Annotated in this window: 88 protein-coding genes and 1 tRNA gene (1 of these 89 only partly in view); 43 read left to right on the top strand and 46 right to left on the bottom strand. The window is 67.8% G+C overall.

Going from position 1 to position 95,585, the window contains the following annotated elements:
• On the top strand, nucleotides 1-495 hold the 3' portion of the coding sequence (locus tag MF610_RS12880) for an endo-1,4-beta-xylanase (RefSeq protein ID WP_242197267.1). 639 nt of this gene lie to the left of the window's left edge; 495 of the gene's 1,134 nt are visible here — the last part of the coding sequence; the start codon falls outside the window, past its left edge; the stop codon is at nucleotides 493-495.
• Nucleotides 496-706: 211 nt separating this feature from the next.
• Here MF610_RS12880 and MF610_RS12885 read toward each other — a convergent pair whose 3' ends face one another.
• Nucleotides 707-2,065 carry a family 16 glycosylhydrolase gene (locus tag MF610_RS12885; protein ID WP_242197271.1) on the bottom strand — a complete coding sequence of 453 codons (1,359 nt, stop codon included), beginning with the start codon at nucleotides 2,063-2,065 and terminating at the stop codon, nucleotides 707-709.
• Between the two features lie 119 nt (nucleotides 2,066-2,184).
• Between MF610_RS12885 and MF610_RS12890 the strand changes: the two genes are divergently transcribed.
• Nucleotides 2,185-2,463, top strand: a complete 279-nt coding sequence (locus MF610_RS12890; protein WP_242197274.1) for a hypothetical protein — start codon at nucleotides 2,185-2,187, stop codon at nucleotides 2,461-2,463.
• A gap of 11 nt (nucleotides 2,464-2,474) precedes the next feature.
• Here the strand turns inward: MF610_RS12890 and MF610_RS12895 are convergent, their stop codons facing one another.
• From MF610_RS12895 to MF610_RS12920, 6 genes are all read right to left on the bottom strand, one after another.
• A complete protein-coding gene (locus MF610_RS12895; protein ID WP_242197276.1) occupies nucleotides 2,475-3,860 on the bottom strand; it encodes an SGNH/GDSL hydrolase family protein in 1,386 nt (461 codons plus the stop codon).
• A gap of 3 nt (nucleotides 3,861-3,863) precedes the next feature.
• A complete protein-coding gene (locus MF610_RS12900; protein ID WP_242197280.1) occupies nucleotides 3,864-4,130 on the bottom strand; it encodes a spike base protein, RCAP_Rcc01079 family in 267 nt (88 codons plus the stop codon).
• A 107-nt stretch (nucleotides 4,131-4,237) separates the two neighbouring features.
• Nucleotides 4,238-5,338, bottom strand: coding sequence for an acyltransferase family protein (locus MF610_RS12905; protein WP_242197282.1), 1,101 nt, complete (start codon nucleotides 5,336-5,338; stop codon nucleotides 4,238-4,240).
• A gap of 59 nt (nucleotides 5,339-5,397) precedes the next feature.
• On the bottom strand, nucleotides 5,398-6,486 hold the full coding sequence (locus tag MF610_RS12910; RefSeq protein WP_242197285.1) for an acyltransferase family protein: 1,089 nt from the start codon (nucleotides 6,484-6,486) through the stop codon (nucleotides 5,398-5,400).
• 40 nt (nucleotides 6,487-6,526) lie between these two features.
• On the bottom strand, nucleotides 6,527-7,468 hold the full coding sequence (locus MF610_RS12915; RefSeq protein WP_242197287.1) for a glycosyltransferase family 2 protein: 942 nt from the start codon (nucleotides 7,466-7,468) through the stop codon (nucleotides 6,527-6,529).
• Entirely contained in the window at nucleotides 7,468-8,283 is an 816-nt protein-coding gene (locus MF610_RS12920; protein ID WP_242197290.1) for a WecB/TagA/CpsF family glycosyltransferase, read from the bottom strand. Before MF610_RS12920 ends, MF610_RS12915 begins: the two co-directional genes overlap by 1 nt.
• Nucleotides 8,284-8,531: 248 nt before the next feature.
• On the opposite strand from MF610_RS12920, the gene MF610_RS12925 reads away from it, so the two are divergent.
• From MF610_RS12925 to MF610_RS12935, 3 genes are all read left to right on the top strand, one after another.
• The gene (locus tag MF610_RS12925; RefSeq protein ID WP_242197292.1) at nucleotides 8,532-9,482 is read left to right on the top strand and encodes a glycosyltransferase family 2 protein; all 951 of its coding nucleotides are present in this window, start codon (nucleotides 8,532-8,534) and stop codon (nucleotides 9,480-9,482) included.
• 206 nt (nucleotides 9,483-9,688) lie between these two features.
• Complete coding sequence (locus MF610_RS12930; RefSeq protein WP_242197295.1) at nucleotides 9,689-11,425, top strand: type I secretion system permease/ATPase; 1,737 nt, start codon at nucleotides 9,689-9,691, stop codon at nucleotides 11,423-11,425.
• 4 nt (nucleotides 11,426-11,429) lie between these two features.
• Entirely contained in the window at nucleotides 11,430-12,785 is a 1,356-nt protein-coding gene (locus MF610_RS12935; protein WP_242197297.1) for an HlyD family type I secretion periplasmic adaptor subunit, read from the top strand.
• Nucleotides 12,786-12,939: 154 nt separating this feature from the next.
• Here the strand turns inward: MF610_RS12935 and dapE are convergent, their stop codons facing one another.
• A complete protein-coding gene (gene dapE, locus MF610_RS12940; RefSeq protein ID WP_242197301.1) occupies nucleotides 12,940-14,082 on the bottom strand; it encodes a succinyl-diaminopimelate desuccinylase in 1,143 nt (380 codons plus the stop codon).
• Nucleotides 14,083-14,197: 115 nt separating this feature from the next.
• Between dapE and MF610_RS12945 the strand changes: the two genes are divergently transcribed.
• A complete protein-coding gene (locus MF610_RS12945) occupies nucleotides 14,198-15,172 on the top strand; it encodes an esterase-like activity of phytase family protein (RefSeq protein WP_242197304.1) in 975 nt (324 codons plus the stop codon).
• Nucleotides 15,173-15,638: 466 nt separating this feature from the next.
• On the opposite strand, the gene rpmB is transcribed toward MF610_RS12945, so the two are convergent.
• Nucleotides 15,639-15,938: a 50S ribosomal protein L28 gene (gene rpmB / locus MF610_RS12950; protein ID WP_242197307.1), complete on the bottom strand. Its 300-nt coding sequence runs from the start codon at nucleotides 15,936-15,938 to the stop codon at nucleotides 15,639-15,641.
• A gap of 166 nt (nucleotides 15,939-16,104) precedes the next feature.
• Between rpmB and MF610_RS12955 the strand changes: the two genes are divergently transcribed.
• The 4 genes from MF610_RS12955 to map are packed head-to-tail and all read left to right on the top strand — an operon-like array spanning nucleotide 16,105 to nucleotide 17,859.
• Nucleotides 16,105-16,335: a hypothetical protein gene (locus MF610_RS12955; RefSeq protein WP_242197309.1), complete on the top strand. Its 231-nt coding sequence runs from the start codon at nucleotides 16,105-16,107 to the stop codon at nucleotides 16,333-16,335.
• A gap of 58 nt (nucleotides 16,336-16,393) precedes the next feature.
• A complete protein-coding gene (locus tag MF610_RS12960; protein WP_242197597.1) occupies nucleotides 16,394-16,828 on the top strand; it encodes a nucleoside deaminase in 435 nt (144 codons plus the stop codon).
• Nucleotides 16,829-16,877: 49 nt separating this feature from the next.
• The gene (locus MF610_RS12965) at nucleotides 16,878-17,084 is read left to right on the top strand and encodes a ParD-like family protein (RefSeq protein WP_242197312.1); all 207 of its coding nucleotides are present in this window, start codon (nucleotides 16,878-16,880) and stop codon (nucleotides 17,082-17,084) included.
• A 1-nt stretch (nucleotide 17,085) separates the two neighbouring features.
• Entirely contained in the window at nucleotides 17,086-17,859 is a 774-nt protein-coding gene (gene map / locus MF610_RS12970; protein ID WP_242197315.1) for a type I methionyl aminopeptidase, read from the top strand.
• A gap of 120 nt (nucleotides 17,860-17,979) precedes the next feature.
• On the opposite strand, the gene MF610_RS12975 is transcribed toward map, so the two are convergent.
• Entirely contained in the window at nucleotides 17,980-18,654 is a 675-nt protein-coding gene (locus MF610_RS12975) for a YiaD family glycine zipper/OmpA-like lipoprotein (protein WP_242197318.1), read from the bottom strand.
• Between the two features lie 177 nt (nucleotides 18,655-18,831).
• On the opposite strand from MF610_RS12975, the gene MF610_RS12980 reads away from it, so the two are divergent.
• Nucleotides 18,832-20,136, top strand: coding sequence for a hemolysin family protein (locus tag MF610_RS12980; RefSeq protein ID WP_242197321.1), 1,305 nt, complete (start codon nucleotides 18,832-18,834; stop codon nucleotides 20,134-20,136).
• 7 nt (nucleotides 20,137-20,143) lie between these two features.
• On the top strand, nucleotides 20,144-20,623 hold the full coding sequence (locus MF610_RS12985; protein WP_242197324.1) for an STM3941 family protein: 480 nt from the start codon (nucleotides 20,144-20,146) through the stop codon (nucleotides 20,621-20,623).
• Nucleotides 20,624-20,628: 5 nt separating this feature from the next.
• Here the strand turns inward: MF610_RS12985 and MF610_RS12990 are convergent, their stop codons facing one another.
• On the bottom strand, nucleotides 20,629-21,312 hold the full coding sequence (locus tag MF610_RS12990; RefSeq protein ID WP_242197327.1) for an NADH-quinone oxidoreductase subunit E: 684 nt from the start codon (nucleotides 21,310-21,312) through the stop codon (nucleotides 20,629-20,631).
• A gap of 12 nt (nucleotides 21,313-21,324) precedes the next feature.
• Nucleotides 21,325-22,587: a phosphoribosylamine--glycine ligase gene (gene purD / locus MF610_RS12995; RefSeq protein WP_242197330.1), complete on the bottom strand. Its 1,263-nt coding sequence runs from the start codon at nucleotides 22,585-22,587 to the stop codon at nucleotides 21,325-21,327.
• Between purD and xseA the strand changes: the two genes are divergently transcribed.
• From xseA to MF610_RS13020, 5 genes are read left to right on the top strand one after another with little or no spacing between them, the layout of a single operon-like run.
• On the top strand, nucleotides 22,586-24,022 hold the full coding sequence (gene xseA / locus MF610_RS13000) for an exodeoxyribonuclease VII large subunit (protein ID WP_242197333.1): 1,437 nt from the start codon (nucleotides 22,586-22,588) through the stop codon (nucleotides 24,020-24,022). The two genes, purD and xseA, sit on opposite strands and share 2 nt — an antisense overlap.
• 13 nt (nucleotides 24,023-24,035) lie before the next feature.
• Nucleotides 24,036-24,233, top strand: a complete 198-nt coding sequence (locus MF610_RS13005; protein WP_242197336.1) for a DUF2093 domain-containing protein — start codon at nucleotides 24,036-24,038, stop codon at nucleotides 24,231-24,233.
• The gene (locus MF610_RS13010; RefSeq protein ID WP_242197339.1) at nucleotides 24,230-25,021 is read left to right on the top strand and encodes a M23 family metallopeptidase; all 792 of its coding nucleotides are present in this window, start codon (nucleotides 24,230-24,232) and stop codon (nucleotides 25,019-25,021) included. The genes MF610_RS13005 and MF610_RS13010 overlap by 4 nt, the downstream gene beginning before the upstream one ends.
• 55 nt (nucleotides 25,022-25,076) lie before the next feature.
• Nucleotides 25,077-25,601, top strand: a complete 525-nt coding sequence (locus MF610_RS13015; protein WP_242197342.1) for a superoxide dismutase family protein — start codon at nucleotides 25,077-25,079, stop codon at nucleotides 25,599-25,601.
• A 35-nt stretch (nucleotides 25,602-25,636) separates the two neighbouring features.
• Complete coding sequence (locus tag MF610_RS13020) at nucleotides 25,637-26,713, top strand: lactonase family protein (protein WP_242197345.1); 1,077 nt, start codon at nucleotides 25,637-25,639, stop codon at nucleotides 26,711-26,713.
• A 9-nt stretch (nucleotides 26,714-26,722) separates the two neighbouring features.
• Here MF610_RS13020 and MF610_RS13025 read toward each other — a convergent pair whose 3' ends face one another.
• Both MF610_RS13025 and MF610_RS13030 read right to left on the bottom strand, forming a co-directional pair.
• Nucleotides 26,723-27,307 (bottom strand): 5'-methylthioadenosine/S-adenosylhomocysteine nucleosidase, encoded by a 585-nt coding sequence (locus MF610_RS13025; RefSeq protein WP_242197348.1) that lies wholly within the window; start codon nucleotides 27,305-27,307, stop codon nucleotides 26,723-26,725.
• On the bottom strand, nucleotides 27,234-27,833 hold the full coding sequence (locus MF610_RS13030; protein ID WP_242197351.1) for a hypothetical protein: 600 nt from the start codon (nucleotides 27,831-27,833) through the stop codon (nucleotides 27,234-27,236). The genes MF610_RS13025 and MF610_RS13030 overlap by 74 nt, the downstream gene beginning before the upstream one ends.
• A gap of 197 nt (nucleotides 27,834-28,030) precedes the next feature.
• Here MF610_RS13030 and MF610_RS13035 point away from each other — a divergent pair, with 197 nt between their 5' ends.
• The 3 genes from MF610_RS13035 to acnA all read left to right on the top strand — a co-directional run bounded on the left by MF610_RS13035 (nucleotide 28,031) and on the right by acnA (nucleotide 32,253).
• Nucleotides 28,031-28,834 (top strand): DUF6402 family protein, encoded by an 804-nt coding sequence (locus MF610_RS13035; RefSeq protein ID WP_242197353.1) that lies wholly within the window; start codon nucleotides 28,031-28,033, stop codon nucleotides 28,832-28,834.
• A complete protein-coding gene (locus tag MF610_RS13040; protein ID WP_242197355.1) occupies nucleotides 28,831-29,181 on the top strand; it encodes a hypothetical protein in 351 nt (116 codons plus the stop codon). The genes MF610_RS13035 and MF610_RS13040 overlap by 4 nt, the downstream gene beginning before the upstream one ends.
• Before the next feature lie 396 nt (nucleotides 29,182-29,577).
• Nucleotides 29,578-32,253 (top strand): aconitate hydratase AcnA, encoded by a 2,676-nt coding sequence (gene acnA, locus MF610_RS13045; protein ID WP_242197358.1) that lies wholly within the window; start codon nucleotides 29,578-29,580, stop codon nucleotides 32,251-32,253.
• A 268-nt stretch (nucleotides 32,254-32,521) separates the two neighbouring features.
• Here acnA and MF610_RS13050 read toward each other — a convergent pair whose 3' ends face one another.
• From MF610_RS13050 to MF610_RS13070, 5 genes are all read right to left on the bottom strand, one after another.
• On the bottom strand, nucleotides 32,522-33,613 hold the full coding sequence (locus MF610_RS13050; RefSeq protein WP_277924088.1) for an acyltransferase family protein: 1,092 nt from the start codon (nucleotides 33,611-33,613) through the stop codon (nucleotides 32,522-32,524).
• A 113-nt stretch (nucleotides 33,614-33,726) separates the two neighbouring features.
• Nucleotides 33,727-34,473, bottom strand: coding sequence for an HAD-IIB family hydrolase (locus tag MF610_RS13055; RefSeq protein WP_242197364.1), 747 nt, complete (start codon nucleotides 34,471-34,473; stop codon nucleotides 33,727-33,729).
• A gap of 44 nt (nucleotides 34,474-34,517) precedes the next feature.
• Nucleotides 34,518-35,558 (bottom strand): mannose-1-phosphate guanylyltransferase/mannose-6-phosphate isomerase, encoded by a 1,041-nt coding sequence (locus MF610_RS13060; RefSeq protein ID WP_277924089.1) that lies wholly within the window; start codon nucleotides 35,556-35,558, stop codon nucleotides 34,518-34,520.
• Nucleotides 35,559-35,639: 81 nt separating this feature from the next.
• A complete protein-coding gene (locus MF610_RS13065; protein ID WP_242197367.1) occupies nucleotides 35,640-36,017 on the bottom strand; it encodes a hypothetical protein in 378 nt (125 codons plus the stop codon).
• Nucleotides 36,010-36,708: an EI24 domain-containing protein gene (locus tag MF610_RS13070; RefSeq protein ID WP_242197370.1), complete on the bottom strand. Its 699-nt coding sequence runs from the start codon at nucleotides 36,706-36,708 to the stop codon at nucleotides 36,010-36,012. Before MF610_RS13070 ends, MF610_RS13065 begins: the two co-directional genes overlap by 8 nt.
• Nucleotides 36,709-36,842: 134 nt before the next feature.
• On the opposite strand from MF610_RS13070, the gene MF610_RS13075 reads away from it, so the two are divergent.
• Nucleotides 36,843-37,841 carry an adenosine kinase gene (locus tag MF610_RS13075; RefSeq protein ID WP_242197373.1) on the top strand — a complete coding sequence of 333 codons (999 nt, stop codon included), beginning with the start codon at nucleotides 36,843-36,845 and terminating at the stop codon, nucleotides 37,839-37,841.
• A gap of 81 nt (nucleotides 37,842-37,922) precedes the next feature.
• Here the strand turns inward: MF610_RS13075 and MF610_RS13080 are convergent, their stop codons facing one another.
• The 9 genes from MF610_RS13080 to hisB all read right to left on the bottom strand — a co-directional run bounded on the left by MF610_RS13080 (nucleotide 37,923) and on the right by hisB (nucleotide 43,572).
• Complete coding sequence (locus MF610_RS13080; protein WP_242197375.1) at nucleotides 37,923-39,467, bottom strand: amino acid permease; 1,545 nt, start codon at nucleotides 39,465-39,467, stop codon at nucleotides 37,923-37,925.
• A gap of 108 nt (nucleotides 39,468-39,575) precedes the next feature.
• Nucleotides 39,576-39,953: a histidine triad nucleotide-binding protein gene (locus MF610_RS13085; RefSeq protein WP_242197378.1), complete on the bottom strand. Its 378-nt coding sequence runs from the start codon at nucleotides 39,951-39,953 to the stop codon at nucleotides 39,576-39,578.
• 5 nt (nucleotides 39,954-39,958) lie between these two features.
• Nucleotides 39,959-40,276 carry a phosphoribosyl-ATP diphosphatase gene (locus tag MF610_RS13090; protein WP_242197381.1) on the bottom strand — a complete coding sequence of 106 codons (318 nt, stop codon included), beginning with the start codon at nucleotides 40,274-40,276 and terminating at the stop codon, nucleotides 39,959-39,961.
• 1 nt (nucleotide 40,277) lies between these two features.
• The gene (locus MF610_RS13095) at nucleotides 40,278-40,430 is read right to left on the bottom strand and encodes a hypothetical protein (RefSeq protein WP_242197384.1); all 153 of its coding nucleotides are present in this window, start codon (nucleotides 40,428-40,430) and stop codon (nucleotides 40,278-40,280) included.
• A gap of 177 nt (nucleotides 40,431-40,607) precedes the next feature.
• The gene (gene hisF / locus MF610_RS13100; protein ID WP_242197387.1) at nucleotides 40,608-41,369 is read right to left on the bottom strand and encodes an imidazole glycerol phosphate synthase subunit HisF; all 762 of its coding nucleotides are present in this window, start codon (nucleotides 41,367-41,369) and stop codon (nucleotides 40,608-40,610) included.
• Nucleotides 41,366-42,094 carry a 1-(5-phosphoribosyl)-5-[(5-phosphoribosylamino)methylideneamino]imidazole-4-carboxamide isomerase gene (gene hisA, locus MF610_RS13105; RefSeq protein ID WP_242197390.1) on the bottom strand — a complete coding sequence of 243 codons (729 nt, stop codon included), beginning with the start codon at nucleotides 42,092-42,094 and terminating at the stop codon, nucleotides 41,366-41,368. The genes hisF and hisA overlap by 4 nt, the downstream gene beginning before the upstream one ends.
• Nucleotides 42,082-42,681 (bottom strand): imidazole glycerol phosphate synthase subunit HisH, encoded by a 600-nt coding sequence (hisH, locus tag MF610_RS13110; protein WP_242197393.1) that lies wholly within the window; start codon nucleotides 42,679-42,681, stop codon nucleotides 42,082-42,084. Before hisH ends, hisA begins: the two co-directional genes overlap by 13 nt.
• The gene (locus MF610_RS13115; protein ID WP_242197396.1) at nucleotides 42,678-42,983 is read right to left on the bottom strand and encodes a YciI family protein; all 306 of its coding nucleotides are present in this window, start codon (nucleotides 42,981-42,983) and stop codon (nucleotides 42,678-42,680) included. The genes hisH and MF610_RS13115 overlap by 4 nt, the downstream gene beginning before the upstream one ends.
• A 1-nt stretch (nucleotide 42,984) precedes the next feature.
• A complete protein-coding gene (hisB, locus tag MF610_RS13120) occupies nucleotides 42,985-43,572 on the bottom strand; it encodes an imidazoleglycerol-phosphate dehydratase HisB (RefSeq protein WP_242197399.1) in 588 nt (195 codons plus the stop codon).
• An 81-nt stretch (nucleotides 43,573-43,653) separates the two neighbouring features.
• On the opposite strand from hisB, the gene MF610_RS13125 reads away from it, so the two are divergent.
• The 6 genes from MF610_RS13125 to gmk all read left to right on the top strand — a co-directional run bounded on the left by MF610_RS13125 (nucleotide 43,654) and on the right by gmk (nucleotide 47,444).
• Nucleotides 43,654-44,136, top strand: coding sequence for an SspB family protein (locus MF610_RS13125; RefSeq protein ID WP_242197401.1), 483 nt, complete (start codon nucleotides 43,654-43,656; stop codon nucleotides 44,134-44,136).
• A complete protein-coding gene (locus MF610_RS13130) occupies nucleotides 44,133-44,549 on the top strand; it encodes a GNAT family N-acetyltransferase (RefSeq protein WP_242197404.1) in 417 nt (138 codons plus the stop codon). Before MF610_RS13125 ends, MF610_RS13130 begins: the two co-directional genes overlap by 4 nt.
• Before the next feature lie 23 nt (nucleotides 44,550-44,572).
• The gene (fumC, locus tag MF610_RS13135) at nucleotides 44,573-45,958 is read left to right on the top strand and encodes a class II fumarate hydratase (protein WP_242197407.1); all 1,386 of its coding nucleotides are present in this window, start codon (nucleotides 44,573-44,575) and stop codon (nucleotides 45,956-45,958) included.
• A 245-nt stretch (nucleotides 45,959-46,203) separates the two neighbouring features.
• Entirely contained in the window at nucleotides 46,204-46,422 is a 219-nt protein-coding gene (locus tag MF610_RS13140) for a hypothetical protein (protein ID WP_242197410.1), read from the top strand.
• Complete coding sequence (locus tag MF610_RS13145) at nucleotides 46,419-46,625, top strand: hypothetical protein (RefSeq protein WP_242197413.1); 207 nt, start codon at nucleotides 46,419-46,421, stop codon at nucleotides 46,623-46,625. The genes MF610_RS13140 and MF610_RS13145 overlap by 4 nt, the downstream gene beginning before the upstream one ends.
• Nucleotides 46,626-46,781: 156 nt before the next feature.
• Nucleotides 46,782-47,444, top strand: coding sequence for a guanylate kinase (gmk, locus tag MF610_RS13150; RefSeq protein WP_242197415.1), 663 nt, complete (start codon nucleotides 46,782-46,784; stop codon nucleotides 47,442-47,444).
• Between the two features lie 225 nt (nucleotides 47,445-47,669).
• On the opposite strand, the gene MF610_RS13155 is transcribed toward gmk, so the two are convergent.
• The 7 genes from MF610_RS13155 to MF610_RS13185 form a co-directional block, all read right to left on the bottom strand.
• Nucleotides 47,670-49,568 (bottom strand): alpha-L-fucosidase, encoded by a 1,899-nt coding sequence (locus MF610_RS13155; protein ID WP_242197417.1) that lies wholly within the window; start codon nucleotides 49,566-49,568, stop codon nucleotides 47,670-47,672.
• Nucleotides 49,565-51,673: a hypothetical protein gene (locus MF610_RS13160; RefSeq protein ID WP_242197419.1), complete on the bottom strand. Its 2,109-nt coding sequence runs from the start codon at nucleotides 51,671-51,673 to the stop codon at nucleotides 49,565-49,567. The genes MF610_RS13155 and MF610_RS13160 overlap by 4 nt, the downstream gene beginning before the upstream one ends.
• Nucleotides 51,674-52,038: 365 nt before the next feature.
• On the bottom strand, nucleotides 52,039-54,333 hold the full coding sequence (locus MF610_RS13165; RefSeq protein ID WP_242197422.1) for a GH92 family glycosyl hydrolase: 2,295 nt from the start codon (nucleotides 54,331-54,333) through the stop codon (nucleotides 52,039-52,041).
• Complete coding sequence (locus tag MF610_RS13170) at nucleotides 54,330-56,912, bottom strand: glycoside hydrolase family 3 C-terminal domain-containing protein (RefSeq protein WP_242197426.1); 2,583 nt, start codon at nucleotides 56,910-56,912, stop codon at nucleotides 54,330-54,332. Before MF610_RS13170 ends, MF610_RS13165 begins: the two co-directional genes overlap by 4 nt.
• Nucleotides 56,909-59,521, bottom strand: coding sequence for a beta-mannosidase (locus tag MF610_RS13175; protein ID WP_242197428.1), 2,613 nt, complete (start codon nucleotides 59,519-59,521; stop codon nucleotides 56,909-56,911). Before MF610_RS13175 ends, MF610_RS13170 begins: the two co-directional genes overlap by 4 nt.
• Entirely contained in the window at nucleotides 59,518-61,806 is a 2,289-nt protein-coding gene (locus MF610_RS13180) for a beta-N-acetylhexosaminidase (protein WP_242197431.1), read from the bottom strand. Before MF610_RS13180 ends, MF610_RS13175 begins: the two co-directional genes overlap by 4 nt.
• 197 nt (nucleotides 61,807-62,003) lie before the next feature.
• On the bottom strand, nucleotides 62,004-64,793 hold the full coding sequence (locus tag MF610_RS13185; RefSeq protein WP_242197434.1) for a TonB-dependent receptor: 2,790 nt from the start codon (nucleotides 64,791-64,793) through the stop codon (nucleotides 62,004-62,006).
• 424 nt (nucleotides 64,794-65,217) lie between these two features.
• On the opposite strand from MF610_RS13185, the gene MF610_RS13190 reads away from it, so the two are divergent.
• From MF610_RS13190 to MF610_RS13215, 6 genes are all read left to right on the top strand, one after another.
• Nucleotides 65,218-66,006, top strand: a complete 789-nt coding sequence (locus MF610_RS13190; protein WP_242197437.1) for a GntR family transcriptional regulator — start codon at nucleotides 65,218-65,220, stop codon at nucleotides 66,004-66,006.
• Nucleotides 66,007-66,037: 31 nt separating this feature from the next.
• Nucleotides 66,038-67,084, top strand: a complete 1,047-nt coding sequence (locus tag MF610_RS13195) for an SIS domain-containing protein (protein ID WP_242197440.1) — start codon at nucleotides 66,038-66,040, stop codon at nucleotides 67,082-67,084.
• Entirely contained in the window at nucleotides 67,081-68,208 is a 1,128-nt protein-coding gene (gene nagA, locus MF610_RS13200; protein WP_242197443.1) for an N-acetylglucosamine-6-phosphate deacetylase, read from the top strand. The genes MF610_RS13195 and nagA overlap by 4 nt, the downstream gene beginning before the upstream one ends.
• Before the next feature lie 44 nt (nucleotides 68,209-68,252).
• Complete coding sequence (gene ptsP / locus MF610_RS13205; RefSeq protein WP_242197446.1) at nucleotides 68,253-70,748, top strand: phosphoenolpyruvate--protein phosphotransferase; 2,496 nt, start codon at nucleotides 68,253-68,255, stop codon at nucleotides 70,746-70,748.
• Nucleotides 70,745-72,421 (top strand): N-acetylglucosamine-specific PTS transporter subunit IIBC, encoded by a 1,677-nt coding sequence (gene nagE / locus MF610_RS13210; protein WP_242197449.1) that lies wholly within the window; start codon nucleotides 70,745-70,747, stop codon nucleotides 72,419-72,421. Before ptsP ends, nagE begins: the two co-directional genes overlap by 4 nt.
• Nucleotides 72,422-72,600: 179 nt before the next feature.
• Nucleotides 72,601-75,600: a TonB-dependent receptor domain-containing protein gene (locus MF610_RS13215; RefSeq protein WP_242197452.1), complete on the top strand. Its 3,000-nt coding sequence runs from the start codon at nucleotides 72,601-72,603 to the stop codon at nucleotides 75,598-75,600.
• A 60-nt stretch (nucleotides 75,601-75,660) separates the two neighbouring features.
• On the opposite strand, the gene MF610_RS13220 is transcribed toward MF610_RS13215, so the two are convergent.
• Together MF610_RS13220 and hemW are read right to left on the bottom strand one after the other, a co-directional pair.
• Nucleotides 75,661-76,656 carry a glycosylasparaginase gene (locus MF610_RS13220; RefSeq protein WP_242197455.1) on the bottom strand — a complete coding sequence of 332 codons (996 nt, stop codon included), beginning with the start codon at nucleotides 76,654-76,656 and terminating at the stop codon, nucleotides 75,661-75,663.
• A gap of 59 nt (nucleotides 76,657-76,715) precedes the next feature.
• Nucleotides 76,716-77,864 carry a radical SAM family heme chaperone HemW gene (gene hemW / locus MF610_RS13225; protein WP_242197458.1) on the bottom strand — a complete coding sequence of 383 codons (1,149 nt, stop codon included), beginning with the start codon at nucleotides 77,862-77,864 and terminating at the stop codon, nucleotides 76,716-76,718.
• A 20-nt stretch (nucleotides 77,865-77,884) separates the two neighbouring features.
• On the opposite strand from hemW, the gene MF610_RS13230 reads away from it, so the two are divergent.
• Nucleotides 77,885-78,448, top strand: coding sequence for a CAP domain-containing protein (locus MF610_RS13230; protein ID WP_339328529.1), 564 nt, complete (start codon nucleotides 77,885-77,887; stop codon nucleotides 78,446-78,448).
• Between the two features lie 205 nt (nucleotides 78,449-78,653).
• On the opposite strand, the gene MF610_RS13235 is transcribed toward MF610_RS13230, so the two are convergent.
• Genes MF610_RS13235 through rph form a run of 3 tightly spaced genes read right to left on the bottom strand, consistent with a single transcriptional unit; the run spans nucleotide 78,654 to nucleotide 80,264 of the window.
• Complete coding sequence (locus tag MF610_RS13235) at nucleotides 78,654-78,869, bottom strand: hypothetical protein (RefSeq protein WP_242197464.1); 216 nt, start codon at nucleotides 78,867-78,869, stop codon at nucleotides 78,654-78,656.
• A 52-nt stretch (nucleotides 78,870-78,921) separates the two neighbouring features.
• Nucleotides 78,922-79,551, bottom strand: a complete 630-nt coding sequence (gene rdgB, locus MF610_RS13240) for an RdgB/HAM1 family non-canonical purine NTP pyrophosphatase (RefSeq protein WP_242197467.1) — start codon at nucleotides 79,549-79,551, stop codon at nucleotides 78,922-78,924.
• On the bottom strand, nucleotides 79,548-80,264 hold the full coding sequence (rph, locus tag MF610_RS13245) for a ribonuclease PH (protein WP_242197471.1): 717 nt from the start codon (nucleotides 80,262-80,264) through the stop codon (nucleotides 79,548-79,550). Before rph ends, rdgB begins: the two co-directional genes overlap by 4 nt.
• A gap of 116 nt (nucleotides 80,265-80,380) precedes the next feature.
• Here rph and MF610_RS13250 point away from each other — a divergent pair, with 116 nt between their 5' ends.
• The 5 genes from MF610_RS13250 (at nucleotide 80,381) to MF610_RS13270 (ending at nucleotide 85,612) form a co-directional block, all read left to right on the top strand.
• A complete protein-coding gene (locus MF610_RS13250; RefSeq protein ID WP_242197474.1) occupies nucleotides 80,381-80,893 on the top strand; it encodes a DUF6438 domain-containing protein in 513 nt (170 codons plus the stop codon).
• A gap of 63 nt (nucleotides 80,894-80,956) precedes the next feature.
• Nucleotides 80,957-81,994, top strand: a complete 1,038-nt coding sequence (hrcA, locus tag MF610_RS13255) for a heat-inducible transcriptional repressor HrcA (protein WP_242197477.1) — start codon at nucleotides 80,957-80,959, stop codon at nucleotides 81,992-81,994.
• 16 nt (nucleotides 81,995-82,010) lie between these two features.
• Nucleotides 82,011-82,568, top strand: coding sequence for a nucleotide exchange factor GrpE (locus MF610_RS13260; RefSeq protein ID WP_242197480.1), 558 nt, complete (start codon nucleotides 82,011-82,013; stop codon nucleotides 82,566-82,568).
• Between the two features lie 65 nt (nucleotides 82,569-82,633).
• A complete protein-coding gene (locus tag MF610_RS13265) occupies nucleotides 82,634-85,348 on the top strand; it encodes a [protein-PII] uridylyltransferase (protein WP_380870617.1) in 2,715 nt (904 codons plus the stop codon).
• A 39-nt stretch (nucleotides 85,349-85,387) separates the two neighbouring features.
• Entirely contained in the window at nucleotides 85,388-85,612 is a 225-nt protein-coding gene (locus MF610_RS13270) for a hypothetical protein (protein WP_242197483.1), read from the top strand.
• Nucleotides 85,613-85,628: 16 nt separating this feature from the next.
• Here MF610_RS13270 and MF610_RS13275 read toward each other — a convergent pair whose 3' ends face one another.
• The 5 genes from MF610_RS13275 to MF610_RS13295 form a co-directional block, all read right to left on the bottom strand.
• Complete coding sequence (locus MF610_RS13275; RefSeq protein WP_242197486.1) at nucleotides 85,629-86,423, bottom strand: hypothetical protein; 795 nt, start codon at nucleotides 86,421-86,423, stop codon at nucleotides 85,629-85,631.
• A gap of 109 nt (nucleotides 86,424-86,532) precedes the next feature.
• Nucleotides 86,533-86,979, bottom strand: coding sequence for a DUF1003 domain-containing protein (locus tag MF610_RS13280; RefSeq protein WP_242197489.1), 447 nt, complete (start codon nucleotides 86,977-86,979; stop codon nucleotides 86,533-86,535).
• A 412-nt stretch (nucleotides 86,980-87,391) separates the two neighbouring features.
• Nucleotides 87,392-87,925 carry a translation initiation factor IF-3 gene (gene infC, locus MF610_RS13285; RefSeq protein ID WP_055758887.1) on the bottom strand — a complete coding sequence of 178 codons (534 nt, stop codon included), beginning with the start codon at nucleotides 87,923-87,925 and terminating at the stop codon, nucleotides 87,392-87,394.
• Between the two features lie 63 nt (nucleotides 87,926-87,988).
• Entirely contained in the window at nucleotides 87,989-90,001 is a 2,013-nt protein-coding gene (thrS, locus tag MF610_RS13290) for a threonine--tRNA ligase (protein ID WP_242197492.1), read from the bottom strand.
• 204 nt (nucleotides 90,002-90,205) lie between these two features.
• Nucleotides 90,206-91,006, bottom strand: coding sequence for a hypothetical protein (locus tag MF610_RS13295; protein ID WP_242197496.1), 801 nt, complete (start codon nucleotides 91,004-91,006; stop codon nucleotides 90,206-90,208).
• Nucleotides 91,007-91,167: 161 nt separating this feature from the next.
• Here MF610_RS13295 and MF610_RS19085 point away from each other — a divergent pair, with 161 nt between their 5' ends.
• The gene (locus MF610_RS19085) at nucleotides 91,168-91,290 is read left to right on the top strand and encodes a hypothetical protein (RefSeq protein ID WP_277924093.1); all 123 of its coding nucleotides are present in this window, start codon (nucleotides 91,168-91,170) and stop codon (nucleotides 91,288-91,290) included.
• Between the two features lie 41 nt (nucleotides 91,291-91,331).
• Nucleotides 91,332-92,504: a mannonate dehydratase gene (gene uxuA / locus MF610_RS13300; protein ID WP_242197499.1), complete on the top strand. Its 1,173-nt coding sequence runs from the start codon at nucleotides 91,332-91,334 to the stop codon at nucleotides 92,502-92,504.
• Nucleotides 92,505-92,559: 55 nt separating this feature from the next.
• Here uxuA and MF610_RS13305 read toward each other — a convergent pair.
• A tRNA-Gly gene (locus MF610_RS13305) sits at nucleotides 92,560-92,633 on the bottom strand.
• A gap of 82 nt (nucleotides 92,634-92,715) precedes the next feature.
• On the opposite strand from MF610_RS13305, the gene MF610_RS13310 reads away from it, so the two are divergent.
• Both MF610_RS13310 and MF610_RS13315 read left to right on the top strand, forming a co-directional pair.
• Nucleotides 92,716-94,089 (top strand): FAD/NAD(P)-binding protein, encoded by a 1,374-nt coding sequence (locus MF610_RS13310; RefSeq protein ID WP_242197502.1) that lies wholly within the window; start codon nucleotides 92,716-92,718, stop codon nucleotides 94,087-94,089.
• A gap of 67 nt (nucleotides 94,090-94,156) precedes the next feature.
• Nucleotides 94,157-95,455 carry a dicarboxylate/amino acid:cation symporter gene (locus MF610_RS13315; RefSeq protein ID WP_242197505.1) on the top strand — a complete coding sequence of 433 codons (1,299 nt, stop codon included), beginning with the start codon at nucleotides 94,157-94,159 and terminating at the stop codon, nucleotides 95,453-95,455.
• The last annotated feature ends 130 nt before the right edge of the window (nucleotides 95,456-95,585 follow it).

Genomic DNA, 95,585 nt, shown 5'->3' on the forward strand with positions numbered 1-95,585 from the left:
TGGAACGAGCGCAAGCGCCACGCGCTTCTGTTGCTGCTCAGCCGCCTGAAACAGCGCGGCGTGCCGATCGACGGCCTCGGCATCCAGGCGCATCTGCGACCGTACAAGGACAAGTTCGATCAGGAAGTGTTCGCCACCTTCCTGCGGCAGGTGACCGACATGGGGCTGCGCATCTCGATCACCGAGATGGATTTCAGCGACCGCGGCGGCAGCAACGACCCGCGGCAGCGCGACATCGACATGGCGGCGGCGGCGAAGGCGTTTCTCGACGTGGCGCTCGACAATCCGGCGACGCGGACCGTGATGACGTGGGGGGTGACCGATCGCTATTCGTGGCTCACCAGCCGCTTCGCCAGCGACCCCTGGCCCAACGGCGGCGTCGCCCGCGCGCTGCCCTATGACGCGAACCTGCGGCCCAAGCCGATGCGCACCGCCATCGCGCAGGCGTTCCTCGACGCGCCAGCGCGCCCCCGCTGGCGGCGCGGGGCCGCGTAGCGTTTGATCCTTCCGCAAAACAACGTCGCCCCAGCGTAGGCTGGGGCCTCCCGCGGCTCCTGCTGTGCGCCGTAACCGGGAGATCCCCGCCTTCGCTGGGATGACGTTTGCTGTAACCTCGACGGATCAAACCCTGGAAGGGTTTCGAACGCCGCTCCCTTGTCCTGTCAGCGAGGGAACGACCGGCTGGCATGCGGCACAGTCCCGCCCCTTAATTACGCCAGGCGCGGAAATTCTGCACCACCATGTCGCCCGACTTGCCGCTATAGTCGCCGGGCGCACGCACCGCGACGTCCATCAGCGGGTACCATGTCTCGCCGGGGAAGGGGTTCACCACCTGGTTCACCTCGATCCCGTCGACGAAGGTCGTGATGAAGTCGGGCTGGATATCGACGGCATAGCGGTGGAAGCCGGTGGTCAGCCCGCTGATCCCGAACAGCGCCTCGGCATCGGCGACGACGCCGGTCATGAAGGCGCGCTTGCCCGCCTCGCCACCATGGATGGTCGAGGAGATGAACGTGTCGGCCTTCCACCAGCTCTGGTAGTTGAACCCTTCGAACACGTCGATTTCGGGCGGCCAGCCGCGATCGGTCTTCAGCCAGAACGCCGGCCACGATCCGGCGCGGTCGGGCAGCTTCGCGACCCATTCATACTGGCCGAACGTGACCCGCGCCGCTTGCAGCTTGCGCCCGTCGAGCATCGCGGCGCTCTGGCGATAGGTCGAACCGTTATAGACGATCGGCGTCGCGAACTGTTCGGTGTGCAGCACCAGCCCTTCGTCGGTCCAGCGGAACGTCGGGTCGAGGTGGCGGAACGGCGGCAGCGTCGAATCGACGTACAGCCCGGTTTCCTCGTTCGCGAATCGCTCGCGGCCATAGGAAAGCGACGTCGCCCATGCATTCGCCGACCCCAGGTCGGACATGGCGAAGCTCGACCGGTCGAGCGAATAGGCGAGCGTCCCCGTCGCAAGGAACGACCGTCCGGCCCGGCGGCAATCGGTGATGCTCTCGAACGGCGTCGCCGCAGCGGTCGCGGTGACGCTGGCGGCGTTGTTCGCGCCGGTCGCGCCGTTGATCTGGTTGATCTGGAAGGTGAAACTGCGCCCCTCGACATGCCGGACCACCGGAATCTTCACCGTCTGGCGCAGCGGATCGCCCGGGCGGAACACGACCCAGCGATTGGTCCACTGGAAATCGACGCCGGCACGCGCGGAGCCGTCGACCGTGCCGACGCGCAGGATGACGGTGACCGGGGTCTGGCGATCGAGCACGACGGGCACGTTGACCACGCCCGATGCCGCGTCATAGCTCGCCGGTTCGACCCGTGCCTCCGCCAGATCGGGAAATGCCATGCCGCGCCGGAAGTCGAACGACCGCCACGGCATCTCCGCCTGCGGGCAGGGGCCGGTGGCGATCGGTGCGGCGATCGTCGGCGTCGGTGTGGGCGTCGGCGCCGGGGCGACCGGGCTCGGCGCCGGCGCGGTGACGACCGTACCGCCACCCGACGATCCGGACCCGCCGCAACTGGACAGCAACAGGATCATGAAAATACGCAAATACTTGGATTGCATGACATTCCACCCAAAGCGCTCTCGACTGCGCAGGATGGAAGCCGTGTAACCGACAGGTGTTAAGGAACGCTTCTCGTGGTAAAGGCCGCGTTGGCTATTCGGAATAAGGATGCGTTACATTGTCACTGCTGGTTCTGATGCTGGCCACGATGCTCCAGCAGGACGATGTCCGGGTCCGCACCGTCGAAGTCGCCGGGCAACGCTATACCGTATCGGTCGCACGCGATCGCTCGGTCGAGGTGCGCGGGGGCGAGGACGCCGCACCGCGCACCGAACAGGTCACCAGCCTCGCCCGCACCGCGATCTACCGCGCGACCGGTTGCGGCGTGACCGACAGTTATTGGCAGCGCAATACGCTGCTCGGCACGCTCGACTGCACCGAACAGCGTATTCCCTGACCCGCTGAGGGCTACAGCCCCTTGCCGACCGCCATGCCGCGCACGCGTAGGGTGGCGTTCAACGGCTGGCCGGTGATCGGCCGTACCGCCAGTTGCAGGAGCATCGAGGCGCTGTCCGCCGTCCAGCGCGGGGTGCGCAGGATGCCGGCGACCGGTGCCGATGGCCACGGGGTGGTCGCGGTGACGGTCGGGATCTGGAACTGCCGGACCGTCGTGTTGCTGGTGTTGTGGTAGACGTACAGCGTTACCCCGGCGAGGCCGGTCGACCCGCCATCGACCTCGATCTCGGCACAGGCGCGCAGCACGTCGCCGATCGCGCACGTCACCGACTGGCGCAGCACCACGACTTCGTTGCTGGCAGTGGCGGTGCCGCCCAGCACGACCTGCTGCCAATCCTTCGACAAGGGGCCATCGCCATCGTCGGCATAGGACTTCCCGCCGAACGCAGCGCTCGCCACCTTCGAAAAGGTGCCCGTGACGCCATCGGTCAGTGCCGGTGCCGTCCAGTCCGCAGCCAGCGTGCCCGTAGCGCCGCTGCCCAGCGTGCCGGTCGTGCCCCCGAAATAGGGCTGCAGCGACAGCACCGGGGCGGCATTGGCCCCGGCCTGCAGCTGACGTTCGGCGGATCCCATCGGCAGCGCGCCGGGCGGCGGGTAGAGCTTGCGCCATTCGCGCGCCAGCACCCGCCCGATCATGTATGCGCCCAGCGTCGACAGGTGCAGCCCGTCATAGGTGACGCCTGCCGCGCCCTGGCCGAAGCCGCTGGTGAAGTCGCCGAGGATCGCGGTGCAATCGATCACGCGCACGCCGCGTTCGGCGTTCAGCCCCAGCAGCCAGCGGTTGACGACCTGCCACGCATCGATCTGCGGCTGGGCCGTGGTATTCTGCAACCGCATGTCGGTCCGTGCCGCCGATCCATGCGGATAGTCGGTCAGGATCGTCAGGAAGATGCCGGCGGCGGTGATCCGGTCGATCATCGTCGTCAGCGCGGCGATGGACTGCACGGCGGTCATCGAATTGCGATCGTTCGCGGTCGGCGCACACATCACGATATGCCCCGCACCGCTGGCGATCGCCGCATCGAGGCGCGACAGCATGCCGGGATAGCCGGCATCGGCGATCGTGCGGTCGCCGTTGAAGCCGTGCGCGCCGCCGGTGTCGAGCACGGCGCGGCCTCCGCTCAGACAGTTCGCCCAGTTGACCGGTCCGATGATCGAACCGCTGGGCTGCGCCGGCTGGCCGGTGGCCGACGCCGACATGAAGTGATTGGCCGCATGGCTCGGCCCGAACACGCAGATGCGGTTGTTGCGCGGGGTGGTGAGGTTGCGGTTGCGCAGTTTCGCGGTCAGTGCCCGTTCGCCGATGCCGCCCTGCGCGCCTGAGGAAAATCCTGCCATGGCTCAGGCCTCCGCGATGATGTCGGTGGCGGTCGTGCCGGTCGCCCGGACATATTGCGCGCGCACGTTGATGTACGAAGCGTCGGGCAGGTTGCGATAGGTCACGTCGCCGGCGGCGTTCATGCCGCGCAGCGTCACGTCGCCGCCGGTGCCGATGTACAGGCCCTTGGGAATGACCGGCAGGTCGGTCGAGTCCGACGGCGTGACGAGGTAGGGCGCACGCGACGGTGCGTCGGGGCTGTCTCCGTGGCAGGGGAAGGGATCGGGCATGGGAACCTCCTGAACGGCAACGCAGGATCGCGCTGACGTATGTTCCACATATGTTCCTGCCTTTCTTGTAGGAAAGTTGTTTTTTCCTGCCGCGATCGACGCTTAGCTCAGCCGGCACGCCTCCCGGCACCGCTGCGTTGACGGTGCCGCCACTGGTTGATCGGCCGTTCGATCGCGAAATGGAACGCGACCCCCGCGGCGATCGCGGCCAGCGTCGACAGCAGGATCGCCGGCTCGATTCGCGTCAGCAGCCCGCGCTCGATCAGCGGCGGATAGACCCGGCCCATCACCACATAGACGATGGTGACGTGCACGAGGTAGATCGAGAAGGACGCGTCGCCCAGCAGCACCGCGAACCGCCCGACCGGCCCGGTCGGTTCGAACGGCAGCGACACGGTATAGGCGACGATCACCGCTGCCGGCAGACCCCAGTAGAGGCAGCGCCAGATCGGGGCGATCGCACCGGTCTCATGCAGGTGCGACGCGCCGAACATCACCGCGACCGCGACGGCCACGGCGACGAACGGCATCCGCGGCCGGCCGCGGCGCTGCAGATACCACCCGATCGCGCACCCGAACAGGAACTCGAACACGATCGGATCGGCCAGGAACCGTCCGATCGCCGATCCATTCCCGATCACGATTGCCGCGGCCCAGATGCCGACGATTCCGGCCGTGAGCGGCAACCAGTAGCGCGTCCTGAGCAGCGTCAGTGCCGCGCAGAAGCTCAGATAGAAATACATCTCATACGACAACGTCCACCCGACCCCCAGCAGCGGCTGGACCAGTCCCTCGGCATTGAACCCCGGCACCAGCAGGAAGGATCGCACCACGCGGTCGAGCGTCAGGTCGCCGGTCGCGCCCTTCAGCAGGGGGCCCGCGATCACGATCAGCGTCGCGATCCAATAGGGCGGATAGACCCGCTCGATCCGGCGGATCAGGAAGTCGTGCGGCGGCTTGGTACCCCGCACATAGGGTCCGGCGACATAGACCATGATGAAGCCGCTGATGACGAAGAAGATGTCGACGCCGGCCGCCAGCCCCTCGCGCAGCCACGCCACCGCCAGCGGCGTCGGCGGCAGCGTCGCCATCGGCGCGGTGGCGTGGATGCTGTAGGCGCGCAGGATATGGTGCCACACCACCACGATCGCGGCGACCGCGCGCAGGATCTGCAGCGAATGGAACTTCATGGGCTGGGGACTGGTCATGCGCTCGTTTCCGGGCAGGGGCCGACCGGCCTCCGCCACCATGGGATTTCCGGCCGGAGTCAATGCATCGCCGCCGGGTCGCGGGCCGGTTCGCGACGCAGCACCAGCAGCGTCAGCACCCGCCGCGCCAGCGGATCGATCCATGTCGCCGCGACCCAGCAGACGCCGAGCAGCACGATCGTGATCGCGATGCCGCTATACGGTGCCAGCGACACGGCCGGCCGGCCGAGGATCGCGCTGGCGATGCGTTCGCTCGGGATGGGGATCTGCAACACGTACAGCGGATAGGAGATCGCGCCAAGGAATGCGTACAACCGCACCCGGGCCGGCTCCACGCCCAGCGCCAGCAGGCAGATCGCCGGGAACGCGACCAGCGCGGTCAGCAGGTCGAGCGCCGCGCCCATCCGCGGCAGCGCCATCAGCCCGGCGACGGCCAGCAGCAGCGTCCAGGCCGGTGGCGCGGGCAATCGCCACCGCTCCGCGCGGTACAGGCGATAGAGGATCACCCCCAGCGGAAACGAAAAGCTGACGCGCGCCAATCCCATCTCCCAATCGTCCCACCGGAATCCGTGGTCCAGCGACCCGCGCATCGTCGCCAGCACGATCATCGCCACCGCTGCCACGCCGCACACGATCGCCAGCTGCGCATTGCGCATCCGGTACCCGACCAGCGCATAGGCCAGGTTGATGACCATTTCCCAGAACAGCGACCATGCCGGAGGATTGAGCGGATACAGCTCGCCATGCGTGCTGGGCGTGACATTGGGCAGCATCAGCAACCCCATGCCCGCCAGTGGCAGAAAACTGCCCCAGGTCCAATGCTCGCTGCGTCCCAGCACCAGCGCGCCGGCGACCATCGCGATCGTCAGCGCAAGGCCCATCAGGTACAGCGGCGCCAGCCGGACGAATCGCAACCCGAAGAACCGCCACGGCGTCAGCGTCGCGCGCAGCTTGCCCTCATAGGCATGGGCGATCACCATCCCGCTCATCACGAAGAACAGGTCGACCGCCAGATACGACCCGCGCAGCCGGATTGGGGCGAGGAGCAAGGCATAATGCTGGGTCAGCACCGCCAGCGCAGCGATGCCGCGCAGCCCGTCGAGCGTGTGGAACGTCCGCCGTTTCGCAAAGTCCGCCGTCGTCGCCATCGCCACGCCTCCGTCCCTTGATCCACTGCGCGTCGCCGCGTCAACTGCGATCGGCATATTCGCGCCAACCATAGCCTGCCAGCCCGGCGATGCGACCACCCAAACGGATGATCCGCCCGGTCCGCTCGATCCGCGCCAGCCGCGACCGCAGCGACAGCGGCGCCGTCGCCACCGCCGCGCCGGTCATGAGCAGCGTGCGCGCGACCAGCCAGCCGCGGCGGCCCATGCCGGCATGTTTCCACGCGACCATCGTATCGGTGTTCCCGACCCGCCACATCCGCCGCCAGATCCATGGCAGCTGCGCGCGGTCGCCGGGCACGATTTCGTGCACGACCGCAGCGGTGGTCCAGCCGAAGCGCAACCCTTGCGCCTTCCACCGGCTGTACAGGTCGAAATCCTCGCCACCGATCTGGTTGAAGCGCAGGTCGAACCACGGGGCGGGCGTCGCTTCCCAGCAGGCACGGGTCGACAGCGCGTTGGTCAGGCTGAACAGCATGTCGACCGGGCCGGTGGCATGCGGTTCGGCACGGAACAGCGGAATCGCCGCGTTCCAGTCGGGCGTCTCGCCCTCGAACTCGAACAGCACCGGGCCGGCAACGATATCGGCATCCTGCGCGAACGCCTCGCGTGTCAGCGTCGCGATCCAGTCGGGATCGACCCATTGATCGTCGTCCAGCATCGCGACATGCGTCATCCGCGGGTGCACCAGCGCGCGCGCGACCAGCGCGTTGCGGTTGTGGCACAGGCCCGGTTCGGCGACCGGAAAGGCGTCGATCGGGATCGGAAACCCCTGTTCGACCAGCGCCTGCGCCGCGGCGATGCCGCCCCGCCCGCGATCGTCATTGTCGGCGATCAGGATCGCCATGTCGGGACGATCGTGCATCGCCGCCAGCGACCGGAGCAACTGGACGAGTTGTTCCGGCCGCCGGAACGTCGGGATCGCGACGACGACGAACGGAGGGGCGGCGGGGGCGGCGGCCATTACCGCCGGGCGGACTTGCGCTTGGTCAGGCGCAGCTTGGCGAGGTCGATCAGCCCCAGCGCCAGCGAATGCGGGTTGGTCGTCAGATAGCGCCAGCCGAACTTGCGCGGCTCGGTCGCCATGCGGTGCAGCCATTCCAGATTGGCGTTCTGCATCCACATCGGCGCGCGCTTATATTCGCCGACGAAATAATTGTAGCAGCCGCCGCAGGTGACGACCCAGCCGGCCTTGATCGAGTCGCGATGGGTGACGCAGAATTGCTGTTCGCGCGGCTTGCCCATGCCGACCCACAGGACGTCGGGGCGTACCGCGTTGATATCGGCGATCACCGCCGCCTCGTCCGCCGGACCGAAATAGCCGTTGCGCCGGCCGACGACCTTCAGCCTGGGATAGTTGCGGGCGAGGAAATCGATGAACGCCGCATTGATCGGCTCGGTCCCACCCAGCACGTAGAAGGTCAGCCCCTCACGCTCGCATGCCGCGGCGAAGTCGGTCATCATGTCGGTCGTGCTGCTGCGCTCGGCGATCGGCGCGTCGGTGAATCGCGACATCGCGACCCAGATGCCGCCATCGGCATGGATCAGGTCGGCGGCTTCCAGCGAACGGCGATAGGCGGGGTCGGTGCCCGCCATCGAAATGCCATGGCCGTTGATGTCGAACACCAGCGTCGCGGGCACCGTGTCGTCGGCCTGCGCACGGCGGCAGTCGGCGATCATCGCATCGACCAGTTCGGCCCGGCCGGCGGTAACGACGGGCAGCCCGGCGATTCGCGTGCGTTCCATCGCCTTCGTATCGTGGCCGCGATTGTTGGCCATCTGCGCCTCCCATTGGTCGCCCGGCCGTCGCGGCCGGCTGCCCCTTAACCGATAAGGACCATTGCCGGCCATACCCCCATGGCCTATTCATTGTGCGCTGCGACAAAATAGCGGTCTGGTGCGGTAAAATGGCGACGAACCCGATGCGGGGGCCATTGACGGGAGCAGGGTAAAGCCTCGAAAGGAACAGGACGCGACATGACGGTTGCGCCTGTTACAGGGATCGGCCGAACGCGAAAGGTTTTGGCATGACACAAGCGCCTTTGTTCTCGGTCATCATTCCCACCTATAACCGCGCCGACAAGATCTTGCCGACTCTGGAATCGGTACGCGAACAGACGCTGGGCGATTTCGAATGCCTCGTCGTCGATGACGGATCGCGCGACGGTGATGCGCTGGCGGCCGTGGTGGCGGGGTTGGGCGACGACCGGTTCCGGTACATCCGCACGCCGAACCGCGGGGCCAGCGCCGCGCGCAACACCGGGTTCGACGAAGCGCGTGGCCGCTACGTCGCGCTGCTCGATTCGGACGATCGCTTCCTGCCTGCCAAGCTGGCGCGCAATGCCGCGCTGCTCGAACAACATGGCGCCGACGCCATGATCTTCTCGCAGATCGCGATGGATCGCGGCATCGGCAGCTACTGGATGAAGCCGCCGCGCGGGCCGGCGCCGGGCGAGCGGATCGACGAATATTTCTTTTGCGCGCGCGGCTGGGTTCCCACCTCTACGATGGCGCTGTCGACCGACGTCGCGCGCAAGGTCCGGTTCGACGAAGCGCTGCCATCGTCGCAGGACACCGATTTCGCGATTCGCTGCGCCAGTGCCGGGATCAGGTTCGTCTATATTCCCGAAGCGCTGGCGATCGGCGACGATATCTTCGATCCGCAGCGCGTGTCGAAATCGCCGAAATACGAACCGCTGCTGCGCTGGATCGACGACATGCGCCACAACCATGTCTCAGACCGCGCCTATTGGGCGTATCGCGGCTGGCATTATGCGCGCAGCCTGTCGAAAGTCCGCCGGCTCGATGCCACGCGCGAATATCTGCAATCGGTGCTGCACGGCGCCTATCCGCCGCGGCTGGCGCTGGTCGTCGGCGCGCAGGTGATGCTGCCGACGACCGCGTATCAGCGCACCGCCGATCTCGTCGCCTATGTGTTCGGCAAGAAGGGCCGGGGCGGCATCGACGCGGCGTCATAGGGCGGGGCGGCCCGCGAGTTTGCCTTTCCGATTATGGTTTTCCACGTCACCCCGGATCAAGTCCGGGGTGACGCAGGGAAATAGAGAACTACCCCCGAACCGCCCGTCTCCGTACGGTCCCGATCCCCTACATTGGCGTGATGTTAATCGTTTGTGCCTAACCCTGCCGTCGCGGGCGACTTGCCCGACGACCAGGGATTCGACCGATGACTGTATCCGCCGGCCAGGACGGGGTGCGTTTTTCGCCCGTCTGGCGTGTCCTACGGCAGTGCCGCCGCCACATCGTCGCAGCGGCCGCGTTCAGCGCGATGAGCAACCTGCTCTATCTCGCCCCCTCGCTCTTCATGCTTCAGGTGTACGATCGCGTGTTGCCCAGCCACGGGCTCGGCACGCTCGCGGCGCTCGGGCTGCTGACGCTGGTCGCGCTCGGGGCGCTGGCGGCGTTCGAATGGCTGCGATCGCGCCTCCTGATTCGCGCCAGCGTGCTGCTGGAACAGGGATTGTCGGTGCGGGCGTTGCGCGTTGCGCTCAGTCGCCCGGGCGTCGCACGGATGCAGCGCAGCGAGGCGACGCAGAATGTCGACACCCTGCGCCAGGCGATGGCCAGCCCCGCGGTTCTCGCCGGGCTCGATGCGCCGTGGATGCCGATCTACGTCATCGTCGGCTTCCTGCTGCACCCGGCGCTCGGCATCGCGATGCTGGTTTCCGCCGCGCTGCTGGTCGCGCTCGCCTGGGCCAATGAACGCGCCACCGCCGGCCCGATCGAGCGCGCGAACAAGGCACAGGCAATCGCCTATAGCCGGTTGAACCACGGCGTCGCCCATGCCGCCGAGGTCCGGGCGCTCGGCATGGTCGGCACGCTGTCGCGCCGTCAGTTGCGCGACCGCCACGCGGCTGGCCAGTTGCAGGTCGCCGCCAGCTTCGCCGGCAACGGTTTCTCCAGCACGATCAAGTTCGTCCGCCTCGCGCTGCAATCGGGCGCGCTGGCGCTGGGTGCGGTGCTGGTGATCGAGGATGCGATCTCCGCCGGATCGGTCATCGCCGCGTCGCTGCTGATGGCGCGCGCGCTGGCCCCGGTCGAGGCGCTGGTCGGATCGTGGCGCACGATCGTGCAGGCGCGCGTCGCCTATGCCAGCCTCAACGACCTGCTGTCCGACGACGCCGCCGATCCGGTCGAGCGCACCCGGCTGCCCGATCCGACCGGCGCGGTCGAGCTGGACGCGGTCAGCGTGGTCGCGCCGCATAGCGGCCAGCCGGTGCTCGCCGGCGTCACCGCCACCATCGCACCCGGACAGGTCATCGGCATCGCCGGCGCCAGTGGTGCTGGCAAGTCGACGCTGCTGCGCGCGATCGTCGGCGCGGTGACGCTGGAACAGGGGCATGTCCGCCTCGACGGCGCCAATCGTAACGATTGGGACCCCGACCTGCTCGCCCGCCATATCGGCTATCTGCCGCAGGAAGCGGTGCTGTTCCCCGGCACGGTCAAGGAGAACATCGTCCGGTTTCACGTCGGCAACGCCGATGATTCGTCCGCGCTGGACGCCGCCGCCGTCGCTTCGGCGCAGGCGATCGGCGCGCATGCCATGATCGCCGGCCTGCCGCAGGGCTATGATACCGTCCTCGGCATCGGCGGCACCGGCCTGTCGGGCGGACAGGCGCAGCGGGTGGCGATCGCCCGTGCGCTGTTCGGCAATCCGCGCATCCTCGTCCTCGACGAACCGACCGCACATCTCGATGCCGATGCGCGCCGCGCGCTTGCCCGGCTGGTCACCACGCTGCGCCAGGCGGGGCGGACGATCATCGTCGCCAGCCACGACGCCGACGTGCTGGCCGCCTGCGACAAGCTGATGATCCTGTCCGAAGGGCGGATCGAGACGTTCGGGGCGCTCGGCCCTTCTCCCAAATCGCGGGTCGCGCAGCCGACCTCGCTTGCAAAGGCCTGATCCGATGTCCTTCACCCTCACGATGGACGGCGTGGCGCTGCGCGGCCCCCGCCCACTCCACGACCCCCGGCCCGAAATCCGCGCCGGTATCGCGCTGGCCGCGGCGCTGGTGCTGGGCTTTGGCGGCTGGGCAGTCGCCACCCGGCTCGATGCCGCCGTTGTCGGTGCCGGCATGGTCCGCTTCGCCGGCACGCGGCAGGTGGTGCAGGCACCGACCGGCGGCATCGTCTCGGCCGTGCGCGTGCGCAACGGCGCTACGGTACAGGCCGGGCAGACGCTGGTCGAATTCACCACCAGCGAAACCCGCGCGCAGGCCCAGTCACTCAGCGCGCGCGTCGTCGGGCTGATGGCGGAGATCGCCCGGCTCGAAGCCGACCTCGCCGGGGGCGCGCGCGTCCCGGCACCCGCCGGTTTCGCATCGCTGACCGGCGACGAGCGCGCGCTCGCCGACGCCGCGCTCGCCCAGCAACAAGCACAGCTCGACGCCGATCGCGCGCTCGAACGTTCCGAAGCGGCGGTGCTCAACGATCGCTCGCGCCAGATCGCGCAGCAGATCGGCGGCTATGGCGAACGGCTGTCGTCGATCCGCCAGCAGCGCGACCTGAACGAACAGGAACTGGCCGCCTATCAGCAATTGTTGGCCAAGGGGCTGGCGACGCGGTCGCGCGTGCTGGCGCTGCAACGCTCGGCGGCGGGGCTGGGCGGCGATGCCGGCGCCAGCGTTGCCGAGATCGGCCGGCTGCGGCTGCAGGCGGGCGAAACCCGGTTGCAGCTGAACCATGCGCGCAGCCAGCGCATGTCCGCCGCCTCCGACCGCCTGCGCGCGGCGCAGGGCGAATTGCAGGCGACGCTGCCGCAATGGCACGCCGCCCGCGCCGAACTGGCCCGCATGGTGGTGCGTGCGCCCTTTGCCGGCACGGTCAGCGGCGCGCAGATACCGGCGACCGGCGCGGTCCTGCCCGCTGGCGCGCCGCTGATGGAGGTCGTGCCCGATCGCGGCGAGATGACCGTCGAGCTGCGCGTGCCGCTCGCCGAAGCCGCCGAATTGCAGACCGGGCAGGCGGCCGAGGTCCGGCTGGTCGGTCCCGGCGCGCGCGTACAGCCCGCGCTGCACGGTCGCGTCGATCGCATCTCGGCCGACACGGTCGAGGACCAGCGCACCGGGCAGAGCTTCTACACCGCCTCGATCGCGGTCTCGCGACAGGCGTTGCAACAGGCGGCGCGCGACGGGGCGATGGCCGGCGGCATCCGTGCCGGTACCCCGGTCGAGGTGATGATCCCCACGCAAGCCCGTCGTGCGATCGACTTCCTGCTCGGCCCGCTGCTTAGCCGGACTTCGACGGTGTTCACCCAGCGCTAGGGTCGGCTGACTGCTATCCGCAGCAAAATCCGTCATTCCCGCGCAGGCGGGAATCCATTGCCGCCGACGTCTCGACCGGATTCGATCGGACAGCGTCTATGGATTCCCGCCTGCGCGGGAGTGACGAAGAAAGGGGGACAGCGCTAGTCTGCTGTCAGGCGGCGGGAACGGCATCCCCCGCCAGCGCCATGACCGCGATATCGGCATAGATGGCGGTCAACGCGCGCAGGTCGTCGATCGCCACCGCCTCGTCGACCTTGTGCATCGTCGCGTTCAGCAGCCCGAACTCGACCGTCGGGCACAGCCGTGACAGGAACCGCGCGTCCGACGTGCCGCCGGTCGTCGACAATTCGGGCGTCAATCCGGTGTGCCGCGCGATCGCTGCCGACACCATCGCCGAAAATGCGCCCGGCGGCGTCAGGAACGCCTCGCCCGACACCCGCCCTTCGACCCGCGCATCGGGTGCATGGGTGTGGACGATGGCGGTGATCCGCTCGATCAGTGCTTGCCCATCATGTTCGTCGTTGAACCGGATCGACAGCCGCGCGGCGGCATGGCCCGGAATGACGTTGGTCGCCGGATTGCCGACGGTCAGGTCGGTTACCTCGATGTTCGACGGCTGGAACCACGCATTGCCGGTGTCGAGCACGATCCCCTCGATTTCGGCCAGCGCCGCGATCAGCTTGGGGATCGGATTGTCGGCCAGATGCGGATAGGCGACATGCCCCTGCCGCCCGGGCACATCTATCCAGATATTGACCGATCCCCGCCGCCCGATCTTCACCATGTCGCCCAGCCGCTGCTGTGACGTCGGCTCGCCGACGAGGATCAGGTCGGGCGACAGCCCGCGTGCCGCCATCCGGTCGATCAACGCGCGCGTGCCGAAGATCGCGGGTCCTTCCTCGTCGCCGGTCAGGATCAGGCTGATCGTGCCCGCCTCGACCGGCACTGCGGCGGTTGCGGCGATGAACGCGGCGATCGCGCCCTTCATGTCGACCGCCCCCCGGCCGAAGATCATCCCGTCGCGCTCCTCGGCCGCGAACGGCCCGCTGATCCAGCCCGGCCCCGGTGGCACGACATCGAGATGCCCGGCAAAGGCGAAGTGCCGCCCGCCGTTGCCGCGCACCGCCAGCATATTCTCGACCGGTCCGTCGGGCGCTTCGCCGACCACGAAGCGGTCGACCGTAAAGCCCCCGGCACGCAGCATCGCTTCCGCCACGTCGAACACACCGCCCACCGCCGGGGTGACGCTGTCGCAGGCGAGCAGGGCCCTGGTCAGGGCGACGACATCGGACATCGGGCGACTTTCTGATCGAACGGACATGCAGCGCGCCGCATCGCGCAGCCACGCCGCGGATGCAATGGCCGCGAGCGATTGCGGCGGGGTCATGCCGTCCCTAGAGCCGTGCGCGATGCGTGTTCTGTTCGTGATCCTCGCCGTGTTGCTGATCGTGCCCGGCTGGTCGGGGGCCGAGCGGCTGCCGTTGCTGCAGCATGGCGCGACGCAGATCACCGCGACGCCGGTCGACCTGTTCGCGAACGACCCGTCGCGCAAGCGGTTGGGAGCGCTGACCTATCTCGGCGGGGTCGAACTGCATAGTCGCGACCCGGTGTTCGGTGGTTTCTCGTCGATGCGCGTGACCGGCGACCGCTTCACCCTGTTGTCCGATGGTGGGGGCATCGTCCGTTTCACGATGGGGCCGGACTGGCGCGTGCGCGATGCCACCGCGCGCGAATTGCCCGGCGGCCCCGGCACCGGTTGGCAGAAGCGCGACCGCGACAGCGAATCGATGGTACAATTGCCGGGCGGCGACATCCTCGTCGGCTTCGAACGCGCCAACGCGCTGTGGCGCTACGATGGCGCCATGGCCCGCATGATCGGTTTCCGCGCGCCGCGCTCGATGCGCAAATGGTCGGAAAACAGCGGGCCCGAAGCGATGGCGACGCTGGCCGATGGCAGCGTGGTCGTCTTCAGCGAATCGAACGCGAAACGCGGGACGAAAGGGTTCGCGGCGATCCGCCTGTTCGGCAATCCGGTCGATCCGGCGGTGCCGTGGTATCGCTTCCGCTATGTCGCGCCGCCGAAATTCGCGGTGACCGACGCGGTCACGCTGCCCGACGGACGGATGCTGGTGCTGGTACGCCGCTTCGGATTGCCGCAGCTCTTCACCGCGCGGCTGCAACTGATCGAGGCCGGCGCGATCCGCCCCGGCGCGACCGTGACCGGCCGAACGATCGCCGCGTTCGAAGGCGATGCGATCCACGACAATCTCGAAGCATTGGCCCTGACCCGCGAGGGCGGACGCGACGTGGTGTGGATCGCATCGGACGACAATCAGGCGTTCTGGCAACGCTCGCTGCTGCTGAAGTTCCGGTTGGAGTTGTAGGGGCGGAGGTGCGTTCGGCCCACTCTCTAAATCCCCACACACGTTACCGCAGCGCAGGCTGGGGTCTCCCCGTTGAAGAGCGCAGCACCCGCCACGCGGAGACCCCAGCCTGCGGTGGGGTGACGGTCGCGGAAAGGGGGGCGTGTCGTTGCGGTAACCATCCACGCCGTTTGAACTCTTCTTCGTCATCCCCGCGCAGGCGGGGATCCATAGACGCAGCGTCGGCGCCTCTTGCGCGAACGTCGGCGCATATGGATTTCCGCCTGCGCGGGAATGACGAACAGGATCAGCGAATGACAGAAGGGACTCGACGAAGACAGTAGTGACTGTTGTCTCTGCTCACCCGCAGATGCCCGCCTTGGCCGGGCAACGCCATACCGCCACCCTCACCACCATTACCGCGCACACGAAAACCCCGGGCGGCGGGCGGGCCGTCCGGGGTTTTAAAACCTTCGCGCGAAAAAGCTTACGCTGCGGCGGTGGCCGCTGCGGTCTTCTTCTTCACGTCGCGCTTCAGGCGGCGGGCGCGCAGCGACAGGTCGTCGTCGCTGGTCTTCAGCAGCCAGTTGTCAAGGCCGCCGACATGCTCGACCGAACGCAGGCCGTGGGTCGACACGCGCAGGCGGATCGAGCGCTCCAGCGTTTCTGACATCAGCGTGACGTTCTGCAGGTTCGGCAGGAACGTGCGCTTGGTCTTGTTGTTGGCGTGGGAAACGTTGTGACCCACCTGCCGGCCCTTGCCGGTCAGCTCGCAGATGCGCGACATGATCGTTGATCCTGATTCTGTATCGGGACAGATGCCCCGGAAAGACGGCGCGGATAGCGTCGAACGGCGCCCGCGTCAACCGCTACGGACCCGCTGCAACCCTCATCGCCACGCCTGCGTTGTTACGGCATCGATTCGGATCGTGACACGTACAGGGAGCAGATGGATGCGCGCATTTCTGGGATTGCTGGGGGTTGTCGTCCTGATCGTGGCGGGGCTGATGGCGTTCAACTTCATCAACGTCGATCAGACGCAGCGCGCCGCGCTGCCGCAGGTGAAGGTCGAGGGCGGACAGGCGCCCAAGTTCGACGTCGAGGTCGGCAAGGTCGAGGTCGGCACCGTCAACCGCTCGGTCGAGGTGCCGGCGATCAAGGTCGAACGCCCCGCCGGCCAGTAACGGCTGGCCGCCACCGCCGCCGGCTGGCAAGGGGAGGGGCATGTTCGACGCCTCTCCCATGCACCGTGCGCTTGCCGCCGCCCGCGCTGCTGCGCAGGCGGGCGAAGTGCCGGTCGGCGCGGTGGTGCAGCGCGGGGGGCAGGTGATCGCGGTCGCCGCCAATGCCCCGCGCGCGCTGGCCGATCCGACCGCCCATGCCGAAATCCTCGCGATTCGCGCCGCGGCACAGGCGCTGGGTCGCGATCGGCTGGAAGATTGCGATCTGTGGGTGACGCTGGAGCCGTGTGCGATGTGTGCAGGCGCCATCGCCCATGCCCGCATCGCCCGGCTCTATTACGGCGCATCCGATCCGAAGGGCGGCGCGGTCGAACATGGCCCGCGCTTCTTCGCCCAGCCGACCTGCCATCACCGCCCCGAACTCTATCCCGGCATAGCCGAGGATGAATCCGCCACATTGCTGCGCGACTTCTTCGCCGGGCGTCGCAGCGTTTGACGCGGCGATATACGAACCATAAACGGTTCGTATATTGGAGGGGCTGCCAATGGGTATCGTGAAGATCGACGACATGCTGCACGAGGAAGTGCGGCGGGCGAGCGGCGTGCTGTGCCGTTCGATCAACGCACAGGCGGAATTCTGGATGACGATCGGCATGATCGCCGAAGCCAATCCCGACCTGTCGTTCAACGACATCGTCCGCACCCGGCTGGCCGCGGCGCAGGTCCGCGCGGTCGATGCGGTCGCCGCCTGACATGGTGAAGACGCCTGCCGAACTGGACCTGATGCGCGCGTCCGGGCGCCTGCTTGCTTGCGTTTTCGAGATGCTCGACCGACAGGTGCTGGCGGGCATGTCGACGCTGGCGATCAACGATCTGGTCGAACGCTATATCGTCGAGGATTGCGCCGCTCGGCCGGCGAGCAAGGGGCAATATGGCTTCGGCTTCGTGCTCAACAGCTCGATCAACGACGTGGTATGCCACGGCGTGCCCGATGCGGGGGTGGTCGTGCGCGACGGCGATATCGTCAACCTCGACATCACGCTGGAAAAGGACGGCTTCATCGCCGATTCGTCGAAAACCTATCTGGTCGGCAACGTCGGCCCGCAGGCGCGGCGGCTGGTACAGGCGGCGCAAGGCGCGATGTGGGCCGGCATCGGACAGGTCCGCCCCGGTGCGCGGCTGGGCGATATCGGTCATGCGATCGAACGCCATGCCAAGAAGCTCGGCTATTCGGTCGTCCGCGAATATTGCGGACACGGCATCGGCCGCGAGATGCACGAGGAACCCTCGGTCCTGAATTTCGGCCGGCCCGGCACCGGCGCGGTCCTGCACGAAGGGATGACCTTCACCGTCGAACCGATGGTCAACCAGGGATCACGCAAGGTGGTGAGCGAGGACGACGACTGGACCGTCGTCACCGCCGACGGCAAGCTGTCGGCGCAGTTCGAGCACACCGTCGCGGTGACCGCGACCGGGGTCGAGGTGCTGACGCTGCGGTCGGACGAGGTGCGGCCGGGGCGGCGCTGATCGGCAGGCGCGTACCTTCGCAGTTTGGCGGGGCTCGACAGCCCTTAACGCCCGCGTAGAACGTCACCCCGGATCAAGTCCGGGGTGACGGGTGGGTGGCGGGACCGGCCTACCGCCCCCCTACCGCAGCTGATCCTGCTCGATCGGCACGATCTTGATCTCGACGCGGCGGTTTTCGGCGCGGCCTTCCTCGGTTTCGTTCGATGCGATCGGCTGGGTCTCGCCGAAGCCGCGGGTGCCGACGCGCGCCGACTGAACGCCGCGCGACGTCAGATAGCTGGCGACCGCCGAGGCACGGCGCTCCGACAGCGTCTGGTTATACGCATCCGAACCGGTCGAATCGGTATGGCCATACACGTCGATATAGGTCTGGTTGTAATCGCGCAGCACGTCGGCGACCTGGTCCAGCGTGGATCGGAACTGCGGCTGCACGTTGGCGCTGTCATAGGCGAAGGTGATGCCCGACGGCATGTTGAGCACCAGATCGTCGCCGCGGCGCGTCACCTCGACATCGGTGCCGGCGGTGCGGGCGCGCAGGTCGCGTTCCTGCCGGTCCATGTACGCGCCGATCCCGGCACCCGCGAGGCCGCCGATGCCAGCGCCCAAAATCTTTTCGGTCCGGTCGCGCCGTCCGCCGACCAGATCGCCCAGCAGATAGCCGCCGACCGCGCCGCCGATCGCGCCGATGCCCGCGCGCGAAATGCTGCGCTCCCCGGTGTCCGGGTCGGTCACGCAGCCGCCGGTCAGCAGCGCTGCCGATAATGCACCCGCGATCCAGAACTTGCCCGTCGCCATACTCGATTCCTTTCGTCGTATCCGATTTCGCCTTGCCCGGAAAAACCGGGCAGTGCCGATCTTGTTCCGCATCCGTTTTGAACGGTTCCTGACCGACCGGCACGGAATAATCGGTATCGGCGGCGCGACTCGCCGGTTGTGCGGAGCGCCGCGTTGCGGCATGGATGGAGCAGTTCAATGGAACCTCTCACACCCTTCCCCTGGTTCGACGTCGTCATCATCCTCGCGCTGGTGGCGTTGAACGGCGTGTTCGCCATGTCCGAACTCGCCATCGTGTCCGCGCGCAAGGCAAGGCTGGAGGGGTTGGCGAAAGCCGGCGGGCGCGGTGCGCAGACCGCGATGCGCCTCGCCGATGATCCCGGCAAGTTCCTGTCGACCGTCCAGATCGGCATCACGCTGATCGGCATCCTGTCGGGCGCCTATTCGGGCGCCAGCCTCGGCGGACCGGTGGGTGAGCGGCTGGTGCTGCTCGGCGTACCCGAATCGCTGGGCGACAATGTCGGCTTCGGCGTGGTGATCGCCATCACCACCTTCGCCAGCCTCGTGATCGGCGAACTGGTGCCCAAGCAGTTCGCGCTGCGCTCGCCGGAGCCGATCGCGGTGCTGGTCGCGGTGCCGATGCTGTGGCTGTCGCGGATCACCGCGCCGTTCGTGTGGCTGCTCGACACCACTTCGGGGCTGATCTTCAAGCTGCTGCGCATGAACCGCGAATCCGAAAACCGGGTGACGGCGGAGGAACTGCACCTGCTGGTCGCCGAAGCCAGCCGCTCGGGCGTGATTGAGGAGCATGAGCGCTCGATCATCTCGGGCGTCGTTCGCCTTGCCGACCGTCCGGTGCGCGAGGTGATGACGCCGCGGACCGACGTCGAATGGCTCGACGTCACGCTCGATGAAGCCGGCGTCCGCGCGGCGATGGCGACGACGCCGCACACCCGCCTGCCGGTTGCCGAAGGATCGGTCGATGCGGTGATCGGCGTGGTGCAGGCGCGCGATATCGTCGCGGCGATCTGTCGCGGGGAACCGCTCGACCTGCGCGCACTGCTGCACGAAGCGCCGGTACTGCCCGATCAGGTCGACGCGATGGACGCGCTGCAGGCGATCCGTCGCGCGGCGGTGCCGATGGGCCTCGTCCACGACGAATATGGCCATTTCGAAGGGATCGTGACTCCCGCCGACCTGTTGCGGGCGATCGCCGGAGATTTCGCATCGGACGCCGACGAGGGCGATTCGCCGCACATCATCCGCCGCGAGGACGGGTCGCTGCTGGTGTCGGGCCAGACCCCCGCCGACCAGCTGGCCGAGCGCATCGGCATCGACCTGCCCGAGGACCGCGACTATGCGACCGTCGCCGGGCTGGCGCTGGCCATCCTCAAGCACCTGCCGACCGAGGGGGAGCATTTCTCCGAACAGGGCTGGCGCTTCGAGATCGTCGACATGGACGGGCGCAAGATCGACAAATTGCTGGTCGAGGCCGTGGAATAGGGCGGCTATGTGGGAAGCCCGTAGTTCACCTTGGCGGCTATCGCTGCTGATCGTGCTGGCGCTGGGTTTCGTGGTGATCGGTGTCGTGATCGCGCTGCAAGGCGGGGCGGTCTCGCAAATGGTCGGGGGCTTGTCGGTGCTGTTCTTCGGTGGCTGCGGTATCGCTGCGGCCATTCGCCTCGCGCGGGGTCCCCAGGCCGAGATTGCCGTATCGGCGGACGGCCTATTCTGGCGGCACTGGTCGGACCATCGCATCGCATGGCAAGACGTGGAGCGGGTCGAGATACGGCGACAGCGGCGACAGCAACCCTTTCTGTGCCTCTGGCTGCGTGCCGGATCATCAGCGGACGACCGGCGCTCGACGTCTGGCACACCTCTGGCGACCCGCATGGGGTTCGGCGACATTGCGCTTACCACGATCGGCACGAACCGATCGTTCGATGAATTGGTAGAGGCGGTCGCCCGCTACGTCCCGGTCGAACGATAGGCTTCCTACAGCTTCCCGAACGTCGCCTCGAACCCGGCAATATCGCCCGCTGCCAGGAATTGCGCCTGTTCGACCCAGCGGTCCTTCGCCATGCGCGGCGCGAACATGCCCAGCTGCGCGGCGACCGCATCGGCCTGCGCCGCATCGAGTTTCGCCAGCGTCGCAATGTCCGCGACGCCCTGCTCGACCAGCATCGCCGCGACTTTCGGGCCGAGGCCCTTCAGGCGCGTCAGGTCGGTATCGCCCGCAGTCGGCCCAGCGGGGGCGGGCGGTGCCGGCGTTGCGACCGGCGCAGCGACAGGCCGTGGTTCTTCCGCCGGCATCGCAACCGGATCGGGCGCTGCCACGGAAGCATGTGCCACCGGCGTGGCGACCTCGGGCACTGCGACCGGGGCCGGCGTTGCGGCCGATGCGCGTGGCGCCTGTTCCATCTGCTCGGCAGCAACCGGCGCGCGCGCGACCGCGTCGTCCGGCGCATCGGGATCGCTCGCCGGCGCCTCGCCGCTGCGTTCCAGATGCCCGGCGTCCTCCAGCTCGCGCACGCCCTGCCGCCGGCGGCGCGACAGCTTCATGCCATAACCGATGCCGATGATCGTCAACACCGCCAGCACCGCGATTAGCACGAAATGCATACTGGTCAGCACACCGAGGAAACCGGGCGATTGCAGGGGAGTGGTGCCGCTGTCCATAGTGTCCGTTCCTTATTGCGCTTCGCGTGCGACTTCGCGCCAGCCGATATCGCGGCGGCAGAAGCCGGGAAAGTCGAGCGCGTCGACCGCGCGATACGCGGCGGCTTGCGCGGCGGTGACGTTCGCCCCGCGCGCGGTAACGGCCAGCACCCGACCCCCGGCGGTCACAACGCCCGTGTCGCCCGAACGGGTTCCCGCGTGGAATACGATCGCCCCGGTCGCCTCCGCCGCGTCGATCCCGCCGATCGGCTTGCCCGTTTCCGACGTGCCCGGATAGCCGGTCGCGGCCATGACGACGGTCAGCGCGGTATCGTCGGCGAACACCGGCGGTGCGACCTGATCGAGCGTCCCCTGCGCGACCGCCAGCAACACCGGCAGCAGGTCGCTGTCCAGCCGCGCCATCAGCACCTGGCATTCGGGATCGCCGAACCGCGCATTATATTCGATCAGCTTCGGCCCACGATCGGTCAGCATCAGCCCGGCATAGAGCACCCCCGAATAGGGCGTGCCGCGCTTCGCCATCGCGGCGACGGTCGGCGCGACGATCGTGTCGATCGCCTGGCGTTCCAGCGCGGGGGTCAGCACCGGCGCGGGCGAATAGGCGCCCATGCCGCCGGTGTTCGGCCCGACATCGCCGTCACCGACGCGCTTGTGATCCTGCGCCGATCCGAACGGCAGCAGCGACACGCCGTCGGTCAGCACGAACAGGCTGGCTTCCTCGCCCACCAGAAACTCCTCGATCACCGCCTCGCCGCCGGGCTGTTCGAAGATCGCGGCCAGCGCGGCTTCCGCCTCGGCACGGTCCATCGCCACCGTCACGCCCTTGCCCGCGGCAAGGCCGTCGGCCTTGATGACCACCGGTAGCGAGAAGGGGGACAGCGCCGCGATCGCCGCGTCCAGCGACGTCACGCGAACATAGCCGGCGGTCGGGATATCGGCCTCGCGGCACAGATCCTTGGTATAGCCCTTCGACCCTTCGAGCTGCGCGGCGGTGGCCGAAGGCCCGAACACCGCGATACCGGCGCTACGCAGATCGTCGCCGAGCCCCGCGACCAGCGGCGCTTCCGGCCCCACGACGACCAGTTCCACCGACCGCTCACCGCAGAAGCGCACCACCGCGGCGTGATCGGTCACGTCCAGCGGCACCAGCGTCGCGCAGTTCGCGACGCCGGGGTTGCCGGGCGCGGCATAAAGCGTATCGAGGAGCGGCGACTGCGCCAGCTTCCACGCCAGCGCATGTTCGCGCCCACCCGATCCGATCAACAGGACATTCATGGACGATCGTTTCCCCGATTTTTCCTCGAGCCGGCTCGTAGCCGAGCCGCGCCCGAACGACAACGCCGCCCCCGAAAGCGTCAGCGAACTCGCCGGGCGGTTGAAGCGCATGGTCGAGGGCGAATTCGGCCGCGTCCGCCTGCGCGGCGAAATCTCGGGCTACAAGCGCGCATCGTCGGGCCATGTCTATCTGGCGCTGAAGGACGATGCCGCGCTGATCGACGGGGTGATGTGGCGCGGATCGGCCGGTCGCCTCGCCTTCACCCCGCAGGACGGCGTCGAGGTGATCGCGACCGGCAAGCTCACCACCTATCCCGGCCGATCGCGCTACCAGATCGTCATCGATCACCTGGAGCTGGCGGGTGAGGGCGCGCTGATGGCGCTGCTCGAAAAATTGAAGGCGAAGCTGGCGGGCGAGGGGCTGTTCGACGCGGGCAAGAAGCGCCCGCTGCCGTTCCTGCCGCGTACCATCGGCATCGTCACCTCGCCGACCGGTGCGGTCATCCGTGACATCCTTCACCGGCTGGAGGATCGCTGCCCGACCCATGTGCTGGTGTGGCCGGTCAAGGTGCAGGGCGAGGGGGCGGCGGCGGAGATCGCGGCGGCGGTGCGGGGCTTCGCAGCCCTTCCCGAAAGGCCGACCCTCGACAAACCACAGCCGTACCCCCGCCTGCGCGGGAATGCGGCAAGTAGCGGTGACACGACGATCTACCGCCCCGACCTCCTGATCGTCGCCCGCGGCGGTGGGTCGATCGAGGACCTGTGGTGCTTCAACGAGGAAGTCGTCGTCCGCGCGGTCGCCGCCTCGCCGATCCCGGTCATCTCCGCGGTCGGCCACGAAACCGACACGACGCTGTGCGACCACGCCGCCGACCTGCGCGCGCCGACGCCGACCGCCGCGGCCGAGATCGCGGTGCCGGTCCGCGCCGATCTGGCCCACACCATCGCCACCCTGTCGCTGCGTACGCAGCGGTGCGCGCGGCGCTATCACGATCGCGGGCGCGAGCAGCTGGCCGGGCTGGTCCGCGTGATGCCCCGCCGCGACGCGCTGCTCGGCCCCCAGCGGCAGCGGCTGGACGATGTCGCCGGCCGGCTGTCGTTGGCGCTCGAACGCCGCGTCGCCACCGCGCGGCGCAGCCTCGATCGCCACGGCCATGCGCTGCGCCCCGCGATGCTGACCCAGCGGCTGGCACAGGCCCGCGCCCGGTTCGATGGCACCGCGCGGATGCTGGAACAGGTGAACCCCGACAACCTGCTGCAAAAGGGCTATGTCCGCGTCGTCGCGCGCGCCAGCGGCAAGACGGTGGCGTCGGCCGCCGATGCCCGTGCGGCGGGGGCGGTGCAGCTCCACTTCCGCGACGGCGTGCTCGATGCGAAGGTTGAGCGTCCCGGAGGGCGCGCCTATGTCGAGCCGACCCAACCCACCCTGCTCTGATCCGGACATACCGATGCTGAAACCCGAAAGTCGCCCCGCCAAGCTGCAATATCTGACCAATAATTTCCGGGTGCTGGTCGATGGCGACTATGTGACGTGCGCCGGCACCGGCGCGCGCATCCCGCTGGAGGAACTGCGCTACTGGAGCGCGGCGCGGCAGGAAGCCTATGCCACCGCCGAGGCCGCGACCGCCGCGCTCGCCCCGCAATGATGGTCGCCGCCGTCCTGGCCGTGGCGGCGCAGGGCGCGATCGCGCTCGAAGGCACGCCGGGACAGGGCGCAGCGCTGACGGGCAGCGTGCCCGCGGGGGCCACGCTGCAACTCGACGGACAGCCGGTTAGCGTCGCACCGGACGGGCGATTCCTGATCGCGTTCGACCGCGATGCCGGACCGTCGGCGACCTTGATCGCGACCCTTCCCGACGGGCAGCGCCTCGTCCGCCCGATCGCCGTCCCCCCGCGTGCATGGCGGATCGAGCGCCTGCCGACCCTGCCGCGCGTGTCGCAACCCTCCGCCGAATTCCAGCGCCGCCGCGCCCCCGAACTGGCGCAGATCGCCGCCGCCCGCGCCATCGGGACCGATGCGCAGGGGTGGCGGCAACGCTTCGTGTGGCCGGTCAAGGGACGTGTTTCCGGCCTGTTCGGGTCGCAGCGCATCTATGCCGGCGAACCCGGCGCCTATCATTCGGGCGTCGACGTCGCCCGCCCGACCGGCACGCCGGTCGCGGCGCCCGCCGACGGCGTCGTCATCCTCGCCGCCCCCGCGCCCTTCACGCTGGAGGGCAATCTGCTGATGATCGACCATGGCATGGGGCTGAACAGCGCCTTCCTCCACCTGTCGCGCATCGACGTGAAGGTCGGCGACCGGGTGCGGCAGGGGCAGGTCGTAGGCAGCGTAGGCGCTACCGGGCGCGCGACCGGACCGCACCTGCACTGGGGCATGAAATGGCACGATGCGCGGATCGATCCGCTGCTGCTGGCCGGACCGATGGCGCCCTGACGGAACCGGGCGTGCCGGCAAACATTTCGTTTCTGTATCAAACGGGGAACCTGCCATGCTGCGTACCACCATCCTGACCGCCCTCGCCGCCACCGCGCTTGCCGGCTGCACCACGACCACCGCCACCGGTGAAACCGCCGGCCGCAGCGCCACCGCGCCGCTGCGCACCGCGACCGGCGCCGATGTCGGCACCGTCACCGCGACCGAAATGGCCGGGGGCATCCAGATCAGGATCGACGCGCGCGGCATGCCGGCCGGCGTCCACGGCGCCCACGTCCACACCACCGGCCGCTGCGACGCGCCCGACTTCACGACGGCGGGCGGCCACTGGAACCCGACCGCCAAGCAGCACGGCACCAGCAACCCCGCCGGTCCGCATGCCGGCGACGCGCCCAACCTGACGATCGGCGCCGATGGCACCGGTTCGGTCACGATCATGCTGCCGTCGGGCACGATGGACGGGTTGCTCGACGCCGATGGCGCGGCGTTCGTGATCCACGCCAATGCCGACGACTACAAGACCGACCCGTCGGGCAATTCGGGCGGGCGCATCGCCTGCGGCGTGTTCGCCGCCGCCTGATTGCATGGGACGGCCGGGCGGCGCATAGCGCGGGGATGACCACGCGACGCACCGTCCTTGCCGGCCTGGCCGCCACCGCCACCCTGTCCGTCGTTCCGGCGCGGGCACAGGGGTGGCGGCCCGCGCTGATCGCCGGCACCTATGCGGGCAAGGGCGGGGCAGGGCTCTACCGCCTGCCCGCCAGCGGCCGCGGCTGGAGCGTCGGGGCGGCCGATCCGGCGCTCAAGGACGTGTCGTTCGGCGTATCGCGCGGATCGATGCGCTATCTGGTGCGCGAATCCGCCAAGGGCCGGATGATCGCGACCGATCGCGACGGCAAGATCCTTGCCGACCTGCCGAGCGGCGGCGACGATCCCTGCCACGCCGCGATCGATCCCGCCGGTCGTCTGCTCGCCGTCGCCAACTATTCTTCGGGCACCGTCGCGCTCTACCCGCTGGCCGCCGGCGTGCCCCAGCCGCCGATCGTCCGCCAGCATCGGGGCACCGGCCCCCGCGCCGACCGCCAGAGCGGCCCGCACGCGCACTGGGTCGGCTTCACCCCCGACAACCGCTTCCTCCATTCGGTCGACCTCGGCGCCGACACGATCTTCGCCTATGCGCTGTCGAGCGGTGAGATCGGCGAGCCCGCCATCGCATGGCGCGCACCACCCGGCGCCGGTCCACGCCACCTCGCCTACCACCCCGACCTCCCGGTCGCCTATTGCGTCACCGAACTCGCCAACACGCTGGTCACGCTCGACGCGCAGTTCGACGGCACGCTGACCACCCGCGCGACCACTTCGCTGCTGCCAGCCGGCTGGCAGGGCAGTTCGCAGGCGGCGCATATCGCGATCGACCGCGCCGGCCGCCGCCTCTACGCCTCGAACCGCGGGCATAACAGCATCGCCGTGTTCGACCTTGCCGAGGACGGCAGCGCGACCCTCGCCCAGCACATCGCGTGCGGCGGCGACTGGCCGCGCTTCTTCCTGCTGCTGGAGGACACCGGTCAGCTGCTGGTCGCCAACGAACGCAGCGGCGAGGTCGCGGTCTTCGACCTTGCCTATGACGGCCGCCTGCGCCCGACACCGGCGCGGCTCACGGTCCCCGGCGTGGTGTTCCTCGATCGGGCGTAGGCGCGGCGCCTAGCCCAGCCGGTCCACCACTGCCGCCAGCGCTTCGTCGAGCACCCCCAGCATCCCGGTCCATCCGCCGAGTGCGTCCAGCTCGCCCGGCCCGTCGGAGATCCCGCGCAGCCCCATCACCGGCACGCCGAAGCGCTGGCCGGCGCGCACCACCGCGAACGTCTCCATGTCGACCATATCGGCATCGATCGCATCATAGTCGCTGCCCCCAACGATATCCGCCCCGGTCGACAGCCGCGCTACCGGCCAGTCGATCGGCGTCGCCAGCGCCAGTTCGGCCCCGAAATCGGCAAAGGGCACCACCCCCTTGGCAAAGCCGATCCGCGAGGCATCCATGTCGCGCCAGGTAACGCTCGCGACCTGCCACACTGACCCCAGCGGCAGCGTGCGCGACCCCGCCGACCCGATCGATACGATCAGGTCGGGCAGGGCGGCCATCCGCGCCAGCGCAATCGCCGTCCCCGCCGCCGCCTCGATCGGCCCGACACCGGCGATCAGCGGCACGAAGCGTTCAGCGAGATGGCGTCCATATTCGTGGTCCGTCGCCATCACGAACAGCACCTGCCGCCCCCCGATCCGCGTCATCTGCATCGCCATTCTCCCATCGTGTCGCCGGCGTCGTGGCCGCGGGATCGGGTGCGGGCAAGGCCTTGCGCGCCGTCTCCGCCGCGAGCCGCTTCTTGAATGCACGAAGATTGGCCAGCAGCAACGCGTCGCTTTCCGCCTGAGTCGCCTGGTCCGCAGGCGAAAACCGGCGATCCCGATCGTCCCCGTCATTGCGCCCACCGCGCGACAGCAACAGCCGCAACAGGCTGTCCGAATAGCGCCGGCGATGCCCGACGATCGTGCCGCCATGCCACACCGGCTCGTCCCACCCCAGTACCGCACGCTCGAACGCCGCCTGTTCGATCGTCGGCGCGACCTTGGCCAGCGCCCGGTCCCATGCGCGCGCAAACACCTCGCAGCGCCGCCGCATCCGATAGGCCGACGTGTTCGAGATCCGCGCCCGCGAACACGCATCGCGCACGCATCCCGTCTCCCCCAACGCCCGCAGAAACGCCCGACGCCGCTGCGGCGTCCACCCGTCATGCCGCATCCGATAGCCTGTCATCGCCCGCCCCTCTAAGATTGCAGCGAACCATAAGTTCGCAGATCACCTGTAGGAAAGTGCCAAATAGGATCGCTATCGAGCATTCGGCGCAACGCGTGCGGCCACCGGAGCGCGCCATCCGTCCGACCGACCAGCAAGCCTCTAGGGGGTACGCCCGACCTGCCCTAGGCTGTCGACCGCCACGACGGAGCGACAGCATGGTCTTCACCCTGACCGACATACCTAGGGCGATGCGGCAGGAAGGCTGGCCGATCGGCGCTGCCGTCATGGAACGCTGGTTCGCCGGGGCTGCCCGCATCATGCCAAATGCGGAGAAGGAAGGACGGTTGCCGCAACGCGATGTGGAGACGCGCCTCGTTACGCTCGGCTGGTGCCGTCGCTTCGCCCGTTTCACGGCGGCCGAAAACGAACTGATCGGCACCTGGTCTTCGGCGGCACGGTTGAACGCCGCGCGTGCTAACCTGGCCGACAAGGTCCGCGCGTGGCGACAACGGGCTGGCGCTGCGGGAGCGTTCCGGTTCGGCGATCTCGCCGCCGGGCCCGCACGGGCCGACCAGACCTGCCAGCTCAATTTCCAAAGGATCGAATCGGCGTTGTTCGGCGATGTCGACGATTTCTACGCGGCAATCGGGCGGGGATCGGTCAAGATTGCGGTTGCCGGCGATGTCGTGCCGCTCCCCAATGGCCGCCTCCGCCTGACCATCGACGAAGTCGGCACCTATCTGCGCGACACCTATGACTTCAACGGCGATCAGATGCTTGGCAGCTGGGGCCCAACCGGCCTGAGCCGGGCGGCGGTCTTCGCACCGGATATTCCGGTGGTTCGGGAAACGGGCAAGGACGGCGGCAACGGTGTGTTCGCCCGGCGTTACTGGTCGGTAGGCAACGAGTCCTTCCGCGATTGGCGGAGCCATTACGGCCGGGGCGGTGACTTCACCATCTATAGCGGGATCGGCCGGCGTCGCTTGCTCCGGCCGGTCATCATGGAGTTTGCCGCATGATCCGTCGACGCAATCGACGCATTGCGTTCGTCATTGCGGTGCTTCTGTCGTTGTTACTCGCGCTCTACCTGCTGGGCGGCTCGACGCTGTACGCGCGTACGGCAGCCCCTGACGGACGGGGCGTCGTCGAACTTTACACCCCGGCGCGATGGCAGGCATGGCGGACGCGCGACTTCGAAATGCCGGTCGTTGCGCGCTATATCGAGCCCGACGGCACGGTGATCGCATCGAACGCGCCCATCGAGCTCTCGGGCAATGGTGAGCTTTATTGGGATGCCGATGGCGTCTCGATCGGCAGTACCGCCGTCTATGATCGCCGGACCCGCACATGGTCGGTGCAGGATTAGACCAATTGATATTCCGTCTGCGGGGGGCTGCAACGCCGTTCCATCCCTCTTCGTCACTCCGGCGCAGGCGGGAGTCCGTAATACGCTGACGGTGCGAATCCAGTCGAAACGCCAGCGTGTACGGATTCCCGCCTGCGCGGGAATGACGAAATTCCGTGGTTATCGCCGAACCTCGACCGGCCCTGCCACCCATACTATCGCTATTGCAAAGCGAAATCATTTATGATCTGATAAAGATCGGTTTTGCCGTCCGTAACGCGGATTCACCTACTTCCCCCGACTGGAACCGGTTGCTAAGGGCCACGGGTACAGCTCGATAACCTACCCGCGGCGGCCATACCGTCGACGGCCCTCGGCCCGTCGAATCCCGCCCGCGACCAACTGGGAAGGATCCGCATGACCGCTATCGGCCAGGACACGCTCGGCACCCGCGACACGCTCGACGTCGGCGGCAAGACCTATTCTTATTATTCGCTGGCGAAGGCCGCTGCAAAGCTCGGCGACGTGTCGCGGCTGCCCTTCTCGATGAAGGTGCTGCTGGAGAACATGCTGCGCTTCGAGGACGGCGTGACCGTCACCCCGGAAGACGCGCAGGCGCTGGTCGACTGGCAGAAGGATGCCCGCTCGGACCGCGAGATCCAGTATCGCCCCGCGCGCGTGCTGATGCAGGACTTCACCGGCGTCCCCTGCGTCGTCGATCTGGCGGCGATGCGCGATGCGATCACCACGCTCGGCGGCGACGCGGGCAAGATCAACCCGCAGGTTCCCGTCCACCTCGTCATCGACCACTCGGTCATGGTCGACGAATTCGGCACGCCGCAGGCCGCCGAGGCGAATGTCGAGCTCGAATATCAGCGCAACATCGAACGCTATGAGTTCCTGAAATGGGGTTCGAAGGCGCTCGACAATTTCTCGGTCGTGCCCCCGGGCACCGGCATCTGCCACCAGGTGAACCTGGAATATGTCGCGCAGGCGGTGTGGTCGTCGGAATCGACCGACGGCAGCGGCACCATCGCCTATCCCGACACGCTGGTCGGCACCGACAGCCACACCACGATGGTCAATGGCCTCGGCGTGCTCGGCTGGGGCGTGGGCGGCATCGAGGCGGAAGCGGCGATGCTCGGCCAGCCGGTGTCGATGCTGATCCCCGAAGTCGTCGGCTTCAAGCTGACCGGCAAGCTGGGTGAGGGCATCACCGCCACCGACCTCGTGCTGACCGTCACGCAGATGCTGCGCGCCAAGGGCGTGGTCGGCCGCTTCGTCGAATTCTACGGTCCGGGCCTGTCGTCGATGACGCTCGCCGACCGTGCGACGATCGCCAACATGGCGCCCGAATATGGCGCGACCTGCGGTTTCTTCCCGATCGACGACAAGACGATCGAATACATGCGCCTGACCGCGCGTCCGGCCGAGGTCATCGCGCTGACCGAAGCCTATGCGAAGGCCAACGGTTTCTGGCGTGACGAGAACGCGGTCGACCCGATCTTCACCGACACGCTCGAACTCGACATGTCGTCGGTTGTGCCGTCGCTCGCCGGTCCGAAGCGTCCGCAGGACCGCGTCGAACTGCCCAGCGTCGATGACGTGTTCAACGCCGACCTGACCAACGTCTACAAGAAGGCCGCCGCCGTCCGTACGCCGGTCGAGGGTGCCACCCACGACATCGGCGACGGTGACGTCGTAATCGCCGCGATTACCTCGTGCACCAACACGTCGAACCCGTCGGTGCTGGTCGCCGCCGGCCTCGTCGCGCGCAAGGCGAACAAGCTGGGCCTGAAGCCCAAGCCGTGGGTCAAGACCTCGCTGGCGCCCGGTTCGCAGGTCGTCACCGATTATCTCGACAAGGCGGGCCTGACCGAAGACCTGAACGCGGTCGGCTTCAACCTCGTCGGCTATGGCTGCACCACCTGCATCGGCAATTCGGGTCCGCTGGCAGCCCCGATCTCGGCGGCGATCAACGGCAACGACATCGTCGCCGCGTCGGTCCTGTCGGGCAACCGTAATTTCGAAGGCCGCGTGTCGGCCGATGTGCGCGCCAACTTCCTCGCGTCGCCGCCGCTCGTCGTGGCCTATGCGCTGAAGGGCACCGTGACGCAGGACATGGTGTCGACGCCGATCGGGCAGGGCTCGGACGGGCAGGACGTCTATCTGAAGGACATCTGGCCGTCGAACGAGGAAGTCGCCGACCTGATGGCCGCCAACATCGACGACGGCATGTTCCGCTCGCGCTACGGCAACGTCTATGCCGGCGACAAGCACTGGGCCGGCATCTCGGTCGAGGGATCGGACACGTACAAGTGGCCGACGTCGAGCACCTACATCGCCAATCCGCCCTATTTCGACGGGCTGACGATGACCCCGAACCCGATCTCGGACATCATAGAGGCCAAGCCGCTGGCGATCCTCGGCGACTCGATCACCACCGACCACATTTCGCCGGCCGGTTCGATCAAGGCGGACAGCCCGGCCGGAACTTTCCTGCAAGAACATCAGGTTAGCCGCCGCGACTTCAATTCCTACGGTGCCCGTCGCGGTAACCACGATGTCATGATGCGCGGCACCTTCGCCAATATCCGCATCAAGAACGAAATGGTCCCCGGTGTCGAAGGCGGCATGAGCCGCTACGACGGCGAGGTCATGCCGATCTATGACGCCGCGATGCGCCACAAGGCCGACGGCACCCCGCTGGTCGTCATCGCCGGCAAGGAATATGGCACCGGCTCCTCGCGCGACTGGGCGGCCAAGGGCACCAACCTCCTCGGCGTCCGCGCCGTCATCACCGAGAGCTTCGAGCGCATCCACCGTTCGAACCTCGTCGGCATGGGCGTGCTGCCGCTGCAGTTCGCAGAGGGCGTGACCCGTCAGACGCTGGGCCTGACCGGCGACGAAACCTTCACGATCCAGGGCGTGGCCGACCTGCGCCCGCGTCAGGACGTCGAAGTCATCATGGTCCGCGCCGACGGCACGACCGAGACGTTCCAGACCAAGTGCCGGATCGATACCGTCAACGAGCTGGAATATTTCCTGAACGGCGGCATCCTGCAGTACGTGCTGCGCAAGCTGGCCGCGTAAGCGACCAGCCTTGCCGGCACCGAAAGGGCCGCGTCTCCGACCAGGAGGCGCGGCCTTTTTCGTTAGGGGAAGGGGGGAGCGGTCGAACCCGATCCGATTGCCGCTGTCCTACAGCGGCGGAGTGCCATTATAGCCGCAACGGCTCTTTCTCACCGTCGATCCGTCGCGCCGCGACCGCCGACCTGTCGGTCGGCACGAAACGCGCACGAGTGTGAACTTAGTGAACTTTGGCCTCGCGCCCTGTCCTGCGCGGAGCAGCCGTCAGACGCTACGCCGTGGCGAGCGGCGCTGCCGGAACGGCCGGGCGGCTCTTGTGGAACACCCGCTCGACATACTTCCACAAGAGCGTCGCGATGATCGTCGAGATGCCGAGGATGAACGCGAAATAGGTCAGCCGCTCGACCGCGAAGTTCACCACGCCGATCCCCAGATTCGCCTCGAACCAATAGGGTTTGAGCTGATCGGCGAGGAAGCCGTGGCACAGATACAGGCTGTACGAGATCGCACCGTAGAATTTGAGGATGCGGTGGTCGAGGAACCGCACCACCAGCGATTCCTGATGGGTGACGATATGGCCGAGAATCACGCAGATCGCGACCAGCTGCACGATCGGCTGTGCGAACAGCGTGATCGGGTTGGCATTCAGCCATCCGGCCGGCATCGGCGCCAGCACCGCGCAGATCGCGGTCGCCACCACGAAGCTGGGGAAGCGCAGCCACCCGCCGAACGACCGTCCGTCCCGCCACGACAGCGCCAGCCATCCCCCCGCCGACGCCATCGAGAAGCCGACCAGCGGCAGCCGGTCGACGCTGAACGCCGAAATCAGCCACGGCATCTGGCCAAGGATCAGTGCCAGCACCAGCAGCCCGATCGCCGCCGCGCCCAATAGCGGGCGATGCCGCTCCGAAGGGGTCAGCAGCAGCAGCGCTGCCGACAGGACATAGAATTGCTGCTCGACCGCCAGCGTCCAGGTATAGCCGAACGCGCCCCACTCCGCGGTCCACAGGATCAGATAGTTCTGGAGATAGGCGATATAGGCCGGCACGTGCCACAAGGGCATTTCATCGTTCAGCACCAGCCACGGCAGCGCGAACGCCAGCACGACATAATAGACCGGACAGATGCGCGCGAACCGGCGGGTCCAGAAATTCCCCAACGCCGTACCGACCGCGGTCTCGCGCCGCTCGATCGACCGCCGCGTGTCGTAGAGGATCGACAGGATCAGGAATCCGCTAAGCGCGAAGAACAGGTTGACGGCATATCCGCCGATCTGGGTTCGACCCGCCACAGTATGGCAAAAGACTACGGCGACCGAAGCGATCGCCCTTAGCCCGTCGAACCCCGCAATACGCTTGCCCAACGGTCACCCTTTCCACAACGTCGCGGTCCGACGCCTACGCGAACTCCACGCTATTGGGCAACCGGCTGCTCCCGTACGGTGAACCGCAACGGGGCAGCTGTGTCATTTCAGGCTCATTTCTGACAGGCGATGATCGCCTCGATCACGGCCTGCGTTTCCTGCGGATCGCGGATCTTCACCGTGTCCATGCCCGCCGCCTTGGGGGCATAGTCGTTGCCGCCCGGAAAGATCGCATCGCCGACGAACAGCATGTCATCGGTCGCGATGCCGCTGATATCGGCGAGCTTGGCGAGGCCGGTCGCCTTGTCGACGCCTTCCTTGGTAATGTCGATCGACGTCGCGCCGCCCATGTTGATCGAAAGGCCCGGCAGCCGCTGCTTCAGGTCGGCCTGAATGATCTTGCGCTTCTCGAACTTGGGGTCCCAATGTTCCTTGGCGTCGATCGGCGCCTGCTGGCCCAATGCCGAGAAGGTGATCTGGCTGCCGCGATCCTCGATCCGTTCGCCCCAGGTCTGTTCGGGGACGAAGCCGGTCGCCTCCAGCGCGGCATCGAACGCCGCCAGGATCTTCGCCTTGGTCGCATCGTCGAACAGGTCGGCATAGACCGTGTTCCAGCGGCCATCACCATGGGTGTAGAGCTTGGTCCCGCTGGTCGGCATCATCCACAGCCGCGACAGGTCGGCGCGCGCGGGCAGGCGGGTGGCGACCTGCTTTTCGAACTGCGGCCAGTCGCCGCCCGAAATGATCGCGACATGCGCGACGCCCAGCAGGTCGGCCAGCGCCTCGCCCATCGGCTCGGTCAGCTGCTGCTTGCTTTCGGCCAGCGTCCCGTCGAGGTCGAAGGCGATCAGTTGCTTCATGGGATACTCCGCGTTGGCGCGGCGCTCGGGCCGGCCGGAAAAGATTATTGCATCGCCTCGACGAGCTTCTTGACGTCCTGGCTGCGCCCGCGCGGCAGGATCAGCAGATCGTTGCCGCTCGCGACGACGATCAGGTCGGACACGCCGACCATGCGGATGCGCACGCCGTCGGTGCGGACGAGACAGTTATGGGTGTCGATCGCCAGCACCTCGCCGCGGTGCGCGTTGCCGGTATCGTCGCGCTCGCTGATCGCATGCAGCGCGTCCCAGCTGCCGAGGTCGTTCCACCCCATCGCGACCGGCACGACGACGACCCGGTCGGCCTTTTCCATCACCGCATAGTCGATCGACTGCGACGGCGCCGCGGCAAAGGCCGCGGCGTCGGGGGCGATGCGGTTGCCGGTGCGGACCGCCTGCTCCATCGCGCGTTCGCAGGCGGCAAGCATGTCGGGCTCGTGCAGGCCCAGTTCGGCGAGGTAACGGTCGGCGCGGAACAGGAAGATGCCGCCGTTCCACACATGGTCGCCCGCCGCCAGCATCGCCTGCGCGGCATCCAGCGGCGGCTTCTCGACGAAGCGGGCGACGCGGTGGACGCCCTCGGCGATCCGCTCGCCCTCCTGAATCCAGCCATAGCCGGTTTCGGGGGCGTCGGGCGTGATGCCGAACGTCGCCAGCCAACCGTTGTCCACCAGCGGCAAGGCGCGCTGTACCGCGGCGTGGAACGCGGCGACGTCGGCGATGACATGGTCCGACGGCTTCACCAGCAGGACGGCGTCGGGTCGTTCCGCAGCCAGTGCCGCCAGTGCGATCGCCGGCGCGGTGTTGCGTCCGGCGGGCTCGAGGATGAGCGCGCTGGGGGCGGCGCTCACCGCGCCCAGTTGGCTGTCGATCATGTCGGCATGGCGCGCATTGGCGACGACGATCGGCGCCGCGAACCTGTCGCCGATAGTGCGCGTCGCGGTCAGTTGCAGCATCGTCGCTTCGGCCGTCAGCGCCAGCATCTGCTTGGGCGTTTCCGGGGTCGACATCGGCCACAGGCGGGTGCCCGAACCGCCGGAAAGGATCACGGGGACGATCGTCGGCATAAACGAACTAGTTCCTGTAGATGGAAGGGAGCGGGGTATTCGAAGGGCGCGCGATGGGCCTGGTAACCGCAGGGATGGGGGTCAGCGTCCGCCCTCCCGCCGGGTCAGCGCCGCGACGCAGCTGGCGCGATCGATCGGGGCGCCGCTGCGCTGGCGCGCATCGACATGGCGGACCACCGGCACGCCGCCCTGCTGCGGTGCATAGAGATAGGCGTCTAGGACGCAGATGTTCGAACCGAACTGCAGCTTGCGACCGGCCCCTTCGGTCAGGTCGAGCTGCGGCGGACCGAACAACTGGGTCACGGCATTGGCATTCTGTCCCATGACCCGTTCGAGGCCGATCGTGCCATAGGTCGGGGCGGGGGGCGCAGGCAGCGCGTTCTGGCGTACGACCGGACCGGTGGCGGCGCAGGCCGACACGGCCAGCCCCAGGCCCACGCTGATCCACGCGCTACGCATTCCCGACCCCCTTGCTGCGACGACGATGAAAGGCATGCGTCGCCATCGCCGCGCCGATCAGCGGCGCAACGAAATTCACAAACGGTATCATCAGCAATCCGGTTCCCATCAGGCCGAGAAGAAACCGGCGTCCACCACTCGCCGACCGCTCGGCGGGCATCGCCGCGGGCGGCAGGTGGCGGGCGGCGACCATATCCGACAGGTCGCGGCCGAGCAGCCAGCCATTGACGACGAAGAACACCGCCGCCGTCCCGATACCGGTGGCGAGCAGCAGCAGGTAGAGCGGCAGGAAGAACGCATTGACCGCCAGCGCCCGGAGCGCCGACTTGCCGCTCATGCCCAGCGACCGGCCGAGCGGCACCGGGCGGGCGGTGGCGAGGGCAGCGGGATAGTGTTTCGCCTCGACCGCCTCGACCACTTCGTCGGCGAACAGCCCGATCACGGCGATTGCGACGATGCGGAACAACAGCCATGCCAGCCCGACGGCCGCAATCACCGCCGCGATCGCGGCGAGCGTGCCGGCATCGTCGCCCAGCACGAACAGGTCGGTCGTGATCCACCGCGCTCCCCCCGCCAGCCCGGCGCCGACCGCCGCGAGCAGAACCAGCGTCACCGCCAGCGACTTGGCGAGTACGCGCAGGAAAGCACGGTCGCCGAGCTGCGCGACGGACAGGAAAAAGCTTTCGATCATGCCGCGACGATGCGGGGGTGCGGGGGCGACGTCAACGCCCGCGCCCGCTTGCTAGGCGCCGCCGGGCTGGCTAACGCGAACGGCGATGTCCGCGCGCATCGGCGCGGCGGACCGACTTTTCCGGAGACCTTAGCTTGACCCAACCCACGCTCGACGTCGTCGCGATCGGCAATGCCATCGTCGATATCCTGGCACAGTCCGACGACGCCTTCCTTGCCGAACAGGGCATGACCAAGGGGTCGATGCAGCTCGTCTTCTCGCCCGCCGACGCCGACGCGCTCTATGCCAAGATGGGGCCGGGGCGCGAAGTGTCGGGTGGGTCGGCCGCCAACACCGTTGCCGGCATTGCCGCGCTGGGCGGCAAGACCGGCTTTATCGGCCAAGTCGCCGACGACCAACTGGGCGCGGTGTTCGCGCATGACATTCGCGCCGCGGGCGTCCGCTTCGATACCGCGGTCCGTGCCGGCGAGCCGACCACCGCGCGCTGCCTGATCTTCGTGACGCCCGACGGGCAACGCACGATGAACACCTTTCTCGGCGCGTCGCAGTTTCTGCCCGAAGCCGCGCTCGACGCCGACCTGATCGCCAGCGGTGCGATCCTGTATCTCGAAGGCTATCTGTGGGACCCCGAAGAGCCGCGCGCCGCGATGCGCGCCGGCATCCGCATCGCGCGCGACGCGGGGCGCAAGGTCGCCTTCACCCTGTCGGACACCTTTTGCATCTCGCGTCACGGCGACGACTTCCGCGCGCTGATCGCCGAGGGGCAGATCGACATCCTGTTCGCCAACGAGACCGAGCTGCTGGCACTGGCGCAAGTCGAGGATTTCGACGCTGCGGTCGACCAGGTCGCGGCACAGGTGCCCGTCCTGGTCGTCACCCGCGGCGAACATGGCGCGATCGCGGTGACGGACGGCCAGCGCATCAGCGTGCCGGCCCAGCCGGTTGCGCGCGTCGTCGACACCACCGGCGCGGGCGACCTGTTCGCCGCCGGCTTCCTGCACGGCCAGTCGCATGGCTATGACATCGAACGCTCGCTGACGCTGGGCGCACTGTGCGCCGCCGAGATCATCTCGCACTATGGCGCCCGGCCGGAGGTCGACCTGACCAAGCTGATGCACGACAAGATCGGCTGACCGCCGCACACCCTACCCAAACGAAAAGGGGGGAGGCCGATCGGTTCGGCCTCCCCCCTTTTTTGTCTCCGCTCCAGCGGATCAGTGCGCGCCGGGCGTGCCCCGACCATCGTCCATTTCCGGCACCTCGACGATCCCGCGGCCCAGATGGCTGCGGCGATAGCCGTAGAGGAAATAGATCACGAGGCCGAGCGCACCCCATACCGGCAGCACCAGCATCGCATCGGGCGGCAGCGCCACGTACAGACCGACGCAGCCGATCATCGTTGCCGGCGCCACCAGCCAGACGGCGGGCGTGCGGAACGGACGATGGCGACCCGGATCGCGCTTGCGCAGCACCAGCACGCCGACCGCCACCATGAAGAACGCGAACAGCGTGCCGGCATTGGCGATATCCGCCAGCTTGCCGACCGGCAGGAACGCGGCGGCAAAGGTCACGCCGATGCCGGTGATGGCGGTGATGACGTGCGGCGTCTTCCACTTCGGGTGGATGGTTGACAGCTTCTCGGGCAGCAGGCCGTCGCGCGACATGGTGAAGAAGATGCGGGTCTGGCCGAACAGCATCACGAGGATGACCGACGGCAGGGCGAGGAATGCCGCCAGACCGATCAGGTTGCCGATGTTCAGATAGCCGATCTCGCGCAGGACGTGCGCCAGCGCTTCCTTCGAACACGCCAGCGGTTCGGTGCCCATGGCGGCCAGCTCGGTGCAGCGTGCACCCAGCGCTCCCGATCCGGGGGCCAGCCATTCGCCCAGCGCCGACGTCACCGGCTGCGACCCCAGCGGCGATCCGATCGCACCGGCGGCGACCAGCATGTAGAAGACGGTGCAGATGGCAAGGCTGCCGATCAGCCCCAGCGGCACGTTGCGCTGCGGGTTCTTCGTCTCTTCGGCCGCGGTCGATACCGCGTCGAACCCGACATAGGCGAAGAAGATCGACGCCGCGGCGCCGACGACGCCCGCGCCGCCCGATCCGAACCAGCCGTTCGGCGTGAACGGTTCGAAATTCTCCATCCGCATGACCGGCAGCGCGAGGACGATGAACGCGGTCAGCGCGGTCACCTTGATCGCGACCAGCACCGCGTTGACCTTCGCGCTCTCGCTAGTGCCGAGCATCAGCAGCCCGGTAATCAGCAGCGCGATGATGACCGCGGGCAGGTTGACGAGGCCACCGGGAACATAGGGACCGGAGATGATCGCGGTCGGCAGGGTTATGCCGAACCACCCCTGCAACTGCCCAACGAAATAGCCGGACCACCCGACCGACACGGCCGACGCGGCGACCGCATATTCGAGGACCAGTGCCCAGCCGACCATCCATGCCAGCAACTCGCCCATCACCGCATAGGTATAGGTATAGGCCGACCCCGACACCGGCACCATCGATGCGAATTCGGAGTAGCACAGCGCCGCGACTGCGCAGACGGCGCCGGCGATGATGAACGAAATCATCATGCCCGGGCCAGCCTTTTGCGCGGCTTCGGAGGTGAGGACGAAGATGCCGGTGCCGATGATGGCGCCGACGCCCAGCATCGTCAGCTGGAATGCACCCAAGGTGCGGGTAAGCGATTTCTTCTCAGCGGTCGCAAGGATCGCATCGAGTGGCTTGATACGGCCGAAAATCATGCAGGCCCCCTAAACGCGGCGCCTTCTGTCGGACACCACGGAATTACAAAGGTGTGAACCTACCCGCAATTGCGGCCCGCGCAATTGCTTTCGTGCAATAAAGCTGCGCTATCGCGACAGCATCGGTCCCAGCGGTACGCCGCCGAACAGATGGACGTGCAGATGCGGCACCTCCTGACCGCCATGGCCGCCGACATTGGCGAGCAGGCGATAGCCGGGTTCGACCAGCCCGTGTTCGCGCGCGACATGGCCGACCGCGCGGACGAAACCGGCAATCTCCGCATCGGGCGCGCGTGCGGAAAAATCGTCCCACGACACATAGGCGCCTTTGGGAATCACCAGCACATGGACCGGCGCTTGCGGGGCGATGTCGTGGAAGGCGAGGGCGAACGCGTCCTCATACACCCGCTTGGCCGGAATCTCGCCGCGCAGGATGCGGGCAAAGATATTGGCATCGTCATAGGGCTGGGTGGCGTCGATTGGCATGGCGGTCACTCCTTGGGGCGGGACGCTTTTTCGGCGATGCCCGACTGTCCTTCGCGCCGCGTCAGTTCGACGCGCACGTCGTCCAGCGTGATGCCCTGCGTCCGCAGCAGCAGCGTAAGGTGGAACATCAGGTCGGCGGCCTCGCCGATCAGCCCGGCGCGGTCGTCGGTCATTGCAGCGATGACGCATTCCACCGCTTCCTCGCCGACCTTTTGCGCGATCTTGGCCGTGCCGCGCGCGTGCAGCTTCGCGACATAGGATTGCGTCGGATCGCTGCCGATCCGGCTGGCGATCACCGATTCGAGCCGGTCGAAGGCGTCCATGTCAGTCCCTGTTCCTGCGCTGCCGATTGCGGATCGCCCGCCGCGCCAGCACCACCATGAAGGCGAACGCGACGAACGTCGCCACGTCGGAGAAGGCAAAGCCTTCGCGGGGCGGCGCGACGCCCGAATGGGCGGCAAGGGCGGTGGTGGCCATCAGGGGGCTGTAGGGGGTTTTCGCGGCCGAGAAAATCCTCCCCGCTCCGCGGAGAGGGGGACCATCTGCAGGATGGTGGAGGGGGTGTCCGCATACGGCACGATTCCGTTGCGCCGCGACCCCCCTCCACCATCGCCTTCGGCGACGGTCCCCCTCCCCGCGAAGCGGGGAGGATCTTCAGTGCGATCGAACCGGCACCCCGGCCGCCGCCAGCGCGGCGTGTGCGTCGGCCACCGAAGCCTCACCGAAATGAAAGATCGACGCCGCCAGCACCGCGCTGGCGTGCCCCTGCGTCACGCCGGCCACCAGATGGTCGAGCGTGCCGACGCCGCCCGACGCCACCACCGGTACCGACACCGCGTCCGCGATCGTCCGGATCAGCGCGATATCATAGCCGTCGCGCGTCCCGTCGCGGTCCATCGACGTCACCAGCAACTCGCCTGCGCCGAGTTCCGCCAGCCGCAGCGCGTGCTCGACCGCATCGATCCCCGTCGCGCGGCGACCGCCATGGGTGAACACCTCCCACCGCCCCTCGACCCGCCGCGCATCGACCGAGGCGGTGACGCATTGGCTGCCGAAGCGGTCGGCGATGTCGGCGACCAGTTCGGGGCGGGCGACGGCGGCGGAATTGACCGCGACCTTGTCCGCACCCGCCAGCAACAGCGCCCGCGCATCCTCGGGCGATCGCACGCCACCACCGACGGTCAGCGGCATGAAGCACACCTCCGCCGTGCGCCGCACGACGTCGATGATCGTGTCGCGGCCCTCGTGACTGGCGCCGATGTCGAGGAAGGTCAGCTCGTCCGCCCCGGCGGCGTCATAGGCGCGCGCCTGTTCGACCGGATCGCCCGCATCGCGCAGATCGACGAAGTTCACGCCCTTCACCACCCGCCCGGCATGGACGTCGAGACAGGGGATGACGCGCGCCCGCACCGTCATGCGGCGGCGACCCGGATCGCTTCCGCCAGATCGAGGCGCCCGTCATACAGCGCGCGGCCGGTGATGACGCCTTCGATGCCGGCCTTCCCCTTCAGCGCATGGATATCCTCGATCCCCGCCACCCCGCCGCTGGCGATGACCGGGATCGACACGGCGGCAGCGAGCGCGGCGGTCGCCTCGACATTGCAGCCCTTGAGCATCCCGTCGCGCCCGACATCGGTGAACAGGACCGCCGCGACTCCGGCATCCTCGAACCGGCGGGCGAGGTCGGTGACCGAGACGGTCGACACGTCCGCCCAGCCGCGCGTCGCGACCATGCCGTCCCACGCATCGACCGCGACGACGATCTTACCCGGACAGGCGGCGGCTGCCTCGCGGACGAAATCGGGGTCTTCCAGTGCGGCGGTGCCGATCACGACCCGCGCGACGCCGAGGTCGAGCCAGCGGCCGACATTGGCACGGTTGCGGATGCCGCCGCCCAGCTGCACCCGGCCCGGAAACGCCTTCAAGATGCCCGCGACCGCGTCGCCATTGACCGACTGGCCCGCAAAGGCGCCGTCGAGGTCGACGACATGCAGGTGATCCGCACCCGCTTCGGCGAACAGCGTCGCCTGCTGCGCGGGATCGTCGCCATAGACGGTGGCACGATCCATATCGCCTTCGGCCAGACGCACGACCTGTCCGCCCTTCAGGTCGATTGCGGGGAAAACCGTCAAGGACGCCATTCTAGGAACCTCTCCAGCAGCGCCAATCCATAGCGCTGGCTCTTTTCGGGATGGAACTGCACGCCCAGCAGATTGTCGCGGCCGATTGCCGCCGCCACCGGGCCGCCATGGTCGGTCGTGGCCAGCACCTGTTCGCCGTCGAACGCATAGCTGTGCAGGAAATAGGCTTCGCCGGGTACCAGCAGCGGATGCGCGACGACGGGCACGACGTCGTTCCAGCCCATATGCGGCACGGTGACGCCCGGCGAGGCGGCAAGGCGGCGGACGGTGCCGTCGATCCAGCCGAGCCCCGCATGGCTGCCGAACTCTTCGCCGGTGGTCGCCAGCAACTGCATGCCGACGCAGACGCCGAGAAACGGCACGCCGCCGTCCAGCACCCGCTCGCGCATCGCCTCGACCATGCCGGAGATCGCGGTCAGGCCGTTCATGCACGCCGCGAACGCGCCGACGCCGGGCAGGACGATGCGATCCGCCTTGGCCACCGCATCCGGATCAGCGGTGATCGTCAGGTCGGTCGCGCCTGCCGCCTTGAGCGCATTGGCGACCGAATGGAGATTGCCCGCGCCGTAATCGATCAGTGCGATCAAAACAGCGCGCCGATCTGGTCCGTGGCGAGCGTCATGGTGAAGGCGACGATCTCGACCGTGGCGACCCCGTTGACGACGAACGGATCGGTCTCCGCCACCGCGCGTACCGCATCCTCCTCGCCCCGGAACAGCAGCACGCCACCGGTTGGCGGGGTGCGGCGACCGGCAAGCAGCATCACGCCCTCGTCCATCGCCTTTTTGATCCACGCGACATGCGCGTCGCGGTGGACATCGACCTCGTCGAGCGGCTTCACATAGGTGAGCATCGCCAGGCTCATCGGCTGCATCGGACGGGCTACCATGTCACAACACTCCCTTGGTCGACGGGATGGCATCGCCCTTGCGCGGGTCGATCTCGGTCGCGGTACGCAGTGCGCGGGCCAGCCCCTTGAAGATGCTTTCGGCAATATGGTGGTTATTGGTGCCGTAGAGCGTCTCGACATGCAGCGTGATGCCGGCCGCCTGCGCGAAGCTGTGGCAGAAATGGCCGAACATCTCGGTATCCATCGTGCCGAGCTGCGCCTGGGTGAACTGCACCTTCCACACCAGCCACGGCCGCCCCGAAATGTCGAGTGCGACACGCGTCAGCGTCTCGTCCATCGGCGACAGCGCGTCGCCGTATCGCCGGATGCCGCGCTTGTCGCCCAGCGCCTTGGCGAACGCCTCACCGATCGCGATGCCGGTATCCTCGACGGTGTGGTGCGCGTCGATGTGCAGGTCGCCCTGCGTCCGCACGGTCAGGTCGATCAGCGAGTGCCGCGACAGCTGCTCGAGCATATGGTCGAAGAAGCCGACGCCGGTCGACACGTCATAGGTGCCGGTGCCGTCGAGATTGACCGTGACGTCGATCGACGTCTCGCTGGTCTTGCGGGCGATGGTGGCGGTGCGCATGCAAATGCCCATAGCGCCTGTGGGCGGCCATGCAACGCAACGAATCTTGACGGACGGGTAAACGCCGTTACCCAAGGCGCCATGAACCAGCCCGTCGCCGACAGCCTGATCCCGTATGACGAGATCGTCCAGGAAGCTCTCCGCGCCGTCGTCGGCCGCGTGCTGGGACAGGTCTCCGCCACCGGCGCGCTGCCCGGCGAACACCACTTCTACATCACGTTCAAGACCCAGGCCCCCGGCGTCGACATCCCCAAGCGGCTGATCGAACGGTTTCCGGACGAGATGACGATCGTCATCCAGCATCGCTTCTGGGACCTGACCGTCGATGCGGAGCGCTTCTCGGTCGGCCTGAGCTTCGGCGGCATTCCGTCGACGCTGGTCATTCCCTTTGCGGCGATCACCGGTTTCCACGATCCGGCGGTCAATTTCGAACTGCGCTTCCAGGCGAACGAGGAACCGGGCGACGAACCCGAGCCGCACGATCCGCCCGAGAACGACGCACCGATCGCGGTCAGCGAGGACGGGTCGAACGTCGTCGCCGTGGACTTCAAGCGCAAGAAGTGACGATCGAGGTCGTCGCGACGCCCGGCGAGGCCGAGCGCGAGGCGATCCTGCGCATCCTGTCGGCGCATAACGACGCCGCGGTCGGCCCGACCGAGCGGCGACAGGTCGCGATCGTCGTGCGCGACGACGCGGGCACCATCACCGGCGGGCTGTGGGGCAAGATCGGTTATCGCTGGCTGTTCGTCGAGTTTCTGGCGGTATCCCCGGCGCTGAAGGGGCAGGGGATCGGCCGCGACCTGATGCAGCGCGCCGAGGCATTGGCGCACGAGGCGGGGTGTATCGGCATCTGGCTCGACACGTTCAGTTTCCAAGCGCGTGGCTTCTACGAGAAGCTGGGCTTTGGCCATTTCGGCACGATCGACGATTTCCCGCCGGAGCAGGCGCGCTTCTTCCTATCGAAACGGATCGACTGAGCGACCGGCGGGTTTCATCGCCCATGACCGATACCCGTACCGAAACCGACTCGATCGGCGCGATCGAAGTTCCCGCCCACGCCTATTGGGGCGCGCAGACCGAACGATCGATCGAGAATTTCCCCTTTCCTCCGTCCGAACGGATGCCAATCGGCATCGTCCATGCGCTGGCCATCGTGAAGCAGGCTGCAGCGCGGGTGAACCGTGCGCATGGGCTGGATGGCAACATCGCCGATGCGATCGACGCCGCGGCGAGCGAGGTGATCGCGGGTAAGCTCGACGACCAGTTCCCGCTGGTCATCTGGCAGACCGGCAGCGGCACCCAGTCCAACATGAACGCCAATGAAGTGATCGCCGGCCGCGCCAATGAGGCGCTGACCGGCACGCGCGGCGGGAAGGCGCCGGTCCATCCCAACGACCACGTCAACAAAGGCCAGTCTTCGAACGACAGCTTCCCGACCGCGCTGCACGTCGCGGCGGTCGTGGCGCTCAACCGCGACCTGCTGCCCGCGCTCGACCGGCTCGCGGGTTCGCTGGAGGCCAAGGCGCAGGCGTGGGCCGATATCGTCAAGATCGGCCGCACCCATTTGCAGGATGCGACGCCGCTGACGCTGGGGCAGGAATTTTCGGGCTATGTCGCGCAGTTGCACGATGCGAAGCGGCGACTGCAGGCGGCTGAGGGCGACCTGTTGCGACTGGCGCAGGGTGGAACAGCGGTCGGCACCGGGCTGAACGCCGCGCCCGGCTTCGCCGAGGCGGTCGCTGCCGAGATCGCATCGATCACCGGCCACGCCTTCGTCACGGCGCCCAACAAGTTCGAGGCGCTGGCGTCGAACGATCCGCTGGTTCAGCTGTCGGGGACACTCAATACGCTGGCGGTAGCGCTGACCAAGATCGCGAACGACATCCGCCTGCTGGGGTCGGGACCGCGTTCCGGGCTGGGCGAGATCGATCTGCCCGCCAACGAACCCGGCAGCTCGATCATGCCGGGCAAGGTCAACCCGACCCAGTGCGAGATGCTGACGATGGTCGCGGCGCAGGTAATGGGCAACCATCTGTCGGTCACCGTCGGGGGCATGCAGGGGCATCTCGAACTCAATGTCTTCAAGCCGTTGATCGGCGCGGCGGTGCTGCGCTCGATCGATCTGCTTTCGATCGGCATGGCCAGCTTTGCCGAGCGTTGTGTCGACGGGATCGAGCCGAACCGTGCGCGGATCGGCGAACTGGTCGAACGGTCGCTGATGCTGGTCACCGCGCTGGCTCCTGAAATCGGCTATGACAATGCCGCTAGGATCGCCAAGCACGCGCATGGCAAGGGGCTCACGCTGCGTGAGGCGGGGTTGGCGCTGGGGCTGGTCGATGAGGCCACGTTCGACCGGCTGGTCCGGCCGGAGACGATGGTCGGATAGCGGCGATCGCCGATCGCTTTCCTACACGGTGAACGGATGCCATGCTGCGTGCTGGGGGGTGTTGTCCCGAGGCGGTTTGCCATGGTTTGACGATCATGGTGCGCGACGCTGCGAAAACGCGGCGAGTGTGAACTTAGTGAACTTTGGCGTCGGCGATGGGGTGGACGCGTGGGGACGCCGGTGTCGCAACAGGGAACATCCCGGCCGGTCCTGCGCTGTATCCGTATAACTTCAGCGAGGTGACAATGGGTGCGACGACGATAGGGGCACTGGTCGGAGCGGCGATCGACAAGATGAGCGGCGACGACGATTCGAGCGTGGATGGCGCGATCAAGGGTGCCATCGTCGCCAATGTCCTGAAAGTCGTGGTTCCCATGGCCGTGACCTACGCGGTCGGCTGGGCCGTGTTGCGCGGCGCGGCCGAACTGAAGGAGCAAATCTTTGAAACGGAGGATGCAGCATGATCGGACGGATTATCGGTGCGCTCGTCGGGCGTGAGATGGATCGCCGCGACGGTCGCGGTGGTGCGAAGGGTGCTGCAATGGGCTGGTTCGCCGGCAGCGCGATGCGCCGCATGGGGCCGCTCGGCATGATTCTGGGCGGCGGCTATGTGGCCAAGAAGGCCTATGAGCGGCGCAAGCTGGACAAGATGCGACGCGGCTGGTGACGCGTGCCCGGTCCGCCGCGCGCGGACCGGTGCCGGACGGGGTGATCTGCGACCGGCCGGATGGACCTCCACTTGCCGTGGACTCGAGCAAGGGGCGATGGCTTTGTGCCGTCGCCCCTTGACGCCGCGCGTCCGGCCGCGCGAAGAGGCCGGTCCATGAGCCATCTGCCAGACCCCGACCTCCACGGCTTCAAGCGCCGGGGCGTGTTGTTCGTCCTGTCGTCCCCCTCGGGCGCGGGCAAATCGACCATCGCCCGCAAATTGCTGGCCGCCGAGGACGATCTGTCGATGTCGGTATCGGCGACGACCCGTGACCCGCGGCCCGGCGAAGTCGACGGCAAGGACTATCATTTCGTCGATCTCGAGGAATTCCGGCGCATGGTGTCGGACCATGAGTTCCTCGAATGGGCGCACGTCTTCGACAACCGCTACGGCACGCCGCGTGCGCCGGTCGAGGCGATGCTGAGCGCGGGCAAGGACGTACTGTTCGATATCGACTGGCAGGGCGCGCAGCAGTTGTTCCAGATCGCGGGCGGCGACGTGGTGCGCGTCTTCATCCTGCCGCCGTCGATGGCCGAGTTGCGCCAGCGGCTGGTATCGCGCAACACCGACAGCGCGGAGGTGATCGAGCGCCGCATGGCGCGTGCCGCCGCCGAGGTCAGCCACTGGGACGGCTATGACTATGTGCTGGTCAACGACGATGCCGAGGATTGCTTCCGCAAGGTGCAGAACATCCTCGCCGCCGAACGCCTCCGCCGCTCGCGCCAGACGGGGCTGATCGGCTTCATCCGCAAGCTGATGCGCGCGCCCGGCGAGTAAGGGCGGTCGGATCGCGGTGATCGGCGCTTTGCGCTTAGACCCGAGCGTCATCCCAGCGGAGGCTGGGATCTCCCGGTAGCGAAGCGCGTGCCTCGCAACGGGAGGCCCCAGCCTGCGCTGGGCGACGTGGCCGTCCAAATGGATCAGAAAACCTGGGCTCTTCTGTCACCCCGGATCAAGTCCGAGGTGACGGCCTCACAGCCGTGATCGATGATCGATCAAGTCCTACCGAAACGCCCCGATCTCCGAGACGGCGATCGCCGGTGCCGGGACCGCGGGTTGCGGGAAGGTGAAGCGTATATAACGCGCGGCGCGGGGCGTCGTGAACGGCAGCCGCTGCGTCGCTCGGGCGTAGTTGATGTTCTGGAACTCGCCGGTGCCGCCCGGTGTCCAGTTCTTTCCGTCTGCGCTGGTTTCGACGACGTACTTCATCGGCGGTGCTGCCTGCGGGTCGACATGGCGGGTCGGCGTCAGGGTGAAGCCGGCTAGCGTCTCACTGCGGCCCATGTCGATGGTCAGCTTCGCCGGAGCCTTGCTGGTCCAGGCGGTGCGCGGGGAGGCGTCGAGCAACGCTTCGCCGCCGGGTGCGCTGGCGGCGGTCACCTTCCATCCCGCACGGTCGACGATGCTGGCGTCGGTGACTTTCAGCGGCGGCAGGTCGATCGGCGCGACCGAGCGGAACAGCGCAAATTCGCGCAGCGCCGGGCCGGCTTCGGCGGTGACGGTGCGGAAACGGACGCGGCGCGGGCTGATCGGGGCGGGCAGGCGGACGAGGCGCTGTGGGCCGACCATGTCCTTTTCGGCGACCGTGGTCCATGCGTCGCCGCCGTCGGACACGTCTATCGCGAAGCGGGTGACACGCAGGCCGAGCGGCAGCCATTCCTGCAGTCGCACGGTGTCGAAGCTGCGGCCGGGTGGGAGGTCTAGGACGATCGACGCGTCCTTGGCGTCGGCGGGGGCGAGCCAGAAGGTGTCGAGGCGGCCGTCGTTGACGTGGCGGGCGGTGCTGCCGGTGTCGGCGCTGGCGGTGGCGATCGCGCCGTCGGCCTGATTGTTGGCGAAGGTTGCGCGCAACGCGTTGCCGAAGGCGGTCAGGCTGGCGACGTCGCGGTCGTGGATGCGGCCGCGGCGATCGGGAGGCAGGTTAAGGTGGAAGGTGGTGCCATGCCCGACCGATTGATCGTACATCTCCATGATTTTGCTGGGTAATTTTACCTGCGCGTCCTCATCGGCATGGTAGAACCAGCCCGGCCGGATCGAGACGTTGGTTTCCGCCGGCCACCAGAGTTCGGCGCCGCGCACGCCGGTATTGCCCTTGGCCTGGTCGTACGGTTCGTTGGGCATGGTCGGCCAGCAGGGGTCGGCGGCATGGCCGTCCTCGTTGCCGACCCAGCGGATGTCGGCGCCCAGCGGATCGAAGGTGCAGGCATCGGGTTGCAGCCGGTGGACCAGCGCGACGATCGAGGGCCAGTTATAATATTGAACCGCATCGATTTTCCGCGTCTCGCGCGCGCCGCCATAATAGCCGTCGCCGCCGTTCGCGCCGTCGAACCACACCTCAAACAGCTTGCCGTAGCGGGTGCAGAGTTCGGTCAGCTGCGCGCGGTAATAGGTGATGTAGCTGGGCGTGCCGTAATCGGCTCGGTTGCGGTCCCAGGGTGACAGATAGACGCCGAAGTTGATCCCGCCGCGCCGGCATGCCTGTTCCAGCTCGCCGACGATGTCGCCTTTCCCTTGTTTATAGGGAGAATTCCGGATGCAATGCTCCGTCAACATCGTCGGCCACAGGCAAAAGCCGTCATGATGCTTGGCGGTCAGGATCAGGCCGGTCAGGCCGCCCGCCTTGGCCGCCGCGACGATCTGGTCGGGGTCGAAATCGGTCGGGTTGAACAGCTTGGGATCCTCGTCGCCATAGCCCCATTCCTTGTCGGTATAGGTGTTGATCGAGAAATGGATGAAACCGTACTGGCGATGGTCGTGCCATTTGAGCTGGCGTGGCGAGGGGGTAGCGCCCCACGGTGCGGGCAGGGCGGGTGCGCCGGGGGTGATCGCGCTACGCGGGGTGCAGGCGGCGGCACCGGCGATCAGGCTGCTGCCCATCAGGCTGCGGCGGGAAAATGTCATTGCTCTGCTCCGGGGGCTTTTGATTCGGGGACAAGGGGTTCGGGTATCAGCCAGGTCTGCGCGATCTGATGACCGCGCCCGCCGCCGCCGATGTTGGCGGGGCGGTGCCATTCGAGGGTCAGCGCGCCACCGGCGGTGAGGCGTTGCGGGATGGCGGTCTCGACGGTTTCGCGGTCGCCATGGCGCGGGCGGAAGGGGTGAAGTTCGACGCCGTTGCCGGTGAGCCGCATCGGCAGCGCATAGTCCTCCCCCGCCCAGCGTGCGACCAGGCGGTAGCGGCGACCGCGCTCCAGCCCGGTGTAGCGCAGCCGCATCGGGGTTTCGTACAGCCCCTCGGCATAGCTGAGATCGGCCATGCGCCAGCCCTGATCGGGAATATGGTCGGCGACACCATCGATCGCGCTTTCCATCGATTGCGGGTCGGCATCGAAGCCCGGCCCCCGCACCAGATGCGGTTCGGCGGTCGGGTCGCCCAGATCGTCGTACAGCGCCATGTCGCGGGTCCGCCATGGGTCGCCGATCGCATAGAGGCGGGCGGCGGCGTCGGGCCGGGTGAGCGCCTGCGCCATCTCGCCCTCGACGACGGTGCGGTCGTTGAGCTCGATATCGGCGCGGTCGAGGTTCGCGCCGCGTTCCCAATGCGACGCGCCGTGGCGCGCCACCGACAGCTGCATCCGTGCGCGCTGCCACAGCCGGTCGGCGATGGCGGTCAGGTCGGCGCGCAAGGGCGCGACGATCGCCGGTTCGGGGCGGGCATAGGCGAAGCGGGCGGCGACGGCGGCGGGCTCGGCCCCGGTCGCAGGCGCCTGTCGCAGCGTCCAGAACGCCTCGCCCTGCGCGGCCTTCGCCGCGATCAGGCGGTGGCGGACCAGCGCGTCATAGGTGGCGCGGTAGCGATACAGGTCGATGCGCCAGTCGGCCCAGCGCGCCGGGCGGATGGTGCCCACCAGTCGCAGCGTGGCGTCGATCCCGGCATTGGCCGACGGATCACCGCGCCAGTTGCTTTCCAGCGCGAGGGGGACGGCGGCGAAGGCCATGTCGCCGACGAACATCCGCGCATAGTCCTGTGCGACCTCGCTCGCCGGGGTGGCGGGATTCCAGCCGAGGCGGAACCACTGGGTCACGTTCCAGTCGTCGTTGACGCCCTCGCTATAGGAGACGAAGCCGCGCGTCTGCGGCGCGAGATGGGCGAAGATGCGGTCGGTCGCCGCAGGGCGCGGGTTCACCGGTTCGCGGCCTTCGGTGAGCGCGAAGGCGGGGTGCCAGTCGGGGATCGGGAATTGCGCGTGCATCGTGTGCGCGGTGTCGGGATAGGTTTCGATGGGGTACCGTCCGGCGATGCGGCGGCGATGCTCGGCGATGCCGTCGCGGGTCTGCGGGCCGACGAAGATCGCGGTCAGCCAGCGCGGGTGCTTCGCCAGTTGCACGTGGAAGGGGTCAAGGCCGGCGGCGTCGAACCCCTGGGTCGACAACAGCACTTCGGCCTTCGCGAAACGCTGGCGGAGTTTCCCGGCGATGCGCTGCGCCAGCGGAAACAGGCGGTCGGGTGCGGTATGGCCGGGGTCGCCGCCGGGGATGTAGAGCGCGTCGAGCGCCGGGAGTTTGGCGGCGAGGGTGGTGAAGTCGGCGACTTCGGCATCGGCGCTGCCGGGTTTCTCATAGTCGCGCAGCAGCGGGTAGAAAAGCGCGACGTCGAGGCCGAGCCGGTGGGTGGCTTGTGCGACGGCGATCAGCGTTTCGGTCGCGGGGAGCGGGGACAGCGGTGAGGTCGCGGCGTCGTCCGATACTGGCGCGACGAACTGGATGCGGTTGCCGCCGAGGAGCGCGAAATCCTCGATCCGGCGGGTGAGCATGGGGACCGTCCATGCATCGTAGCTGTTGTTCTTGGCGCGGTAGCCGATCTGGGTGCCGCGGATCGCCATGGCGGGGGCGTCGGTGATGTGGGCCGGGGCGGTCAGGGTGAGGTCGTCGAGATGACGCAGCAGCCAGCCGGCGGCGTAGAGGCGCGCGCGGGTGGTCGCGGCGCGGATGGTGATCGCGCGCGGGGTGGTGGTGATGGTGAAGGCTTCGGGGGCGAGCTTTGCCGATAGGAAGGTGATCGACACACGCGTCATCCCAGCAAAGGCTGGGATATCCCGGTTGTCGGGCGGGACAAGAGCCGCGGGAGGCCCCAGCCTGCGCTGGGGCGACGGTCTGGGGCGGAGGTTTGCTCCGGGTCGGGTTGTCGTCCGCCCCGCCATGTCGTCATTCCGGCGGAGGCCGGAATCCAGTTTGTCGGGCGTTCTCGGCTCGTTCGCTGCCGTTTCCCCTTCCGCGGATCCCGGCTTTCGCCGGGATGACGGGGCGCAGACGGCGCCGCGCTCGGCCAGCCGCTCGCGCAGTATCTGCACTGCCGGGTCGGTGCCGACGACGCATGCGGCGTCCAGCGGCACGACTACCGGCACGGCGGTGGCAAGGATCGTGACGAGGATCACCGGGTGCCCGGCCGATCCTCACGGCGCTGCCCGAACGCCTTGTTCGGGGTCGCCGACATGTCGAACACCAGCCGTCCGCCCTTCGCCAGATCGGCATGCGCGATCCAGCTTTTGGTCCATGGCCGGCCGTTCCACGTCACGCTGCGGACATAGGGGCGGTCGGGGGCGTTGCCGCGCGCCTCGACTACCAGCTTGCGCCCGCCGCCGACCCGCACGGTCGCGCGGTCGAACAATGGCGAGCCCAGCACATAGGTCGCGCTGACCGGATCGACCGGGTAGAAGCCCAATGCCGAGAGCAGATACCATGCGCTCATCTGGCCGCAATCGTCGTTGCCGATGATGCCGTCGGGGCGGTCGTGATACATTTCGGTCAGCAGGCGGCGGACCATCGCCTGCGTCTTATACGGCGCGCCGCAATAGGCGTACATATAGGCGACGTGGTGGCTGGGTTCGTTGCCATGGGCATATTGCCCGACCAGTCCCGAGATATCGGGCGGGGCGTCGGCGGGCAGTTCGGACGAGGCGCTGAACAGCCCGTCGAGCTTCGCCTCGAACGCGGCATCGCCGCCCATCGCCGCGATCAGGCCGTAGATATCGTGCTGGTTGAGGAAGGTCGCCTGCCAGCTGTTGCTTTCGGTATAGTCGCGCCACCTCTTCATATGGCCGATGCCGTTGGGGGCGAAGGGTTCGGCCCAGCGCCCATCGGCCAGCCGTGCGCGGGCAAAGCCGAGCTTGGCGTCGAACACGTTGCGCCAGTTGCCCGACCGCTTGCGCAGCCGCGCCGCGCCGGCGGCATCGCCCGCCGCATCGGCGATGAACGCGCCGGCATAGTCGTCGTACGCGAACTCCAGCGTCTTCGACACGCTTTCGAAGATGCGGTCGGCGGGGGCATAGCCCAGCTCGTCATAGACCTGCACGCCGATGCTGTTGTCGAGATTGGGCGTCGTCCAGTCGAACGAGCGCTTCTTCACGCCCCCCCATGCCGCGGCATAGTCGGCGGACACACCCTTCGCGCGGGCCTCGGCGAGGACCGGAACGGAGTGCCAGCCGATCATCGTGCCGGTCTCCACCCCCTGCAACGGCCAGACGGGTGGGCCGAACGGGCTCTGCTGCGTCTGGCGGATCAGGTCGCGGGTGAACGCCTGGGTCAGCGTCGGGCGGATCAGTGTCTGGAGCGGATGGAAGGCGCGATAGGTGTCCCACAGCGAATAGGCGCTGTAGGCAGCATCACCCTTCGGCACGCTATGCGTCTGTCGGTCGAGACCGATATAGCGACCGTCGACGTCGGAGAAGAGCGTCGGGCCGATCGAGGCATGGTAGAGCGCCGAGGCGGCGACGGTGCGCTGCTGTTCGGTGCCGCCTTCGAAGCGCATCAGGTCCATTTCGCGCGCCCATGCCGTGCGCGCGGCGCGGGCGTAGCGGTCGAAGTCCCAGTGCCTGGCTTCGGCGGCGAGGTTCGCCTTCGCGCCGGGCAGGTCGACCGCCGAGATGCCGGTGCGGATGACGATCGGTGCGCCGCCGGCGTCGTCGTAATGGAGCACGGCCTTCAGCCGCTTGCCGGTGACGCCCTTGTTGCCGGCGGGTGCGTCGGCATCGCCGAAGAACTCGACCCGGTCGGGCCGGCGCGACAACTGCATCGCGAAGAAGATGCGGCGGCCCTTGGCCCAGCGGAACACGCGGCGGGTGCCGGTGATGCTGCCATCGGCTTCGAGGGTCAGCGCGGCCTCGTCGATATAGGGGCGCTGGTTGGGGCCCTCCAGCACAAGGTGCGACAGGTCGATCAGGATATGGCCGGGGCCGGCGGGAAAGCGGTGGCGGTGGATGCCGGTGCGCTCGGTCACGGTCAGTTCGGAGCGGACGCCGCTTTCGAGGGTGACGGCGTAATAGCCGGGTTCGGCAACTTCGTCCTTGAAGCGCTGGCGATAGCCCTTGTCGGGATCGTCGAGCGGGCCGCCCTCCAACAACACCGGCCCGCGCGTCGGCACGACCAGTATGTCGAGCATGTCGCCGATGCCAGTGCCCGACAGATGCGTGTGGCTGAACCCCAGGATCGACGTGTCGTCCTTGTGGTAACCCGAACAGGTCGCCCAGCGCGCGGTGTCGGTGTCGGGCGACAGCTGGACCATCCCGAACGGCATGGTCGCGCCGGGAAAGGTATGGCCGTCGCCGCCGGTGCCGATGAACAGGTTCGGCCGGGCCGGGCGGGTCGTCGCCGCGCCGACCGGCAGCGCATCGACCAGCGCCAGCGCGGCGGTGCCGCCCAGCAGCGCGCGGCGGGAAAGGGTGGTCATTTCGGCAACTCCTGCGTGCCCGTAACGGTGAAGGCGATTTCCTGTCCGGGCGAGGTGCCCGGCTGGCCGCCGCCGACGAACAGGCGATAGGCGCCGGGGCGGACCGCGCGGGTGCCGTCGAGTGCCACGGTGCTGAGCATCCGCGGGTCGAGGGTGAAGGTCACCGTCTTCGCCTGTCCGGGCTTGAGCGCGACGCGCTGGAACCCGGTGAGGCTGTGGCGCAGCACCGGATCGTTCCACGCGCCGATCTTGTTGAGCGCGGGCGGCGCGATCAGATAGGCCTGCGCGACCTCTTCGCCGGCGCGTTTGCCGGTGTTGGTGACGCGGGCGGTGACGGTGAGCGGCTGGCCGGCGGTCAGCGTCGTTGGCGCCTTGGCGTCGCTATAGGCGTAGCTGGTGTAGCTCAGGCCATGGCCGAAGCCCCACAGCGGGGTGCCGTCGAAATAGCGGTAGGTGCGGCCCTTCATGTTGTAGTCGACGAAGGCGGGGAGGTCGCTGGTCCTGGCGTAGAAGGTGACCGGCAGGCGGCCCGAGGGGTTGGTCGTGCCGTCGAGGACGTCGGCGATGGCGGTGCCGCCGACTTCGCCCGGATACCAGCCGGCGACGATCGCGTCGGCGTGGGTCTTGGCCCATTCCATCGCCACCGCGCTGCCCGACAGCAGGACGACGACCAGCGGCTTGCCCGATGCCTTGACCGCTTCGAGCAACTGCTGCTGCGCTTGCGGCAGGGCGATGTCGGTGCGGTCGCCACCCGAGAAGCCGGCGACTTCGAGGCGGAGTGCCTCGCCCTCGACGGCGGGGGAGAGGCCGACGAACGCTACCACGGCGTCGGCATTCTGGGCGGAGGCGACGGCCTGTGCGCGCTGCGGATCGGCGGGGGCGATCCATGTCAGGCGGATGCTGTCGTCGGTGCTGGCATGGGTCAGGTCGAGGCGGAAGGGCTTGGGGGCCGTGTCGGCGAAGTTGAACACCGCCTCCATCCGTTCGGACTTGCTGTCATTGGCCGCGCCCTCGACGGCGGCGGTGCCTGTAGCGGTCAGCACGTCCTTGCCATCGACCCACAGCTTCACGCTGTCGCGGCCCGAACATTTGTCCCAGCAGCGGTTGATGTCGATGCGCAGTGTGTAGCGGCCCGGCCCCGGCGGGGTCAGCGTGCCGCTCCAGCGCACGCCGTAGCGGTCTACGGGGAGCTTGGGCGTCGGGCTGGTGCGGGCCCAGTTGAAATCGATCGTACGATCGGTGCGGGTGAGGACCGGGGTGCCGGACATCGCCGGATCGGCGAAGAACTCGGCCTTCAGTCCCGGTCCGAAGGCGGTCTGCGGCACGACCAGCGGCACGCCGTCGGCCAGCGTCGATCCTTGCGCATAGGTTACCGCGAAGCGATCGGTCAGGCCGTTGAGCGGGGTCACCGGATCGGCGGAGGTGCCGTTGTAATTGGCCTCCAGTACGTCGAGGCTGTCGGCATTGGGGCCGACGACTGCGATCTTCGCACCACGCTTCAGCGGCAGGACGCCGTTGTTCTGGAGCAGCACCAGCGACTTGCGCGCCGCCTCCAGCGCCAGCGCGCGGTGCGCGGAGGTGTGGAGCGCGCTGGCGGGGATCGAGTCCCAGCGGCTTTTGGTGCCGAAGGCGTCGCCCAGCCGCTTGCGTACCTCGAAGGTACGCTCCAGCGCGCGGTCGACCACCGCCGGCGTCGTCAGCCCGCGTTCGAGCGCGCGGGGGAGCGCGGCGTAGGCGCTGCCGCAATTCAGGTCCATGCCGGCGTTGATCGCGGCGGCGGAGCCGGCGGCGTTGTCGAGCGCATAGCGCTGGTAATGCGCGATGTTCCCGATCGCGTCGCAGTCGGACACGACGAGGCCGTTCCAGCCCCAGTCGCGCCGCAGCCGTTCGTTGAACAGCCACCCTGCGGCGCAGACCGGCACGCCGTGGATGCCGTTATAGGCGCACATCACCGACTGCGCTTTTCCTTCGGTCAGCGCGCGGCGGAAGGCGGGGAGGTAGGTCGCCTCCATGTCATAGGGCGCGGTCTGGACGCTGAACGCGTCGCGGCCCGCCTCCGGCCCGCTATGCGCGACCAGATGCTTCGGCGTGGCGATGACGCGCGGTTGCAGCGGGTCGGGCCCTTGCAGCCCGCGGACATAGCCGACCGCCATCGCGCCGGTCAGCACCGGGTCCTCGCCATAGGTTTCCATGCCGCGACCCCAGCGCGGATCGCGGAAGATGTTGATGTTGGGCGACCAGATCGTCAGCCCCTCGTACCGCCGCCGGTTCCTGCCCGGCAGTGCGTTGTATTTGGCGCGCGCCTCGGTCGACACGACGGTGCCGATCCGCTCCATCAGCGGCGCGTCCCATGTCGCCGCCAGCCCGATCGCCTGCGGGAACACGGTGGCGACGCCATTGCGCGCCAGGCCGTGCAGCGCCTCGTTCCAATAGTCATAGGCTGGCAGCACATCGCCCTGCGCGGGGGCGGTGCTCTGCAACTGCGCTGCCTTTTCCGCCGGAGTCATTGCGGCGATGGTCGCGGCGATCTGCGGGTCGGGTTCGGCCGTACCGGCGAGGAGCGCAAGGAGGAGACTCACTTGGCGGCCCCCAGCGTTTGCAGGCGCAGCGCTTTCTTGAGGGTCCCGGTCGATGCATTGCCGGTGATCGTCACCGTCACGCTTTCGCCGGGCAGCAGGTCGAGGAAATTGTCCGACGCCTGCACGTCGAGCGTGCCGAAGCCGATCCACAGCGCGCGGGCGAGGCGTTTGGCGGTGACGGTCAGCGCGGGCTTGCCGTCGAGCGTCGACCAGCTGGTCGTTAGGCCCGGATCGGGCAGCGCCATCGCCTTTTCGGGCACGCCGGTTACCAGTGCGCGCGACGCGACCGCGCCGTCGACCAGCAGTTCGACCACGCCGACGCTGCGCTTCGGATCGGCGCCCTTGAACAGGTCGGCATCGGTGATCGTCGCGACCTTCGTCGCCGACAGCGCGGGCAACTGGATCGCGGCTTCGTGACTCATGGTGGTGCGGCCGTCGACGTCGATCGTCCGCACCCGCCAGCGCGCGGTGACCGGCACGGTGCGGTCGGAGATCAGCGACACGTCGGTCGTGCCGTTCTCGCGACGCCCGGCCGACACCGCCAGCGGCGCGAAGAAGCGGCGTGCGGCGAAGTGCAGCGCCTTCCACCGGCCATAATAGTCGATGCTCGACCACGACGCGCCGGGCCACACGTCGTTCAGCTGCCAGTAGAGCGTGCCGCTGGTCACCGGGCGGCAGGCGCGGTGGTGGAGCGCGCCGAGCTGGATCCCGTCGGCCTGCATCACTTGGCTGAGATAGACGAAGTCGGCGAAGTCGCGTGGGGTCCGGTAGCGCATCCGGATATAGTCAAGCAGCCGCTGCTGCCCCGCGCCCTTCAGGAACTTCTGGTGTGCGGTCATGACCGGCGAGTCGACTGCCAGATCCCTGGCATCGGCGAACTTGGCGATGGTCGCCATGTCGGGCATCGCCTGCAGCCCATATTCGGACATGAAGCGCGGGCAGCTGTCGAGATAGGCGGTGGCTGGCTTCTTGCCGCCCCACACGTCCCAATAATGGCGATCGCCATTGGCGTCCTGATCGGGCTTGCCCTCGTAATTGGCGCTGGGCGAGCCGGGCCAGTACGGCACGTCGGCGTCGCGGCGTTCGGCGGCGTCGCGCAGCACGCGGTCGAACAGGATCGCCATGCCGACGCCGATCCGCTCCTGTTCGTCGGCACCGACGCGCTTTTTGTACGCGGTACGGTCGCTCCAGCCTTCCCAGCCCGACAGCACTTCGTTGTTGCCCGACCACAGCACGATCGAGGGATGCGCCTGCACCCGGTCGACCTGTTCCTCCGCCTCGATCTTCACCGTCTCGCGGTATTCAGGGTCATAGGGGGTGATCGCGCCACCGAACATGAAGTCGGACCAGATCATCAGCCCCAGCCGGTCGGCGGTGTCGAAGAAGCTGTCGGGCAGATACATGCCGCCGCCCCAGATGCGCAGCATGTTCATGTTCGCCGCCTGCGCGTCGGACAGGATTTTCGCCATGTACGTGTGGGTGACTCGGGGCCCGAAACTGTCGAACGGGATCAGGTTCGCGCCCTTGGCGAACACGGGGATGCCGTTGATGCGGAACAGCATGCCGCGGCCGATCGCGTCCTTTTCACGGACCAGTTCGACGGTGCGGATGCCGGTCGAGCGCTGCTGCCGGTCGACGACTTCCCCGTCCAGCCGCGCTTCGGTGGCGACGGTGTAGAGCGGCTGCGCGCCATAGCCCGCCGGATACCACAGCTTCGGATTGGCGATGGCTACGGACACGCTCACCCGGTTTTCGCCTGCCGTCACCGCGACGCTGCGGCTGGCGCGGACGGCGGTGCCGTCGGGACCGGTGACGATCGCGTCGACCTGTACCGTCGCCGGGCGATCGGCGACGATGGTGACGTCGGCCGACAGCCGCGCCTCGGCGGGCGTCACCGCCTCCTGCTGCACGCGCAGGATATCGATGCGGGCATCGTCCCATGCGTCGATGCGGACCGGACCGTTGGGACCGACGTTCAGGATGCGGGGACCCCAGTCCCAGCCATAATGATATTTCGGCTTGCGGATATAGGGCGAGGTCTGGCGCGCCTCGGGCTCGTCGCCCGCGGTCGAATCATATTCGCCGGGCAGGGGGTTTTCGAGCTTGGCGACCATCGGCTTCAGCACGCCGAGCGGCGATTTGAACGCGATGCGGATGTCGTTGGCGCCGGCCTTCAACAATGGTTTCGCGTCGGCGCGCCAGCGGCGATGGGCATTGTCGGCGGCGAGCAGCTTCGTACCGTTCACGAACACCTCGGCAAAGGTGTCGAGCCCGTCGAATACGAGGTCGACATGGCCGCGCGCCAGCAGCGCCGGGGTGGCGTTGAGCGTGCCCTTATACTCCCAGTCGCTGCGCCCGACCCACTGGATCGTCGCTTCGTTCAGCCGGACGAACGGGTCGGGCGTGATCTTTGCCGCGATCAGGTCGGTCTGGACGGTGCCCGGCACTTTCGCCGGCAGCCAGCGGGCGGCCTTCGGATGGTCCTTTGCCGCCGCGTCACCGGGGGCGAGGCGGACCTGCCACCCCTTGTCGAGCGTCACGGTCTCGCGCGGGGCGGCCCACAGCGCGGCGGGGGCGGCGGCGAGCAGCAGGAACAGGGCAGGCTTCACTTCGCGTCTTCCAGTTGCAGCGTATCGACCGTGTAATAGGGGTCGGAGAGCGGGGAGGTGAATTGCAGGCAGACGTCGCTGTCGCCGTCCTGCTTGGCGAAGGTGCCGGTGAAGGTGAACCGGTTGGGCGCGGTGTTCGGGTCGGGCAGCGGGAAGGTCGCGGCGATCGTGCCGGTGCAGCCGCCGGTGCGCATCACCAGCTCGCCGTGCTGGGTCACCGCGAAATGCCCGCGCAGCGCCTTGAAATCATGCGCCAGGCCGTAATGGCGCGGCAGGCGGGCGACCGTCACCTTGAACGCCTGCGCCACGTCCAGCGGCATCTTCGGCGCCATGGTACAGGTGTCGAAGGTGTTGACGTTGTACGCCGGCGCATCGCCGACCTGCCCCGACACCAACGGCACGCGCAGGCCGAGCGCCCCCTTGGGACACGCCACGACATCGGCCCAGCCGGTGGCGCGCAGCAGCGCCGGTCGCGTCGCGTCGAACGCGCGCGGGGCGGCAAGCGCATGGCCGTCCTTCGCAAAGGCGGTGGCGGTCACGACCTGTCCCGGCTTCAGCGCGATCGGCGCGGCATAGGTGCGCGAACGGGCGGTCGGCGCGCTGCCGTCGGTGGTGTAGCGGATCGTACCCGCGCCGGTCTGCGTCGTCAGCGTGAGTTTTGGCGATTTGCCGCGCAACACGTCGCCTTTCGCCCCGTCCAGCGTATAGGTGACGGCGAAGGCGCTGTCCGCCGCCGCGATCCCCTGTCGTGCATAGCGCAGCATCTGCGGCTGGAGGCGTTCGACGAACCCTTTCCAGTCGCGCTTCTCGCGCGGGCTCCACGTAAATTCGGCGATCGCCGACAGGCGCGGGAAGGTGGCGTGTTCCTTCTGCTTGGCCGTCGCCAGATATTCCGACCAGCCATTGCCCTGCGCGCCCAGCACATGCGCCGCAGCCTCCGCCGTCACGCCGGGGCGGACGGGTTCATAGCCATAGACCATTTCCAGCGTCTGGAAGGTGATGCGCCCCGGCGGTTCGTCGGGCGCCGACGATTGCAGGCTGTCCAGATACAGGTTGGGTGCGGGCGACATGACGACGTCATGCCCCTTGTTCGCCGCCTCGACCGCGCCGGCCTCGCCGCGCCACGACATGACGGTCGCGCTGGTCGGGACGTCGCCCTCGAGTATCTCGTCCCAGCCGATCAGGCGGCGGTTCTTGGACGCGAGATATTTGCCGAGTTCGGAGATCATCCAGCCCTGCATCTGGTTCTCGGTCTTGAGGCCCAGCGCCTTCATCTGCGCCTGTACCTCCGGCGAGCGCTGCCACTGGTCCTTGACCGCCTCGTCGCCACCGACGTGGATGAACCGTGAGGGGAAGATGTCGATCAACTCGTCGAGGACGTTCTTGATGAAGGTCATGCTGCGTGGGCTAGGGGAGAAGAGCCACGGATTGACCCCCCAGTCATGGCCGACCGGCGGACGGTCGCCCAGCACGCCGACTTCCTCCGGATAGGCCGCGACCGCTGCCTGCGCATGACCGGGCATGTCGATTTCGGGCACGATGGTGATGCCGCGCGTGGCGGCATAGGCGACCAGTTTGCGCAGTTCGTCCTGCGTGTAGAATCCGCCGACCTTCGGTCCCGGACCGCCGCCGGCCACCGCAGGCACGCGGAAACCGCCGATCTCGGTCAGCTTCGGATAGCGCTTGATCTCGACGCGCCATCCCTGATCGTCGGTGAGGTGCAGGTGCAGCGTGTTGAGCTTCTGCGCGGCCATCGTGTCGATCACCGGATAGAGCGTGTCGATCGGCTGGAACGAGCGGGTGACGTCGACCATCAGCCCGCGCCAGCGGAAGCGCGGCGCGTCGTCGATCGTCGTCGCGGCGACGCGTACCGGGCGGCCGAACTTCGTGTCGGGGCTGAGCAATTGTGCCAGCGTCATCGCACCCCATACCAGCCCGCGGTCGCCGCTGGCGGTGATGGTGATGCCCTTGGGCGTGACGGTCAGGCGATAGGCCTCGTCCCCGGTGACCGCGGCATCGCGTACGAAGGCGATCGGGCCCTGCGCGCCGGTCGCCAGCGTCAGTCCGCGATCGGTCTTCACCCGGTCGGTCAGCAGCCGGGCGGCGGTCGCGGCGCCGGGGTCGCCCGCCGGAACGACGATGGCCGCGCCGTTCGCGATGGTGATCGAACCGCTGGCCGGTGTCATCTGCGCGGGCAGGGGGAGGAGGGGCGCGGTCTGTGCGGCGGCCGGTGCGACGATGGCCGTCGCGGCAGCCAGTGCTGCCCAGGTCAGACGATGCTTCACGCGATACTCCCCACAGTGCGACCGGCCGATCCGACCGTGTCGTATACTTTTCCGTCAGCCGGAACGAAAAACGGCCCCGGCACTGCCGGGGCCGGAAAACCCATGCGCGTGGATGCGATGCGCACGGCGCAGGGGAAGCGCAGGGACATGGCGGCCACCCGATCGGATGGCGCCCACCAAGGCCTCCCCTGCCGGCATTAGAGCCGGAAGGCGACGCTGGCCGCGAAGGTACGACCGTTCTTGTAGAAGGCGGTCGGGCGATCGCGGGTCGCATTATACTGGTAATAGGTCTCGTCGAGCAGGTTCTGCGCGTTGACGGTCAGCGTGATCTTGGGCGTCACGTTGACCGACGCCGACAGATCGAGCTGGCTGTACGGTGCCACCATTTCGCGCGAGTTCAGGCGACCGATCGTGCGGAAATAGCTCGAGCGGTAGTTGTAGCTCAGCCGCGTCTGGAAGATCCCGCTTTCGAAATACGGGATCACGTTGACGGTGTGCTTCGACAGATACGGCAGGTTCAGTTCGGCACCGGTCGTATCGACCGACGAGGTCGAACTTTCCTGATACGAATAGTTCGCCTGGATACCGAAGCCGCCCCAGATTTCGCTCTGGGCCGAAATCAGCGCACCGTTCACCGTCGCCTTGCCGCCGTTGATCGGCTGGTTGACGTTATAGGTCGTCAGCCGGTTCTGCAGCGAGTTGAAGAACACCTGATTGGTGCGGGTGTTGATGATGTAGTTGCTGATTTCGCGACGGAACAGTTCGCCCGCGACCAGCGATCCGGCGCGCGGATACCATTCGGCGGTCAGTTCGTAGTTGGTCGATTCATACGGCTTCAGGTTCGGGTTGCCGCCGCCGCCGTCGAGCGTGATGTCGTTCAGCGAGGTCGCCGCTGCGAGGTCCTGATAACGCGGACGCGAGATCACCCGGGCCACCGCGCCGCGCACGATGAACTGCGGCGAGAAGGAATAGGCGATGTTCACGCTCGGCAGGAACTTCAGGTAATCGGTCGCGGTCGTCGTCGGCACCGGCTGCGGGTTGACGGTGTTGCTGAGCGTGGTGGCGTAGTTCGACACGTCCTGCGTGTAGACCAGGCGACCGCCGATGTTGCCGCGCCAGCCGTCCTGATCGAAATTTGCCTGGATGTACGATGCCGAGACGGTTTCCTTCACCCGGGTCGAGGCGCCGATCTTGTTGACCAGCGGGCTGTTGACCGCACCCGCCAGGATGTCGATCACCGCCTGTTCGGACAGGTTCAGATACTTGGTCGCGTTACCGCTGCCGCCGCTGCCCGAGAAGGTGCCGTCGGGGGTCGAGGTGGTGTCGACACCGAGCTGCGAACCGAGGCGCGAGGTGGTCAGATAGGTGTTGATGCCGCGCGCATCGACCCGGTTGACGTGTTCGGTCACGCGGGCGCCCAGCATGATTTCGGTGAAGCCGCCGAACGATACCGGGATCGTCGCGTCGAAACCGCCGAAGACGTCGCGGTCGGTCGTGACGCTATAGTCGAGACCACCGATCTGCGCGGCGTTCAGCTGCTGCCCGTTGGGGCCCAGCACGGGGCGGCCTTCGATCTGGGCGGGGTTGTTGTTCGGGTTGGTGAAATAGTTGGCGGGGTCGGTCAGGTCGCCGACGAAGTTCACTTCGGCCGATTCCGGGGTGAACGAATAGCTGAACGGCAGCTTGGTCTGCACGTTGAACAGATATTCGGGGTTACGCCCGCCGGTCGCCTTCGACCAGCCGCCGGCGAACGACACCTTGGCACCGCCATCGCCTTCCCAATCGGCGAACAGGTTGATGTTGTCGGTCTTGAGCGAGGTACGGCGGACCAGCGTGTCGAGCTGTGCGCTCTGGTTCGGCGCGGCGCCGAAGCTGGCGGCAGTGACGACGCCGTTATTCACGGTCGCCGACTGCAGCACGCTGCCGGTCCATGCCACGGGAATCGTATACATCGACTGGCTGTAGTTGTTGTACTTGCCGTCGATGTGCAGGCCGTTGAGCGAGAAGGTCAGGTTCTCGACCGGGCGGAACTGCACGGTGCCCGACACGCTGGCGCGTTCGCGGGTCTGCTGGAAATAGGCATAGTTGATGCCGAACGGCGCGACCGCGTTAATCAGGTCGTTCTTCGTGCCGCCGGTGATCGTTGCCGCCTGGTTCAGCAGGACGCCCTGGCCCTGCGCGTCGCGACGGACGCTGCCGTCGGCGTTCTTCTGAAAGAAGTCGGCACCGCTCTGATAGCCGAAGAATTCGACGCCGGCGCGGGTCAGGTTCTGCTTGTCATAGGTCGCGGCGACGAGGACGCCGAACGTCTCTGCATCGTTCTTCCAGCTGTACAGGCCCGATCCGCGGATATTCCCCTTGTCCGCGCGGTCGTTGTACGAATAGCCGCCCGAGGCGAAGACCGAGTTTGCGGCAAGGTCGAGCGGGCGACGGGTGCGCACGATCACGGTGCCGCCAAGGCTGCCTTCCTCGATCCGCGGTTCCGGCGACTTGTACACTTCGAGGCGGTCGACCAGCTCGGGCGCCAGCAGCGAATAGTTGAAGGTACGGCTGGACGGATCGTTGTCGTTGCCGCCCCAGTCGGCCGAGGCGAGCGCATGGCCGTCGAGCAGCATGCGGTTGAGCGCGGGGTCGGTGCCGAGGATCGCGACCTTTTCGCCTTCGCCGAAGCGGCGGTCGATCGACACGCCGGGGATGTGCGACAGCGATTCGGCGACGTTGCGGTCGGGGAACTTGCCGATGTCCTCGGCCGAGATGACGTCGACGACGGCGTTCGCCTGACGCTTCACATTGATCGCGTTGCGCAGCGATCCGCGGATACCGGTCACGACGATGCTGTCATCCGATGCGGCCGGTTCGGCCTGGTCGGTATTCTGTGCATTGGCCGAGGACGGCGGCGTGGCGGTGGGCGCTTCCTGCGCGAACGCCGGGGCGGCGATCGCGACCAGCGCGGTGGAGGCTAGATATGCGAAACGCGAAAATGCCATGGACCCTACCCCTTGATCTTTGGGCGCGAAATGCGCCCCCCCGATGTGGCCGCGACGGGCGAGACGACATGCGTCCAGCATTGGTACTATATTGGCACCATGCAGGCTCGTTTTGGTCGAATGCAATGTGACCAATCGCAATCATAAAATCTACATAAAAATGAAAAGATTATTCACAGGTGAGAAAATAGGGGGAATGCGCGGTAGATTGCGATAAAAATGCCGCATGTTCGGATGGGTGAGTAATATTATTGCGCATGATGGGATGCTGTAGTTGATTTGCCGTTAGCTGTTCCGACGGCCATCGTGCGTGCCATCATAGCCCAATCCGGCGTCGCCACCGCTCGAACGGCGCAAAACAGCCGCATGATCTGGTCCAGAAATGCCATTGCATGATACCAAAAAGGGACCTATCGATAGCGCCATGTCGAACCCATCCGCCCTTGCCGTCCATGCATCGTCGCCATCGAGCGGCGAGGCGTTTTCGGATCGGGTGGGGCTGTTGCGCGACGATGCGCATGCGCCGCTCTATGTTCAGTTGCAGCAGCTGGTGCGCACGGCGATCGAACGGCGCGTGCTGCAACAGGACGATGCCATTCCGCCCGAACGCGATCTGGCCGCCGAATATGGCGTGTCGCGCATCACCGTGCGCAAGGCGATCGAAGGGCTGGCGAGCGAGGGGCTGGTCGTGCGCCGTCGCGGGGCGGGCACCTTCGTCGCAGCGCGGGTCGACAAGAGCTTTTCGAAACTGTCGTCCTTTTCCGAAGACATGCGCGCGCGCGGTCGCGTGCCGAGCAGCGCCTGGGTGTCCAAGTCGGCCGGGCTGGTGACGCCCGAGGAATCGATGTCGCTGGGGCTGTCGCCCGGCACGCCGGTTTATCGGTTCCAGCGGATGCGCTTTGCCGACGACGTGCCGATGGCGGTCGAATATTCGGCGATCGCCGGACACTGCCTGCCGGGTGTCGATGCGGTCGGCGACTCGCTCTATGCCGCGCTGGAGGTGACCGGGTGTCGCCCGGTGCGCGCGTTGCAACGGCTGCGCGCCATGGCGTTTCCCGCCGAACAGGCGAAGCGGCTGGGTGTCGAGGTCGGCCATGCCGGGCTGTTCATCGAACGCCGCGGTTTCCTGGCCGATGGCGACACGGTCGAATTCACCCAATCCTATTATCGTGGCGACGCATACGACGTCGTCGCCGAATTGAACGCAAGCTGATCCGGCGCTGGCCGGGACCAAGAGGGGGTTCATGACGTCCACCGTTCAGGCCGCGCCGACCGCGGCCACTGCGATGTACCGCGAGGCGGGAGAGGGCGGCGCATCGGTCGCGCGCTTCCTGTCGCGCAACGCCGCCGCGCTTGCCGAGCTTGGCGCGTCGCTGCGCGCCGATCCGCCGGCGCTGGTCGTCACCTGCGCACGCGGGTCGTCGGACCATGCTGCGACCTATGGCAAATATCTGGTCGAGACGCTGTGCGGCGTGCCGGTCGCCAGCGCCGCGCCGTCGGTGGCGTCGGTCTATGCGACGCGCATGGAGCGTATGAACGCGCTGGTGATCGCGGTGTCGCAATCGGGCCGCAGCCCCGATCTGCTGCGCACCGTCGAAAGCTACAAGGCGGCGGGTGCGCGCGTCGTGGCGCTGGTCAATGTCGAGGATTCGCCGCTCGCCGCGCTGGCCGATACGGTGCTGCCGCTGTCGGCCGGTGCCGAGACGTCGGTCGCCGCGACCAAGTCGTTCATCGCCTCGCTCGCTGGCCTTGCCGCGATTGCTGCCCACTGGAGCGAGGATGCCGACCTGCTGGCCGCGCTGGACGCGCTGCCGGGGCAACTGGAACAGGCGTTCGATCTGGACTGGACGCCGGTCGCCGACACGCTGGTCGCGGCGCGCAACCTGTTCGTGATCGGCCGCGGCTACAGCTTCGGCGTAGCGCAGGAAGCGGCGCTAAAGATGAAGGAAACGTCGGCACTGCATGCCGAGGCGTTCAGCAGCGCCGAGGTGCGGCACGGGCCGATGGCGATCATCAACGACGGCTTCCCGTTGCTGGGCTTCGCCACGTCGGACGATGCCGGCGACGACGTCCGCGCGGCGGCGGCGGAGTTCGCGGCGCGGGGCGCGGCGGTGCATCTGGCCGATGCGGCGAACGGCGACAGCCATCCGCCGACGATCCGCAGCCATCCCGCGATCGAACCGATCCTGATGATCCAGAGCTTCTATCGCATGGTCAACACGGTGTCGCTGCGCCGGGGGCTGAACCCCGACCAGCCGCCGCATCTGCGCAAGGTCACCGAAACCCGATGAGCAGCTTCGTCTTTCGCGGCGGGCGCGTCCTCGCCGATCACTGCACGCAGGACAGTTGCGCGATCACGGTCGTGGACGGTGTCATCGCCGACTTCCATGCCGGTGACGATGCGGAGGTCATCGACCTCGACGGCGGCTGGCTGGTGCCCGGCTTCGTCGATACGCAGGTCAATGGCGGCGGCGGGGTGTTGTTCAACGACGAACCGACCGTGGCGGGCATCGCCGCGATCGGCGCGGCGCATGCGCAATACGGCACCACCGCGTTCCTGCCGACCCTGATCAGCGATTCGCTGGACGTGGTCGCTGCCGGGCTGGACGCCGTCGACGCGGCGATCGAGCAGGGCGTGCCCGGCGTCGTCGGCATCCATGTCGAGGGGCCGTTCCTCAATCCGGTACGCAAGGGCATCCACGACGCCAATCATTTCCGCGCGCTCGACGATCGCGCGATCGACCTGCTCACCCGGCCGCGCAAGGGCGTGGTGATGGTGACGCTGGCGCCCGAGCGCAACGATACCGCCGCGATCGAGCGGCTGGTCGCGGGCGGCGTGATCGTCAGCATCGGCCATAGCGACGCCACCTATGAACAGGCGCGTGCGGCGATGGATGCGGGCGCGCGCGGCGTTACGCATCTCTATAATGCGATGTCGCCGCTCAAGCATCGCGATCCGGGCGTGGTCGGTGCGGTGCTGGAAGACGCACAGGTCTATGCCGGGCTGATCGTCGACGGCGCGCACCTGCACCCCGCCGCGATCCGCGTGGCGCTGGCGGCGCGGCCGATCGACCGGTTCATGCTGGTGACCGATGCGATGCCGACCGTCGGTGCCGCATCGAAGGAGTTCGTGCTGAACGGACAGCCGATCCATGTCGAGAACGGCGTGTGCGTCGATGCCAACGGTACGCTGGCCGGGTGCGACCTCGACATGGCGACCGCGGTGGCGAACACGCATGCCTTGGGTGTGCGCGTAGAGGATGCGGTGGCGATGGCGTCGGCCAATCCCGCTGCGTTCCTGCGGCTGTCGCACCGGATCGGCAGCATCGATATCGGCCACAGCGCCGACTTCGTGTGGCTCGACCGCGACCTGACCGTGCGCGGCACGTGGATCGCGGGCAACCGCATCGTCTGACGTTTCCGGCATTCGTCCGCCGGACCAAATTTGAAGGGGCATCCATGACCGCCATCCAGCTCACCGCGCCGCTCCACGGTTGGGCGACCGCGCTCGACGATGTGCCGGACGCGGTGTTCGCGGGACGGATGCTGGGCGACGGCGCGGCGATCGACCCGCTGGGGACGATGCTGCACGCGCCGTGCGACGGCACCGTGCTGACGCTGCACGCCGGCGGCCATGCGATCACGCTGCGCGGTGAGGGCGGGGTCGAGCTGTTGATGCATATCGGCATCGACACGGTGCAGCTGGGCGGCAAGGGCTTTACCGCGCAGGTCGCGGTCGGCGACACGGTGATGCGCGGCCAGCCGCTGATCGGCTTCGACCTCGACGCGCTGGTGCAGGCGGCGCCGTCGCTGATGACGCCGTTGATCGTCACCAATGGCGACCGGTTCCGGATTACCGATCGCAGCGGCGGGCGGGTCGTAGCGGTCGGCGACGCGCTGCTGACGCTCGAACCGATCGGCGTTAGCGACGCCGTAACGGCCACCGACACCGGCGACCGCGTGGTCCGCGACGTCCGCGTGCCACTGGCGCACGGCATCCACGCCCGCCCGGCAGCGCGGATCGGCGAGGTGGCGCGCGGCTTCGCGGCGACCAGCTGGCTGGCGAAGGACGGGGCCGAAGCGCGGACCACCGGGGCGGTCGGGCTGCTCGGGCTCGGCATCCGCTTCGGCGACACGGTACAGGTGATCGCGAGCGGTGCCGACGCCGACGCTGCCGTCGCCGCGCTGGCCGAACTGATCGAAGGCGGCATGGGAGAGGGCGCGCACGCCGCCCCCGCCCCGGTCGCCGCACCGCCGCCGCTAGCGGTCGACCTGCCCGAAGGCCAGCTGGCCGGAACGCTCGCCGCGCCGGGATTTGCGATCGGTACCGCGCGCTGGCTGCGTGTCGCCGAGATCGACGTGCCGGTCGACGGGCAGGGGCCGGTGGTCGAAGCGGCCCGGCTCGACAGCGCACTGTCGGCGGTGCGCGACCGGCTGGCGGCGCAGGATGGCGAAGGGGCCGCGATCCGCGCGGCACATATCGCGTTCCTCGACGATCCCGAATTGCGCGAGGCCGCCGAGCGCGACGTCGCCGCCGGGCGCGATGCTGGCCATGCGTGGCGGGGCGCGACGCGCGCGCAGGCGGCGACGCTACGCGGTTTGAACGACGCGCGACTGGCCGAGCGGGCCGACGATCTGCTCGACCTCGAACGGCAGGTGCTGCGCGAACTGACCGGCGCTGCCGAGGAGGAGAGCAGCTTCGCGCCCGGCACGATCCTGATCGCCGACGACCTGTTGCCATCGCAGGTGATGGCGCTCGATCCCGCCTGCGTCGTCGGCCTGGTGGTGGAGCGCGGCGGGCCGACCTCGCATGTCGCGATCCTTGCCGCGACGATGGGCCTGCCCGCGCTGGTCGCGGTCGGTGCGGCCGTCGGTGGCATCGCCGATGGCGCGACGCTGATCCTCGATGCCGATAGCGGCATTATTCACGTCGCCCCCGATGACGCGACGCTGACCCAAGCCCATGCGCAGGCGGACGCCCGCACCGCCGCGCGTGCCGCCGCGCTGGCGCAGGCCGAACAAACCTGCGTCACTGCCGACGGCGTCCGGATCGAGGCGTTCGCCAATCTCGGTTCGGCCGAGGATGCGGTGGTGGCGATGGCCAATGGCGCCGAAGGATCGGGGCTGCTGCGCACCGAATTCCTGTTCCTCGACCGCGACAGCGCGCCCGATGTCGACGAACAGGCCGCGCTGTACGGCACGATCGCCGCGACGTTGCAGGGGCGGCCGCTGATCGTCCGGTTGCTCGACGTCGGTGGCGACAAGCCGGCATCCTATCTGCCGATCGCGGCGGAGGAAAATCCGGCGCTGGGGCTGCGCGGCATCCGCGTGGCGCTGGCTATGCCCGAGATCCTCGAAACGCAGCTGCGCGCGATCCTGTCGGTGCGCCCGGTCGGGCAGTGCCGCATCATGATCCCGATGGTGGCGAGCGTCGACGAGATCACCGCCGTGCGGCAGGTCGTCGAGCAGCTGCGCGGCGAACTGGGCATTGCCGAGCGGGTAGAGGTCGGCATCATGGTCGAAACCCCGGCAGCGGCGGTCACCTCCGCGACGCTGGCGGCGCATGCCGATTTCCTGTCGATCGGCACCAACGACCTGACCCAATATGCGCTGGCGATGGATCGCGGCAATCCGGCGGTCGCTGGCGGTATCGACGGGTTGCACCCGGCCGTGCTGCAATTGATCGCGCACACCACCGAAGGGGCCAAGCGCGGTGGCCGCTGGGTCGGGGTGTGCGGCGGGCTTGCCTCCGATCGGCTGGCGGTGCCGCTGCTGATCGGGCTGGGCGTGACCGAACTGTCCGCCTCGCCCCGCTTCGTCCCCGAATTGAAGGCGCTGGTCCGCCGGCTCGACGCCGGCGCGTGCCGCGCGCTGGCGATGCGCGCGCTGGCGGCGGCGTCGCCGCGTGAGGTGCGGGCGATGGTTCGCGAATTTCTGCTGGAGGTTGCCGCATGAGGTCGATCGTCGAAATGCTCCAGCCGATCGGCCGCGCGCTGATGCTGCCGATCGCGGTCCTGCCGGTGGCAGGGCTGCTGCTGCGCCTCGGTCAGCCCGACCTGCTCGACGTAGCGCTGCTCGCCGCGGCGGGCGATGCGTTGTTCAACAATCTCGGCCTGTTGTTCGCGATCGGTGTCGCCTGCGGAATTGCGCGCGATGGCAACGGCGCGGCGTGTCTCGCGGGGGTCGTCTGCTACCTCGTCGTCAAGAATGGCGGGCCGGTGTTCCTGACGGTGCCCGCCGACGTCACGGCAGGGTTCAACGAAGCGACCGCCGCCACCCTGTCCGCCGCGTGGAAGGTCAAGGCGTTCGCCAAGCTCGACGTGCCGATCGGCATCGTCTCCGGCCTGATCGGCGGCAGCTTCTACAACCGGTTCGCGACGATCAAGGTGCCGGAATATCTCGCCTTCTTCGGCGGGCGGCGCTTCGTGCCGATCGTCAGCGGGCTGGCGGGCATCGCCATCGCGGTGGTCGTGGGCCTGAGCTTTTCGGGGATCAGCGCCGCGCTCGACCTGACCAGCCGCGGGCTCGTCGCATCGGGGAGCATCGGGTTGTTCGGATTCGGGTTGCTCAACCGGTTGCTGCTGGTGACCGGGCTGCACCATATCCTGAACAACGTCGCGTGGTTCGTGCTGGGTGATTTCAACGGTACCACCGGCGACCTGCGGCGCTTCTTTGCGGGCGATCCGACCGCGGGCGCGTTCATGGCCGGCTATTTCCCGATCATGATGTTCGGCCTGCCCGCCGCCTGCCTTGCCATGTACCGATCGGCGCTGCCCGAGCGGAAAAAGGCGGTGGGCGGGATGCTGCTCAGCCTCGCGCTCACCAGCTTCCTGACCGGGGTGACCGAGCCGATCGAATTCTCGTTCATGTTCCTGGCGCCGGTGCTTTACGCGATCCACGCGGTGCTGACCGGGCTGTCGATGGCGGTGATGGATGCGCTGGGCGTGCGGCTGGGCTTCGGCTTTTCGGCCGGGCTGTTCGACTATGTGCTGAACTATGGCAAGGCGACGAAGCCGCTGATGCTGCTGCCGGTCGGCGCGGTCTATTTCGCGGTCTATTACGGCGTGTTCCGCTTCTTCATCCTGCGCTTCGACCTCAAGACGCCGGGCCGCGATGCCAGCGCCCCGTCGATGAGTGCCGGCGGTCCGGCGGTGGCGGGCGAGCGCGGGCGAGCGTTCCTCGCCGCGCTCGGCGGCAGCGCGAACCTCGCCAGCATCGGCGCGTGTACCACCCGGCTGCGGCTGGTCGTCGCCGATCAGGCACTGGTCGACGAAGCGGCGCTGAAGGCGCTGGGGGCGATGGGCGTGCTGCGCCCGTCGGACCGCGCGGTGCAGGTCATCGTCGGCCCGATCGCCGATCAGGTTGCCGAGGAAATCCGCGAGGCCGGCGTCGGGGCACCCGCCGCCAGCGTCGCGGCGGTCGCCGAGCCGGTTGCCGCGACATCGGTCGACCTGTCGCCCGATCTGGTCGCGGCGCTGGGCGGGGCAGCGGCGATCGTGCGCGCCCAGCCGCTGGCTGGTCGCGTCCGTGTCGAACTGCGCGAACCGAGGGCGCTGGACGGCGTGACGCTGCCCGGCGTGCGCGGCGTTGCCCAGACCGCGCCGACCATCGTCCATCTGCTCGTTTGAGAACGTTCACGGTGTGTTGCTCAAATAGCGCACCATTTTTGCAATATGTTTTGCATGGATGAAAACCGGTTTCAGTCGATATTGACGTTCTCGCTCGCTGACGGAAAACTGTCGCACAGGTGAAATAATCTGCGCGACCCGGACCCCGGTGCCGACGCGGCACCAACAGGGGGACGAACATGACATCGATCACGAAGCTGCTGGCGACTTCCTGCCTTGCGACGGTCCTTGCCGGCACCGCGCAGGCGCAGGTCGTACCGGTCGAGGCACTGCCCGATACCAACACGACCACGACGACCAGCAAGGACGACGACGCGGTCGTCGTGACCGGCACGCGTATCGTCCGCCCGAACAACAAGTCGGCAGCACCGATCGCGACCGTGACCGCGCTGGAAATCCAGGCGCAGGGCGCGACGACGATCGAGGAGGTGCTGAACCGCCTGCCGCAGGTCGCACCGAACGCCGAGCAGAATTACGCCGAATCGAGCGGTCGCCAGCGGATCAAGCTGCGCAGCCTCGGCTTCGAACGCACGCTGACGCTGGTCGACGGCCTGCGCCTCGGCATCCAGAACGGGCTGGACGTCGGCATCATCCCGGCGACGCTGGTCGAACGGATCGACGTGCTGAGCGGCGGTGCGTCGTCGGTCTATGGTTCGGACGCGGTGTCGGGCGTCGTGAACTTCATCCTGAAGAAGAATTTCGACGGCGTGGAATTGAACGCCAACTATAATTTCTACAATCACCAGAACCGCGAAAATGCGGTGACCGACGCGGCGCGGCGCTCGTTCTTCCAGGCGCCCACGGGCCTGACCAACGACGGCGCGCGCCTCGACGTGACGATGACCGCGGGCCGTTCGTTCTTCGACAACCGCGTCAATCTGACCGGTTTCTTCAGCTATCGCCAGGCGGACCTGTTGCCGCAGGGGTCGCGGTCGTGGTCGGCGTGCGAAGTGACTACCCCGACCAGGGATTCGGCACTCACCTGCACGCGCAGCCAGTATACGCAGGTCGGTACGATCATTCCGCGCGCCGGCGCCAATGCCGGGCGCGTGCTGGTGAACAACCCGAACGGTTCGGGCAACCTGATCCCGTGGGGATCGGTCGCCGGGGCCGCCGCCAACCCGTTCGACGAGTTCGCGGCGCAGCGTCAGTTCAACCGAATCAACGCCGGCGGTTTCCTGAACATCGACCTGTCGGACGCGGCGGAAATCTATTCGAGCTTCCTCGCCTATCGCGACCGGTCGCAGAACCCGACGCCGCTGCGCGTGTATCCTTCGAGCGTCTATGGCGCGACGCCGTATCAGGTGAACTGCAACAACCCGTTCCTGTCGGCATCGCAGGGGCAGACGCTGTGCGGCGATGCGGCGGGTACCAACACGTTGGTCCCGTTCGACGTCCTCTACCGCTTCGACGGCCTGCCGCCGGCGTACAACAAGTTCGAAAATCTCGGCTATCGCGTCACCGGCGGGATTCGCGGCAACGTGCTGAAGGCGTGGCATTACGACATTGCCGGCGTCTATTCGGCCAACCGCGCGACCGACAGCTATCCGCCGTTCCCCAACGAGACGCGGCTGCGCCAGTCGTTGATCGTCGACAATGTCGGCGGCGTGCCGACGTGCCGTACCGGCGGCAGCGCCTGCGTGCCGTTCAACCCGTTCCAGCCGTATAACAACCAGGCGGCGTTCGTCGATTCGGTCTATGAAAGCGTCGACGGCGTCCAGATCAGCAAGCCCAGCATGTGGCAGGTGCTCGGCACCGTTTCGGGCGATCTGGGCGAATATGGCATCAAATCGCCGCTGGCCGAACAGGGCGTCGCGATCGCCGCGGGCGTCGAGTTCCGGGCCGAGCGCTTCATTTCGACCGCCGATGCGCAGTTCCGCCTGACCAATGGCGGTACCGACGGGCGCTTCACCCAGAATGTCTGGGAAGGCAATGTCGAGGCGCAGGTGCCGCTGGTCGAGGACCAGAGCTGGACCCAGCTGCTGCAGGTCAATGCCGGGTATCGCCGGTCGAAGTACAACCGCCTCGAAGGGTCGTTCGATACGTGGAAGGTCGAAGGGCTGTGGGCGCCGGTCGACGACATCACCTTCCGCGGATCGATCAACAAGGCGCAGGCCGCGCCGTCGCTGATCCAGGCGGTGCAGGCGGGCAACATCAACTATGTCACGGTCGGATCGCGCAACGATCCTTGCGCCACGACGCCCGATCCGCAGAACCCCGGCCGGTTCCTGGCGCCGACCGCCAGCATCGCCGCGTGCCGTGCCACCGGCCTGCCCGACAATCTGTACGGCAGCCAGACGCTGAACTGCCCGGATGGCCTGTGCACCATCCGCAACGGCGGGTTCGACCTGACGCCGGAAACCGCCTATACCAAGACGTTCGGCGTCATCCTGCGTCCGCGGTTCCTGCCCGGCCTGACGGTGTCGGTCGACCGGTTCCTGATCGATCTGCGCGATCAGATCAGCTATTTCGGCGCGAACGATTTCGTGAACGGCTGCGTCCAGACGCAGAACCCCTATTTCTGCCGCGGCATCGTGCGCAATCCGGGGACGTTCACACTGTTCAGCCCGGCGGCGAGCAACCCGACGACCGGCTTCTTCATCCAGGGGACCAGCAACGGGTATCGCAGCGATTCGCATGGCTGGGATTTCCAGAGCCAATATGCGCTGAACCTGCAGAATGCCGGTCGGCTCGACCTGAGCTTCAACGGCACGCTGATGACCTCGATCGGTGGGCAGGAAGCGCCGACGGTCCCGGCGCGCCAGTGCGTCGGCTATTACGGGCCGTTCTGTGGCGAGGGCTTCCCGAAATGGACCCACGGCATGCGCACGACGTGGTCGTCAGTCGAAAACATCGTCAGCCTGTCGCTCAACTGGCGCTACCAGGGGCCGATGACGATCACCTACAACGCCGATGCCGATACCGGCATTCCCTATGGCACTGCCGATCGTCGTTCGACCTATAACCGCATCCGCGATTACAACTATTTCGACCTCGCGGCGACGTTCAACGTGGCGAAGCGCTACACGCTGCGCCTTGCGGTCAACAACCTGTTCGATCGCGATCCGCCGCTGATCCCCAACTCGCGCTCGCTGCTGGGGCTGCTGCGCAACAACACGCTGTTCCGGTACGACCTGCTGGGTCGCCAGATCGTGGCGGGCGCGACCGTCCGCTTCTGATCGCGGTGGCTGCGTGAACGAACGGCCCGCTCTCCATAACGGAGGGCGGGCCTTGTCGCGTCAGGCGCTGCGCAGGCTGGCGGATTTCAGCACGGTGCTGCGCCCGTCGTCGCCGGTCACCGCATAGGTGAAGCCCGGCAGGATCGCGAAGGCGCCGACCTGTCCGTTGCGGTCGATCGCGAGGAAGCCGACCTGCACCCCGTCGAGCGCGGACCCGCGCAGCCGGGCGATGTGTTCGACCGCCTCGCGGCAAGCGGCCATCGGCGCCATGCCGGCGCGGAGCGACGAGACGACGCGGGCAGTGCCGGCGATGCGGGTTACTTCCTCGCCAAGGCCGGTAGCGGTGGCGGCGCCGACGCCCGCCTCGACGAACAGACCGCTGCCGACCTGCGGCGAGTCGCCCACGCGGCCGTGCAGCTTGAACGCCATGCCCGACGTGGTGCAGGCGCCGGCCAGCTCGCCGTTCGGGGCGCGCGCAATCATGCCGATCGTGTCGTGGTCGAGCGGGCCGCCGAGCGGCGCGCGGGCATTCTCGCTATTGGCGACCGGCGCGTATTTCGACGTCTTGAGCCATTTGCGCCATTCGGCCTCGGCCTCGGGCGTCAGCAGCTTTTCAGGCCTGAAGCCGGATTCGAGCGCGAACTGGCGCGCGCCGGCACCGACGAGGAAGGTGTGCGGGGTGCGTTCCATCACTGCGCGCGCGACCGAGATCGGGTGGGCGATATCCTCCATCGCCGCGACCGCGCCGACATGGCCCTTGTCGTCCATGATGACCGCGTCGAGCGTCACCCGCCCGTCGCGATCGGGATAGCCGCCCTTGCCGACCGAATGGTTCGACAGGTCGGCTTCGGGCACCTTGGCACCGGCCTCCAGCGCGTCGATCAGGCTGCCGCCACTGCGGAAGCGGGCGACGGCGGCGTCGTTGGCGGCGGCGCCGAAGTCCCAGGTCGAGGCGACACGCAGCACGGCGGCGGCACGGGGCTGGGCGGGCAGGGCGGCGGCGGTGGAGGCGGCGGCGAGCCCGGCGATGGCGGTGCGGCGGGTGATGGTCGGCATGGGGGCCCCTTCGTCATGGGTGATGCGCGGTTGTGCGCAGTCCCCCGCGACACGGCAAGTCATGCCGCGACCTCGCGTAGCACCGCGTCGAGCACCGGGAAGCCGGCGGGGGTCAGCGCCAGCCGGTCGCCGTCGTGTGTCACCAGCCCCTGCCGCGCCAGCAGCACCACGGTGTCGAGACGGACGACCTGTCCGATAGTCCGCTCGCCCAGCGTCGCGATGCGTGCGAGATCGACACCTTCGCGCATGCGCAGGCCCATCACCAGCGCTTCGGTCACGCGTTCGTCGGGGGTCAGCGCATCCTCGCGCTCGATGCCGTGGCGGTTGCGGTCGACTGCCGCGATCCAGTTTTCGGGCTTCTTGCGGCGGACGGTCGCCATGCCGCCCCGCCGGCCATGCGCGCCGGGACCGATGCCGGCATAGTCGCGATAGCGCCAATAGGTCAGGTTGTGGCGGCTCTCCGCGCCCGGCCGGGCATGGTTCGACACCTCGTACAGCGGCAGGCCGGCGGCGCGGGTACGGTCCTGGGTCAGTTCGAACAGGTCGGCGGCAAGGTCGCTGTCGGGCAGGGTCAGTGCCCCCTTGGCCGCCAGCGTCGCGAAGCGCGTGCCGGGCTCGATCGTCAGCTGGTAGAGCGAGAGATGCTCGGTGCCGAACGACAGCGCGCGGGCCAGTTCGGCTTCCCAGCTGCCGAGCGACTGGCCGGGGCGGGCGTAGATCAGGTCGAAGCTGACCCGCGCGAAATGGCGTTGCGCGACGTCGAGCGCCGCCAGCGCTTCGTCGACACCATGCGCGCGTTCGAGGAAGGCGAGGGCGCCGTCGTCGAGCGCCTGCACGCCCAGCGATACGCGGTTGACCCCGGCGGCGGCGATGTCGGCGAAGCGCGCCGCCTCGACCGAGGACGGGTTCGCCTCCAGCGTGATTTCGATATTCCCGGTCGGCGGCCAGTAGCCACATGCCGCCTCGATGATCGCGGCGACCGTGGCGGGTGGCATCAGCGACGGGGTGCCGCCGCCGAAGAAGATCGATGCCAGCCGCCGGTTCGGCAGCGCGGCGGCCTCGTGCGCGAGGTCGGCGAGCAATGCGTCCTTCCATGCCGCCTGATCGACGCTCTCGCGAACATGGCTGTTGAAGTCGCAATAGGGGCATTTGGACACGCAGAACGGCCAATGGACGTAGAGTGCGAGAGGTGCTTGGTCGGGCTGCATCGCCGTCCCATATGGGCGCGATGCGAGCGATACAAATGCTGATGGCCGCGATGGCGCTGGGCGCCTGTGCCGCCCTGCCCGAACATACCCCCGAACGCGTCGTCGAACCGCGCGCATTCGACGGGACCGCGCCGCGTGGCCCCGCGCTGCTGCGGCAGGCGATGGAGACGGGGCACAAGACGGCGCGAGCGCAGGCGGGACTGCCACCGCTCGCCTGGGACCCGGCGCTGGCGCGCGATGCGAAGGCCTATGCCGACACACTCGCCACCACCCGCCGCTTCGAACATTCGCCGCAGCCGCGCGGGGTGCCGGAGCAGGGCGAGAATCTATGGACCGGCACGCGCGGCGCGTATCGCTATGCCGAGATGATGGGGCACTGGGTCGCCGAGAAGCGCGACTATGTGCCGGGCATCCTGCCCGCCGTGTCGCGCACCGGCCAGTTCGGCGACGTCGGCCATTATACCCAGATCATGTGGCGCGCGACCCAGCGGTTCGGCTGTGCCGAGGCCAGCAGCGCGAGGGACGATTATGTCGTGTGCCGCTATGTACCCGCCGGCAATATTCCGGGGCAGCAGGCTTTTTAGGGTCGATTTCGATCAGCTTTGGTCATCCTCACCCTTCCGGCGCTGCGCGCCTCCCTCCCTCTCCCGGTGGGAGAGGGAAAGACGCCGAAGGCGGCGAAGGGTGAGGGTTAGCCCCGGGCTTCGTTGGGGCGACGGTTCCCGTTCGGAGAAGGCAATTTCCACAGCGCGGGACACCTCCGCGTGAACCAGTCCTCCCGCGCAGCCCTCAGTCGCGCGCGCCCGCGATCATCTTGGCAGCGATATGGCGAACGGCGTCGTCGTCCTTTTCGGCGCCGTGGGTCGGATCGCCCAGCTTGTCGAGGCTGGCTTCGAGCGAGTCGAGCAGGCCGGGATGTTGCGCTTCGACATAGCGCATCGTCCAGAACAGCAGGTGTTCGACTGCGATCTCGCGGTGGCGGGTGTCGGTAAGTGCATCGGACATCGGGAAATTCCTTTCGGAACACCCAATGCCCCGATGCGGGGCGGCGTTCCGTTCAGAACACCGCCTTGACCAGTTGCGCGAACGCGTCGGCGCGGTGGCTGATCGAATGTTTATGGTCGGGATCGATCTCGCCATAGCTCTGATCCATGCCGTTCTGAACGAACATCGGATCATAGCCGAAGCCGTTCTCCCCACGCGGCGGCCAGACCAGTTGCCCGTCGACGCGCCCTTCGAACCATTCGACATGGCCGTCGGGCCACGCGAGCGCCAGCGCGCAGACGAAGTGTGCCGCGCGGCTGTGGTCGGGGCCGGTCGCCTGCATGCGCTCCTCGACCAGCTGCATCGCCGCGCCGAAATCCTTGGACGGTCCGGCCCAGCGCGCCGAGAAGATGCCCGGATCGCCGTTCAGCGCCTCGACGCACAGCCCGCTATCGTCGGCGAGCGCGGGCAGGCCCGACAGGTCGGCGGCCTGCAACGCCTTCAGCTCGGCATTGGCGACGAAGGTCGTGCCGGTTTCTTCCGGCTCGGGCAGGTCGAGTTCGCCGGCCGAGATCGGCGTGACGCCATACGGCCCGAGCAGCGCCGCTATCTCGCGAATCTTGCCGGGATTGTGGCTGGCGATGACCAGCTTGCCGGGGGCGAGCTTGCGGATCGCCTGCGGTTCCTTGCCCTCGCCGCTCATCGTCCGGTCGCCCGCAGCTGTTCGGCGAAGATGCGGCCGCAGCCGATGCGGGCGAGGCGCAGCAGGCGCAGCAACGCCTCTTCGTCATAGCACGCACCCTCGGCAGTGGCCTGTACCTCGGCAATGTTGTTGTCGCTGGTCAGCACGAAGTTGGCGTCGGCATCGGCGGCCGAATCCTCGATATAGTCGAGGTCGAGCACCGGCGTACCCTGATAGATGCCGCAGCTGACCGCCGCGACCTGCCGGCTGATCGGATCGACCTCCAGCTTGCCTTCGCGCAGCAGTCCGTCGACCGCGAGGCGCAGCGCGACCCATGCGCCGGAGATCGACGCGGTGCGGGTGCCACCATCGGCCTGGATCACGTCGCAATCGAGCGTGATCTGCCGTTCGCCCAGCGCCTTCAGGTCGACCACTGCCCGAAGGGAACGCCCGATCAGCCGCTGGATTTCCTGCGTCCGTCCCGACTGCTTGCCCTTCGCCGCCTCGCGGCTGCCACGGGTGTGCGTCGCGCGCGGCAGCATGCCATATTCGGCCGTCACCCAGCCTTCGCCCTTGCCGCGCAGCCATGGCGGCAGGCGCTCCTCGAGCGAGGCGGTGACCAGCACCTTCGTATCGCCGAATCCGATCAGGCACGATCCTTCCGCATGGCGGGTGAAGTTCGTTTCGATCGTGATGGCACGCATGTCGTCGGGGGCGCGGCCGGATGGGCGCATGGGAATCTCCTGAAATTTCCCCTAGCCCTAGCGGTCCGTTCATCGCCGCGCCAGTCGTGGCACGGTACTCCGCAAGGAACGGGGCCGTAACGACGAACGCGAACAGGGAGCGACCTATGAAGATCATCGCTATGGGAATGTTGACGATGCTGGGCGCCATGACCGGCGGCTGCGTGATGGCGGTCGGCAACACGACCACCGAAACCGCGCCGGTCGCGATCGAGCGGGAGACGATCAGCTATGAGACGTCGCCGTGCTTCGGGACCTGTCCGGTGTACCGGGTGACGGTGCAGCCCGACGGGTCGGGGGTGTTCGAGGGCAAGCGCTTCACCAAGGTCAGCGGCATCCGCGCGTTCCGGGCATCGCCGGCGGAGTATCGCGCGTTCGCCGCGAAACTGGAGCGGTATCGGCCGCGGCAGGGGGAGCAACTGATCCAGCCCGGCCGTCCGGGATGCACCAACGCGCCGACCGACATGCCCTCGGTCGATATCCGCTGGAACGAGGCGTCGGGCGCGTCGCGGCATCTGTCCTTCTATTATGGTTGCGCGATGTCGAACCAAGCGATGAACGAGGCACTGCGGTCGGCGCCGAACGAGCTGCCGATCAAGGCGTTGATCGAGGCGCCCTAAAATCCTCCCCGTGCCGGGGAGGATTTGCTTTTCCGTGAGCGGCAACGCCCCTACATTCCTGCCATGACCGCACCGATCCACGAACTGACCGACCGCGCGCGCGACGTGTTCCGGATCGTGGTCGACAGCTACCTCGCCACCGGCACGCCGGTCGGGTCGCGGACCATCGCGCAACTGTCCGGCCTCAACCTCTCGCCCGCCTCGATTCGCGGCGTCATGCAGGACCTCGAGGAAGCCGGGCTGCTCGCCGCGCCGCATGTCAGCGCCGGGCGGATGCCGACCGAAACCGGCCTGCGCCTGTTCGTCGACGGCATGATGCACGCGATGGAGCCATCGGCACAGGAACGCGCGACCATCGCCGCACAGGCCGATAGCGCCGGCCCGGTCGAGGAAGCGCTGGCCGGCACCGCCGCCGCACTGTCCGGCCTGTCGGCGAGCGCCGGCGTGGTGCTGGTCCCCAAGCGCGAACCGGTGTTGCGGCAGGTGTCGTTCGTGCCGCTGTCGGGCACCCGCGCGCTCGCCGTGCTGGTCGGGGCCGACGGATCGATCGAGAACCGCGTGCTGGAAACCCCCGGCGCCAGTGCCGTGGCGCTGGTCGAGGCGGGCAATTACCTCACCGCACGCCTGTCGGGCCTGACGCTCAGCGAAGCCCGCGCCCGCATCCTGCGCGAGATCGGGCAGGAGCGCGCCGAGCTCGACGTCGCCGCGCGGGCGCTGGTCGAAAATGGCCTTGCGGTGTGGAGCGAGGATGGCGGTCACCGCCCGGTGCTGATCGTGCGGGGGCAGGCGCGGCTGCTCGACGAGGCCGCCAGCCACGATCTCGACCGCGTGCGACAACTCCTCGACGAGCTGGAGGGCAAGGAGGAAATCGCCCGGCTGCTCGAATCGGCGCAGGACGGCGATGCCGCGCGCATCTTCATTGGCTCCGAAAACAAATTGTTCGCATTGACCGGATCGTCGGTCATCGCCAAGCCGGTCCGCGCGCTGGACGGGCGCGTCGTCGGCGTCGTCGGCGTGATCGGGCCTGTCCGGTTGAACTATGCGCGCGTCGTGCCCATGGTGGATTTCACCGCCGCAACGCTGGCCCGATTGCTGGGCTGATGAAGAAGAGACTGGAATGAACGACATCCCCGCCAACGACGATACGAACGACCTGCGCGAAGCCACCGCAGAGGCCGCCCCCGAAGTCGCCGAAGCGGACCGCAGCGCCGAGCTGGAGGCGAAGCTCGCCGACGCGCAGGCCGAGGTGCTGTACGCGCGTGCCGACTTGCAGAATGTCCGCCGCCGTGCGGAGAAGGAAGTGGCCGACGCCCGCGCCTATGCCGCGACCGCGTTTTCGCGTGACATCCTGTCGGTCGCCGACAATCTGTCGCGCGCGCTGTCGGCGATCCCCGACGACCTGCGCGGCGACGAGCGGCTGAAGGGCCTGATCACCGGTCTCGAGGCGACCGGCCGCGAGCTCGACAGCGTGTTCGCCCGCCACGGCATCACCAAGATGGTGTCGGTCGGCGAAGCGCTCGACCCCAACAAGCACCAGGCGATGTTCGAAGTGCCCTCGGCCGATGCGAAGCCGGGGACGGTCGTGCAGGAAATCCAGACCGGCTACATGATCCGCGACCGGCTGCTCCGCCCGGCACTGGTCGGCGTGGCCAAGGCGCCGGAGGGCGGCGCCTGAACGACGCGGTCCAGCCCGACCTCGCCACGCCGCCGCGGTTCGAACGCATAGTCGATCCGCAGGCGATCGTCGATCCGGCGGCGCTGGCGCAGTCGCTGGGGCACCTCCCTGCCGATGCACAGGACGGCGTGGCGCTGCGCCGCGCCGCGACCGCCGTGCTGCGCGACGCACTGGCCCGCGGGCGCGGCGAGATCGAGCGGCGGCTGCGCGCACGTCCCAGCCACGGGCTGGAGACGGCGGCGGCCTATGCCTATCTGACCGACGCGATCCTCGTCGCGCTGGCCGGGTTCATCGTCGAGCGCGTCCATCCGAACCACAACCCGACCGCGGCCGAGCGCATGACGCTGATCGCGGTCGGCGGCTATGGCCGGGGCGAAATGGCGCCGCATTCGGACGTCGATATTGGCGTGCTGACCCCGTGGAAGCAGACGCCATGGTCCGAACAGGTCATCGAATCCACGCTCTACGCGCTATGGGATCTAGGGCTGAAGGTCGGCCATTCGTCACGCTCGCTCGACGAGATGGTGCGACAGGCGAAGGGCGACGTGACCGTGCGCACTGCGCTGGTCGAGGCGCGCTATGTCTGGGGCGACACCGCGCTCTATGCGGAGGCGGCGCAGCGCTTCAAGGCAGAGGTGCAGGAAGGGACCGCACGGACCTTCATCGCCGAAAAGCTCGCCGAACGCGATGCGCGGCACAAGCGGATGGGCGACACCCGCTATGTCGTCGAACCCAATGTGAAGGAGGGGAAGGGCGGCCTGCGCGACCTGCATGCGCTCTTCTGGATCGGAAAATACGCCTATAACGTTCGCCGCGCCGCCGATCTGGTGCCGGTGGGTCTGCTCAGCGCGCCCGAACTGCGCAAGTTCAACCGTGCCGAGGATTTCTTGTGGGCGGTGCGTTGTCACCTCCACCTGATTACCGGGCGCGCCGAGGAACGGCTGACCTTCGACGTGCAGACCGAGATCGCGACGCGGATGCGCTATAGCGATCGCGTCGGCAAATCGCGGGTCGAACGCTTCATGCAATTCTACTTTTTGCAGGCGAAGCGGGTCGGCGACCTGACCGGCATGTTCCTCAGCCACCTCGACGAAACCTATGCCGCGCGGGGCAGCCGCTTCGGCTTTCCCCGCCTCAGGCGACGTCCGCGGCGGTTGCATGGCTTCGTGCTCGATCGCGGGCGCCTCGCGCTGCCCAAGGACAGTTTCTTCGCCGAAGATCCGGTCCGGCTGATCGAGATTTTCGCGCTGGCCGATCTGCACGGGCTCGAAATCCATCCGCTGGCGATGCGTGCCGCGTCGCGCGATGCGCGGCTGGCCGGGCAGGTGCGATCGCACCCGCGCGCGAACCAGCTGTTCCTCGACGTGCTGACGTCCCCGCGCGATCCCGAACTGGTGCTGCGCTGGATGAACGAAGCCGGCGTGTTCGGCCGCTTCATTCCCGATTTCGGCCGCATCGTCGCGCAGATGCAGTTCGACATGTACCACCATTACACGGTGGACGAGCATACGATCCGCATGATCGGGCTGTTGTCGCAGGTCGAGCGCGGCATCTGTCGCGAAGAGCATCCGCTGGCCACCGCGCTGTTCGGCGGCATCGTCCAGCGCCGCGCACTGTTCGTCGCGGTGCTGTGCCACGACATCGCCAAGGGACGCGGCGGCGACCATTCGATCCTGGGGGCGGAGGTCGCCGAGCGGCTGTGCCCGCGCCTGGGCCTGACCCCGGCCGAAACCGAGACGGTGGCGTGGCTGGTGCGCTATCACCTGCTGATGTCAGCGACCGCGTTCAAGCGCGACCTGTCGGACTTCAAGACGATCCTCGATTTTACCGGCGTGGTGCAGTCGCCGCAGCGGCTGCGCATGTTGCTGGTGCTGACCGTCGTCGATATCCGCGCGGTGGGGCCGGGGACGTGGAACGGGTGGAAGCGCCAGCTGCTCACCACGCTGTTCGAAACGGCGGAAGAGGTGCTGCGCCTTGGCCACAAGCAGCGCGGCCGCGACGAACGCATCGCCGAGAAGCAGGAGACGCTGCGCGCGGCGCTGGGCTGGGACCAGGAGACGCTGGCCGCCTATGTCCGCCACCTGCCGCCCGCCTATTGGATCGCCGAACCCGACGACGTGATCGCCGCCAATGCGCGCGTCGTAGACCAGTCGGGCGACACCCGCCTGACGATCGAAACCAGCGTCGACGAGGATCGCGGCGCGACGCTTGTCACGGTTCACGCCGCCGATCATCCTGGGCTGTTCTACCGGATTGCTGGCGCGATCCATGCCGCGGGTGGCAACATCATCGACGCGCGCATTCACACCACGCGCACCGGCATGGCGCTCGATAATTTCCTCGTCCAGAACCCGCTGGGCGGCCCATTCGACGAAGCCGGGCAGTTGCAGCGATTGAAGACCGCGATCGGCGACGCGCTGGCCAACCGGATGAAACTGAACGACCGGCTGGCTGCCAAGCCGCTGTCGCGCCCGCGTGCCGAGGCGTTTCCGATCGAGCCGAACGTGCTGATCGACAATGCCGCATCGAACCGCTTCACCGTGATCGAGGTCAACGCCCGCGACCGGCCCGCGCTGCTCCACCATCTGGCGCAGGCACTGTTCCAGTCGAAGGTGACGCTGCATTCGGCGCATGTCGCCACCTACGGCGAGCGCGCGGTCGACACCTTCTACGTCACCGACCTGACCGGCGACCGCATCACCGGGCAGTTGCGGCTGAAATCGCTCGAACGGCGAATGCTGGATGCAGCGGCGGGCAAGGAATTTGCCGGGTTCGTTTAATTCCTCGTCGATCAGTGGGAATTGAACTAGCGTCCGGCCATGGGTCTGCTGATCTTGCTGCCTTGTGTAGCCCTCGTCGTGATGGCGGTCGCCGCCATCACCGCTTCCACCAACCGCCGGGCTCGTCGGCGCGCCAGCAGCGGCGATGCCAGCTATTTCGGCGATGGAGGAGGGTGGTTCGACTTCTCTTCCAGCGACGGATCGTCGGACTGCGGCAGCAGCGATGGCGGCTGCGGCGGCGATGGTGGCGGGGGCGGCGACTGAACCGCCCCCGGCGCGCCTATTGTTTGCGCGCTACGAAACGGGTGGTCGTATTCAGTTTCAGGTTGGTCGAGACGACATTCATGGTCCGGCCATCCGGCGCGATCGTCACGAGCATGCGGTTGTCCGCCTTTCCACCGATCGCACCTTCCAACTGCAACGCACGGGCACCCAGACGCGTGGCCTTCATCGTCCGTCCGGCGATGTCGCCTTCTACCGGGACGGCCGGACCACCCAGCGTCGCAGTGTAATGCTGGCCGGTGCCATCGGCGAGCGAAAAGCGATCGCCCGCCAGCTTCATCGTCACCGTCATCGTATTGTCCGACCCCTTGTCGAAGGACGTCGTCTGCCAGCTGCCCCCCAGCGGATGCACCGATCCGGCAGGGGCGGCGCCGATCCGCCGCGCGGTGCTGCGATAGATGGCGGGTTGCCCGCTCGCCGTCGCGTGATCGGTATCCATCGACGTCAGCGTTCGTCCATCGGCGGAAATGCTGATCCGGTCGGTTTCGACCAGCCGGCCGGCCTTGCGATAGTGGATTTCGACGGTGCGCGGATCGATTCGCTTTACCGCTGCCGCATCGAAATAATCCTGACCGCTGACGGCGTGGAAGGCGCCGTCAGCCGCGACGCCCCACGGCGTGCTGCAACTGGTGCAGCGATAGCCGTCACCCGTCATGCTCACGACCCACGGACGATCGGGGATCTTCACCGCGCCCAGATCGATCCGCCATTGTCCGTCGAACGCGCTTTGCGCGGATGCCGTTGCCGATATCATGGTGGCCGCCAACGCGACCATCCAGCCAAACTGCCTCATGCAATCCTCCTAGATTGCGGCACACGCTTGTACTGGCGAGTCGCGTTGCCGCCCCCTCACGCATCGCGCATCCGGTATACGCCCGGCCGCGCGGCCGGGCAATATCCGGTCAGGCGACTTGTCGGACGTCTCCACCGCAGGACAATTCCGCGCGGATCGCGGCGACTTCCTCCAGTAGCCGGTTGATCTGCGCTTCGGCGCGCAGGTTGGTTTCGTAGTCCATCCGCGCCTCCAGCCGGTCCTTCGCCGCCTGCCGGTTCTGGCTCATCATGATGATCGGCGCCTGCAGCGCGGCGAGCATCGACAGCATCAGGTTGAGGAAGATGAAGGGGAACGGGTCGAACGCCCGCGACCCCAAGATGATGGTGTTGAGGATCGACCAGCCGACCAGAAACAGGCAGAAGGTGGTGATGAAGCCCCACGAACCGCCGATCGCGGCAACGCGGTCGGCCAGGCGTTCGCCCAGCGTCATCGTGTCGTCGAACGCGGCATGGGGGTCGCGTGCCGGGAGGGCGCGACGGAAGGGTTCGGTGAGGAACCGGATGGTGGTGTTCATGCTATGCACCTCGCGCGATGCGACCGGCCGCGCCGGCCGATCCCCCGCGAGGCGCCCGAACGATCAGGCGATACGCGGTGACGGCCGGTGCGGCACGGTCGATCGACTGGAATCGTTGTCGGACATGGACCCTGTCTCGGGACGTTGGCGGAAATGGGCGGCCGAAACCGCCCGACGGCGCGGATGCGCCCGTCGGGCGAGTCGGTCAAGGGTACGAAACATGAAAACGCCGTCATGTTCGTGGGCGAACATGACGGCGTTTCGATCGGAGCGGGCAGTGCTGCGCCCTTCTTCGTCATTCCCGCGAAGGCGGGAGTCCATAAACGCTGTCGTCGCGGATCGCGCCGAACCGCTGGCGTATATGGATTCCCGCCTTTGCGGGAATGACGAGTAGGGGCGAGGTGCCCCGCCGTTACTTCGGCGACAGCACCATCAGCATCTGGCGGCCTTCCATGCGCGGATAGGCTTCGACCTTGGCGATTTCCTGCGTCGCTTCGGCGACGCGCTGCAACACCGCCATGCCGAGCTGCCCGTGGCTCAGTTCGCGACCGCGGAAGCGCATCGTGACCTTCACCTTGTCGCCCTCGGTTATGAACTGCTCGACCTTCTTCATCTTCGTATCATAGTCATGATCGTCGATGTTCGGACGCATCTTGATCTCCTTGATCTCCTGCGTCTTCTGGGTCTTGCGGGCGAGGTTCGCCTTCTTCTGCGCCTCGTACTTGAACTTGCCCACGTCGAGGAACTTGGCGACGGGCGGATCGGCGTTCGGCGATACCTCGACCAGATCGAGTCCGACCTCCTGCGCCTGCGCCATCGCTTCGCGCGTGAACATCACACCCAGATTCTCCCCCTCATGGTCGATCACGCGGACCTTGGGGCTCTGGATGAACTCGTTGAATCGGGGGCCGTTCATCGGCGGCGGCGCATTCGGGCGACGCATCATGGGCGGACGGATAGGTGGTGCTCCTGTAGTTGACCAAAGTCCTATATAATCAATCTTGCGCGGTTACGAAAGGTTCCGCGCAAGATCGGGCGCCAATGCTTCTGCCTTGAGCATCGCGACGAGCGCGTCGAGGCCGATGACCTCCTGCCCCTGGCTGCCGAGACGACGCAGCGCGACGGTGCGTTCCTCCGCTTCGCGCTTGCCGACGACGACCAGCGCCGGGACCTTGGCCAGCGAATGTTCGCGCACCTTGTAGTTGATCTTTTCGTTGCGCAGGTCGGTTTCGACGCGGATGCCAGCGGCCTTCAGCGCGGCGGCGACTTCGTTGGCATAGTCGTCGGCGTCGGACACGATCGTCGCGACCACCGCCTGCACCGGCGACAGCCACATCGGCATGCGGCCGGCATGATGTTCGATCAGGATGCCGAGGAAGCGTTCGAACGTGCCGAGGATCGCGCGGTGCAGCATCACCGGCCGGTGGCGGTTGCCGTCCTCGCCGACATAGGTCGCATCGAGTCGTTCGGGCAGCACCCGATCCGACTGGATCGTGCCGACCTGCCACGTCCGTCCGATCGCGTCGGTCAGGTGGAATTCCAGCTTGGGCGCATAAAAGGCGCCTTCGCCCGGCAGTTCCTCGAACTTGTCCTTGATCGCGTCGGGCAGGTTCGACGACAGCACCGCCTCGCGCAGTTCCGCCTCGGCCGTGTCCCACATCGCGTCGCTGCCGAAGCGCTTCTCGGGCCGGAGCGCCAGCTTCACCGCGTAATCAGTGAAGCCGAGGTCGTGATAGACCGAGTCGAGCAGCTCGCAGAAGTCGCGGACTTCCTGCACCAACTGGTCCTCGCGGCAGAAGATGTGCGCGTCGTCCTGCGTGAACTGGCGCACGCGCATGATGCCGTGCAGCGCCCCATGCGGCTCGTTGCGGTGGCAGCAGCCGAACTCGGCCATGCGGATCGGCAGGTCGCGGTAGGACTTGATCCCCTGGCGAAAGATCAGGACGTGGGCCGGGCAGTTCATCGGCTTCAACGCCATCATGTCGGCATCGGCGCTGACGATCGCGCCCTCGTCCTCGGTGTTCGGGATTTCGTCGGGCACCACGAACATATTCTCGCGATACTTGCCCCAATGGCCCGACTGTTCCCATTGCCGCGCGTCCATCAGCTGCGGCGTCTTCACTTCCTGATAGTCGGTCGCGTCGAGGCGGCGGCGCATATACGCCTCCAGCTGACGCCACATCATATAGCCCTTCGGATGCCAGAAGACCGACCCTTGCGCCTCGGACTGGAGGTGGAACAGGTCCATTTCCGCACCCAGCTTGCGGTGGTCGCGCTTGGCGGCTTCCTCCAGCCGGGTCAGATGCGCGTCGAGCTGCTTCTTCGACAGCCAGCCGGTGCCGTAGATGCGGCTGAGCATCGCGTTCTTCTGGTCGCCGCGCCAATAGGCGCCCGACACGCGCGTCAGCTTGAACGCGGCCGGATCGAGCTTGGCGGTCGATTCAAGGTGCGGCCCGCGGCACATGTCGAGCCACTGGCCCTGACGATAGATCGTCAGTTCCTCGCCCTCGGGCAGTTCGGCGGCCCATTCGGCCTTGAACGTCTCACCCTGTGCGGTCCAACGGTCGATCAGCTGCTGGCGCGTGACGACCTCGCGCTCGAACTTCTCGCCCTTCGCGATGATCTTGCGCATTTCCGCCTCGATCAGCGGCAGGTCCTCGTCGGTGAACATGCCGCGACCCGGCGCAGGTGCGAAGTCGTAATAGAAACCGTCCTCGGTCGCCGGACCGAAGGTAATCTGCGTGCCCGGATACAGCGTCTGCACCGCTTCGGCCATGACGTGCGCGAAGTCGTGGCGGTGAAGTTCCAACGCGTCGGCCTCGTCCTTCGCGGTCACCAGCGCCAGCGACGAGTCGCCCTCGAACGGGCGGTTCAGGTCGCGCACCTGCCCGTCGACCCGCGCCGCGATCGCCGCCTTGCGCAGACCCGGCGAGATCGCCGCGGCGATGTCCGCCGGGGTAGTGCCCGGCATCACCTCACGGACGGCACCGTCGGGAAGGGTGATGCGGAACATTGCGGACATGAAGGAACACCTGGAATGTCGGAGGATAAACGCTTGCCGGTTAGCGGCTGGGCGCTGGCAGGGCAAGCCGAGTACGCCGCGCGGCGGGGGCTGCCGGCTCCCCGCAAGCGGTATCGTGTGACCACGACCCTACGGCAGGCAGTTTCACCGTGTAACGCGCGACGCTGTTGCCGAATAGAGCGCGACGCTTGGCAGCTCAACCCGCTACTCCACCGCCGCCCCGGCATCGGTATAGGTGATCCGTATCCGCACCCAGCTGCCGATCAGCGGCCGGCCGCCGACGCGCGGCGGCAGGATGCGGAACTGCCACGCCGCCTGCCGTACCGCGCCGGCCAGCCCCGATCCGCGTGCCGACTGGCCGATCTCGCGGCAGTCGGTCACCTGGTTGTTCGGAATGGTGCGGCATGCGACCTCGCCCCAGCCGGGCTGGGCACGGCGGGGCAGATAGGTCGACAGCTCGGCATGGGTCGGGCGGCGATACCAGTCGGCGGCGTACAGCGTCTCGCCCCCGCCGCTGCCGCCCCCGGCATCGGCCACCGCATCGCCGTCACCGCTATCGCCCGCCGCGCTGCCGCTGCCGACGCCCTCGGCACTGCGCGTGCCGGGGGTGATCGCCGCGCGGGCGAAGTCGCGCCCGGTCATCGGAATGACCCGCGACCACACGTCGTTCGATTGCGTGGGCGGTACCGGCGGGGGCGGGGGCACGTCGGGCGGCGGCGCGACCGGGGTAACTGGCGCGGCGGTGCTGGCGCTGCCCGACGCGGCCTTGCGCTGCACCTGCTTGGCCGGCGCGGCGGCGGGCGCGACCTTGTCGGCGGGGAGCATGTCGACGACCAACGTCGATTGCGGCCCCGGCGACGGCGCCATGATCGTGGGCGCGATCCGCAGCAGCAGCCACAGCACCAGCGCATGGATCGCCACCACCAGCACCAGCGTCGCCATCCGCCGCGGCAGGGGGACGGGACGACGCGCCGAAAACCGTTCCTGAATCACCTGCGTCGCCACGGCGTAGCCCGTAGCGCAGCTTGGCCGGCAGGGCGATGGGAAAGACGAGGGTGGCTGCCGCGGGAAATCGGCAGGGTCGTTCGTGCCCCTCCTATCGCACCGGATCGCGGCGGGGTATCCTTGATGTCCGGAGGAAACGTGTCATGCCCGATAGCTTGCCGATGGTTCTGTACTATTCTGCCGCCGCGCTGATCTGGGCGCTGTCGATGCCTCCCATCGCCAGATGGGTTCGGTCGCAGGTCGACGGGGTCAGCGACGTCGCACCCGGCGGTCGCTCGCGCTGAAATCGCCGCGTCGAAGGCTGGGTGGGAAGGACAGAACGGCCATGTTCATGACGCAGACGATGCGCTGGTTCGGGCCGCGCGACCCGGTGCGCCTGCGCGATATCCGACAGGCGGGCGCGACCGGGATCGTCACCGCGCTGCACGACCTGCCCAACGGGGCGGTCTGGGACCATGCCGCCATCGCCCGGCACAAGGCGATGATCGTCGAGGCCGGGCTCGACTGGCGCGTGGTCGAAAGCCTGCCGGTGGACGAGGGGATCAAGACCCGGTCGGCCGACTGGGACCGGTTGATCGACCATTACCGGCAAAGCCTGACGAATCTCGCCGCCAACGGCATCGACGTCGTCACCTATAATTTCATGCCGCTGCTCGACTGGACGCGCACCGACCTTCACTGGGAACTGCCCGACGGCGCACAGGCGTTGCGGTTCGAGGCGGTTGCGGTCGCGACCTATGACCTGTTCATCCTGAAGCGCCCCGGCGCGGCGGACGCCTATGCCGCGCCGGTGCGCGCGGCCGCCGAAGCGCGCTATGCCGCGATGGACGACGCGGCCCGCGCCGGACTGGAACGCACGATCATCGCCGGCCTGCCGGGCAGCGAGGCGGGGTTCACCTCGGCGCAATTCCTGGCAAGGATCGACACCTATGCCGGCATCGACGCCGCGCGGCTGCGCGACAACCATGTCGCATTCCTGCAGGCGGTCTGTCCGCTCGCCGACGCACTGGGCATCCGGCTGGTGGTGCACCCCGACGATCCGCCCTTCGCGATCTTCGGCCTGCCGCGCGTCGTCAGTACCGAGGCGGACGTCGCCGACCTGTTCGCGCGGGTGCCCAACGCGTCGAACGGCCTGTGCATGTGCACCGGATCGTTCGGCGTGCGCGCCGACAACGACCTGCCCGGCATGGTCGACCGGCTGGGCAGCCGGATCGGCTTCCTCCACCTGCGCTCCGTCCAGCGCGAGGCGGACGGCGCGTTCCACGAGGCGGAGCATCTGGGCGGCGATGCCGGCATGGCGGCGGTGATGGCGGCGGTCCATCGCCTGTCGGTGCGCGAAGGCCGCAGCATCCCGATGCGCCCCGATCACGGCCACCGCATGCTTGACGATCTGCACCGCGACGCCAATCCGGGCTATTCGCTGCTCGGGCGGATGCGCGGCTTGGCCGAACTGCGCGGGCTGGAACACGGGATCGCGCACATGGCGACACTGGCGTGAGGGCTGTCGGGAGCGTCGCGGACGCGCAACCTGTCGGCTATGCCGGATCGGCTGCTGGAGCGGGTGAAGGGAATCGAACCCTCGTCGTAAGCTTGGGAAGCTTCTGCTCTACCATTGAGCTACACCCGCGGTGGCGGTGCTGATATCGGACTGGCCGGATGTGTGCAAGCGGGCAACTTACCTGATGCGCTTGCTGTGCTATCGAGCAAGCATGGACCTGCACGCCCCGCCCACCACCCCCGCCACCCTCCGCCACGTCGCGATCGTCGGGGCGGGGTTTTCCGGCACGTTGCTGGCAATCAACCTGTTGCGTCATGACGGGCCGGCGGCGACGCTGATCGAGCGGGGCGATGCGGCGGGGCTGGGCGTCGCCTATGGCACGCGGCAGAGCGACCATCTGCTCAACGTCCGCGCCGCGAATATGAGCGCTTTTCCCGACGCACCCAGTCATTTCGTCGAGTGGCTGGCGGCGCAGGGCATGGCGGCGGACGGCGCGGCGTTCGTGCCGCGGCGGGTCTATGGCGAATATCTGCGTGACACGCTGGCGGCGGCGCGGGCGCTGGCGCCCGAACGGCTGAGCGTGGTCGCAGGGGAAGCGGTGGCGGTCGATGGCGCCTCGGTGCGGCTGGCCGATGGCGGAACGGTCGCGGCGGATGCGGTGGTGCTGGCGGTCGGCAACCTCGCGCCGCAGGTGCCGCCGGGGCTGGAGGCGATCGCGCACCACCACGCCTATGTCGGCAACCCGTGGGACCGCCAAGCGACGGAGGGCTTGCGCGACGACGACACCGTGCTGCTGGTCGGCACCGGGCTGACGATGGTCGACGTCGCGCTGACGCTGGAGGCGCAGGGGTTTGGCGGGCAGATGGTCGCGCTGTCGCGGCGCGGGCTGCTGCCGCATCGCCACGCCCCGGCCTCGCCCGCCGCGCAGCCGCTGACCGAGCGGCCGCGTCCGCCGCTTTCGACGCTGGTCCGGGAAGTGCGCGCGCGGGGGGCGGCGATCGGCTGGCGCAGCGCGATCGACGAACTGCGCCCCTTTACCCAAGGCATCTGGTCGGCGGCGGATGCGGACGAGCGGCGCCGCTTCCTGCGCCACTTGCGACCATGGTGGGATATCCATCGCCACCGGCTGGCGCCCGCCGTCGCCGACCGGATCGACGCGTTGGTGGCGAGTGGGCGGCTGACGCTGCTGGCGGGCAAGTGCTGCGCAGCGCAGGCGACCGGGGATGGCGCCGCGGTCGAGTGGCGTCCGCGGGGCGAGGACACGCGCCGGACGATGCACGTCGCCCGCGTGATTTCCTGCATCGGGCCGCAGGGCGATGTCGCGCGCACCGACGATCCGCTGCTCGGCACGCTGGTCGCCGCGGGCCGCATCCGCCCCGATGCCGAGCATTTGGGGATCGAGGTCGAGGCGACCGGCCGCGTGCTGACCGCCGGCGGCGACAGCGACGAGCGGCTGTTCGCGATCGGGCCGATGACGCGCGGCGCGTTCTGGGAAATCGTTGCGGTGCCCGACCTCCGCCGACAGGTGTGGGACGTCGCGCGCTACCTGTCCAATGCGCACTGGGTCGGCGGGGAGGGACTGTAGCGCCGCATTGGGGCGGTCCTAGAAATGCTTCGTTGTGGGGGGATCGTCCCGACACGAAGTAGCGTCCATGCAAAAAGCCAAACTCCTGCCGTCGTTCGGCATCCAGGTCGCGATCGGCATGGTCGCGGGCGTCGCGCTGGGCCTGTTGGCGGGTGAGGCGGGCGGTGCCGACGGCGCGATCGGAACCGTGCTGCACACCGTCGGGCAGATTTTCGTCCAGCTGCTCAAGGTGCTGGTGCCGGCACTGGTCTTCACCGCGATCGTCGGGTCGATCGCGGCGTTGCGCGACCTGCCCAACGCCGCGCGGCTGGTCGGGCAGACATTGCTGTGGTTCGCGATCACCGCGCTGATTGCGGTGTCGATCGGCATCGTGCTGGCCGTGACGCTGCAACCCGGTCTGCACAGCAACGCGCCGATCGCCACCGCCGCACAGCCGGCGACAGTCGGGACGTGGCTCGATTTCCTCAAAGGGCTGGTGCCCGCCAACCTGCTCGGCCTGTCCGCCACGACCAAATTGGCCGATGGTGGCGCCACCACCACGCTCGGCTTCAACGTGTTGCAGATCATCGTCGTCGCCATCGCGGTCGGCGCGGCGGCGGTGCGGGTGGGGGCGGCGGGTGCGCCGTTCCTTGCCTTCAACACCTCGGCGCTGATGATCCTGCGGCGGCTGCTGCGCTGGGTGATCGCGCTGACCCCGATCGGGTCGGCGGCGCTGATCGGCGATGCGATCGTCCGTTATGGCTGGAGCACGCTGTCGTCGCTCGGCGCGTTCGCGGCGACGATCTACCTCGGGCTCGCCCTGGTGCTGCTGGTCGTCTATCCGACGTTGCTGGCGGTGCATCGCATCTCGCCCTGGTGGTTCTTCCGCCGGGCATGGCCCGCGATCCAGCTGGGCTTCGTCACCCGCTCGTCGGTCGGCACGCTGCCGGTGACGCAGGAGCTGACCGAGCGCGCGCTGGGCGTGCCGCAGGCGTACACCGCCTTCGCCGTGCCGCTCGGCTCGACCACCAAGATGGACGGATGCGCTGCGATCTATCCGGCGGTGGCGGCGATCTTCGTCGCGCAGTTCTTCGGGCTGACGCTCCATGCCGGCGACTATGCGCTGATCGTGATGGTGTCGGTGCTGGGGTCGGCGGCGACCGCCGGGCTGACCGGCGCGACCGTCATGCTGACGCTGACGCTGACTACGCTCGGCCTGCCGCTCGAAGGGGCGGGGCTGTTGCTGGCGATCGATCCGATCCTCGACATGGGCCGCACCGCGGTGAACGTCGCGGGGCAGATGCTGGTGCCGACGATCGTCGCCAAGCGCGAGGGGTTGCTGCCGGTGGAGCAGGCGGGTGCGCCGGCGGGCGTGGCGCTGGGGTAGCCGTTCGCGTGGTGCCGGCCCGCTCCCCCGCTCCGCCATCCACCCGGTACACTTGCTGGGTGGCGGGGCGGGGGAGCGGGCCGCTGAAAGCCGGCGAAAGCGTGGAACACAGCGTGGGGGCGGTCGGACC

Origin of the sequence: Sphingomonas hankookensis (assembly GCF_022664465.1) — a bacterium.
Taxonomy (GTDB): Bacteria; Pseudomonadota; Alphaproteobacteria; order Sphingomonadales; family Sphingomonadaceae; genus Sphingomonas; species Sphingomonas hankookensis.

Bases quoted from the DNA above. Each gene is read 5' to 3' on its own strand.
- MF610_RS12885 (WP_242197271.1), bottom strand. From the start codon at position 2,065: ATGCAATCCAAGTATTTGCGTATTTTCATGATCCTGTTGCTGTCCAGT.
- MF610_RS12895 (WP_242197276.1), bottom strand. From the start codon at position 3,860: ATGGCAGGATTTTCCTCAGGCGCGCAGGGCGGCATCGGCGAACGGGCA.
- MF610_RS12900 (WP_242197280.1), bottom strand. From the start codon at position 4,130: ATGCCCGATCCCTTCCCCTGCCACGGAGACAGCCCCGACGCACCGTCG.
- MF610_RS12905 (WP_242197282.1), bottom strand. From the start codon at position 5,338: ATGACCAGTCCCCAGCCCATGAAGTTCCATTCGCTGCAGATCCTGCGC.
- MF610_RS12910 (WP_242197285.1), bottom strand. From the start codon at position 6,486: ATGGCGACGACGGCGGACTTTGCGAAACGGCGGACGTTCCACACGCTC.
- MF610_RS12915 (WP_242197287.1), bottom strand. From the start codon at position 7,468: ATGGCCGCCGCCCCCGCCGCCCCTCCGTTCGTCGTCGTCGCGATCCCG.
- MF610_RS12920 (WP_242197290.1), bottom strand. From the start codon at position 8,283: ATGGCCAACAATCGCGGCCACGATACGAAGGCGATGGAACGCACGCGA.
- MF610_RS12925 (WP_242197292.1), top strand. From the start codon at position 8,532: ATGACACAAGCGCCTTTGTTCTCGGTCATCATTCCCACCTATAACCGC.
- MF610_RS12930 (WP_242197295.1), top strand. From the start codon at position 9,689: ATGACTGTATCCGCCGGCCAGGACGGGGTGCGTTTTTCGCCCGTCTGG.
- MF610_RS12935 (WP_242197297.1), top strand. From the start codon at position 11,430: ATGTCCTTCACCCTCACGATGGACGGCGTGGCGCTGCGCGGCCCCCGC.
- dapE (WP_242197301.1), bottom strand. From the start codon at position 14,082: ATGTCCGATGTCGTCGCCCTGACCAGGGCCCTGCTCGCCTGCGACAGC.
- MF610_RS12945 (WP_242197304.1), top strand. From the start codon at position 14,198: ATGCGTGTTCTGTTCGTGATCCTCGCCGTGTTGCTGATCGTGCCCGGC.
- rpmB (WP_242197307.1), bottom strand. From the start codon at position 15,938: ATGTCGCGCATCTGCGAGCTGACCGGCAAGGGCCGGCAGGTGGGTCAC.
- MF610_RS12955 (WP_242197309.1), top strand. From the start codon at position 16,105: ATGCGCGCATTTCTGGGATTGCTGGGGGTTGTCGTCCTGATCGTGGCG.
- MF610_RS12960 (WP_242197597.1), top strand. From the start codon at position 16,394: ATGCACCGTGCGCTTGCCGCCGCCCGCGCTGCTGCGCAGGCGGGCGAA.
- MF610_RS12965 (WP_242197312.1), top strand. From the start codon at position 16,878: ATGGGTATCGTGAAGATCGACGACATGCTGCACGAGGAAGTGCGGCGG.
- map (WP_242197315.1), top strand. From the start codon at position 17,086: ATGGTGAAGACGCCTGCCGAACTGGACCTGATGCGCGCGTCCGGGCGC.
- MF610_RS12975 (WP_242197318.1), bottom strand. From the start codon at position 18,654: ATGGCGACGGGCAAGTTCTGGATCGCGGGTGCATTATCGGCAGCGCTG.
- MF610_RS12980 (WP_242197321.1), top strand. From the start codon at position 18,832: ATGGAACCTCTCACACCCTTCCCCTGGTTCGACGTCGTCATCATCCTC.
- MF610_RS12985 (WP_242197324.1), top strand. From the start codon at position 20,144: ATGTGGGAAGCCCGTAGTTCACCTTGGCGGCTATCGCTGCTGATCGTG.
- MF610_RS12990 (WP_242197327.1), bottom strand. From the start codon at position 21,312: ATGGACAGCGGCACCACTCCCCTGCAATCGCCCGGTTTCCTCGGTGTG.
- xseA (WP_242197333.1), top strand. From the start codon at position 22,586: ATGGACGATCGTTTCCCCGATTTTTCCTCGAGCCGGCTCGTAGCCGAG.
- purD (WP_242197330.1), bottom strand. From the start codon at position 22,587: ATGAATGTCCTGTTGATCGGATCGGGTGGGCGCGAACATGCGCTGGCG.
- MF610_RS13005 (WP_242197336.1), top strand. From the start codon at position 24,036: ATGCTGAAACCCGAAAGTCGCCCCGCCAAGCTGCAATATCTGACCAAT.
- MF610_RS13010 (WP_242197339.1), top strand. From the start codon at position 24,230: ATGATGGTCGCCGCCGTCCTGGCCGTGGCGGCGCAGGGCGCGATCGCG.
- MF610_RS13015 (WP_242197342.1), top strand. From the start codon at position 25,077: ATGCTGCGTACCACCATCCTGACCGCCCTCGCCGCCACCGCGCTTGCC.
- MF610_RS13020 (WP_242197345.1), top strand. From the start codon at position 25,637: ATGACCACGCGACGCACCGTCCTTGCCGGCCTGGCCGCCACCGCCACC.
- MF610_RS13025 (WP_242197348.1), bottom strand. From the start codon at position 27,307: ATGACGCGGATCGGGGGGCGGCAGGTGCTGTTCGTGATGGCGACGGAC.
- MF610_RS13030 (WP_242197351.1), bottom strand. From the start codon at position 27,833: ATGACAGGCTATCGGATGCGGCATGACGGGTGGACGCCGCAGCGGCGT.
- MF610_RS13035 (WP_242197353.1), top strand. From the start codon at position 28,031: ATGGTCTTCACCCTGACCGACATACCTAGGGCGATGCGGCAGGAAGGC.
- MF610_RS13040 (WP_242197355.1), top strand. From the start codon at position 28,831: ATGATCCGTCGACGCAATCGACGCATTGCGTTCGTCATTGCGGTGCTT.
- acnA (WP_242197358.1), top strand. From the start codon at position 29,578: ATGACCGCTATCGGCCAGGACACGCTCGGCACCCGCGACACGCTCGAC.
- MF610_RS13055 (WP_242197364.1), bottom strand. From the start codon at position 34,473: ATGAAGCAACTGATCGCCTTCGACCTCGACGGGACGCTGGCCGAAAGC.
- MF610_RS13060 (WP_277924089.1), bottom strand. From the start codon at position 35,558: ATGCCGACGATCGTCCCCGTGATCCTTTCCGGCGGTTCGGGCACCCGC.
- MF610_RS13065 (WP_242197367.1), bottom strand. From the start codon at position 36,017: ATGCGTAGCGCGTGGATCAGCGTGGGCCTGGGGCTGGCCGTGTCGGCC.
- MF610_RS13070 (WP_242197370.1), bottom strand. From the start codon at position 36,708: ATGATCGAAAGCTTTTTCCTGTCCGTCGCGCAGCTCGGCGACCGTGCT.
- MF610_RS13080 (WP_242197375.1), bottom strand. From the start codon at position 39,467: ATGATTTTCGGCCGTATCAAGCCACTCGATGCGATCCTTGCGACCGCT.
- MF610_RS13085 (WP_242197378.1), bottom strand. From the start codon at position 39,953: ATGCCAATCGACGCCACCCAGCCCTATGACGATGCCAATATCTTTGCC.
- MF610_RS13090 (WP_242197381.1), bottom strand. From the start codon at position 40,276: ATGGACGCCTTCGACCGGCTCGAATCGGTGATCGCCAGCCGGATCGGC.
- MF610_RS13095 (WP_242197384.1), bottom strand. From the start codon at position 40,430: ATGGCCACCACCGCCCTTGCCGCCCATTCGGGCGTCGCGCCGCCCCGC.
- hisF (WP_242197387.1), bottom strand. From the start codon at position 41,369: ATGACGGTGCGGGCGCGCGTCATCCCCTGTCTCGACGTCCATGCCGGG.
- hisA (WP_242197390.1), bottom strand. From the start codon at position 42,094: ATGGCGTCCTTGACGGTTTTCCCCGCAATCGACCTGAAGGGCGGACAG.
- MF610_RS13115 (WP_242197396.1), bottom strand. From the start codon at position 42,983: ATGGTAGCCCGTCCGATGCAGCCGATGAGCCTGGCGATGCTCACCTAT.
- hisB (WP_242197399.1), bottom strand. From the start codon at position 43,572: ATGCGCACCGCCACCATCGCCCGCAAGACCAGCGAGACGTCGATCGAC.
- MF610_RS13125 (WP_242197401.1), top strand. From the start codon at position 43,654: ATGAACCAGCCCGTCGCCGACAGCCTGATCCCGTATGACGAGATCGTC.
- fumC (WP_242197407.1), top strand. From the start codon at position 44,573: ATGACCGATACCCGTACCGAAACCGACTCGATCGGCGCGATCGAAGTT.
- MF610_RS13140 (WP_242197410.1), top strand. From the start codon at position 46,204: ATGGGTGCGACGACGATAGGGGCACTGGTCGGAGCGGCGATCGACAAG.
- MF610_RS13145 (WP_242197413.1), top strand. From the start codon at position 46,419: ATGATCGGACGGATTATCGGTGCGCTCGTCGGGCGTGAGATGGATCGC.
- gmk (WP_242197415.1), top strand. From the start codon at position 46,782: ATGAGCCATCTGCCAGACCCCGACCTCCACGGCTTCAAGCGCCGGGGC.
- MF610_RS13155 (WP_242197417.1), bottom strand. From the start codon at position 49,568: ATGACATTTTCCCGCCGCAGCCTGATGGGCAGCAGCCTGATCGCCGGT.
- MF610_RS13165 (WP_242197422.1), bottom strand. From the start codon at position 54,333: ATGACCACCCTTTCCCGCCGCGCGCTGCTGGGCGGCACCGCCGCGCTG.
- MF610_RS13185 (WP_242197434.1), bottom strand. From the start codon at position 64,793: ATGGCATTTTCGCGTTTCGCATATCTAGCCTCCACCGCGCTGGTCGCG.
- MF610_RS13190 (WP_242197437.1), top strand. From the start codon at position 65,218: ATGTCGAACCCATCCGCCCTTGCCGTCCATGCATCGTCGCCATCGAGC.
- MF610_RS13195 (WP_242197440.1), top strand. From the start codon at position 66,038: ATGACGTCCACCGTTCAGGCCGCGCCGACCGCGGCCACTGCGATGTAC.
- nagA (WP_242197443.1), top strand. From the start codon at position 67,081: ATGAGCAGCTTCGTCTTTCGCGGCGGGCGCGTCCTCGCCGATCACTGC.
- ptsP (WP_242197446.1), top strand. From the start codon at position 68,253: ATGACCGCCATCCAGCTCACCGCGCCGCTCCACGGTTGGGCGACCGCG.
- nagE (WP_242197449.1), top strand. From the start codon at position 70,745: ATGAGGTCGATCGTCGAAATGCTCCAGCCGATCGGCCGCGCGCTGATG.
- MF610_RS13215 (WP_242197452.1), top strand. From the start codon at position 72,601: ATGACATCGATCACGAAGCTGCTGGCGACTTCCTGCCTTGCGACGGTC.
- MF610_RS13220 (WP_242197455.1), bottom strand. From the start codon at position 76,656: ATGCCGACCATCACCCGCCGCACCGCCATCGCCGGGCTCGCCGCCGCC.
- hemW (WP_242197458.1), bottom strand. From the start codon at position 77,864: ATGCAGCCCGACCAAGCACCTCTCGCACTCTACGTCCATTGGCCGTTC.
- MF610_RS13230 (WP_339328529.1), top strand. From the start codon at position 77,885: ATGCGAGCGATACAAATGCTGATGGCCGCGATGGCGCTGGGCGCCTGT.
- MF610_RS13235 (WP_242197464.1), bottom strand. From the start codon at position 78,869: ATGTCCGATGCACTTACCGACACCCGCCACCGCGAGATCGCAGTCGAA.
- rdgB (WP_242197467.1), bottom strand. From the start codon at position 79,551: ATGAGCGGCGAGGGCAAGGAACCGCAGGCGATCCGCAAGCTCGCCCCC.
- rph (WP_242197471.1), bottom strand. From the start codon at position 80,264: ATGCGCCCATCCGGCCGCGCCCCCGACGACATGCGTGCCATCACGATC.
- MF610_RS13250 (WP_242197474.1), top strand. From the start codon at position 80,381: ATGAAGATCATCGCTATGGGAATGTTGACGATGCTGGGCGCCATGACC.
- hrcA (WP_242197477.1), top strand. From the start codon at position 80,957: ATGACCGCACCGATCCACGAACTGACCGACCGCGCGCGCGACGTGTTC.
- MF610_RS13260 (WP_242197480.1), top strand. From the start codon at position 82,011: ATGAACGACATCCCCGCCAACGACGATACGAACGACCTGCGCGAAGCC.
- MF610_RS13270 (WP_242197483.1), top strand. From the start codon at position 85,388: ATGGGTCTGCTGATCTTGCTGCCTTGTGTAGCCCTCGTCGTGATGGCG.
- MF610_RS13275 (WP_242197486.1), bottom strand. From the start codon at position 86,423: ATGAGGCAGTTTGGCTGGATGGTCGCGTTGGCGGCCACCATGATATCG.
- MF610_RS13280 (WP_242197489.1), bottom strand. From the start codon at position 86,979: ATGAACACCACCATCCGGTTCCTCACCGAACCCTTCCGTCGCGCCCTC.
- infC (WP_055758887.1), bottom strand. From the start codon at position 87,925: ATGATGCGTCGCCCGAATGCGCCGCCGCCGATGAACGGCCCCCGATTC.
- thrS (WP_242197492.1), bottom strand. From the start codon at position 90,001: ATGTCCGCAATGTTCCGCATCACCCTTCCCGACGGTGCCGTCCGTGAG.
- MF610_RS19085 (WP_277924093.1), top strand. From the start codon at position 91,168: ATGGTTCTGTACTATTCTGCCGCCGCGCTGATCTGGGCGCTGTCGATG.
- uxuA (WP_242197499.1), top strand. From the start codon at position 91,332: ATGTTCATGACGCAGACGATGCGCTGGTTCGGGCCGCGCGACCCGGTG.
- MF610_RS13310 (WP_242197502.1), top strand. From the start codon at position 92,716: ATGGACCTGCACGCCCCGCCCACCACCCCCGCCACCCTCCGCCACGTC.
- MF610_RS13315 (WP_242197505.1), top strand. From the start codon at position 94,157: ATGCAAAAAGCCAAACTCCTGCCGTCGTTCGGCATCCAGGTCGCGATC.